At 42.8% G+C, this 115,343-nt stretch carries 114 protein-coding genes (2 of these 114 cut by a window edge); 51 read left to right on the top strand and 63 right to left on the bottom strand.

The features are described from left to right. Positions 1 to 1,382, bottom strand: the 5' portion of a protein-coding gene (locus DRB05_RS07595) for a VolA/Pla-1 family phospholipase (RefSeq protein ID WP_128726398.1). The gene continues 1,057 nt to the left of window position 1, outside the view; only the first 1,382 of its 2,439 coding nucleotides appear in the window; the start codon lies at positions 1,380 to 1,382; the stop codon falls past the left edge of the window. A 196-nt stretch (positions 1,383 to 1,578) separates the two neighbouring features. Between DRB05_RS07595 and DRB05_RS07590 the strand changes: the two genes are divergently transcribed. Further along, positions 1,579 to 2,322 (top strand): YciK family oxidoreductase, encoded by a 744-nt coding sequence (locus DRB05_RS07590; RefSeq protein WP_010604961.1) that lies wholly within the window; start codon positions 1,579 to 1,581, stop codon positions 2,320 to 2,322. Between the two features lie 44 nt (positions 2,323 to 2,366). Here the strand turns inward: DRB05_RS07590 and DRB05_RS07585 are convergent, their stop codons facing one another. The 6 genes from DRB05_RS07585 to DRB05_RS07560 form a co-directional block, all read right to left on the bottom strand. Further along, on the bottom strand, positions 2,367 to 2,780 hold the full coding sequence (locus DRB05_RS07585) for a GFA family protein (protein ID WP_128726397.1): 414 nt from the start codon (positions 2,778 to 2,780) through the stop codon (positions 2,367 to 2,369). Positions 2,781 to 2,845: 65 nt separating this feature from the next. Next, positions 2,846 to 3,706, bottom strand: a complete 861-nt coding sequence (gene rluB, locus DRB05_RS07580) for a 23S rRNA pseudouridine(2605) synthase RluB (protein ID WP_128726396.1) — start codon at positions 3,704 to 3,706, stop codon at positions 2,846 to 2,848. Beyond that, on the bottom strand, positions 3,703 to 4,290 hold the full coding sequence (gene scpB, locus DRB05_RS07575) for an SMC-Scp complex subunit ScpB (RefSeq protein WP_128726395.1): 588 nt from the start codon (positions 4,288 to 4,290) through the stop codon (positions 3,703 to 3,705). Before scpB ends, rluB begins: the two co-directional genes overlap by 4 nt. A 53-nt stretch (positions 4,291 to 4,343) precedes the next feature. Further along, the gene (locus tag DRB05_RS07570) at positions 4,344 to 5,138 is read right to left on the bottom strand and encodes a segregation/condensation protein A (RefSeq protein ID WP_128726394.1); all 795 of its coding nucleotides are present in this window, start codon (positions 5,136 to 5,138) and stop codon (positions 4,344 to 4,346) included. Between the two features lie 11 nt (positions 5,139 to 5,149). Continuing rightward, positions 5,150 to 5,770, bottom strand: coding sequence for an L-threonylcarbamoyladenylate synthase (locus DRB05_RS07565; protein WP_010378577.1), 621 nt, complete (start codon positions 5,768 to 5,770; stop codon positions 5,150 to 5,152). A 4-nt stretch (positions 5,771 to 5,774) separates the two neighbouring features. Next, positions 5,775 to 6,620 (bottom strand): PHP domain-containing protein, encoded by an 846-nt coding sequence (locus DRB05_RS07560; RefSeq protein WP_128726393.1) that lies wholly within the window; start codon positions 6,618 to 6,620, stop codon positions 5,775 to 5,777. A 436-nt stretch (positions 6,621 to 7,056) separates the two neighbouring features. Here DRB05_RS07560 and DRB05_RS07555 point away from each other — a divergent pair, with 436 nt between their 5' ends. From DRB05_RS07555 to trpA, 6 genes are read left to right on the top strand one after another with little or no spacing between them, the layout of a single operon-like run. Further along, complete coding sequence (locus DRB05_RS07555; protein ID WP_128726392.1) at positions 7,057 to 8,634, top strand: anthranilate synthase component 1; 1,578 nt, start codon at positions 7,057 to 7,059, stop codon at positions 8,632 to 8,634. Beyond that, complete coding sequence (locus tag DRB05_RS07550) at positions 8,627 to 9,208, top strand: aminodeoxychorismate/anthranilate synthase component II (RefSeq protein WP_010378569.1); 582 nt, start codon at positions 8,627 to 8,629, stop codon at positions 9,206 to 9,208. The genes DRB05_RS07555 and DRB05_RS07550 overlap by 8 nt, the downstream gene beginning before the upstream one ends. A gap of 9 nt (positions 9,209 to 9,217) precedes the next feature. Then, on the top strand, positions 9,218 to 10,222 hold the full coding sequence (gene trpD, locus DRB05_RS07545) for an anthranilate phosphoribosyltransferase (protein WP_128726391.1): 1,005 nt from the start codon (positions 9,218 to 9,220) through the stop codon (positions 10,220 to 10,222). Then, complete coding sequence (gene trpCF / locus DRB05_RS07540; protein WP_128726390.1) at positions 10,215 to 11,579, top strand: bifunctional indole-3-glycerol-phosphate synthase TrpC/phosphoribosylanthranilate isomerase TrpF; 1,365 nt, start codon at positions 10,215 to 10,217, stop codon at positions 11,577 to 11,579. The genes trpD and trpCF overlap by 8 nt, the downstream gene beginning before the upstream one ends. A 7-nt stretch (positions 11,580 to 11,586) precedes the next feature. Next, complete coding sequence (trpB, locus tag DRB05_RS07535) at positions 11,587 to 12,771, top strand: tryptophan synthase subunit beta (protein WP_128726389.1); 1,185 nt, start codon at positions 11,587 to 11,589, stop codon at positions 12,769 to 12,771. Further along, positions 12,768 to 13,574, top strand: coding sequence for a tryptophan synthase subunit alpha (gene trpA / locus DRB05_RS07530; protein WP_128726388.1), 807 nt, complete (start codon positions 12,768 to 12,770; stop codon positions 13,572 to 13,574). The genes trpB and trpA overlap by 4 nt, the downstream gene beginning before the upstream one ends. 79 nt (positions 13,575 to 13,653) lie before the next feature. Here the strand turns inward: trpA and DRB05_RS07525 are convergent, their stop codons facing one another. From DRB05_RS07525 to DRB05_RS07505, 5 genes are all read right to left on the bottom strand, one after another. Beyond that, positions 13,654 to 13,995, bottom strand: a complete 342-nt coding sequence (locus DRB05_RS07525) for a chorismate mutase (protein ID WP_128726387.1) — start codon at positions 13,993 to 13,995, stop codon at positions 13,654 to 13,656. Position 13,996: 1 nt separating this feature from the next. Further along, on the bottom strand, positions 13,997 to 16,081 hold the full coding sequence (locus DRB05_RS07520; RefSeq protein ID WP_205125727.1) for a GMC oxidoreductase: 2,085 nt from the start codon (positions 16,079 to 16,081) through the stop codon (positions 13,997 to 13,999). A 19-nt stretch (positions 16,082 to 16,100) separates the two neighbouring features. Further along, entirely contained in the window at positions 16,101 to 17,321 is a 1,221-nt protein-coding gene (locus DRB05_RS07515) for an aminotransferase class I/II-fold pyridoxal phosphate-dependent enzyme (RefSeq protein WP_128726386.1), read from the bottom strand. Positions 17,322 to 17,332: 11 nt separating this feature from the next. Next, a complete protein-coding gene (locus DRB05_RS07510; RefSeq protein WP_161568677.1) occupies positions 17,333 to 18,508 on the bottom strand; it encodes a DegT/DnrJ/EryC1/StrS family aminotransferase in 1,176 nt (391 codons plus the stop codon). Between the two features lie 257 nt (positions 18,509 to 18,765). Continuing rightward, positions 18,766 to 19,038, bottom strand: coding sequence for an HU family DNA-binding protein (locus DRB05_RS07505; RefSeq protein WP_128726384.1), 273 nt, complete (start codon positions 19,036 to 19,038; stop codon positions 18,766 to 18,768). A gap of 122 nt (positions 19,039 to 19,160) precedes the next feature. On the opposite strand from DRB05_RS07505, the gene DRB05_RS07500 reads away from it, so the two are divergent. Further along, entirely contained in the window at positions 19,161 to 19,730 is a 570-nt protein-coding gene (locus DRB05_RS07500; RefSeq protein ID WP_128726383.1) for an inner membrane-spanning protein YciB, read from the top strand. A 90-nt stretch (positions 19,731 to 19,820) separates the two neighbouring features. Next, positions 19,821 to 20,462: a CPBP family intramembrane glutamic endopeptidase gene (locus DRB05_RS07495; RefSeq protein WP_128726382.1), complete on the top strand. Its 642-nt coding sequence runs from the start codon at positions 19,821 to 19,823 to the stop codon at positions 20,460 to 20,462. Between the two features lie 70 nt (positions 20,463 to 20,532). On the opposite strand, the gene DRB05_RS07490 is transcribed toward DRB05_RS07495, so the two are convergent. Then, positions 20,533 to 21,957, bottom strand: a complete 1,425-nt coding sequence (locus tag DRB05_RS07490; protein ID WP_128726381.1) for a sodium-dependent transporter — start codon at positions 21,955 to 21,957, stop codon at positions 20,533 to 20,535. A 221-nt stretch (positions 21,958 to 22,178) separates the two neighbouring features. Between DRB05_RS07490 and DRB05_RS07485 the strand changes: the two genes are divergently transcribed. From DRB05_RS07485 to DRB05_RS07465, 5 genes are all read left to right on the top strand, one after another. Next, complete coding sequence (locus tag DRB05_RS07485) at positions 22,179 to 22,478, top strand: YciI family protein (protein ID WP_128726380.1); 300 nt, start codon at positions 22,179 to 22,181, stop codon at positions 22,476 to 22,478. A gap of 108 nt (positions 22,479 to 22,586) precedes the next feature. Continuing rightward, a complete protein-coding gene (locus DRB05_RS07480) occupies positions 22,587 to 22,844 on the top strand; it encodes a PepSY domain-containing protein (RefSeq protein ID WP_128726379.1) in 258 nt (85 codons plus the stop codon). A gap of 2 nt (positions 22,845 to 22,846) precedes the next feature. Then, positions 22,847 to 23,521 (top strand): response regulator transcription factor, encoded by a 675-nt coding sequence (locus DRB05_RS07475; protein ID WP_128726378.1) that lies wholly within the window; start codon positions 22,847 to 22,849, stop codon positions 23,519 to 23,521. After that, on the top strand, positions 23,515 to 24,858 hold the full coding sequence (locus DRB05_RS07470) for an ATP-binding protein (RefSeq protein WP_128726377.1): 1,344 nt from the start codon (positions 23,515 to 23,517) through the stop codon (positions 24,856 to 24,858). Before DRB05_RS07475 ends, DRB05_RS07470 begins: the two co-directional genes overlap by 7 nt. Beyond that, positions 24,842 to 25,276, top strand: coding sequence for a hypothetical protein (locus DRB05_RS07465; RefSeq protein WP_128726376.1), 435 nt, complete (start codon positions 24,842 to 24,844; stop codon positions 25,274 to 25,276). The genes DRB05_RS07470 and DRB05_RS07465 overlap by 17 nt, the downstream gene beginning before the upstream one ends. A 148-nt stretch (positions 25,277 to 25,424) precedes the next feature. Here the strand turns inward: DRB05_RS07465 and DRB05_RS07460 are convergent, their stop codons facing one another. Continuing rightward, complete coding sequence (locus DRB05_RS07460; protein WP_128726375.1) at positions 25,425 to 26,462, bottom strand: AI-2E family transporter; 1,038 nt, start codon at positions 26,460 to 26,462, stop codon at positions 25,425 to 25,427. A gap of 115 nt (positions 26,463 to 26,577) precedes the next feature. Here DRB05_RS07460 and DRB05_RS07455 point away from each other — a divergent pair, with 115 nt between their 5' ends. Beyond that, positions 26,578 to 27,474, top strand: coding sequence for a TIGR01777 family oxidoreductase (locus DRB05_RS07455; protein ID WP_128726374.1), 897 nt, complete (start codon positions 26,578 to 26,580; stop codon positions 27,472 to 27,474). Here the strand turns inward: DRB05_RS07455 and DRB05_RS07450 are convergent. Both DRB05_RS07450 and DRB05_RS07445 read right to left on the bottom strand, forming a co-directional pair. Beyond that, complete coding sequence (locus DRB05_RS07450) at positions 27,469 to 28,815, bottom strand: murein transglycosylase domain-containing protein (protein ID WP_128726373.1); 1,347 nt, start codon at positions 28,813 to 28,815, stop codon at positions 27,469 to 27,471. The genes DRB05_RS07455 and DRB05_RS07450 overlap by 6 nt on opposite strands. A gap of 39 nt (positions 28,816 to 28,854) precedes the next feature. After that, positions 28,855 to 29,433: an LPP20 family lipoprotein gene (locus DRB05_RS07445; RefSeq protein ID WP_128726372.1), complete on the bottom strand. Its 579-nt coding sequence runs from the start codon at positions 29,431 to 29,433 to the stop codon at positions 28,855 to 28,857. 216 nt (positions 29,434 to 29,649) lie between these two features. Here DRB05_RS07445 and DRB05_RS07440 point away from each other — a divergent pair, with 216 nt between their 5' ends. From DRB05_RS07440 to DRB05_RS07430, 3 genes are read left to right on the top strand one after another with little or no spacing between them, the layout of a single operon-like run. Further along, on the top strand, positions 29,650 to 31,272 hold the full coding sequence (locus DRB05_RS07440; protein ID WP_239965683.1) for a hypothetical protein: 1,623 nt from the start codon (positions 29,650 to 29,652) through the stop codon (positions 31,270 to 31,272). 4 nt (positions 31,273 to 31,276) lie between these two features. Then, complete coding sequence (locus DRB05_RS07435; RefSeq protein WP_017219134.1) at positions 31,277 to 31,894, top strand: penicillin-binding protein activator LpoB; 618 nt, start codon at positions 31,277 to 31,279, stop codon at positions 31,892 to 31,894. Continuing rightward, positions 31,842 to 32,882: an LPP20 family lipoprotein gene (locus DRB05_RS07430; protein WP_240036221.1), complete on the top strand. Its 1,041-nt coding sequence runs from the start codon at positions 31,842 to 31,844 to the stop codon at positions 32,880 to 32,882. Before DRB05_RS07435 ends, DRB05_RS07430 begins: the two co-directional genes overlap by 53 nt. A gap of 34 nt (positions 32,883 to 32,916) precedes the next feature. On the opposite strand, the gene DRB05_RS07425 is transcribed toward DRB05_RS07430, so the two are convergent. The 3 genes from DRB05_RS07425 to yejK form a co-directional block, all read right to left on the bottom strand. Continuing rightward, positions 32,917 to 33,321 (bottom strand): phosphate ABC transporter substrate-binding protein, encoded by a 405-nt coding sequence (locus DRB05_RS07425; RefSeq protein ID WP_128726370.1) that lies wholly within the window; start codon positions 33,319 to 33,321, stop codon positions 32,917 to 32,919. Positions 33,322 to 33,331: 10 nt separating this feature from the next. Further along, positions 33,332 to 34,408: a porin gene (locus DRB05_RS07420; protein ID WP_128726369.1), complete on the bottom strand. Its 1,077-nt coding sequence runs from the start codon at positions 34,406 to 34,408 to the stop codon at positions 33,332 to 33,334. A 154-nt stretch (positions 34,409 to 34,562) separates the two neighbouring features. Next, positions 34,563 to 35,579, bottom strand: coding sequence for a nucleoid-associated protein YejK (yejK, locus tag DRB05_RS07415; protein ID WP_128726368.1), 1,017 nt, complete (start codon positions 35,577 to 35,579; stop codon positions 34,563 to 34,565). A 65-nt stretch (positions 35,580 to 35,644) separates the two neighbouring features. Between yejK and DRB05_RS07410 the strand changes: the two genes are divergently transcribed. The 7 genes from DRB05_RS07410 to DRB05_RS07380 all read left to right on the top strand — a co-directional run bounded on the left by DRB05_RS07410 (position 35,645) and on the right by DRB05_RS07380 (position 42,162). After that, positions 35,645 to 35,857, top strand: a complete 213-nt coding sequence (locus DRB05_RS07410) for a DUF1414 domain-containing protein (protein WP_010374035.1) — start codon at positions 35,645 to 35,647, stop codon at positions 35,855 to 35,857. A 4-nt stretch (positions 35,858 to 35,861) separates the two neighbouring features. Beyond that, on the top strand, positions 35,862 to 37,382 hold the full coding sequence (locus DRB05_RS07405) for a DUF3413 domain-containing protein (RefSeq protein ID WP_128726367.1): 1,521 nt from the start codon (positions 35,862 to 35,864) through the stop codon (positions 37,380 to 37,382). A 65-nt stretch (positions 37,383 to 37,447) separates the two neighbouring features. Continuing rightward, positions 37,448 to 37,924, top strand: coding sequence for a DUF4094 domain-containing protein (locus DRB05_RS07400; RefSeq protein WP_128726366.1), 477 nt, complete (start codon positions 37,448 to 37,450; stop codon positions 37,922 to 37,924). A 165-nt stretch (positions 37,925 to 38,089) separates the two neighbouring features. Then, positions 38,090 to 39,814: a bifunctional isocitrate dehydrogenase kinase/phosphatase gene (gene aceK, locus DRB05_RS07395; RefSeq protein ID WP_128726365.1), complete on the top strand. Its 1,725-nt coding sequence runs from the start codon at positions 38,090 to 38,092 to the stop codon at positions 39,812 to 39,814. Between the two features lie 16 nt (positions 39,815 to 39,830). Further along, a complete protein-coding gene (locus tag DRB05_RS07390) occupies positions 39,831 to 40,769 on the top strand; it encodes a LysR family transcriptional regulator (RefSeq protein WP_128726364.1) in 939 nt (312 codons plus the stop codon). 125 nt (positions 40,770 to 40,894) lie between these two features. After that, positions 40,895 to 41,278 (top strand): hypothetical protein, encoded by a 384-nt coding sequence (locus tag DRB05_RS07385; protein ID WP_128726363.1) that lies wholly within the window; start codon positions 40,895 to 40,897, stop codon positions 41,276 to 41,278. A gap of 275 nt (positions 41,279 to 41,553) precedes the next feature. Further along, complete coding sequence (locus DRB05_RS07380; protein ID WP_128726362.1) at positions 41,554 to 42,162, top strand: MarC family protein; 609 nt, start codon at positions 41,554 to 41,556, stop codon at positions 42,160 to 42,162. Positions 42,163 to 42,215: 53 nt separating this feature from the next. On the opposite strand, the gene mltG is transcribed toward DRB05_RS07380, so the two are convergent. The 9 genes from mltG to yceD all read right to left on the bottom strand — a co-directional run bounded on the left by mltG (position 42,216) and on the right by yceD (position 49,346). Next, entirely contained in the window at positions 42,216 to 43,187 is a 972-nt protein-coding gene (gene mltG / locus DRB05_RS07375) for an endolytic transglycosylase MltG (protein ID WP_128726361.1), read from the bottom strand. Between the two features lie 5 nt (positions 43,188 to 43,192). Further along, the gene (pabC, locus tag DRB05_RS07370; RefSeq protein WP_162847784.1) at positions 43,193 to 43,966 is read right to left on the bottom strand and encodes an aminodeoxychorismate lyase; all 774 of its coding nucleotides are present in this window, start codon (positions 43,964 to 43,966) and stop codon (positions 43,193 to 43,195) included. Between the two features lie 98 nt (positions 43,967 to 44,064). Then, entirely contained in the window at positions 44,065 to 45,303 is a 1,239-nt protein-coding gene (gene fabF / locus DRB05_RS07365) for a beta-ketoacyl-ACP synthase II (RefSeq protein ID WP_128726360.1), read from the bottom strand. An 86-nt stretch (positions 45,304 to 45,389) separates the two neighbouring features. Next, positions 45,390 to 45,626 carry an acyl carrier protein gene (gene acpP / locus DRB05_RS07360; RefSeq protein WP_010374019.1) on the bottom strand — a complete coding sequence of 79 codons (237 nt, stop codon included), beginning with the start codon at positions 45,624 to 45,626 and terminating at the stop codon, positions 45,390 to 45,392. Between the two features lie 216 nt (positions 45,627 to 45,842). Beyond that, a complete protein-coding gene (fabG, locus tag DRB05_RS07355) occupies positions 45,843 to 46,589 on the bottom strand; it encodes a 3-oxoacyl-ACP reductase FabG (protein ID WP_128726359.1) in 747 nt (248 codons plus the stop codon). A 13-nt stretch (positions 46,590 to 46,602) separates the two neighbouring features. Then, on the bottom strand, positions 46,603 to 47,529 hold the full coding sequence (gene fabD / locus DRB05_RS07350; protein ID WP_128726358.1) for an ACP S-malonyltransferase: 927 nt from the start codon (positions 47,527 to 47,529) through the stop codon (positions 46,603 to 46,605). 53 nt (positions 47,530 to 47,582) lie between these two features. After that, positions 47,583 to 48,629, bottom strand: a complete 1,047-nt coding sequence (gene plsX, locus DRB05_RS07345; RefSeq protein WP_128726357.1) for a phosphate acyltransferase PlsX — start codon at positions 48,627 to 48,629, stop codon at positions 47,583 to 47,585. Between the two features lie 11 nt (positions 48,630 to 48,640). After that, positions 48,641 to 48,811 carry a 50S ribosomal protein L32 gene (gene rpmF / locus DRB05_RS07340; protein ID WP_010374010.1) on the bottom strand — a complete coding sequence of 57 codons (171 nt, stop codon included), beginning with the start codon at positions 48,809 to 48,811 and terminating at the stop codon, positions 48,641 to 48,643. Positions 48,812 to 48,821: 10 nt separating this feature from the next. Beyond that, complete coding sequence (gene yceD, locus DRB05_RS07335; protein WP_128726356.1) at positions 48,822 to 49,346, bottom strand: 23S rRNA accumulation protein YceD; 525 nt, start codon at positions 49,344 to 49,346, stop codon at positions 48,822 to 48,824. Positions 49,347 to 49,465: 119 nt separating this feature from the next. On the opposite strand from yceD, the gene DRB05_RS07330 reads away from it, so the two are divergent. Further along, entirely contained in the window at positions 49,466 to 50,062 is a 597-nt protein-coding gene (locus DRB05_RS07330) for a nucleoside triphosphate pyrophosphatase (protein WP_128726355.1), read from the top strand. Here the strand turns inward: DRB05_RS07330 and DRB05_RS07325 are convergent. Further along, the gene (locus tag DRB05_RS07325) at positions 50,054 to 50,698 is read right to left on the bottom strand and encodes an HAD-IIIA family hydrolase (RefSeq protein ID WP_128726354.1); all 645 of its coding nucleotides are present in this window, start codon (positions 50,696 to 50,698) and stop codon (positions 50,054 to 50,056) included. The two genes, DRB05_RS07330 and DRB05_RS07325, sit on opposite strands and share 9 nt — an antisense overlap. A 1-nt stretch (position 50,699) precedes the next feature. Continuing rightward, a complete protein-coding gene (gene rluC / locus DRB05_RS07320) occupies positions 50,700 to 51,650 on the bottom strand; it encodes a 23S rRNA pseudouridine(955/2504/2580) synthase RluC (protein WP_128726353.1) in 951 nt (316 codons plus the stop codon). A gap of 612 nt (positions 51,651 to 52,262) precedes the next feature. On the opposite strand from rluC, the gene rne reads away from it, so the two are divergent. Further along, on the top strand, positions 52,263 to 55,628 hold the full coding sequence (gene rne / locus DRB05_RS07315) for a ribonuclease E (RefSeq protein WP_128726352.1): 3,366 nt from the start codon (positions 52,263 to 52,265) through the stop codon (positions 55,626 to 55,628). 148 nt (positions 55,629 to 55,776) lie between these two features. After that, the gene (locus tag DRB05_RS07310; RefSeq protein WP_128726351.1) at positions 55,777 to 57,435 is read left to right on the top strand and encodes a SulP family inorganic anion transporter; all 1,659 of its coding nucleotides are present in this window, start codon (positions 55,777 to 55,779) and stop codon (positions 57,433 to 57,435) included. Here the strand turns inward: DRB05_RS07310 and DRB05_RS07305 are convergent. Beyond that, positions 57,422 to 58,297 (bottom strand): LysR substrate-binding domain-containing protein, encoded by an 876-nt coding sequence (locus DRB05_RS07305; protein WP_128726350.1) that lies wholly within the window; start codon positions 58,295 to 58,297, stop codon positions 57,422 to 57,424. The genes DRB05_RS07310 and DRB05_RS07305 overlap by 14 nt on opposite strands. A gap of 95 nt (positions 58,298 to 58,392) precedes the next feature. Here DRB05_RS07305 and DRB05_RS07300 point away from each other — a divergent pair, with 95 nt between their 5' ends. The 3 genes from DRB05_RS07300 (at position 58,393) to DRB05_RS07290 (ending at position 61,983) form a co-directional block, all read left to right on the top strand. Then, on the top strand, positions 58,393 to 59,514 hold the full coding sequence (locus DRB05_RS07300) for an S-(hydroxymethyl)glutathione dehydrogenase/class III alcohol dehydrogenase (protein WP_128726349.1): 1,122 nt from the start codon (positions 58,393 to 58,395) through the stop codon (positions 59,512 to 59,514). A gap of 56 nt (positions 59,515 to 59,570) precedes the next feature. Further along, complete coding sequence (fghA, locus tag DRB05_RS07295) at positions 59,571 to 60,413, top strand: S-formylglutathione hydrolase (protein WP_128726348.1); 843 nt, start codon at positions 59,571 to 59,573, stop codon at positions 60,411 to 60,413. A gap of 67 nt (positions 60,414 to 60,480) precedes the next feature. Next, complete coding sequence (locus DRB05_RS07290) at positions 60,481 to 61,983, top strand: hypothetical protein (protein WP_128726347.1); 1,503 nt, start codon at positions 60,481 to 60,483, stop codon at positions 61,981 to 61,983. 58 nt (positions 61,984 to 62,041) lie between these two features. On the opposite strand, the gene DRB05_RS07285 is transcribed toward DRB05_RS07290, so the two are convergent. Together DRB05_RS07285 and DRB05_RS07280 are read right to left on the bottom strand one after the other, a co-directional pair. Continuing rightward, complete coding sequence (locus tag DRB05_RS07285) at positions 62,042 to 62,251, bottom strand: hypothetical protein (protein ID WP_128726346.1); 210 nt, start codon at positions 62,249 to 62,251, stop codon at positions 62,042 to 62,044. Positions 62,252 to 62,491: 240 nt separating this feature from the next. Beyond that, positions 62,492 to 64,390, bottom strand: coding sequence for a beta-ketoacyl synthase (locus tag DRB05_RS07280; RefSeq protein WP_128726345.1), 1,899 nt, complete (start codon positions 64,388 to 64,390; stop codon positions 62,492 to 62,494). A gap of 117 nt (positions 64,391 to 64,507) precedes the next feature. On the opposite strand from DRB05_RS07280, the gene DRB05_RS07275 reads away from it, so the two are divergent. Next, positions 64,508 to 65,500 carry a helix-turn-helix domain-containing protein gene (locus tag DRB05_RS07275; RefSeq protein ID WP_128726344.1) on the top strand — a complete coding sequence of 331 codons (993 nt, stop codon included), beginning with the start codon at positions 64,508 to 64,510 and terminating at the stop codon, positions 65,498 to 65,500. A 22-nt stretch (positions 65,501 to 65,522) separates the two neighbouring features. Here DRB05_RS07275 and DRB05_RS07270 read toward each other — a convergent pair whose 3' ends face one another. Beyond that, complete coding sequence (locus DRB05_RS07270; protein ID WP_128726343.1) at positions 65,523 to 65,999, bottom strand: transcription elongation factor GreAB; 477 nt, start codon at positions 65,997 to 65,999, stop codon at positions 65,523 to 65,525. Further along, the gene (locus DRB05_RS07265) at positions 65,996 to 66,430 is read right to left on the bottom strand and encodes a hypothetical protein (RefSeq protein ID WP_128726342.1); all 435 of its coding nucleotides are present in this window, start codon (positions 66,428 to 66,430) and stop codon (positions 65,996 to 65,998) included. The genes DRB05_RS07270 and DRB05_RS07265 overlap by 4 nt, the downstream gene beginning before the upstream one ends. A 306-nt stretch (positions 66,431 to 66,736) precedes the next feature. On the opposite strand from DRB05_RS07265, the gene ccoN reads away from it, so the two are divergent. The 10 genes from ccoN (at position 66,737) to uspE (ending at position 75,834) form a co-directional block, all read left to right on the top strand. Further along, positions 66,737 to 68,170 (top strand): cytochrome-c oxidase, cbb3-type subunit I, encoded by a 1,434-nt coding sequence (ccoN, locus tag DRB05_RS07260; protein WP_128726341.1) that lies wholly within the window; start codon positions 66,737 to 66,739, stop codon positions 68,168 to 68,170. A gap of 12 nt (positions 68,171 to 68,182) precedes the next feature. Next, complete coding sequence (gene ccoO / locus DRB05_RS07255) at positions 68,183 to 68,857, top strand: cytochrome-c oxidase, cbb3-type subunit II (protein WP_128726340.1); 675 nt, start codon at positions 68,183 to 68,185, stop codon at positions 68,855 to 68,857. A 5-nt stretch (positions 68,858 to 68,862) separates the two neighbouring features. Continuing rightward, positions 68,863 to 69,048, top strand: coding sequence for a cbb3-type cytochrome c oxidase subunit 3 (locus DRB05_RS07250; RefSeq protein WP_099028747.1), 186 nt, complete (start codon positions 68,863 to 68,865; stop codon positions 69,046 to 69,048). Beyond that, positions 69,045 to 70,010, top strand: a complete 966-nt coding sequence (ccoP, locus tag DRB05_RS07245) for a cytochrome-c oxidase, cbb3-type subunit III (protein ID WP_128726339.1) — start codon at positions 69,045 to 69,047, stop codon at positions 70,008 to 70,010. The genes DRB05_RS07250 and ccoP overlap by 4 nt, the downstream gene beginning before the upstream one ends. Before the next feature lie 118 nt (positions 70,011 to 70,128). Further along, complete coding sequence (locus DRB05_RS07240; RefSeq protein ID WP_128726338.1) at positions 70,129 to 70,620, top strand: FixH family protein; 492 nt, start codon at positions 70,129 to 70,131, stop codon at positions 70,618 to 70,620. Positions 70,621 to 70,626: 6 nt separating this feature from the next. Continuing rightward, the gene (locus tag DRB05_RS07235) at positions 70,627 to 73,002 is read left to right on the top strand and encodes a heavy metal translocating P-type ATPase (protein WP_128726337.1); all 2,376 of its coding nucleotides are present in this window, start codon (positions 70,627 to 70,629) and stop codon (positions 73,000 to 73,002) included. Next, on the top strand, positions 72,999 to 73,208 hold the full coding sequence (ccoS, locus tag DRB05_RS07230; protein ID WP_128726336.1) for a cbb3-type cytochrome oxidase assembly protein CcoS: 210 nt from the start codon (positions 72,999 to 73,001) through the stop codon (positions 73,206 to 73,208). Before DRB05_RS07235 ends, ccoS begins: the two co-directional genes overlap by 4 nt. Next, entirely contained in the window at positions 73,201 to 73,872 is a 672-nt protein-coding gene (locus DRB05_RS07225) for a sulfite exporter TauE/SafE family protein (RefSeq protein WP_128726335.1), read from the top strand. Before ccoS ends, DRB05_RS07225 begins: the two co-directional genes overlap by 8 nt. A gap of 185 nt (positions 73,873 to 74,057) precedes the next feature. Next, positions 74,058 to 74,792, top strand: a complete 735-nt coding sequence (locus DRB05_RS07220; RefSeq protein WP_128726334.1) for an FNR family transcription factor — start codon at positions 74,058 to 74,060, stop codon at positions 74,790 to 74,792. A 118-nt stretch (positions 74,793 to 74,910) separates the two neighbouring features. Continuing rightward, a complete protein-coding gene (gene uspE, locus DRB05_RS07215; protein WP_128726333.1) occupies positions 74,911 to 75,834 on the top strand; it encodes a universal stress protein UspE in 924 nt (307 codons plus the stop codon). 55 nt (positions 75,835 to 75,889) lie between these two features. Here uspE and DRB05_RS07210 read toward each other — a convergent pair whose 3' ends face one another. The 6 genes from DRB05_RS07210 to DRB05_RS07185 form a co-directional block, all read right to left on the bottom strand. Beyond that, the gene (locus tag DRB05_RS07210; RefSeq protein WP_128726332.1) at positions 75,890 to 77,086 is read right to left on the bottom strand and encodes a PepSY-associated TM helix domain-containing protein; all 1,197 of its coding nucleotides are present in this window, start codon (positions 77,084 to 77,086) and stop codon (positions 75,890 to 75,892) included. 74 nt (positions 77,087 to 77,160) lie between these two features. After that, positions 77,161 to 79,314 carry a TonB-dependent siderophore receptor gene (locus DRB05_RS07205; RefSeq protein WP_128726331.1) on the bottom strand — a complete coding sequence of 718 codons (2,154 nt, stop codon included), beginning with the start codon at positions 79,312 to 79,314 and terminating at the stop codon, positions 77,161 to 77,163. A 296-nt stretch (positions 79,315 to 79,610) separates the two neighbouring features. Continuing rightward, entirely contained in the window at positions 79,611 to 80,504 is an 894-nt protein-coding gene (ttcA, locus tag DRB05_RS07200) for a tRNA 2-thiocytidine(32) synthetase TtcA (protein WP_010373971.1), read from the bottom strand. A gap of 163 nt (positions 80,505 to 80,667) precedes the next feature. Beyond that, positions 80,668 to 81,804, bottom strand: coding sequence for an ABC transporter permease (locus DRB05_RS07195; RefSeq protein WP_128726330.1), 1,137 nt, complete (start codon positions 81,802 to 81,804; stop codon positions 80,668 to 80,670). After that, positions 81,801 to 82,535 (bottom strand): ATP-binding cassette domain-containing protein, encoded by a 735-nt coding sequence (locus DRB05_RS07190; RefSeq protein ID WP_128726329.1) that lies wholly within the window; start codon positions 82,533 to 82,535, stop codon positions 81,801 to 81,803. Before DRB05_RS07190 ends, DRB05_RS07195 begins: the two co-directional genes overlap by 4 nt. A 3-nt stretch (positions 82,536 to 82,538) precedes the next feature. Further along, the gene (locus DRB05_RS07185) at positions 82,539 to 84,023 is read right to left on the bottom strand and encodes an alpha/beta fold hydrolase (protein WP_128726328.1); all 1,485 of its coding nucleotides are present in this window, start codon (positions 84,021 to 84,023) and stop codon (positions 82,539 to 82,541) included. Positions 84,024 to 84,112: 89 nt separating this feature from the next. Here DRB05_RS07185 and DRB05_RS07180 point away from each other — a divergent pair, with 89 nt between their 5' ends. The 3 genes from DRB05_RS07180 to DRB05_RS07170 are packed head-to-tail and all read left to right on the top strand — an operon-like array spanning position 84,113 to position 86,567. After that, the gene (locus DRB05_RS07180) at positions 84,113 to 84,484 is read left to right on the top strand and encodes a GntR family transcriptional regulator (RefSeq protein WP_128726327.1); all 372 of its coding nucleotides are present in this window, start codon (positions 84,113 to 84,115) and stop codon (positions 84,482 to 84,484) included. Next, positions 84,484 to 85,317 (top strand): ABC transporter ATP-binding protein, encoded by an 834-nt coding sequence (locus DRB05_RS07175; RefSeq protein ID WP_128726326.1) that lies wholly within the window; start codon positions 84,484 to 84,486, stop codon positions 85,315 to 85,317. The genes DRB05_RS07180 and DRB05_RS07175 overlap by 1 nt, the downstream gene beginning before the upstream one ends. After that, complete coding sequence (locus DRB05_RS07170) at positions 85,314 to 86,567, top strand: hypothetical protein (RefSeq protein WP_128726325.1); 1,254 nt, start codon at positions 85,314 to 85,316, stop codon at positions 86,565 to 86,567. Before DRB05_RS07175 ends, DRB05_RS07170 begins: the two co-directional genes overlap by 4 nt. A gap of 126 nt (positions 86,568 to 86,693) precedes the next feature. Here DRB05_RS07170 and DRB05_RS07165 read toward each other — a convergent pair whose 3' ends face one another. Then, positions 86,694 to 87,254, bottom strand: coding sequence for a TIGR00645 family protein (locus DRB05_RS07165; protein WP_010605024.1), 561 nt, complete (start codon positions 87,252 to 87,254; stop codon positions 86,694 to 86,696). Between the two features lie 173 nt (positions 87,255 to 87,427). Here DRB05_RS07165 and DRB05_RS07160 point away from each other — a divergent pair, with 173 nt between their 5' ends. Next, the gene (locus tag DRB05_RS07160) at positions 87,428 to 87,670 is read left to right on the top strand and encodes a hypothetical protein (RefSeq protein ID WP_128726324.1); all 243 of its coding nucleotides are present in this window, start codon (positions 87,428 to 87,430) and stop codon (positions 87,668 to 87,670) included. 137 nt (positions 87,671 to 87,807) lie between these two features. On the opposite strand, the gene topA is transcribed toward DRB05_RS07160, so the two are convergent. Beyond that, positions 87,808 to 90,453: a type I DNA topoisomerase gene (gene topA, locus DRB05_RS07155; RefSeq protein WP_128726323.1), complete on the bottom strand. Its 2,646-nt coding sequence runs from the start codon at positions 90,451 to 90,453 to the stop codon at positions 87,808 to 87,810. 251 nt (positions 90,454 to 90,704) lie between these two features. Then, positions 90,705 to 94,613: a hypothetical protein gene (locus tag DRB05_RS07150; RefSeq protein ID WP_205125726.1), complete on the bottom strand. Its 3,909-nt coding sequence runs from the start codon at positions 94,611 to 94,613 to the stop codon at positions 90,705 to 90,707. Positions 94,614 to 94,814: 201 nt separating this feature from the next. On the opposite strand from DRB05_RS07150, the gene DRB05_RS07145 reads away from it, so the two are divergent. Beyond that, on the top strand, positions 94,815 to 96,155 hold the full coding sequence (locus DRB05_RS07145) for a dicarboxylate/amino acid:cation symporter (RefSeq protein WP_128726321.1): 1,341 nt from the start codon (positions 94,815 to 94,817) through the stop codon (positions 96,153 to 96,155). Between the two features lie 173 nt (positions 96,156 to 96,328). On the opposite strand, the gene DRB05_RS07140 is transcribed toward DRB05_RS07145, so the two are convergent. The 9 genes from DRB05_RS07140 to DRB05_RS07095 all read right to left on the bottom strand — a co-directional run bounded on the left by DRB05_RS07140 (position 96,329) and on the right by DRB05_RS07095 (position 101,857). Beyond that, on the bottom strand, positions 96,329 to 96,853 hold the full coding sequence (locus DRB05_RS07140; RefSeq protein WP_128726320.1) for a GrpB family protein: 525 nt from the start codon (positions 96,851 to 96,853) through the stop codon (positions 96,329 to 96,331). Between the two features lie 115 nt (positions 96,854 to 96,968). Then, a complete protein-coding gene (locus DRB05_RS07135) occupies positions 96,969 to 97,364 on the bottom strand; it encodes an ACT domain-containing protein (protein WP_128726319.1) in 396 nt (131 codons plus the stop codon). Next, positions 97,361 to 97,798 carry a GFA family protein gene (locus DRB05_RS07130; protein WP_128726318.1) on the bottom strand — a complete coding sequence of 146 codons (438 nt, stop codon included), beginning with the start codon at positions 97,796 to 97,798 and terminating at the stop codon, positions 97,361 to 97,363. The genes DRB05_RS07135 and DRB05_RS07130 overlap by 4 nt, the downstream gene beginning before the upstream one ends. Before the next feature lie 2 nt (positions 97,799 to 97,800). Then, positions 97,801 to 98,259, bottom strand: coding sequence for a YaiI/YqxD family protein (locus tag DRB05_RS07125; RefSeq protein WP_128726317.1), 459 nt, complete (start codon positions 98,257 to 98,259; stop codon positions 97,801 to 97,803). Between the two features lie 41 nt (positions 98,260 to 98,300). Beyond that, on the bottom strand, positions 98,301 to 98,738 hold the full coding sequence (locus DRB05_RS07120) for a GNAT family N-acetyltransferase (protein WP_235956549.1): 438 nt from the start codon (positions 98,736 to 98,738) through the stop codon (positions 98,301 to 98,303). Then, positions 98,728 to 99,525, bottom strand: coding sequence for a PhzF family phenazine biosynthesis protein (locus DRB05_RS07115; protein ID WP_128726315.1), 798 nt, complete (start codon positions 99,523 to 99,525; stop codon positions 98,728 to 98,730). Before DRB05_RS07115 ends, DRB05_RS07120 begins: the two co-directional genes overlap by 11 nt. Before the next feature lie 383 nt (positions 99,526 to 99,908). Further along, a complete protein-coding gene (locus DRB05_RS07105) occupies positions 99,909 to 100,127 on the bottom strand; it encodes a DUF6500 family protein (protein WP_128726314.1) in 219 nt (72 codons plus the stop codon). Between the two features lie 136 nt (positions 100,128 to 100,263). Next, positions 100,264 to 100,734, bottom strand: a complete 471-nt coding sequence (locus tag DRB05_RS07100; protein ID WP_128726313.1) for a DUF3291 domain-containing protein — start codon at positions 100,732 to 100,734, stop codon at positions 100,264 to 100,266. A 115-nt stretch (positions 100,735 to 100,849) separates the two neighbouring features. Then, complete coding sequence (locus DRB05_RS07095; RefSeq protein ID WP_128726312.1) at positions 100,850 to 101,857, bottom strand: phytanoyl-CoA dioxygenase family protein; 1,008 nt, start codon at positions 101,855 to 101,857, stop codon at positions 100,850 to 100,852. Between the two features lie 133 nt (positions 101,858 to 101,990). On the opposite strand from DRB05_RS07095, the gene DRB05_RS07090 reads away from it, so the two are divergent. Further along, positions 101,991 to 102,452, top strand: coding sequence for a carboxymuconolactone decarboxylase family protein (locus DRB05_RS07090; protein WP_128726311.1), 462 nt, complete (start codon positions 101,991 to 101,993; stop codon positions 102,450 to 102,452). Beyond that, a complete protein-coding gene (locus DRB05_RS07085; protein ID WP_128726310.1) occupies positions 102,430 to 103,194 on the top strand; it encodes a helix-turn-helix domain-containing protein in 765 nt (254 codons plus the stop codon). Before DRB05_RS07090 ends, DRB05_RS07085 begins: the two co-directional genes overlap by 23 nt. A 43-nt stretch (positions 103,195 to 103,237) precedes the next feature. Here the strand turns inward: DRB05_RS07085 and DRB05_RS07080 are convergent, their stop codons facing one another. The 9 genes from DRB05_RS07080 to DRB05_RS07040 all read right to left on the bottom strand — a co-directional run bounded on the left by DRB05_RS07080 (position 103,238) and on the right by DRB05_RS07040 (position 111,989). Further along, the gene (locus DRB05_RS07080) at positions 103,238 to 104,092 is read right to left on the bottom strand and encodes an acyl-CoA thioester hydrolase/BAAT C-terminal domain-containing protein (RefSeq protein ID WP_128726309.1); all 855 of its coding nucleotides are present in this window, start codon (positions 104,090 to 104,092) and stop codon (positions 103,238 to 103,240) included. Positions 104,093 to 104,109: 17 nt separating this feature from the next. Further along, on the bottom strand, positions 104,110 to 104,820 hold the full coding sequence (locus DRB05_RS07075; RefSeq protein WP_128726308.1) for a LytTR family DNA-binding domain-containing protein: 711 nt from the start codon (positions 104,818 to 104,820) through the stop codon (positions 104,110 to 104,112). After that, on the bottom strand, positions 104,814 to 105,836 hold the full coding sequence (locus DRB05_RS07070) for a histidine kinase (RefSeq protein WP_128726307.1): 1,023 nt from the start codon (positions 105,834 to 105,836) through the stop codon (positions 104,814 to 104,816). The genes DRB05_RS07075 and DRB05_RS07070 overlap by 7 nt, the downstream gene beginning before the upstream one ends. A gap of 151 nt (positions 105,837 to 105,987) precedes the next feature. Then, positions 105,988 to 106,920, bottom strand: a complete 933-nt coding sequence (locus DRB05_RS07065; RefSeq protein WP_128726306.1) for a class I SAM-dependent methyltransferase — start codon at positions 106,918 to 106,920, stop codon at positions 105,988 to 105,990. A gap of 116 nt (positions 106,921 to 107,036) precedes the next feature. Then, a complete protein-coding gene (locus tag DRB05_RS07060; RefSeq protein ID WP_128726305.1) occupies positions 107,037 to 107,621 on the bottom strand; it encodes a GNAT family N-acetyltransferase in 585 nt (194 codons plus the stop codon). 88 nt (positions 107,622 to 107,709) lie between these two features. After that, positions 107,710 to 108,966, bottom strand: coding sequence for a DUF418 domain-containing protein (locus tag DRB05_RS07055; RefSeq protein WP_235956551.1), 1,257 nt, complete (start codon positions 108,964 to 108,966; stop codon positions 107,710 to 107,712). Next, positions 108,926 to 110,275, bottom strand: coding sequence for a peptidoglycan DD-metalloendopeptidase family protein (locus DRB05_RS07050; protein ID WP_128726304.1), 1,350 nt, complete (start codon positions 110,273 to 110,275; stop codon positions 108,926 to 108,928). The genes DRB05_RS07055 and DRB05_RS07050 overlap by 41 nt, the downstream gene beginning before the upstream one ends. Before the next feature lies 1 nt (position 110,276). Beyond that, positions 110,277 to 111,605, bottom strand: coding sequence for a M23/M56 family metallopeptidase (locus DRB05_RS07045; RefSeq protein WP_128726303.1), 1,329 nt, complete (start codon positions 111,603 to 111,605; stop codon positions 110,277 to 110,279). A gap of 3 nt (positions 111,606 to 111,608) precedes the next feature. After that, positions 111,609 to 111,989: a BlaI/MecI/CopY family transcriptional regulator gene (locus DRB05_RS07040; RefSeq protein ID WP_128726302.1), complete on the bottom strand. Its 381-nt coding sequence runs from the start codon at positions 111,987 to 111,989 to the stop codon at positions 111,609 to 111,611. A gap of 158 nt (positions 111,990 to 112,147) precedes the next feature. Here DRB05_RS07040 and DRB05_RS07035 point away from each other — a divergent pair, with 158 nt between their 5' ends. Continuing rightward, a complete protein-coding gene (locus tag DRB05_RS07035) occupies positions 112,148 to 113,707 on the top strand; it encodes an ATP-binding protein (protein WP_128726301.1) in 1,560 nt (519 codons plus the stop codon). 24 nt (positions 113,708 to 113,731) lie between these two features. Here DRB05_RS07035 and DRB05_RS07030 read toward each other — a convergent pair whose 3' ends face one another. After that, positions 113,732 to 114,487: an SDR family oxidoreductase gene (locus DRB05_RS07030; protein WP_128726300.1), complete on the bottom strand. Its 756-nt coding sequence runs from the start codon at positions 114,485 to 114,487 to the stop codon at positions 113,732 to 113,734. A gap of 109 nt (positions 114,488 to 114,596) precedes the next feature. On the opposite strand from DRB05_RS07030, the gene DRB05_RS07025 reads away from it, so the two are divergent. Next, positions 114,597 to 115,343, top strand: partial view of a LysR family transcriptional regulator gene (locus DRB05_RS07025; RefSeq protein WP_128726299.1) — the 5' portion only. Its footprint extends 150 nt past the window's final position; the window shows 747 of its 897 coding nt (coding positions 1–747); the start codon lies at positions 114,597 to 114,599; the stop codon falls past the right edge of the window.

The following is a 115,343-nucleotide window of genomic DNA, read 5'->3' as shown; positions in this document are numbered from 1 at the left end:
AAGCCTGCTTGCGTAAGAGACAAGGTTAAGCCAAGCATATCTTCTTTCTTGCTGGTGATCCCATGTTGGAGAATAACCACTGGCCATCCGCTTTCTGGACGCGCCGCATCGTTAGCAGGAAATGTAATTTGCACAGGCACATTAGCAAGCCATTGCTGCTTAGGAATTGGGTTATATTGGGTAATAAAACGCTGTTTATCCACGCCAATACTTCTAAATTTCGGCACACCTTCAGGCACAGGGAAGCTCTCACAAAGCTTATCATCTCCTTCTGTTACTTGGGGTAATTGGCCACCTTGTGCAACATACCCACCCAGTGTAACTGGGCTGTCGCATAACGCTTGCCAGTAGGTATCTGCTAATGCTTCAATGCCACCTGTTTTTGGCTTCGCTAAATACTGAGGAAGTTGAATAACACCACGCATTAATTTAATTTGTTGGAAAGCAGGCAATAAAGCCGCTGGCACTTTACCTTCCAGTGCGTCAGCAACCGTCATCGGTGCCTGACCAGGAACTGCGATTACTGGTGGAGCGTTCTTTGCGAGTGATTGTGCAAGTAAAGCTTTAGTCGCAGCTAAACCAGCACCAGCTGATTGTGTAGTCATAGCTGCAGTGTAAATAATTTCGGTACCATCTACCCCAGCTTTGGTAACCGCTTCCTCATAACTTTGTATTACTGCTTGCAAGGATTTTTGCGCATCGGTCACCAGTGGTGCGTTTTGACGCAATAAGCTATACGTCGATGATGGGTCAACACTTTGTCCGCTGGAGTCCTTCAAAGTGCGGGTTAAAACAGTAATATAAGTCGTACTTGGTTTAAGCGGCTTGACAGGAACCACTACAATGCCATTTCCAGCTCCATTCGTCATCGCTACGAAATCGCCTTGGGGACCAAACTCCAATTCAGCAACAAATTTACATGCTATCCCTGACGGTAGCTGCGCACACTGTTCGTCAGTTTGTAATGGTCCACCCATTTCAACTTCAAAAATTCGTACGGCGCCGGGAGTCATGACGCTTTGCGCATCTAATGTCAACCCATTCGGTGTCGTCATGTCGATAACATAGGGCATTTGTGTTGACCAACCATCTAAGGCACCAACCACAATACTTGGGTTTGCATAGCTTGCACGTGTCACCAGAGGATTACCTTCACCATCCTTCATTCCTAACATTTCGTCAGGTAAGTTTAGAGTTCCGTCTTGAGTGCCGGATAAAAGGATATCGTTTGGAACTGAGATCACACCGCCTGATGGATCAAATTTAACAGAAATCGTTGGAGAAACGGGTGTAGTATCATTTTTTACATCTTCTAACGTTTCACCGCCTCCACAGCCAGCAAGAGCTGCTGATACTGCGAGTGAGAGTAGCATTTTTTTCATTTTATAGGCTCCGACATAATCTTATTATTATTGTGATAATTCTCGTTAAATCTATGTAATTGCATTTTTAATAAGACATTAGACCAGTTAAACTTAACTCAAACTTTGTTATTTCGCCAGCCATATTTACAATAAATTCGCTAACTTGCTACTGCATTGTGATAAAATGACCCAAACATCTTAATTGGAGTCCAGAATGCAGACTTATCAAGCTCCTGAAAACGCACTTGCGAATAAAACGATATTAGTAACAGGTGCTGGCGACGGCATCGGCCGTGTTGCGGCGATTAATTACGCCAAATATGGTGCAACGGTTATTTTATTGGGCAAAACCACCAGTAAACTAGAAGCCGTTTATGATGAAATTGTTAACGCCGGTTACCCACAGCCTGCAATTGTACCTTTAGATTTACGTGGTGCAACCAAACAACACTTCCGAGACTTGGCTGCCACTATCGAGCAGCAATTTGGTAAGCTTGACGGCTTGCTAAATAATGCGTCTATTTTAGGCTCTTTAGGTCCAATGGAACACTTTTGCGTTTCAACCTTCGAAAACATAATGAAGGTAAACGTAACAGCCCAAGCGGTGATCACTAAATCATTATTCCCAGTAATGAGAAAAGCACCTAACGCTTCTATCGTCTTTACTTCATCGGGTGTAGGACGTAAAGGTCGTGAGTTTTGGGGAGCGTATGCAATTTCTAAATTCGCAACCGAAGGTATGATGCAAACTTGGGCCGAAGAAGTGGGTAAAACCAATATTCGCATCAACTGCATTAATCCAGGTGCGACAAGAACAAGTATGCGTGCATCAGCATTCCCAGGTGAAGATAAAGATAAACTAAAAACACCTGAAGAATTAATGCCAACATACCTGTACTTGATGTCTGATGACTCAATCGGGGTTAATGGCCAATCTTTAGATGCCCAAACCTACTAACTAGTATTTTAAAGGCTGCAAATCCACAATTGCAGCCTTCTATATTACCTAAGTTTATCTCTCGGCAAGGTTTCAAACGCCAGCACTTGCTCTAATTTTTCATCCCACTTCGCTTTACTCGCGATAAATAGATGTGCAGTTGGCGTAAGACTCGGCGCATCATCTAAGCTACCAGCTGGTACCACTAAACCAACAGGCTGCTGGTTTGGTAATGCAGAGCCACAACGAGCACAAAAGGCTTTAACGTGCTTAGTATTCGGTAAAGTAAAGCGGGTTATTAACTTTTCGCCCGCAAGCCAAGTTAGCACTGCATTTTGAAAAAATAGATTCGCAGCATGTGCGGAACCAGTGTCTTTTTGACAATACTCACAATGACATAGATAAAAGCCCTGCGCGTTGCCCTCTACAAGATATTTAACCTGACCACACAGACAACTACCAGCAAACGTCTCTTTCATTTGAATTTCCTTATCAAATACAAAAACACCAGCTAGGCTGGTGTGGTGTTTTAGAAAAGCTTAAATTACTTTCTTCTCGGGGTTTTGACCCTTTGATTATGCTTTTTCACTGCTTTGCGGATCTTATTAATTTTCGCGCGCTTGTCTTTACGCTTTTCTGGCATGACCGACAACTTAGTTTGCTGCTCGGCTCTCATACTCACCGATTTGCGTAAGTAGTTAACATCTTCTAATTTTAATTCTTCCCATCCACCTTGTGGCAAACGCTTGTTAAGCTCTAATTTACCATAACGGATACGGATCAAGCGCGACACTTCAACACCTTGTGACTGCCAAAGACGCCTGACTTCACGATTACGCCCTTCCGTCAGTGTTACGTTGAACCACTTATTCAGACCTTCACCACCAAGTGGCTTAATCTTAAGGAATTTTGCGGGACCGTCTTCTAGCTCAACGCCTTTGGTTAATGTACGCAACGTTTGGTTTGTTACTTCACCAAATACCCGAGCAGAATATTCACGTTCGACTTCGTATTTTGGATGCATCAAGCGATTAGCTAGCTCACCATCATTGGTAAAAAGCAATAGGCCTGATGTATTGATATCTAATCGCCCAATTGCTATCCAACGGTCACCATCTAACTTAGGTAGCCTATCGAATACAGTGCGACGACCTTGAGGGTCGCGACGAGTACATAGCTCACCTTCAGGCTTATGGTACATAAGTACGCGACAGATGCGCTCTTCTTGCTGTTCTATTTTAACAATATGTCCATCTACACGGATCACCGAAGTCTCTTCCACTCGGTCTCCTAGCTTGGCAACTTTTCCATCTACACTTACGCGGTTAGACTCAATATACTTTTCCATTTCGCGTCTTGAGCCAACGCCAGCTCTTGCCAATACTTTTTGTAGTTTTTCACTCATTCAGATGGTTCTCTCACAGAAGGATCGTTTAATAACTGTTCTATTTTCTCATTATGTTGATCAGGTAACCGAGGTAATTCCCCAAGACCAGATAATGAGAAGTAATCTAAAAATTGTTTTGTCGTTGCATACAATGCTGGTTTGCCCGGTACCTCTTTATAACCCACCACTTTTATCCACTCGCGATCTATCAAGCTTTTGATAATATTAGAACTCACGGTGACCCCGCGCACTTGCTCTATTTCGCCTCGAGTGATTGGTTGTCGGTAAGCAATCAATGCCAAAGTCTCAAGTGTAGCACGTGAGTATTTTGGTGCTTTTTCCTGCCACAGTTTACTTAGCCAAGGGCTCAAGCTCGGGCAAGCTTGAAACCGGTATCCGGTACCAACTTCAACCAGCCTTACGCCGCGAGTTTGATAATGATTTACCAGTGTTTCCAGTGCCTGATCAATACGCGGTGATGACACACTGATATCTTCCAGCACGGTTTCTTTTAAGCGCTTTTTAGATAACGGCTTATCAGAAACGAAAATTGCTGCTTCAACCAATTCAACCAGTTGTTCATCGCTAACGCGTCTTTTCATATTTTATGCTTGAAGATAAAAATGCGGAGTATAGCAGAGGCTGCAGCCATCCCCTAGCCTTTTAAATGCAGGTAAATCGACGCTGCCGTTGCTGACTGAATATAGTCAACCAATTGCTCCTTAATGAGTTCGAGCATGGCAATAAAAGTAACCACCACACCACTGCGCCCTTCGTCCAAGGTAAAAAATCGCGCAAATTCTACCGGCTTATTCTGTTCTCGTAGCAATTGCAATATAAAGCTCATACGCTCTCGGGTTGAAAGTACTTCAGCGGATATATGATGGTGCTCAAAGGTCTTGGCTCGGGCCATCACTTCCGACAGCGCCAAAAGTAATTCCCTCAGTTCAATGTCTGGGAATTCTGGCTCAGAGTCGGTACTACTGTCTACCAATGCATGAGCGACAAAGATATCACGCTCAACACGAGGGATCTCATCTAAGTTTTCAGCGGCTTGCTTAAATTGCTCGTATTCCTGCAAGCGTCTCACCAGCTCAGCTCTGGGATCTTCCTCTTCCTCTAACTCTTCGTGTTTTGGTAGTAGCATTCTTGATTTTATTTGTGCCAGCAAAGCTGCCATCACCAAGTATTCACCCGCAAGTTCGAGCTGCATGTCCTTCATCATTTCAACGTACTGAACATACTGCTGAGTAATACTAAAAATCGGTAATTCTAGAATATCTAATTTATGTCTTTTAATAAGATAAAGCAGTAAGTCCAACGGGCCTTCAAAGGTCTCTAAGATAACTTCTAGGGCTTCGGGGGGAATATAAAGATCTTCCGGCTTTTCAATTACCGCTTCACCGTGTAAAAAAGCTAGCGGTAATTTCTGTTGGAGTGCTTCTGTCATCTCAACATGCGTTATTCAAAAGGCGACGTATCACCACAGCCACGACGCAAAATTTCAATGGTATCTTCAGACATATCAATAACGGTGGTTGCTTGCTCGATTAAATAGCCACCATGAATGATCAAGTCTACGTGCTTCTCAAGACGCATGCGGATATCATCGGGGTCAGACTCAGTAAACTGCTCTCCTGGCAAAATCAAAGAGCATGACATCAAAGGTTCACCTAGTGCTTCCAACAATGCGCAGGTAATTGGGTTATCAGTAACACGGATCCCGATGGTTTTTTTCTTCTCATTGAGCAAACGGCGAGGAACTTCTTTCGTCCCTTTAAAGATAAACGTGTACGGGCCGGGCGTATTATTTTTAATCATCCTAAACATTTGATTATCGACACGAGCATAGGTCGAAAGCTCCGACAGATCGCGGCATAAAAGAGTGAAGTTATGGTGTTTTTCGATGCCGCGGATCCGCTCTATCCGCTCCTTAGCTTGCTTATTACCGAGGTTGCAACCAATGGCATAGCCGGAGTCGGTTGGAAACACCACCACCCCACCTTGCTCAATAATATCAGCCGCTTGGCGAATTAAACGCGTTTGCGGATTATCTGGGTGAATATGAAAAAATTGACTCATAAGCTTATTCCTCTTTGCCTCCCCAATGACGCCAAACTCCTTGACAATCTTTAGGTAAATACAAGTTACGACCAAGGTCGACCCAAGGCATTGGGAAGTGGAAATCTGACCCTTGGCTTGCTAACAATTCAAACTCTTGACTTAGTCGCCCCAAAAATTGGCGCTCAGTAGGCGCTTGCTGCGGCTGTGCAACTTCCATTGCAGCTCCCCCAACCGCTTTAAATTCAGCAATTAACTTTCTTAGCCACTTATTCGACATCTTATACCGAGCAGGATGCGCCAACACACTTACTCCACCCGCGGCATGAATAGCAGCAACCGCTGTGTGTATATCGCACCATTGACTTGGCACATACCCAGTCTTGCCACGTGCTAAAAATTTATTGAAAACGCTTTGTACATTTTTAGCCACACCTCGCTCAACCAGCACTTGAGCAAAATGCGCTCTGGTGATCTGCGCAGTTTGGGCAAGTGCAAGGGCATCTTCGTAGACATGCTCATAGCCCTTTTTGGCTAATCGCTCGCCGATCTCTTTTGCTCTGGCTTCTCGCTTTTGCTGCTGTTCGTGCAGCAACCTTGTTAATGCTTCATGCTCGGGATCAAAATTTAATCCAACGATATGGATCTCAAAGCTTTCCCACTTTGTGGAAATTTCAACGCCATTAATAAGTTCTAACGTGAGATTATTTTGGCTAATGTAGTCACGGGCAGGCTGGATCGCATCTATCGTGTCATGATCGGTAATTGCAAGAATATCAACGCCTTTTTCCGTTGCTCGCTCAAGCAATTCATCAACAGCTAAGCGGCCATCGGAAAAAGTAGTATGGCTGTGGAGGTCATATTTAATCAAAATGTATTAACTATCTCTATGAATTATCAACGTTTTGATTATATCACAAGTTAACTGATACGACCTTAGGTTATTTTCTGATATTTGCCCTTGACACTTGTAGCAAGAATAGGGTTTACTGTAGCTAATTTAGATTAAACAACGAAATATTCACAAATGAACAAACAAATTCAAAAAAACATTTGGTGGTGGCACTCGAACTAAGCGGGTGTGTTTCGTTATATCTACGATTTATCAACCCGCGCAATGTCGCGGGTTTTTTTATACTTTTTAGAGGCTTTTATGAACAACAATATCACAGTAAACACAATTTGGTGGTGGTGGACGCCCTAGCGGGACGGTATTGTTGTGTCTGAACAATAACCCCCGCAGAGCTCAGCTTTCGGGGGTTTTTTATTTTCTAAACAGAATATCTAGAAATTAAGAGGAATGAGGTTTGATTTTTAGTCATATAACGACCACACCAGGTGAGGTCACCAGTATAAGACAAAGGCGCGATTATATTGCCAGCCCACTGTCTTTATACGCAGGTTTAAACAAAACAAACTCGTTACTGCTCGAATCAGCAGAAATAGAGTCTAAAGACAATGTGAAAAGTATCGTGCTTGTGGATAGTGCGATTCGATTCGAATGTAATGGCGCCCAAGTCATTGCCAAAGCCTTGTCTAACAATGGTGCTCAGTTGCTACCGTACCTTGCGCAAAAGGTCACAAATTGTGACGTGATCCTCAATGATAATACTTTGACGCTCACGTACAACGCATTGGAAAGTAACATTGATGAGCATACAAAACTAAAAGCGGATAACGCCTTTAGTGCGCTCAGAACCTGTATCAATGAAATTAAACGTAACTCAGATACGCCGTTTTCCGTCTTTTTAGGTGGAGTATTCGCCTATGATATGGTGGCAAACTTTGAGCAACTTCCTGAAGTACCAGATGGAGACAACGACTGTCCTGACTATGTTTTCTATCTGGCTGAAACCTTAGTTGTGATCGATCATCAAGCACGAGCTACTGAGCTCATTGGTAATGTTTTCAATGGCCCTGAGGTTCACGCCAATTGTTTTGAAGTAGGCAAACAACTAGAAGAGCTAAACAGTCAATGTGACCAAATCACTGAATTTCAGTTTGAGCCACAAAGTGGCGGCGCAGACGTCAAAGTCAATGTGAGTGACGACGAATATTGTCAACACGTTGAAAAGTTGAAAACCAACATTATCAACGGTGACATTTTCCAAGTCGTTCCCTCTCGCACTTTTTCACTTCCTTGCCACAACTCACTCGCCGCCTATAAACAGCTTAAACTACAAAACCCCAGTCCTTACATGTTTTATATGAAGGATGAGCGCTTTGTGTTATTTGGCGCATCTCCAGAGTCGGCACTCAAATATTGTGAACAGAGTAACCAAGTTGAGGTCTATCCCATCGCGGGGACGAGACCACGAGGTAAGTTTGCTGATGGCAGTATCAATCCAGATTTAGATAGCCGCATTGAACTTGAGCTGCGCAACGATCAAAAAGAGCGTGCTGAGCACCTTATGTTGGTTGACCTTGCCCGTAACGATGTCGCACGGATCAGTATTGCAGGTACTCGACACGCAAAAGAATTATTGAAAGTGGACCGCTACTCACAAGTCATGCATTTAGTATCGCGCGTCGTAGGCCAATTAAAGCCGGATTTAGATGCCCTCCACGCTTATCAGGCTTGTATGAATATGGGCACTCTCGTCGGCGCACCAAAAGTTAAAGCCGCAGAACTTGTTCGCCATACAGAAAAGCAGCGTCGTGGTAGTTACGGCGGCGCGGTGGGTTATTTAATGGGTAATGGCGCGATGGACAGCTGCATCGTCATTCGCTCCGCGTTTGTAAAAGATAACGTTGCTTACGTGCAAGCGGGTGCAGGTGTCGTGTTTGATTCAAATCCACAAAGTGAAGCAAATGAAACCAAAGCTAAAGCCATGGCAGTGATTAAAGCAGTACAGTCCACGTATGAAGGAGCAAACCATGACTAAGGTATACTTTTTAGATAATTTTGATTCTTTCAGTTATAACCTTGTGGATGAGCTTAGCCTGCTAGGACTCGACTTGGTCGTTTATCGTAACAATATCTCTGCCGAAACCATTTTCAATAAAATGTGTGCAGAGGTTGATCCTGTGATCTTAGTTTTATCACCCGGACCTGGCGCGCCATCGGAAGCAGGCTGTTTGCTCGCGTTAATTGAGCTATGTAAAGGTAAATTCCCCATGCTTGGAATTTGCCTCGGTCAACAAGCCCTAACCCAAAGTTATGGTGGTGAAGTTGGCAAAGCGGGTGAGACGGTACATGGCAAATCTTCTATCATTGAAGCGGATGAGCATCCGGTATTTGCCGGACTTGGGACGCAATTCCCTGTTGCGCGTTATCACTCTCTAATGGCAACAAGCGTACCACCAGCACTGCAAGTGATCGCGAGATATCAGGCCATTCCGATGGCTATCTATCACAGTGAACACAAAGTGATTGGCTATCAATTTCACCCAGAATCAATATTGACCCCCAATGGCGCTCAGCTATTACAACAAAGTATCGCGTACCTTAGCGCTTAGGAGATCACGATGGAAAAGTTACAACCTCTATTACAGCAACAAGATTTATCGTTCGACGCCGCCAAATCCTTGTTTAGCGATATTATGGCTGGACAACTGAGTGACATCGAACTTACCGCAGCGCTGCTTGCGCTAAAGTTTAAAGGTGAAACAGCGGCGGAAATAGCCGGAGCAGCTCAGGCTATGCGTGATCATGCCACCGCATTTGACAAGCAAGATCTACTCGCAGCAGACAGCTGTGGTACGGGTGGCGATGGCACAAATACCATCAACGTGAGTACCACCGCCGCCATTGTTGCCGCAGCATGTGGCATTAATATGGTCAAACACGGTAATCGCAGCGTAAGCAGTAAATCAGGTTCCGCGGATTTACTAAAAGCACTTGGGATCAACATTGATATGACTCCCGCACTTGCAGAAAAGTGCTTAGCAGAGACCGGCTTTACCTTTTTGTTTGCACCGCATTACCACGCAGGTGTAAAACATGCTATGCCAGTTCGCACACAACTAAAAACGCGCACGATATTTAATATTCTGGGGCCATTGGCAAACCCAGCCAAGCCAGAAGTACAATTACTCGGCGTTTACGACCCTGCCCTTGTTTTACCCATGGCAGAAACGCTAAACCGCTTAGGTACGAAACGAGCGATGGTAGTTCACGGTAGTGGCACAGATGAAATTGCTCTACACGGCGAAACGCTAGTCGCAGAAGTAAAGCATGGTGAAGTGACGCAATACACCGTTACCCCAAACGATTTTGGACTAGAAAACTATTCACTTGAATCTATTGCTGGTGATACGCCAGAATATAACGCGAAAGCGAGCCTTGCGATTTTAAATGGTGAAGGCGAAGCTGCACACAATGCAGCTATCATTGCAAACGTTGCAGCTTTGCTAGTATTAACCGATAAGGCGTCAAATTTTAAAACCGCAAGCCAACAAGTACGCGAAGTGCTTGCAAGCAAGAAAGCCATGACAACCTTGGCTAACATTGTAGAGGTGAGTAATGGCTAATGTATTAGAAAAAATTGTTGCCGATAAAGTCGAAGAATTAAAAGCGCGTAAGGCGCAGCGTCCGTTAAGTGACTTTATCGACGAAGTAACCCCCACCACGCTTAACTTCACCGCTGCGTTGGCGCAAGCTGGGACACAATTTATTTTAGAGTGCAAAAAGGCGTCACCTTCAAAAGGCCTTATTCGCTCACATTTTGATTTGACTGAAATTACCAGTGTTTATCGTAAGTACGCGACATGTATTAGCGTGCTAACCGACGAAAAATACTTTCAAGGCAGTTATGAATACCTTGCCACGGTGAGAAAGCTGGTTGTTCAGCCTCTGATCTGTAAAGACTTCTTTATTGATGAATACCAAGTTTACCTCGCCCGCTTACACGGTGGCGATGCCATTCTTTTGATGTTGTCTGTATTAAATGACGAAGAATATGTGGCACTAGCGAACGTGGCCAAATCTCTTAATATGTCGATTTTAACGGAAGTAAGCAACGAAGAAGAAGTGACACGAGCGCTTGCGTTAGATGCTGAGCTTATCGGTATTAACAATCGTGATCTCAGAGATTTATCAACGGATTTAGCAACTACAGAGAAACTAAGAAAGTTAATCCCCGAAGACAAAGTAGTGATTTCAGAGTCTGGTATTTACACACACCGTGATGTGAAACGCTTGTCACCAATTTGTGATGGCTTTTTGGTTGGTAGCTCATTGATGGCAGAGCAAGATTTAGAACTTGCTTGCAGACGCTTGATTTTGGGCGAAAACAAAGTGTGTGGTCTTACTCGAAGCCAAGATGCGCAAGCCGCTTATGAAGCGGGCGCGGTGTACGGTGGCCTTATCTTTTATCCAAAGTCTCCTCGCTATGTCGACATTGATTGTGCGAAGGCCGTCGCTGATAGTGCGCCGCTCAAGTACGTTGGTGTGTTCGTTAACGCACCGCTTGAGCAAGTTACAGAGTATGCGCAAATTTTAAAGCTTAGTGCAGTGCAATTACATGGCAACGAAGATGAGCTGTACATCGATACGCTACGTAAACAACTACCTGTTACGTGTCAAATTTGGAAAGCACAGGGTGTGGACACAGCACTGCCAAGCCCCTTCGCTGGCGTAGACAAGCAATTGTACGATACCAAAACCGACACCGCATTTGGTGGCACGGGGCAAGTGTTTGATTGGCAGCTATTAAATCGTAGTTCAAGCAATTATATGTTGGCTGGCGGCCTAAACCCCGACAACATTCACGGTGCCGTCAATATAGGTGCCGATGGTTTTGACCTAAATTCAGGCGTTGAGCAATCGCCTGGTAAAAAATGCGCTCAAAAAATCGCTAACGCGTTTACACAAATTCGAAAATATTGAGGTGGACATGAGTAATTCAGCTTATTTTGGTGACTTCGGAGGCATGTTTGTGCCCGAGTTACTCGTACCTGCATTAAAGCAGTTAGAACAGGAATTTTATAAGTCACAAAAAGACCCAGAATTTCAACAGGAGTTTTATCAACTTTTGAATGAATTTGCAGGTCGCCCGACCCCGCTGACTAAGACACGCAACTTAGTTAAAAACCCTAAGGTCAAACTATACTTAAAGCGTGAAGATTTACTTCACGGTGGTGCACATAAGACCAACCAAGTGTTAGGTCAAGCGCTCTTAACTAAACGTATGGGTAAAAAAGAAGTCATTGCTGAAACCGGTGCTGGACAACATGGTGTTGCAACCGCCCTAGCCTGCTCCTTACTCGGCTTGAAGTGCCGGGTATACATGGGAGCTAAAGATGTTGAGCGTCAGCAACCAAACGTATTTAGAATGCGTTTGATGGGTGCCGAAGTTATCCCAGTTACTGCGGGCTCGGGCACATTAAAAGACGCGGTAAATGAAGCATTAAGAGACTGGTCTGCAAACTACAAAACGGCACATTATTTACTCGGAACGGCTGCAGGTCCTCACCCCTTCCCGACGATTGTCCGTGAGTTCCAAAAAATGATTGGCGAAGAGGCGAAACAGCAAGTACTAAAAGCGGAAGGTCGTTTGCCTGATGCGGTTATCGCTTGTGTGGGCGGCGGCTCAAATGCTATTGGTATGTTCGCAGACTTTATTGACGAAAAAGACGTGAAATTAATTGGTGTGGAACCGGCAGGTAAAGGCTTGGATACTGATGAGCACGGCGCGGCACTATGTAAAGGTACTAAGGGTATTTTACACGGCGCCTATACCTACATCATGCAGAACCAAGATGGCCAAATTGAAGAATCTTATTCTGTGTCAGCGGGCCTCGACTACCCAGCAGTTGGTCCTCAACACGCATTTTTACATGAAACAGGCAGAGCACAATACGTCGGTATTAGTGATACAGAAGCCTTAGCTGCTTTCCAAGCGCTAGCTAAACACGAAGGTATTATTCCAGCCTTAGAATCGAGCCATGCTCTGGCATACGCACTAAAATATGCAGAAGCGCAAACCGAAGAAACGGTGATTGTTGTTAACTTAAGTGGTCGCGGAGACAAAGACTTAGCTCACGTCCACCAGGTACTATCTGAGCGAGGTGAACTATGAGACGTTATGACGCGATGTTCGCGCACTTAAATGAAAAAAACCAAGGTGCATTTGTTCCTTTCGTGACGATTGGCGATCCCGATAAAACACTCAGTATTGAGATCATCAAAAGCCTGATTGACGGTGGTGCTGATGCATTGGAGCTAGGTATTCCATTTTCCGATCCCATCGCCGATGGCCCTGTTATCCAAGCAGCCAATATCCGTGCTCTAGAGCAAAATGTTAATACGCAAGACTGTCTTGAGATCATCGCTGAAATTCGTCGTTACAATAGTGATATTCCAATTGGTTTGTTGCTTTACTCAAACTTGATTTTTGCTCGTGGTATTGAGCGGTTTTATCAAGATGCCAAAACTGCGGGTGTGGATTCTATCTTAGTTGCTGATGTGCCACTGCACGAAGCCAAACCGTTTAGGCTCACTGCAATGGCAAATGACATCGCGCCTATTTTCATTGCCACACCGAATGCCTGCGATGATACGTTACGAGAATGCGCCACCCGTGGCCGTGGCTATACTTATTTACTTTCACGTGCAGGCGTGACTGGTACAGAAACGACAGCACAAATGCCGGCAACAGAGATGATCACCAAACTTATCGAATATCATGCTGCGCCGCCACTGTTAGGATTTGGTATTTCTGAGCCGGAGCATGTAAAGCATGCAATTAAATCAGGTGCAGCAGGTGCAATTAGTGGCTCTGCGGTGGTGAAAATCATCGAAAAACACTTGGATGACCCTAGCACCATGTGCTTTGAGCTAAAAACCTTTGTTGAGCGAATGAAAGCTGCAACACAAAAGTAAACGCTAGCAAAAAAGGGAGTATAGTGTCGATATACTCCCTTTGGTTACATGAGATCCTTTAAAGCACCAGTTAAACCAACTACAACCCTCTCACTCTTTTAGCTTGAGCAGCCTTGGAATACGTCATTAGGACGCTCATTAAGTCTCGAGTTAGATACTCAGATAAGCCATTTTTCTTTGCGGTTTCAAGAGCCCGCTCCAATACAAGGTGCTCACGCTGAAGGTCCTCAACTGGCAGGTGAAAAATGGCCTTCAAGTCACCGACTTCTGACACTTTACTAAATCGCTCTGCAATCAGGCGAATTAATTGCTCATCGATTTGATTAATGCCACTGCGAAGCTCTGCAAGTGCACTGGAATAATCACCATCATAACTATGCTTCATAGGGAGCTTAGTTCCACTTTCATATGAAATTGCCATGTTAATTTCCTTCTGAAGTCATATCGCTTACTTTGCCAACTAACTCTGGCGCGATTTCAGCCATGCAATACTCAGCTACTGCAGCAATGGTCCATGCAGGCGTGCAAGCGCCTGTACTGCCTGGGATCAATGAACCATCAATGACATATAGTCCTTCAACCACATCACCGTTCGCGCTTTTAACTCTTCCATAATTATCACACGCTTTACCAATTACACAGCCCCCTAGCGGGTGTGGTGTCATACCATAGGCAACATCAAAATGTTCGTTTTCGGCTGAAGCGTTACTTGTTAATGTACGTTTAGTGTTAGTGCTGCAGCGCAGCGGTCCCTGGTACCCTTTGAACTGAGCAAGCTTGCGATCGAGTTGTGCTTTGTCACTACCCTCACTATTTACTTCTTTCCAAGCGGTAAGTGCATTAATAGCGGTATTGATCGAATCTCCCATTCCGCCTTCATATTTACCATTCATTTCTATAGTTTGAGGATAAGAGAGCTGATAAGAGCCGTCACTTTGCTTAACAAACTGACCAGGGGCAGTGTCTTGGCAAACTCCCATCATCAAAGTATTTTGAATAGAGACGCTTTCTTCATACCAAACGGGATACACAACCATCTTACTAAATGGAGACCCACTGTTATCATCTAGATATTGCTTTGGATCCTTACCAAAACGGAAATCACATTCAGCAGAGCCAGGACCACCATTGGCAGGGCGTACTGGCTCATTACAAAGCTGTGTCGCAAATAAGTCGCCATTTTGACCCCAGAATTTACCTACATAAGGGCTTAAACTAGGCAAGCCGGTAACGTTTAGATCGGTACAATTCGGTGAATTTGATGATTCGAGTAATAGCCTAGCGGTATGCATGGAACCCGCAGCCATAATTACATTGTCAGCCTCATATATTATTTGCTGACCGGCATTGACGTTAGTCTCATCAATTTTATTTACGATAACTCGATACACCGCCTTCTTATCTTTTGTCGGTGGTATTAAATTAATACTGATCACTTCGCTGAGACATTGAATATCAAGCTGTTCTGTTGCCTTTGCTTCTGCTAGGTAATTTCTATCTAAACTATTTTTTATGCCAAAGAGTGTTCTCTCTTCACCCTCTTCCACTTCTGAATAACTGTTCATGCCATACCACATTTCACCGATTGTCGCAGAAGGTAGCATGTTGCAAGATATCTCATTTCCTACCACTGACCAGTCAAGCGCTAAGGTACTAAACTTTTGCTCAATTGCCGTGATACCGTATTGTTCTGAAAATTTACATGGATCCGTTTTTAATGCTGACTGTAGTTTTTGCGCTTGGGATAAGAATACTCGTGTAGAAAGATAATCAGGTGATGCCGCTACTGATATCTGCGCTCGATTATGGTGTTCGGCAAGTTCAACAATCTCTTTTTTAGTAATAGAGTCACTGATCTCACAGCTTTTAACATTAAGGAACTGTAAAGTAGTATCCGTATTTTTACAATTATCCACCATAGTGGTCGGTTGCATGATCTTTTCGACTGTATTGTAGTGATCTACCAGCTGACAATAGTCTAACAGCCTAGTGTCGTGATGTTCAGGATCTCTAAAAGCCAAGTTAAAAGCATCTGCCGATGGCTTTTGGAAAATGGTGTTATATACCTGTGATGTCCCCCCAAGACCTGCGCCCACCCAAACCGTCATGTTTTCCGCTTCTATAGTCTCGACTAACCCCGGATATTTAGTGATCGGTCGCTTAGCAAATACACCATCATTAAAGTTTAACGGTTTGTCATTTAGACTCGGATCTCCAACAGGCGTTCCAAAAGGCTCCTCCATTGCCATCCAAGCAGAGCGCTCATCAGGCTGACGATAATTACAAAATGGTGGGGTTGGTGTTTGCACCGTCTTAGGTTGATCCTCGCGAGTTAAATTCCCCCACCAGTCTTTACCGCGCTCTAACAGCAGTACCGGTTTATCTTTCGTCGAGGTTTGTTTAAACTGCTCGCATAACCTCAATGCAGCAACACTTCCGCCAAAACCTGAACCGACAATGATGGTATTAAACTTGGTTTGTTTTTTTGCTAATTCTGAATTATTCATCATATTTTCCTTTTCATATCTAGGCGACATGGCCGCCAACTGAGTTTGAATGACAACAAAACTGCATGGTTTGTTTAATTGCTTGCCCTATAAATGGAATATCCTCTTGTTCACATACCACGGCGATGCGAACATATTGTTGAAGCGCCTCAACAGTCAAATCACTCACCGCCAAGTAATGTCCCGGCAAAACTTTTATAGCGAACTCTTGATACAAACGCTGACAGAATTTCTCGGCTGGACAACCAACATCAAGCCAAATATAAAACCCGCCCGCTGGCATCTGATAACAAGATAAATCACTAAACTGTTTTGAAAATTCGTCAAACTTACGACCGTAAACTTGTCGATTACTGAGGACATGTTGCTCGTCAGACCAAGCAGCTTGTGAACCTTTTAACTGAATAGACGAGAGTGAAACGCCATGATAATTTCGATACGATTGTAAGGACTTAATCAAGTGCGTATCGCCAGCAATAAAACCAGAACGTAACCCGGGTAATCCTGAGCGTTTAGACAGACTATGAATAGCAAGGCAATTTTCAAATTTGGAGTTGCCCATTTTTGCGCACGCTTCCAGTAACCCTGTCGGTGCAAATGGTTCACTATATATTTCGCTATAGCATTCATCTGCAACAAGTATGAATTGATACTCTTTTGCCAATTCAATTAATCGAGTCCACTGCAAAAGTGAAAGCACTTCTCCCGTCGGGTTGCTTGGCGAACAGACAAACATGAGATCTATTTCAGCCCAGCAGGCATAAACGTCTAACTCACTAGTAGTTAACTCGCTTAACTGTGTTTGCGAAATAGTCTGTACTTTTGCGCCAACATTCTCAGCACTCGCAAGATATATCGGATAGCCTGGATCTGGCATAGCCACTGTAATGGGTTGACCATGTTGTAGTTGATGGTTGAACAAAGCAATAGGAAGCATAAAGATCCCTTCTCTACTACCTGCCAATATCGTAATTTGGTCTTTGGCTGAAAAGCATTGGAGATCAAGTTTATATCGTCTACTCAGCCATCTAGCTATCGTCTCTTGTAGCTCGAATTGCAAAGCAGGTTTAGGGTACTGGGTCAGTGCTTCAAAACCATCGGGGATCTGTGATAAAACATCTTGCGCAAGGGGAACATTTGGCTCCCCAATGCTCAAATCAATGACATTCCCCTCTGTTTCAATGCCATTGAGTAGCATCCCAAGCCTTGCTTGCGGATATAAACGTTCGGAAAAATGCATCTGCGGTCTCCCTACATCACAATCGTTTTATGTGCACTAACAAGCTCAGCAATCTCGTGTTTCGCGTCCAAAATCAGAGGTTGTTGACTCAGTACGATGTCACACATTCTCTGTGCTACTCTTTCACACTCATGCTCAGTGAAGCCCAGTCTTGTGATTTCAGCAGTCCCCACCCGCATAAATCCGTCACAAAATATGCCATGCTCTTTGAGTTTGTCTCTGTGTTTTACGCCAGATGCTTTATCCAATAGAGGCAAGACTTGATGACAGTAGGTCGAATGGTTAAAGTTGGGGTTACATTCACCCCTCAATGTAAACCCTCTCTTTTTAAATATATCTGCGAAGGTGCGTGCATTCGCCACAACTTGAGCCGCATATTGTTGCCATGGCACCTCATCCAAAGTGAGTCCTAAGGCCGCAATCCTTGCTAGGTGAGGATTGCAGATCATAGTCGGTCCATTCAAGGGCGTGAAGTTAGAGACAATTTCTATCCGTCTATGTAACGGTTCAGAATTGGTGACAATCATTCCCCCTTGTGGACCTGGGAAAGTCTTATGTGTTGAGCCAAATAAAATATCAGCTCCTTCTTTAAGCGGATCTTGATATTGGCCACCTGCTATCAATCCTAAGCTGTGTGAGCCATCGTAAGCCACAATGCCACCATAGCTATGGACTATCTCACTAAGCTCTCGTACTGGCATCGGCACCATAAAAATGGATGCGCCCAACACAACGAGTTTAGGCTGTTCTTTTAGAAGTAATTCAATACATGCTGATTTATCAAGTTGCCACTGCGCATCATCAAATACCAAAGGTAATGAATGTCTGTGAAACACTTCATATTGGAAAGGGTATCCACCACCGGGAAAAAACGGTGGTACACGTGCCACCTTATCCCCAGGCTCCGTAAGTGCAAATATCACAGCCATGAGACTATTACTTCCTGAAGTTGGAGAAATATTTGCGTATTGTGCAGAAAAAACAGATTTGGTTTTTTCTATTGCGAGTTGCGTTATCTCTTGTGAGATATCCGTCCCAGCATAAAAAGGAGCCGCGTAACGTGATGCTAAATCATTTGACAATAATTTTGCGACCGGTTCAGACAAACGATTTTCACTTACAATCAAGTTGATAGCTTGGCGGCGGCATTGCTGATGAGCCTCAGCTAGTTCAATAATGGTATTCATCCTCATTCCCATTTTAGCCTATAGAATGAGTTACATGATAGTTACCATGTGCACCAAAAGTTAATTACAGGTAATTACAAGGTATTACACAAAGAGGCTTTTGTTGATAAAAATACAATTATTTAGTTTTGATACATTCGTCCCGAAGGTAAAAATTGACGATTACACAAAATGATGAGAACAAGAGGTGGTTGTATATTTTTGCAGAAACTACACTGTTGCAGCGGTTCAACTCGCTGCAACAAGCTGGGATCGATTTACAATAATTTGTCTTTAAGTGCTTTAGCAGGCTTAAACAATACCTTGTTTTGTCCCTCAATGGTGATGGTCTCACCTGTTTGAGGATTACGCCCTTGCTTTGGAGGATGATAACTTAACACGAATGTCCCAAGTCCATTGATTTGCATCTGATCACCTTCTGACAAGCGCTTTTTAGTGGCCTGCAAAATGACATTTAACACCGCCTGTGAATCTTTCTTCGTTAATCCACTAATTTCCGCCATTTTTGTAACTAAATCGCTCTTATTCATGCAAATACCTCTGAACCATTGAATGAGCGCTGCAGGCTATGGGTTTCATCAAAGAAAGTCAATGTTGATGTTCTCTCCGTATCTTGGTAAAACCCTTACAACCAACTTTGTTAGGATAAAAAATGTCATTTTTAATTGAGTACTTACCGCTCATCTTATTTTTTGCGGTTTATAAGTTTGTCGATATTTTTTGGGCAACGGGAGTGCTAATCATCGCCTCTCTTATACAGGTCGCACACCAATACATCACTAAGCGCGAAGTCGCAAAACGTCATTGGATTTTTCTCGCCATTGCATTGATCCTTGGTGGGATGACGATTTTCTTCCATGATGAGCAGTTTATAAAATGGAAAGCCACTATTATTTATGCCATTTTAGGTGCGGCACTACTCATATCTAGGTACCTGTTTAATAAAAACTTAGTAAAAGGTGCACTCGAAGGCGTGTTAAAGTCAGTTGCTGAGAAGGAAAAAAGCGAGATTGATATTGATTTACCAGCCAAAGACTGTGACCAATTAAATCTATTTTGGGCGGTATTACTTTTCTTCATCGCTGGCCTAAACCTTTACATTGCGTACCACTTCTCTCTTGATTTTTGGGTGAACTTTAAAGTCTTTGGTCTAATTGGGATCACCTTCGTTGCACTGCTCTTTACCATGTTTAAAATTCAAAAATATTTACCTGAAGAGTAACCATTCAAGGTTCATCTGCAGCTGCTATAGTTAACGAGTGAGAGCTAACTATAGCGGCTAGTAGCCGTCAAATATTTTGGGGAACCAACCTTGAACGCAAGCCAATACCGGTGGTGTGAACTCGTATTTGTATTCTTTATCCTGCCCATTATCGCTTATCAATTCCGTGATCACCTCAACAATTGGCTTTTTCCAGCACTGATCATTTTAATGACAGTCTGTACCCATTTATTACTAACCGATCCCCATTTCAAACGCTTCAGGTTAACCAGCTTGGGAGAGTTTTCGTCAGTCAAAAAACGGTTATTTACTACCTTTTTCGCGGGCGCGATGTTTTCAGCTATGCTCTATGGCTTGGTTAGTCAAGGAAATTGGTTTTCCCTGCCGCTCAATTCGCCCAGCGACTGGTTATTATTATTAATTGCTTACCCTATTCTTTCCGTATTACCACAAGAGTTAATTTTTAGGAGCTACTTCTTTCATCGCTATAAAAGGATTTTACCGAATAAAAATAACCGAGTTTTGCTAAGTGCATTGGTGTTTGCACTCGCTCACTGCGTGTATGACAACTGGATAGCCGTAGCGTTATCTTTTGTTGGAGGACTACTATTTTCTTATACCTACGCGCACAGCCGCTCACTTGCGGTATGTGTGTTAGAGCATAGCCTATGGGGACTTTGGATGTTTACAATAGGAATTGGGCAGTACTTAGACTCCGGCGTAAAATTTTAGTGGCTTAGTAAAGAATAACATCGGCGTACAATACGCCGATGCCTTCATTTTCAGGATGAGCACCCCTTAGCTAGAAGCCAAAGATACTAAATGCAAAATATTTGGTTGCAACCGTGTTGATGAAAATAGCTAACAAGATCACTGGGATGAACGTAGATAGAGAGAAGTTGATATATTTCTCGGTAAAGCTACCTATATATCCCTCTGAGCCTTGCGCAAGCTCCTCATTCAAACCAGATTTTTTCCAGCGATAAGTAACGAATAGGCACAGCAACAGGCCGTTCAGCGGTAAAATCGTATCGTAAAACACGTCGTAGATTAGGTCAAAGAAGCTCTTCTGTGCATCGCCATAGTTTATGAAGCTTGTAAGCCAGTCCACCATTCCAAAAGACATAGTAGATAGCACAGTTAGAATACCTGTAGTTAGTGCCAAAATGATCAATGCTTTCTTACGTGAAATACGCTTTTCTTCCATCAAAGTCGCGGTAGGCACTTCGACAATAGAAACGAGCGACGTTATCGCAGCAAAGAAAACTAGTAAAAAGAATATTCCTGCAACGATTGAAGCACCAACATAGCCAATATCATCTTGTAACGCCAATAACAATTTAGGTAAGTAGTCAAAAATCATAGATACTGAAGAGTCAGATAACTTACTTGGATCTGTATTTGGGTTAAAACTAAAAATAGCTGGCAGTACCATCAGACCTGCGATGAATGCTACTAATGAGTCCGTGATTGCGACCATTTTAGAGCTGCCAACAATATCGTCTTTTTTAGAAATATAGGAAGCATAAGTAATCAATATACCCATACCCAAAGATAGCGAAAAGAAAGCCTGTGACAATGCGCCATTCAACACACTCGCACTCATCTTTTCGAAATCAGGAACGATATAATAACGAACACCTGCCATCGCGTTATCAAGGGTAAGTACATATACGACAAGACCAATCAACATGACGAATAACGCAGGCATGAGCAACTTAGCCGCTTTTTCAATGCCTTCTTTCACCCCCCCAACCAATATAAGATTAACGATGACACCCACTATCAACATATAGATAAATACATTGGTATCGTTGATAAAAGTACCAAAGTACTTCGGGGAGGCGAGTACATCTAAGTTACCTAAAGCTGTTTGCGCTAAAAAGCCAAAAATCCAAACGGTAATAACCATATAGAAGACAGCAATCATAAACGGCGTGAGTACCGCCAAGAACCCTGCTATCGACCACTTTTTGTCATGATTAGATAACAGTTTATATGCGCCAAACGGGTCTTTTTGGGCTTTCCTACCCATCGCCATCTCGGCCATCATGACAGGTAGGCAGATAAACACTACAAATAGTGCATAGATTAGTAAAAATGCCCCACCACCATTTTTTGCGGCAGAAACAGGAAAGCCGACGAGGTTACCGATACCAACAGCAGAGCCTGCTGCGGCAAGGATAAAACCTAATCGGGAGCTAAAATGCTCACGGTTTGCACTCATTGCAATCAACCTTATTATTATTTTCTACAAATATCGAAGGACTCTACCAGTCAAGTTGAGTGTTTTTCAAGTTTAAATGACTAATCACTGAAAAACACTGCGTACATTTACTTTTGCATTAAGGCCGTTTTATCATAGTATTGTTAAACGGCCCTGAAAAGCTGACAAAATACGTAAAGATAAATAATAATAACCTAGAAACTAATCCGGAACTAATACTTATGCTTTATATGATCTATTCAACCGACGCTGAAAATTCACTACAAAAACGCTTAGCTGCGCGCCCAGCGCACTTAGCCCGTTTGGAAGAGTTGAAACAACAGGGTCGGTTGTTTGCAGCAGGACCATTACCGGCGATTGACTCGGAAAATCCTGGTGAAGCGGGTTTTACCGGTTCTTTGGTTATTGCTGAATTTGAGAGCTTAGAAAGCGCTCAGCAATGGGCTAGCATAGATCCATACATCGACGCAGGCGTCTATACTGCAAGTATTGTCAAACCATACAAACGAGTTCTGCCATAAAAGTTTGCTAAACGTTAAGTTCAGCAAAGGTTAATTACAAAAGCACTAAATTTGTTTGAGATTTATGAAGTTTAGACACTTAGTATCTATGAAACTGTGGAGCTTAAAATGCGATTGCAACTCACTCTCTTAGCGTTAATTTTGGCGTTCGCTTCGAGTGTAGCAGACGCCAATAGCCGCAATGATAAGAATATAAAAACAATTACAAAAAAAGAAGCTGTTTCTCTAGCACTTGATAAGTACGCGGGGAAAACGCTTAAGATTTCTGAAGAAAATCAGTTTTTTGTGGTAAGAATTCTCCAACCAGATGGTCGAATTGTTGACTTAAAAGTGAACAAAAAGACAGGTGAAGTAAATAAGGACTAAGAATGCGTATTTTAGTTATCGAAGACGATATTCAGCTAGCAGAAAACCTGCGAAATGCATTAGAGAAAGAAAAATATAGCGTTGATTTGTGTCATGATGGTGAGTCTGGATTATTTCACCTAGAAGAATACCCGTTAGATATGGCGGTTGTCGATCTTGGCTTGCCAAAGCTTGATGGTATCGAAATCATTCGTCGCGCTCGTGCAAACGGTATAAAGATCCCTATTTTGATTTTAACCGCTCGTGACCGCTGGCAAGACAAGGTAGAAGGTCTTGATGCAGGAGCTGATGATTACCTTACTAAGCCGTTTCATGTTGAAGAGTTGATTGCGCGCTGTAATGCACTTATTAGACGTAGTGCGGGACAAGCAAACCCTGAGATTTGTATTGGTCCTATTAAAATCCATACTCGTTCGCAACAAGTTTGGGTTAACGACACAGAGCTATCACTAACAGCCTACGAATATAAAGTTTTAGAATACTTAATGGTTAATCCTCAAAAAGTCATTTCTAAATCTGAGCTCACCGAGCATATTTATGATCAGGACTTTGACTTAGACTCTAATGTCATTGAAGTGTTTGTTTTAAGGCTTCGTAAGAAGCTTGACCCTGATGGCACTCTGAACCCTGTTGAAACCCTTAGAGGACGTGGATATAGGTTCAAAAATCAGTGGTAAACAGCTCTCAAATTTCGCTTAAAATAAGACAAGGATTTATCCTTGTCTTTGTGCTTATAATTGCGCTTCCTGCGCTCTTTTTCTCTGTGGGCAGGGCTTACTATTCTTCGTTGGTCGATGCGACCGAAAAAACATTAGAAGCTCACCTCTACTCACTTATCTCAGAAGTCGAATTTGTTTCAAACGGCCTTGAAATGCCCCGTAGCATTTTAGCCCCTGAATTAAATAGACTTAACTCTGATACTTATGCGCTGGTTTACCAAGACAGTTCTTTAGTTTGGTACTCTGAATCTGCAGTGAACTTGTCAATTTCACCTGATTTTTCAGGAAACCAAGCAGGCGCATCCGAGTTTGAACGAGTTGAATATAATGGCGTACTATTCTGGCAACTCAGTCTTACCGTCATTCTCGGTAATGCGGAGCAATCTCAACAAGCTCGCTTTGTTCTTTTAAAGAAAAATGATGCGCTGATGGAGTTGATGTCTGGGTTTAGAAATACCCTAGTCAATTGGATGCTGGTCATGGGTGTAGTGATAGCCGGCTTGATGGCATTTGGCTTTGTCTGGAATGCCCGACCACTGCAGCGATTGGATAAAGAAATCAAAGAGATAGAAGCAGGTGAACGCGATAAGATCACAGGCCTTTACCCAGTCGAGCTACTGACGATTAAATCCGACTTAAACTTACTTTTGGAATCTCAAAAGCGCCAGAAAGAGAGGTACAGAGCCTCACTTAGCGACCTCGCACATGCGTTGAAAACCCCTCTCGCGGTGATTAAATCAAGTCCGCTTGCAAAAGATGCTGATGCACAGGAACAGTTAGACAGAATTAATGTGATGATCGAACATCAATTGAAACGTGCGGCTACTGGAGCGTCCGATACTTGGAAGAAACAAACATCTGTAAAACCGGTACTAGACTCTATATTAAATGCCATGACTAAGGTATATCACGATAAACACATTCAATTTTCGTCAGAATGTGCAGAGGAAGTTGCATTTTTAGGTGATAAAACAGATTTAATGGAAATTCTTGGCAATATTATAGATAACGCTTGTAAAGCCTGTAATTCCTTGGTCGATATAAATGTAAGTGCACCTAAAAAACGCCTACTTATAATCGAAGTAGAGGATGATGGTCCTGGCATTCCTGAACATCGCCGATCAGAGCTATTAACTCGAGGTACTAGATTAGACACTTATGAGGCTGGTCACGGTGTGGGAATGGCAATCGTTTCTGATTTAGTGAAGTCTTATCATGGCTTAATGCAGATTGGGACTTCCAAGCACGGCGGTGCGAAATTTACGATAGAGTTTAACCATGAAAAAAATAATTAGCATCTTGTTGGTATTAGGACTACCTTTTTCTTCTTTTGCAGAGGAAGACTTCGAGCTAAAGGACTGTAAAAAACATGAATCAAGTCATCCAGAAAAAGCAAAGAAATTCTTGATGTGTCTTGATAGCAATATCAACCTACTTGAACGCCATCGTCAAACTTGGATCACTAAGCTCTTGCTCGACACCAAGAAGTATCAATCTGACACTGGCAATACCCAGATATTGCCAATTATGGAGCGTGCTCTTCGCAATCAGGAAGAATATATGGAGGACAGTTGTCGGTGGCGATATCTACTGGATATGCCAAACGCAACGCGTTCTGCTACTGCTTATAAAAATTGTAAAATTGCATTTCTAAAAGCGCACATCATCGAACTTAAAAGCAGTAAAGTATTGAAAGAAGATTTAAATATCTAACGACATTGTTGATCAGATCAGTACTAGGCTACCTTAGCATCCTGAACTTCGGTTAATTGCAGCCAAAATCCTGTTAGTCAAAAATAGCAACATTCTCGGAAAAGGAGCTGTTTGTAGCTCCTTTTTTCTTTTCTAAGCCTCAGTGTTATTAAGATGTTTTATTAACTGGCTGTTCTGAACCGAGAAGGATTGCCAACCACTTGCCCTCTTCGCTCGTTTCAAGAGCGATTTTCACAACCATGGTAAGCGGCACGGAAAGCAGCATTCCTGCGGTTCCGAGTAACCATCCCCAAAAGATTAATGAGAGAAACACGACTAAAGTGGATAAACCTAATCCACGGCCCATAAACCTCGGCTCAATAATATTACCCATTAAGGTATTAATACAAATATATCCAACAGCGACAATACCACTCACCAACGGTCCATGTGTCACTAAAGCCAGTAAAACAGGTGGTACCGCTGCGATGATTGAACCTATATTTGGGATATAGTTGAGTAAAAACGCAACAACCCCCCAAAGCACGAAGTAATCAACATCTAATGCCCATAAAAAAACTGCCGCTACAACACCAGTAGCTAATGAAACAAGTGTTTTAATCGCCAAATAACTATTAATAGAATCTAAAAACCTATCTATTTGCTGCATTTTCATTTCTGGGTCGTCTAGTGCGAGGTGTACTTTGTGACTCAAAGAAGGTGCCTCAAAAAGCATAAACACGACGATAAGCAAAATTAAAAAGCTGTTAGCCATCACACCGCCAAAGCCAGTCAACATATTGGTGGCTAAATCGATTAGCTTATTTGGGTCTAGCATGCTAATGAGTTGTTGTTTATCCAATAAGATATTATAGTCTGCCGCCGTGCTGACTAACCAAACGAACTTTTCTTGTAAATCTTCTTTATACGTAGGTAGTTGTTTGGAGAAATCATTGACAGACTGCCCGACAAGCCCACCGATACTCGCACCAATTAAGAGCACTAGTGCGATTACAATCAAAATAGCCAAACCTTTTGGTATCTTAAAACGGGCCAAAAACTTGAGCATGGGATTACAGATAATCGCAATGAATGCAGCTAATATAAATGGAACGACAATCTCAGTTGCAAGCTTGATACCTCCTAACACTAAAAATAGCGAGGCCAAAACTACCAGCGTTTTATTAATTCCAGTCAGTGAAGACACAGTTCACTCCTTTTGCTTTTTTACCATTTTAAAACAAACCACCTATAATGAAAACGAGTGATCTAACTCCTTGCTAAAACGTAAGTTTATTTGATTACAATAAAGAGTATACAGAATGAATATATTCATAACAGGTGCAACGGGTTTAATTGGTAAAAAGCTGTGTCAGTTTTTAATACACAAACACAATCTCACGGCTCTAACTCGTTCCCCCTCCAAGTCCGCAACACTATTGCCCAACGGAGTTAACTGTGTCACAAATACCGATGATATTGACTTTAATAAGCTTGATGCGGTCATCAATCTTGCGGGTGAACCAATAGCCGATGGTCGATGGAGTAATAAAAAAAAGCAAGAAATTTACAATAGCCGGATAAAAATCACAGAGCAAATTGTCGCTGCGATAAACACAGCGACATCACCGCCAAAAGTGTTTATTTCAGGTAGTGCCATTGGTTTTTATGGACGTCAGCCAGATGATTTAGCTATCACTGAAGATTTTAAGGATTGTCACGATGAATTTTCGCATAGACTGTGTCGAGATTGGGAAAATACGGCTTTTAGAGCCGAATCTTCCCAAACTCGAGTCTGTATATTAAGAACTGGTATCGTACTTTCAAAGTCAGGAGGGGCTCTGGCAAAGATGTTACCACCCTTCCGACTTGGATTTGGCGGACCTATTGGTTCAGGAGATCAAGTGATGTCTTGGATCCATATCGATGATATGATTCAGTCCATACTCTATATTCTTAAACATGATGAAATCTATGGTGCTATTAACGCAACAGCACCTAACCCAGTCTCAAATAAGCAGCTTTCTCAAGCCTTGGCACGTTCTATCTCGCGCCCTTGTCTATTTACAGTGCCACCATTTGCCCTCAAATTGGCTTATGGTGAAATGTCTGAATTGCTGTTGTATGGACAACGCGTAGTACCAAAAAAGCTACTCGATACCGGTTATCGATTCCGCCACGACGATATTGAAGATGCCTTGAACGCACTTAACTTATAATGTAAGTGCAACCCCCTCTTCTGTCGTGATATAGAGCTTTTCTCGTGTTAAGACTTTATCCAGATAATGCTTGGTTTCATCGTAAGGTAAACCCTTTTCTAGCGCTGCTAGAACGTTATCTGGCGATAGTGAATTAATCACCTTTGCTGCTTTCGTGATTGACCTCGAGTCATCAGCGTTAAACACGCGAGCAACGTTGCCAGCTCCCGTATTATAAGCCGCAATCATGCAATATTTACGACTTAGTGGGTTCTGTATTTTACTCAAATAGCGTTTATCGAGGATATTAAGGTAAGCCGTACCCGCTTCAATATTATTATCCGTCACATATAAATAAGGGGCTGACATTGGTTCATCACGATTATAAAGCATGCGGTTTACATCAACACCGGCACTCGTTGGTACTATTTGCATCAAACCAAACGCAGGAATGTGTGATTTTGCCATAGGGTTAAAGTGGCTTTCGGTATGCATAACCGCAAAAATTAGGCTTGGCTCAATGTCAAAGCGCTTCGCTTGTGAGTTCACTTGGCTCGCATAACGTTCCGCTCGATGTTTAGAAAATTCAGCCTGTTTGGGTAATTTAATAGCGATTTCAGATACTACAGTAGGTTCTTTTTTTTCGGTATTACTTGCAGTTTCTAATAACTTTTTCAGGCGCTTTTGTTTTAGTAATTCAAGCTTCTTTTGTTGTTCTTGCTGTTTAGCCTCTGCTAATTTTGTGTCTTCGCCGTCAATGATGGCCTCATCCGTCTGGCGTTCTATGTAACGTTGCTGTTGCTCAAATTGACTATCTATTTGTTTTTTCGCAGCAATCAATGCTTTTGCACGAGCAGCGTTATCAATTTCGCGTTTCTTTGTTTCACTTTGGTCTATTGCAAGCGTATCAGGGTTAAATACATCAATTACTGCTCGGTCTTTCGCAATAAATTCCTTATAGAGAGCTAGAAGTTGAGCCTGAGATACTGGTTCATCTGCTGCATGCCGAACGCTGACCACCAGTTCGTTGGCTTCAAAGTCGACAACCATTCTGGATGATAAATCATCACTGTAGGTGACAAATGCAGCTTGATCAGAAACCGTTATATCTCCCCACTGTTGGATGACGTTATCACGAAAGGCATCGTACTCATCAAAATGCTCTTCGACATAATCAGCAAACTCACTTAATTGCTGGCGTTTATATTGCTCAAACTCGCTCAGTTCTTCGTCACTAGGCTCTGACGCTTGCCAACGTGACATTTTCGCAGACAGCTCTTCAAAAAGCTGGGCTTGACTTGCCATTGCTCCTGGGAGCGCACTTAACGCCATGACTATAAATGAGTATACTGATTTACGCATAAAGCATTCCTTTTAAAATTAAAGCGTGAAATTCACACTTTAATTAGTTAGCCTTGCTATTTCCTTCTCAAGATCCTTTTCCGCTTTGTAAGCTTTAAACTCTTGATATAAGAACTTTTCATCCTGAGGATTTATACTGCGCTTACTTTCTTTGATCAAATCTTTGAAAAGCTCTTTGGTCTGTTCAGGTGATAGCGTCGTCAACGCACAAAAATAATCTTCGCCAGAAATATCAATAACATCTGCTTTAACAATACGAGAACCATTTAATGTTTGTTTGGTCAATTGTTTGGACACAGAACTAAAAGTTGCACCTACGGTGGTATCCCCATTTACATCGCTACGATTCGAAAACGTCTTGTCGAGGCCTTCAACGCGAGTTTCAATTTGCTGGGCTAGCGCAAGACGTGCATTTGCAACCGCCATTTTTTGATCGATTGAAATGTTGCCCGAGTATTTCACACAATCAGCTGCCGCTATTCCGTCTTCGATTGTTGGATTGAGAACCCATTCTGGAATATTAACTCTTGGGCTCGAAGCCGCATCGTCTTTACTTGAACTACAAGCCGATAGCATCCCTATAACGGCCACTGATATGAGTAGTTGTTTTGCTTTCATGTTGGGTTCCTTAATTGCCCTATTTACGGAATAAAATCTATCAAAAAAGTAATTGATTAACAGTAATAAATTGTAAAAACGATTTTTAACAATTTAGTACTTTCAATTCAATTTTTTACTATTTAGCTTATTAGTATATGATTGAACATAAACAACACTGCCACTATAAGAACAAGTATGCAAGGAATGCGATTCCAACTTTATTCACATAAACCAATGTTAAAGCTCTTAATTTTTACAGGTTGCTTGATTCTAAGCGGCTGCAATCTTACGCCAAAAGCCAACAAGCAGGCCATAGAATATGCAGCACAAGGAGATTTTATTGCGGCTCAACAACGCATTGATTATGCCTATAAAAACTCATCTCGTGACGAGCTATTATATTACCTTGAATCGGGCATGTTAGCTCATTTACAACACCATTATGAATTAAGTAATCAACACCTCTCCCACGCAAAAGAAATCATAGAAGCTGCTTACACTGTAAGCATCAGCGACCAACTTTTTTCTGCTTTTACTGGCGCGAGTTACAAAAAATACACTGGCCGCACTTTTCATAAGCCCATGATCCACACGTTAATGGCACTTAATTATGTGTCGCTGGCAAACGCATCTGCTGTAAATCGTGTTGCTTTATATGACTCTGCACTTATAGAGATGCGACAGCTTGACCTATACCTTGCTCAATTACAGCAACGAACAGGTGGTTACATCGACCAACAAAAAACTGGAAATGAAATTGAACAAGTTTTTAAAGCCATTTTTAAGCAACCATTTATAAGCGGTGAACTCGAGTATAAAGACGATGCATTTGCACAGTATTTAAGCGGGATTTTATATGAGCAACAAGGCGAGTTAGATAGTGCTCGGATCCAATATGAGCGAGCAGCAAGCGCGTACCAAAATGGCTTCAGCAAACAGTATAAATTAGGTCAATATGCCAGCCAACAAGCTCAAAAAGATCTGCATAGAATGGTTGCTGATGAAGAAGAAAACTACTTTACATTAGTGCAAAGTCTCGGTGTATCGCCTCAACGTAAAGAATTTAATCTTTACCTAAGTACGGATGAAAAAGCAAAAGCTATTGTCATCACTCCGATCTACTGGGGTACACGAGAGGAACGTCAAGCGCAATTTGCTTGGTTTAATTTAATGTTTGCTGATACCAGTTTATTTGATCTCATCCAAAACTACGCAACTGGAGACTTTAGTGATGTGATATTAGGCTCGGTCACTAAACGCCTACCTCTCGGTGATAAATTATGGCAAAAAGCCGTTGAGGAAGGAGTCATTGATGCACTCAAGTATGGCAGTAGAATATCGGTTACCTATTTACAACCTCATAAGAACAATATCCAACATGTTGCGCTTTTCGCTAACGGACAAAAACTTACAGAATTACACCCCTTTTATTCGGTAAACTTACTCACACTGTATGACGCGCTAGGTAATGCCAATATGGAAATTTACACCGCTATTTCTCGAGAAGTGTTAAAAGCAGTCACAGCAAGTCAGGCTATAAAGCAAGTTGGCATCCAGCAGAACACGCTTTTGGCAGGGCTTGCTCAATTGACAACTTCTGTCACCAATGCCATTACAGCAGCGGCAGATACTAGACAATGGCAATCACTGCCGCGAGAGATTCGAATTGCGCGGGTGAAATTACCTAAAGATACCAGTCATCTTCAATTACAAACCCAATTGAGAACTGGTAGAGTCATCATGCAAGATATTCCGCTGGGTCGAAGTGCGCCTTTGATCAGCCACATTCGTACTTTCACCAGTGTAGCTGAACCGGAAAAACAACATTATTTATCATCTTTAACTAACATGGACTGAATACATGAAGCCTAAATTTGCAGTTAAATTAGTTGTCCCGATGCTCATCGCGTCTAGCGCAGCGATGACAGGTTGCTCCTCAACAACCAAAGTGAGCCGTGTGGACACCAATGAAGAAATAGCGCTTTCAGATAAATGGAATGCCAAAGACTCTCAGTTAGTTGCTGAAGCAATGATAAGCGATATGCTCGGTTTCCCTTGGGTACGTGAACACCGTGCCAAAGAAGGCACTCGACCCGCTATCATTATTCAATCTGTTCGTAACAAGTCGCATCAGCATATTGCAGTTGACACCTTTTTGAATGACCTCAAGCGCGCCATATTGCGAAGCGGGCAAGCTGACTTCGTCGCAAACCGCTATGTACGGGATGAAATTCGTGAGGAAAGACGAGACCAAGAGCTCAATTCAAGCCTAGAAACTCGTAATGAGATCGGTCAAGAACAAGGTGCTGATTATGCACTATCCGGCACAATTAACTCATTTGTTGATGAACAAGGTGGCAGTCGAGTCACTTTCTATCAAGTAGACCTTCGACTAATAGACATGACGACTAACCGAGAGGTGTGGAATGGACAGAAGAAAATTCAAAAACTTCAAGAGCGCAGCGGGTATGGTTTCTAAGCGCCTAGCGTTATCTTTGTGTATTCTACTTGGCTTATCTGCTTGTCAGTCTACAAAGCAGGCTATTGCAAAGGAAGATAGCTTACCCAATTGGACCATACAGCAGCCGAGTTCCGATTACCTTGTTTATGGCGTTGGTTCAGCGAGTCATATTGTAGATAGGACAGAAGCCAAGCTTGCTGCCCAAGAGGCAGCAAGATTGGCGATTGCCAAACAGTTAAATGTAGAAATAGAAGGAACGACACAAGTTGCTCAAAGCCAGACTAATGGCGATTTTTCGTATCGAGTGGATGAGATTTTATATTCTCGAGTCCCAAGCATACAATTACAGGGGATCAATATTGAGCAGGAGTTTTACTCCTCAGAGCAAAAAACGGCCTATGCCCTTGCCTCATTTAACAAGGTTGAGTCAAGAATGCACGCTGAGCTTGATATTAGACAGCTTGATGAAGAGATCAGTAACGCGACGATTTCGGCACTGACCAATTCAGAAAAATTAAAAGAAGCGATGGCAATTAAACGACTAATTGCCAAAAGGCGTAAAGCAAACGAATATCACAGGCAATTAGGCGGCGGCAGTATTGTCATACCAACTTCTGTGAGTGACAAAAACAAAATGCTGAATGATTTTATTCAGTCATTAACTTTTAGTATTTCATCAAAGCTTTGGGGGCAGGAGTCTATCCGCAACCAGTTAGCCGAAAGCTTGACTAAGCAAGGTCTTACTGTTGTGGGTGAAAAACAAAGTGCAGACTTTCAAATTGACTTTAGCGTAGATTTCGAAGACGTAAAGAAAAACAGCACTTATTATGTTTTTGCCAACTCGAACTTAACACTCATGGAAAACGATAAAGAAAAGGCGCATGTATCTGCACAAATAAAAGCAGCGTCTAGTTTTGAAAACATGGCTAAGTCCAATGCTGAAGCAAAGTCAGCGAAAATGCTAAGCAAAAAGCTGGCAATGTTAATTATTGATAGCAAAATCTAAAGAAAGGCCCTTTTAAAGGGCCTTTCTTCTCTTTCTAAAATGATTTCACCACTTTAACGCTGCCATCTGCGGCTCCTGAAGATACAAAGCCAATTAAATTAGGGTTACTCGCAACGAGTTTAAGTACCTCAGCATCATCCGCAGCTTCTTTTGGCGGTGTCCCTTTTCCAGTAAATACTAATTTTGACCAATAAGCTTTAAGCTGACTCGATGACTTGTTAAGCACCTTTTCATTAAACTCATCTGTTACCGCCGAGCCATCAGCCTGCGTTATCGGAAGTGCTTTAGAGCCATCGGAGAATGACTTTGATTTACCGATAAAAATTTGCTTAATTTCGTTTTCATCAAGTGTAGAAGTATTGGCTGGATTGACAATGACATCCACGGCGAGGCAACTAAACGAGCTGCAAAGTAGAGTAAGTAAAAATAATTTTTTCATGCTTCTCTCCTTAAAATACCATGTCGATGCCAATTGTAATGGCTTTACTATCACCCGCGACCGCTAGACCAACGGAGTTATCCTCCACCTCATCGTACTGAATCTTAAAAGCGGCGGAGGAATGGAAATCCCAACGTACTCCAAACGAAGTGGTTTCATGGCTTTCAGCATCCTCGCCCTCCCCTTCAAAATCTGCGTAGGATACGAATGGCGTGATATTGTCAAAGCGGTAACCCAATGTCAGCATCTTAGTGTCTAGATCGCCATCCAAATCCAACCGATTTAGCTCTGATAAAATAAAGAAATTTCCCCAGTCTGCATTTACTGCCAAACCGTAAAACTTACCATCTCGTTCATCACTCCCCTCCCATAAGACGGGCTCTCCTGAACGATATCTCTGGTTGGTATAACGCATGTGAGTTAAACGCACTTCAAGCCAATCATTACTGGTTTGAATTACACCACCTAAGATGTCTTTCCAGATTTCTCTAGTTGGCTCTTGAAAGAAAAACTCACTCAACAGCTTATTGTCATCATCGTCTTCTTTACCAGCGTATATATTCCCGCTTAATGACCAGTCGCCTACACTGCCGCTGTAGAGCATATTGATGCCATTGTAATTAAAGATTTGCCAGGTGTAATTGTCCGCGGGTGCACGCATCCAGATATAGGCGTAACCCACATCATAAAAGTCGGAATAGTAAAATAGCGGTAAGCGCTTTTTACCTGCTTGAAAAGTCCAATTCTCATTAATCTCATAGGACAAATAAGCCCATTCAAACTTTGCATCAAAATCATCTGCGCCGCGCGCAACAATCTGGCCAGTAACGCTTAAGCCTTCGGTTAGATCAGCACTAAATTGAAGACCCATCAGTGTTTCAGGTTCAAATGAGATATCCTCGTCGTAAACACTGACGATAGGATAATCGGCAAGAAATATTGGATCGTTTATTCCGAATTGTGGAACACCGCTTCCACTCAGCACCTTACCTGCATTGATACTTGCGAATCCGGAAAAGTTAACCTCTGCATGCCCTGAAAAACAGGCAAGGCAAAGGGTACAACCTAAAGCTAGTTTCATCTTCATTATGATTCATCCCAATTGCTTGTTCTACAAGTACTACATTGCAAGTATAGTTAAATTTAAAAAAATGCTAGCAAAAGCAGCAAATTGATAAAAATATTTGCAGAAAAAGGGATGAAATGGGAACAAAAAAGCAGCTTTCGCTGCTTTTTATAAACTAAGATTCGTCATTATTATAATAACGTTCAATTTGGTCCTTCAAGTTAGGCGGCACACCTTTAATCGTGAGCGTATCGCTCGTAGCGTCATAAATAACCCGCTCCCCCAAATGCTTACGCTCAAAGCCAACGCTTACTCCACCGCCAAGCCCGGAGAATTTCACCATACTCGTTACCGTCTTTTTATCGACAGGAAAACTTTCTTCTAGCTCGTAGCCCTGCTCTTTATAAAAATCTTCAAACTTTACGTCTGAAGACTTAGAAAGCGTCTCAGACAGTGTATTGACATCCGCGTCCTCGCCGCTTGAAACACAGTCGTTACAGTAATCAAAAATCTCCTTGCGAATGTCGTCCTTTTCAGACTTTTCATATTGCTGTGTAGACAAATAATCCTCAACCGCGTGTAACATAGTTTGCGATTGCTGTTTAGGGTCTATCCCCTCTTCACAACCAAGAAAATCTAAAAAGAAATCAGCAACTTTTCGACCCGCGCGCCCTTTAATGAAGGAAATATAACGGTTTTCTTCTGCGGCCGTATCCCATGCATCTAAATCGATTCTCGCAGCCAATTGCATACGTGAAATATCTAAGTGTTTTGCTGCGGATAAGTCTAAGTCTGAGGTAATTGTATAATGTTCTTTAATATTAATCAGTGCAATCATAATAAAATTGCTGGCAACATACTGATAATGACAAAACACTAAATACCCAGTTTCATGAAATGCATATTTATTAAGCTCTTCTTTAAGCACATTGGTTGCTTCTTGGGTTAAATTCCAAAAGTTAAGCTCATTATTTCTATAACTCTGCATCGCAGACGCGACCACACTGCTTTTTTCGCCGCTAAAAGCACAGAACCCTTTACCCGGTTTGCCATTGTAGGCATGATGCAATTGTTCAATGAAAACATTAACTTTGTCATTGATTTGCATTTCATCATCACGTAGATGTATTTCGGTATCTTCGTCTTGTTTGTCTACATAGTGAACAACTAGTTTTTTTACCTCAACGCTCATCTTTGTTTTTCACGCCTCTAATGTTAAAATGTAAAAATTATTGCTTTTATAAATTGAACCAACTGATGCCTATCCAATCAAAGTATTCCAATAAACAAGTAGAAGAAATTGTTGACCAATTAGTTAATGTATTAAGCTCGCAAAACGCACCAGTTGATCTCAGCTTAATGTGTTTGGGTAATTCTATCACGCACATTCTAAAAGAACATGTTCCAGAGAGTAAGAGACAATCTGTTGCCGAAAATTTTGCCAAAGCACTTACACAATCAGTAAAGTAACGGAATGAATCTTACACCGCACAGCCCTTTTTCATCAAAAGCAAGTCAATTACTCAGCTGGGGACACTGGTTTACCTTTGCCAACATTGGCTTGGTTTTATTGATTAGCTCAGTTTATTTGTTCGCCGACAAAGCGCCAAGTACCTTTGTCGGTTGGTTTTATATGCTGATCACGTGGATAAGCCATACCAGCTTTATCACTTTTTGTGCGTTTGTATTAACTATCTTTCCGCTTAGTTTAATATTCCCTTACCCGCGACATATTCGCGGGATGGCTGCAATTATTGCCTCGGTTGGTATTGTTGTACTAACAGTAGATGCCTTTGTTTACCTACAACTTGGCTACCATATAAACCCAGCTTCGCTTTCCGATATTTTTGTTTTATTGTGGGAAACCTTAGTCGGATCATCCCTAGTTAATCTCATCATTACCATTGCAATACTTGGACTGGTGCTCACTTTTGAACTACTCGCAGGCAATTATGCTTGGCGTCATTTGGCTGAGCTTAAGTCCTATAAATTTCCTCGTTATGCAACGGGCACCATTGTAACCTGCTTTGCGCTAAGCCACAGCCTGCACATTTGGGCTGATGCGAATGCCTTTTTCGATATCACTAAGCAAGATAATGTATTACCCCTCTCTTATCCTACAACCGCAAAGAGCTTACTCGCCAGACACGATTTACTTGATATCGAGCAGTATGAGGAAGCGCACTCACTAAGCATTGGTGATACGCATTCAAAATACAAAGCCCCTGTAATTTCGGCGGTATGCAAAGAAAAGAAAGATACTGGTGAGCAACCTATCTATATTTATGCGTATACAGATCAGGCACTGTTCCAAAAAACAGCAACAGCACTTCAGAGCAACGGTAAAAATAACGTGTTCCGAATGGATTCTGTTTTACGTGCAGGAAATAGCAGCGATGCGCTATTCAGCCTGATATACGGTCTACCGAGTTATTATAAAGAGTCTGTCATGCTGCAGCAGCAAGTTCCGATATGGTCAATTAATAATGACTTAATGAGTGTTAATGCTAGCGGCGAGTTCTCTTTTGTTCCTTCTCATCAAGCAAGTAAATTAACAATCGTTGAAGTAAGCGACGAAATTGACATTGATAGTTCAAAGCCGTTCGTAGTAATTGATATTAGTGCACAGCAAGCGACGGTATTAACCAGTTCTGCGGTAACGAATATTGAACTGTTTGCTCAGGCTTCTGGTCTTGTGCAGCCCAATGACATCACCTACACCCTGTTAAGCTCTTATCTAGGCTGCGACTCCCTTGCTCAACAAAGTATGCTGGCATCGAACATTAAAACTCGCTCTCATGCAGAAGGCGTTAACTTTACGCAGGGTGTCTTAGTTGCCTTCAAAAAAGACAAAATCACCTTAGTCAATCAAGATGGTAGCTTCAAGCAGATGTCAGCGAAGGAGGGCTTTGTTTTGAACGGTAATTTAGATATTCCATTTTTAATCCAAAGTATTAAGACATTAAAAAAATTCACGGCTCCTGAAGCACAGTAACCTTGAACAAAGCTAGATCTCATCTATGTTTAACTAGATATTGACTGTTACTGCAAGGATGCCAGATGCAATTGTATCTTAAATTACTTACACTGATTTTTATCTGCTCACCTAGTTTCGCAACAACAACGGTGCACTACTACAAATGTACCACCGACAGAGGCATCGTTTTTAGCCAATTCCCCTGCTCGGCTAATGCGGCCCAGCATACGATAACCACATCCGATCCTAAAGCCTCGGCTCCCTCAGAACAGCATTATAAAACGCTAAATAATTTGGAACGTAACCAAATTGCAAAAAGAACAAAGCGTGCACTTAGAGCCAAGCACCATGAAAAAGCCATGCTCAACCGTAAAAGAGATACCGCGGTTAGAGAGCAACAAGATAAGTTAACTAAGCTGATGAACGAAGACAGGCGCAAAAAGGTCGTCAGGCAAGTTAAAAAAGAAATAAAAGCCATTAATAAGGCACATGCTAAAGCGATAAAGAGCCTAGAAAAAGAGATTTCAAAATTAGAAAAGCAGCTAAAAGCATACGAGTAATATCACCACATTGATTGCTTTGGAGGATCACGCTTTATCAATAAGTACGCCAAGTTTGATAATAAGAATTAAGCGAATTGGTAGAACTGGTATTACCAGATGACTTTTTCTACATTACCTTGTAAAGTGAAACCACTCAGCGTGGATAATTTATGAGGGATGTAGATGCAAGCACAGCAATTGGCGGAGCGAATTTTATCAGGTTTCCAAAACCACTATCACGCATTTGTGGAAATTACCAAATTGGCACCTATCGCTTTTGCTTCGCAAAATTGGGGAGAGATAGAAAGAATAAGTAAAGCGAGGATCAGCCAATACGACAGTAAAGTTGATGAGACCGCACAGAAGTTGATACAACTCTATGGCTCGACGCAACTGAATGAATCGCTATGGTATCAAGTAAAACAGGCTTACCTTGAACGCCTCACCTTTCACCCTCAACCAGAGCTTGCTGAAACTTTCTATAATTCAGTTTTTTGTCGTCTTTTTCATCGCCGATATTACAACAGTGACTTCATTTTTGTTGAAACCCAACTTGCTAACGCCACATCGCTCCCTGTAGAAGCTGAATATCGCAGTTATTTCCCAGTCGTCAATGGTCTGAAGCCAACCATCAAAAAAATCATCGAACACATTGACTTTCATTGTGAATTTGAAGATTTAGATAGAGATATTCGACTACTCGTTAAGGCGTTTCTTAAACAAGCACCTAACACGCATCATCAGGCGCACTTAATGCGCTTCGATATCCTCAGCGCACCTTTCTATCGTAATAAAGGTGCCTATATTGTCGGCCGAGTGGTATCTAAATCTGGTGTACAGCCGTTTATCATCTCGGTATTACACGCACAAACAGGGGGCTTACTGATCGATGCGCTACTTACCAACAGCTCACAAATGCGGGTGATTTTTGGTTTTGCGCGTGCTTACTTTTTAGTAGAGACCCATGCCCCATCTGCGTTAGTTAAGTTTTTAAATCAACTCATGCCAAATAAAACAAAGGCTGAGCTTTATAATGCCATCGGCTTTCATAAACAGGGAAAAACCGAATTTTATCGTGAGTTTTTACACCACTTAGCGAATTCTGAAGAACAGTTTGAAGTCGCACCAGGTACACCCGGTATGGTGATGATGGTATTCACTCTGCCAAGTTTTCCCTATGTTTTTAAAGTGATCCGTGACCAATTTCCAGAAAGTAAGCCATTTACAAAAGCAACCGTTTTAGAGCGCTACCAACTCGTAAAACGCCACGATCGTGTAGGTAGAATGGCAGATACGATTGAATATTCCGATGTGGTGATCCCACTTGCACGTATTTCTCCAGCTCTTTATCAGCTATTACTAGACTCTATCTCTCAAAGTATACGTATTGAGGGGGACAATATGGTGATAAAACACTTGTATATTGAGCGCCGTATGACACCGCTCAACCTCTTTGTACAGCAAGCCGATGAAGAAACGTGCGAGCAAGTTATTAGAGATTACGGCTATGCGCTTAAAGAAATGCTCGCTGTAAACATTTTTCCAGGTGACATGCTGTTAAAAAATTTTGGCGTGAGCAAACATCATAGAGTTATTTTCTATGACTATGATGAAGTACAATATCTCACGGAAATGAACTTTAGAGCACTGCCAAAACAAGGGCTTGATAATATGTATGACTCTGCGGATATTTCCAGCGCGCCACAAGACGTCTTTCCTGAACAGTTGTGTACATTTGTTCTGACAAATCCTACACTAAAGGAAATGTTTCTGCGCCATCATGCTGATTTGGCTGAGGTGTTGTTTTGGCAGCAAGCACAACGAGATATTCGTGAGAGAGTCGTAAGACATATTTACCCTTATCCACGTGAAAATCGTTTTCTCCAAGATGCCAAAAAAGAAGAATAATATAAAGGAAAACTGAGTGAACATTAGTAAAATTGACCTTAACCTGCTGGTTTACCTCGATACCTTGCTTCGAGAATGCAACGTAACACGTGCCGCAAATCAATTAAGTATTACCCAGCCAGCAATGAGTAATGGTCTTAAGCGCCTCAGAAACCTCTTTAATGACCCTATTTTAGTACGTACCAGCGAAGGCATGGTGCCGACAGAGCGCGCACTTGAGCTGCAGCCTGTGATCCGTGGCATACTTATGACTTTAGAGGAAACCTTAGCCCCTAACAGAGAGTTTGAGGCAGCGAGTAGTAATCGAGTATTTCGAATTATGGCCAGTGACTATGCCGCGAGTACACTTGCACCGAAACTCCTGAATAAACTCCATGAAGAAGCCCCAGATACGACCCTTGATATTCTCACGCCGAGTGATGTTACATTCCATGATGTGGAAAATGGCAAGGTAGACATGGCAATTAACCGCTTCGAAAACTTACCGCAATCGTTCCACCACAAACGAATTTGGAAGGATAGTTTTTGCTGCCTCGTAAAATCCGACAACCCAGTTATTACCAACTTTACGCTTGATGCCTATTTAAAGTCTCGCCATATTTGGGTAAGCAAAACAGGATTTGGTGTTGGGGTCGGAATGGATCCCGCAGATGTACAGAAGCTTGGCTGGGTTGACGAGGCGCTTGCACACTTTGGAAAACACCGAAACATCGCGACTTTTACGCGTAATTATCACGTTGCAATTCACTTAGCAAAAGAGCAGAACTTAATTGCAACATTGCCATCGAAAGCCGCGAATATCTATCGTGATGATCCGACTTTAGCCGTGCTAGAGCCACCTTTCCCAATTCCACCGTTTGAGTTAGATATGATTTGGAGCCCGTTATTACACCGTGATGCAAGTCATATTTGGTTGAGACAAAAAATTGCAGAGGTAGCTGAAGAGCTTACATAACGACATAACAGGCCTCGGATTCGGACAAATAATGAGCCGCTTTAGCTCAGTGCGCTTTTTGAAATTGGTATCGCCAGCTAATTGAACTATCCTTTTATTTATAAGCATAAAGGGTGCAATAGAGCATGGCGAAATTCTCTTATAGAGCAACAGTTGATAGTAAAGAGAAACTTATCCACGCAGCCGCATACGGGGAATGCGTGGAAGCCAATATCATCGAGATGTATAAAAACTTAGGACTTGCACTTAAGTCGAATCAGCTAAAGGGTCTGGTTATCGACGTATCTCAATTACATATCACTTACGACTACCCAAGCGTACTAAGCGTTTTACAAAAGCTCAATCAATTTGTTGATGGGATCACCCTAGCCCGAGTTATTTCTCCCTCAGACACCAAAAGTGGATTAATTGAAGCATTTGCTGACAAGCACGGCTTAGCGATTAAGAACTTCGAGAACTACAACGATGCGGTGGCTTGGGTACTTACCATGAATGCAAAAAATAGTTGAGCAAGCATTCAGAGTCAGGTCATGAAAGCAGTGATATTATCTGATGTTGGCCTATAACAAATGGCCTACCATAAGTAATACCAATTGAATTAATTCTCTAATCAATTTGAAGGGTGAAATAGCATATTAGCTTCGTTAAAAATTTCTCATTTAGAACAACTAAATAGCAAAATTTTTGCCTTGCTACTAAAGCTATTTCCCCGCTTCAAGATAGATCATTTACTTAATACAACTGGTATAATTTGTGAACAACCTTTATTTCATAATAGGAAACTATGGAACAATATATCTCAACGTTCATTTTTTTCTTTGCGGTCATCGACCCCATTGGCACCATTCCGGTATTTATCGCAACCACTACTGGCTTTGATATTGCTACAAAACGAAAAATAGCGGTTAAGGCAACACTGGTTGCTGCCATTGTGTTACTGTTTTTTATTATTGCTGGCGAAATTATTTTAAATGCCATTGGTATTCCTTTACCTGCATTTGCGATTGCTGGCGGCATCGTACTTTTCATCTTTGCCATGACAATGATTTTTGGCGAGGGTAAGCCAAGTGAAGAGATTAAGTTAGACAGTAAAGCATCAGACACCGCTATTTTCCCTTTAGCAATGCCTTCGATCGCAAGCCCAGGGGCAATGTTGGCTGCCGTTTTGCTTACTAAAAACAGCGAAAACAATGTATTTGAACAACTCCAAACATCGCTTATTATGCTCAGCGTATTGGCTATCGTGTTGCTATTTTTACTGGTTGCGACAAAAATTCACCAATGGATTGGTGATAGTGGCGCAAGTATCGTCAGCCGAGTAATGGGACTTATTTTAGCTTCCGTTGCGGTATCTAGCGTATTGGCGGGTATTAAAGAATATTTTATGTTGTAATAGAGAGTAACGAGAGAGCTAGCCCTCTCTTCAACGCCAGCTATCTTTCAAAGTCACTGTTTCAAAATAAATTTCTTCACCGCTTTATTGTGCTCAGACAATGTTTTCGAAAAGTGGTGCCCACCATCTCCTGACGCAACAAAATAAAAATAATCGGTTGTTGCGGGATTAAGTGCCGCATGGATAGCAGCACGAGACGGCATTGCAATGGGGGTCGGTGGTAAGCCATCAATCCGATAGGTATTATATGGCGTCTTTTTACGGATATCTTCACGTTTAATGTCACCATCAAAGTGCTCACCAATACCATAAATAATGGTTGGATCTGTCTGTAAACGCATGCCCTTACGTAAGCGATTGATAAAAACGGAGGCTACTTTATCTCTTTCTGCGACTACGCCCGTTTCTTTCTCAATAATCGAAGCCAAGATCAAGGCTTCATAAGGCGTGTTTAAAGGAAGATCTGGCATCCTGTTTTGCCACTCCTGCTCAAGCACACTCTGCATTTTGGTATGGGCGCGTTTAAGTAAGCGCAGCGCTGAGTCATTTCCATGGTAATGGTAGGTGTCGGGGTACAACCACCCTTCAGCTGAACTTTGCGCTATATTCAGTTGTGCTGCCAGCTTATCAATGTCTTGCGTTAAGTAAGGGGCACTAAGGAGCTTGTTTTTGACTTCCCAAATGGGCATCCCTTCAATGATTGTAAAGCTAAAGTTGTGTTGCTCTCCACGACTAATTTTGCTGATGGCATCCAGCACAGTTAGCCCTTTAAGATCGTAAAAGCCCGCTTGTAACGCGAATAACTTAGGCTCTAACTTACTATAAAGTTGATAAGGAAAGCAGTTAGATAATGCCCCGCTACGCTGCCATAGCTGACAGAGCTGATTAAATGTTTGCCCAGCCTTTATCTCAACTAATGACTCAGAGATATTAAGTGGTTCAAATTTAACCTTATTTATTTGCTGAGATAACCACCAGGACGCTGCTGCTATCAAAAATGCGACTATGATAAACAGTTTTTTCATTTATATTACTTCCCTAAAAATCGCCTTTTCAATTCATGTAAGTAGGCGATATCGAAATGTTTATTCTCAATTCTTACTACAGGTACCAACTGCATTAAACTATTACAAATAAATACGCCATCAGCTGCTTTTAACTCGTCAAAAGCAATTTTTTTGACCCTAATATCATGCCTACTTTCAAGTGCGGTTAAGAATACGCCTTTAATGCCTGAGCCACTAAGATCTGGTGTATACAGCTTGTTTTCTTTAATCATGATGATATTTGCCGCTGACGCTTCAATCACCATATCATTGATATCCATCACAATAACATCGTCGCAAACCAATGTCTGTGCATCTTGTTTAATAAGTACTTGTTCTAACCGATTCAGTGTCTTTAATCCAGCTAGTAATGGCTGAATACCCAGTTTAACTCGGCTTAATGCGACCTCAATCCCATTTTGCTGCCATGTTTTATAGTGTGAAGGAAAAGGTAAGACCTGAATACTCACACTTGGCTGAGGCGTCTCAGGAGCTTGGTAACCGCGGCCCCCGCACCCTCGAGTGATAAGGATCTTTAGCACCGCTTCCGCTTTATCTTTAACTTGCTCTTGAGCTAAAGACTCAATTTTATCTAATCGTAACTCGGGAAAGTCCAAGCGCTGCTGACACAATGTCAATCGCGCCTTGTGAAGTGGCCACAAGTCAATATTTCCATCACGGACTAACGCAGTGGTAAAAAAACCGTCTCCATAGGCCAATCCTCTGTCAGTGTTAGAAAAAAGCTGCTGATTATCCACATCGCTTTCCTTTTAAGGGTATTCACAACATAAAAAAGCTCGGCATTGCCGAGCTTTTTTATCATAACCTACTTTGCTATTAGATTACTAAGGCTGATCTACACCTTTTTAAATAGCAATGAACCGTTTGTTCCACCGAAGCCAAAAGAATTACACAAAGTGTACTCTAGCTTGGCATCACGGGCAGTATGAGGCACGTAGTCTAAATCACAACCTTCATCTGGGTTATCTAAGTTAATGGTCGGCGTTACTTTTTGGTCTTGCAGTGCAAGAATCGAAATAATTGATTCAACTGAGCCCGCAGCACCAAGTAAGTGGCCCATCATTGATTTAGACGAGCTCACCATTACATCTTTTGCCGCAGAACCAAATACCGACTTTACAGCATGCGTCTCTGCAACGTCACCCGCCGGAGTGGAAGTACCGTGTGCATTGATATAGCCAACCTGCTCTGCATTGATCCCTGCGTCATTCAATGCATTAACCATGGCTTGTGCAGCGCCAGCACCATCTTCTGGTGGCGACGTCATATGATATGCATCGCCACTCATACCAAAGCCAACCAGTTCAGCGTAAATCTTCGCACCACGAGCTTTCGCATGCTCATACTCTTCCAGTACGATCACACCGGCTCCATCAGCTAGCACAAAACCATCACGGTCTTTATCCCAAGGGCGAGAAGCCGCTTGCGGATCATCGTTACGCGTAGAAAGCGCACGAGCTGCACTAAAACCGCCCATACCAATTGGGGTTGACGCTTTTTCAGCACCGCCAGCTACCATCGCATCCGCATCGCCATATGCAATCATACGGGCCGCATGGCCGATATTATGAAGGCCAGTTGTACATGCAGTAACAATCGAAATATTTGGACCTCTTAAGCCATGCATGATAGACAAGTGGCCAGAAATCATATTGATAATGGTAGAAGGTACGTAAAACGGAGAAAGCTTGCGTGGGCCACTATTTAATAGTTTAACGTGGTTTTCTTCAATTAGCGTCAAACCACCTATACCAGAGCCAATGGCTACACCAACTCTTGCGGCATTCTCTTCGTTAACTTCAAGACCTGAGTCTTTTATAGCCTGTACACCTGCAGCGATACCATACTGGATGAAAACATCCATTTTTTTAGCATCTTTAGGGGAAATATACTCAGTGACATCAAAGTCGTTAACTAAACCAGCAAACTTAGTTCCGAAACCTTCTGTGTCAAAATGCGTGATATTGCGAATGCCACTACGGCCTTCTAATAAGCCCTGCCAGGTAGATGCAACATCATTACCCAGCGGCGTCAACATACCTAAGCCAGTTACTACGACTCGACGTTTAGCCACGGTGTCCTCCAAAAAGGGATTATTATAATAATTGGGGGGTCTAGAAAGAGTTAGGGCAGCGAGTGCTGCCCTAATAGAAAAGCTAGTTACTCAGCGTGAGCAGTAACGTAGTCGATAGCTGCCTGAACAGTAGTGATTTTCTCAGCTTCTTCATCAGGGATCTCTGTATCGAACTCTTCTTCTAGCGCCATTACAAGCTCAACAGTGTCTAGAGAATCAGCACCTAAATCATCAACGAAAGACGCTTCTGATTTAACTTCTTCTTCTTTAACACCTAGTTGTTCAACAATAATTTTCTTTACGCGTTCTTGGATGTCGCTCATTCTTCTTTCCTTTATTTAAACGCTACTGCGTTAATTTTCAGATTGCGGCGCAGTTTACGACGCATCATTCTGGGATTCAAGGATTGACCCGTACTTTTTTTTCTGGTCAAACCTGTTACAAAGCTTTGAATCTTTTTATCGCCTATTTTCGCGACGATTTCAAGTACGTTGTCGACAAGATCACAAAAATTTCAATTGATTTGTGATCTTAGCGGGTTAAACCATGTACATCGCACCATTTACGTGCAAAGTTTCGCCAGAAACATAAGCTGCCGCATCTGACGCTAAATAAACCACAGCTGCAGCGATTTCTTCTGGTTGGCCTAAACGACCTGCTGGTACATTCGCCAAAGTCGCTGCTTTTTGCTCATCAGTTAGCTCATCCGTCATATCTGTCTGAATGAAGCCCGGTGCTACAGTATTTACCGTAATACCACGAGATGCAACCTCACGCGCCAATGATTTTGTAAAACCAATTACACCCGCTTTTGCAGCAGCATAGTTAGCTTGACCCGCATTACCCATAGTGCCCACTACCGAGCCAATGTTAATGATACGGCCATTTTTCTTCTTCATCATTGGACGAAGTACGGCTTTTGATAAGCGGAAAATAGATGATAAATTAGTATCGATGATGTCATCCCATTCTTGATCTTTCATGCGCATCAGCAAGTTATCGCGAGTGATACCAGCGTTGTTTACCAACACATCGATATCACCTAATTCTGCTTTGATTGCATCTAAAGTTGCTGCGATTGAGTCGACATCTGTCACGTTTAGCGCATAACCTTTACCATTTTCGCCTAGATACTCAGAGATACGCTCTGCACCAGACTCACTCGTTGCAGTGCCTGCAACTTTTGCGCCTTGCGCAACCAAAGCGTTAGCAATTGATTTACCAATGCCACGGCTAGCACCTGTTACTAGTACTACCTTACCTTCTAAAGAAAATAAATTACTCATATAACTCTCATTATTATTCTGCTGCTGCAATGGCAGCTAAATCATTTACTGACACGCACGACACTGAGCGGTCGATACGTTTGACAAGACCCGAAATCACTTTACCAGGGCCGAACTCAAAAGTTGTTGTAACACCTTCTTTCGCAACCGCTTGTACGGTTTCAGTCCATCTCACAGGACTGTAAAGCTGACGAATAAGCGCATCTTTTATTGCTGCTGCATCTTTAGCAACAGTAACATCAACATTGTTGATCACATCAAACTTTGGCTCTGAAAATACAAGTGCTTCAAGGTCTTTGGCTAATTTATCAGCGGCAGGTTTCATTAATGCGCAATGAGATGGAACGCTGACAGCAAGCGGTAATGCACGCTTAGCTCCTGCTTCTTTACACGCTTGAGAAGCTCTATTTACTGCTTCAACGTGACCCGCAATGACTACTTGACCAGGTGAATTATAGTTTACCGGGGAAACAACGTCACCCTGTGCAGATTCGGCACAAACTTTAGCAATTACCTCATCATCTAAACCTATAATTGCTGCCATAGAACCCGTACCAGCGGGAACGGCTTCTTGCATGTATAAACCACGTTTTTCAACTAACTTAACCGCATCTGCAAGTGTTAATACTTCTGCACATACTAATGCAGAGTATTCACCTAAACTATGGCCTGCTAGTGTCAATTCAGCTTCAACACCTTTCTCTTGCCATGCTCTAAAGATAGCAACACTTGCGGTTAATAATGCCGGCTGAGTACGGTGCGTTTGGTTTAATTCTTCTTCAGGACCGTTTAGCACAAGTTCGGCTAGATCGTAGCCTAATGCTTCTGACGCTTCAGCGAAAGTCGCTTTAACGATATCAGAAGATGCTAATAATTCAGATAACATGCCCACGCTTTGTGAGCCCTGTCCTGGGAAAAATAATGCGATTTTTTGTGACATATTGTGCTCTTATTTTCTCTGTTGTCGCCACGTCCTCATGTCACTTAGCAGTGTTAGGGATGCGGACCTGACGGTTGTTTTTCTGTGTCGACCTGAGCAAACACCGCTTGGATCTTTTCAGGGATCTTACGTTGTACTTCTTGCGCAGCTTCTTCAATCGCGGCTAAAAATGCCTTCGTTGTGGCATTTCCGTGACTTTTCACAACAATACCGCGCAATCCTACCAGACTTGCGCCGTTATACTGGTCGGGGTTCACCCTTCTATACAATTTTTTTATAACGGGTCGAAGTAAAAAGGCCAACGCTTTATAAAAAAAGTGCTTTTTTAACGCTTTGCTAAACTTATGCATGATGAGTTTGGCAATCCCTTCACAGGTTTTCAAGGCGACGTTGCCGACAAACCCCTCACACACTATCACATCGGCTTTGCCAGAGAACATATCGCTCCCCTCACAATAGCCTTGATAATTAATAACAGATGAGGATTTCATTAATTTTGCAGCTTGCTTGATACCATCATGGCCTTTGATTTCTTCAGAGCCAATATTTAGCAAACACACTTTAGGTGAAGGAATATTTAATGCTTCTCCCGCAACGATTGAGCCCATAATACCAAACTGATAGAGGGTTTCAGGATCACAATGCACATTCGCACCAAGATCAAGCAAATAAACGGGTTGTTTTTTCTCTGTTGGAACGGCTGAAATTAATGCGGGGCGCTTAATACCAGGCAACATTTTTAACACATAGTGGGCCATAAAAAAGAGCGCACCTGTATTTCCTGAGCTAACACAAGCCTGCGCTTCACCAGATTTCACCAAATCAAGCGCAACACGCATTGAAGACTGTTTTTTATTTCTCAGTGCTGAGGCAGGTTCACAGCTGTTAGTGACGACCTCTTTACAGTGTTTAATTTTGAGTCTTGGATGGTCTAGCATACTCGCTTTAGTTAAAGCGCTTTCGATAACTTGCTGATTACCACACAGAATTAGATTTAGATTTGGGTGCTTAAGCACGGCAGCGATAGCTGCGGGGATAGATGAACGGGGGCCGTAATCGCCCCCCATCATATCTAACGCGATGGTTAGATCGGTTAGCATAAAGTAATCTCTTACTTAGAAATTACTTTAACGCCTTTGTAGTAACCGTCAGCAGTCACGTGGTGACGACGATGAGTCTCGCCAGAAACCTGATCTACAGTTAGAGCTGGTCCACTGATCGCATCGTGTGAACGACGCATACCACGACGTGCGCGTGACTTCTTGCTTTTTTGTACCGCCATTAGCCTTCTCCTAAGAATCTTTCTTAAGTTGTTTCAAAATTTCAAATGGATTTGGTTTGCTATCTTCTGCTTCAATTTCACCAAAGCTCTTTGGCTTATCAGAATAAGAACACAGTGCTTCATCATGCGTCGGGACTATCGGAATCGCGAGTAATAGCTCATCTTCGACGATTTGTCTTAGATTAACTTCACCCTCATCATCCAGTTCCAACACATCATAACGCTCGGGAAGATCATCCGACTCTGCACCTAATCCGACTGGCGAATACGCAAAGTCTTGTTCCAAATCCAACCCTAATTCATCATTACAACGCTGACATACAACAGTTAGATGGGCTCGGACTTTGCCTTGCACAACAACCAAACCTTGTTCGTCGATGTTGAAATGAATATCTACCGCTATTTCACTATTTTGATCACGCACAACTTGCTGCAATCGAGAAAGTTCTTCAAGCATTACAACACCGTCATAGGATGCTCGACGTTGCGCTGCTCTGCATGGATCAATAGTGATGGGAATTTTCACCTTTTGCATAGGGGCTGCATCATATAGATAGTTACTGTGTTAGTCAAAGTAAAAATACACTTTCCCTTTGTTTTTCGCGTTATTGCGCATTATCCTATTGGCAATGTTGTCACAAAGATAAAAATCTCATGAAAACGCCTCTTATTCTAGCCTCAAGTTCACCATTTAGGCAGTCAATTTTGAAAAAATTAATGCTTCCTTTTGCATCTTTTTCACCGGACGTAGACGAGCAAGCACTCGAAGGTGAATCAGCACAGCAACTTGTAGCGAGATTGAGCGAATTAAAAGCCAAAGCAGCAATAGCAAAATATCAAAAAGGTGTGGTAATTGGCTCAGACCAAGTTGCACTATTCAACGGTGAGGTCCTAGGAAAGCCGCATAATAAAGAAAACGCGATTAAACAACTAAGTCTATTTAGCAATAATCGCGTGACTTTTTTGACTGGTTTAACCGTTTTCGACATTGAAAGCGGCAAAACGGTCACTGAAGTGGTGCCGTTCCACGTTTATTTTCGCCGACTTACCCAAACACAGATCAGTAACTATTGTGATGCGGAAACACCTTATAACTGTGCTGGAAGCTTTAAAAGCGAGGGATTAGGGATCTGTCTGTTTGATAAGCTTGAAGGAGAAGACCCCAATACTTTAATTGGTCTTCCCCTTATTCAACTCACTAAAACATTACTCGAGTTTGGTATTGATGTACTCGCTGAGCAATCAGACTAACAAAAGGTCAGATAAGTCTTGATAGTTATCGCAAATATGCGCAGCCGATGTTTGCGATAACTCGTCTCTAGAAGCCACTCCTAAAGTGACGCCGATCGCATCAACGCCCGCATTGCTTGCCAGGTCCATATCAATAATAGAGTCGCCTACCATCACAGTATCTTCTGCATCGACGCCAAGTTCTGTCAATATTTGTAATAACATATCTGGATGTGGTTTAGACTCGGCTTCGCAAGCCGTGCGTGTCGTAACAAAATAATCGGTAAGTCCATTTTGAGCCATTAATCGGTTCAAACCCGTGCGACTTTTTCCTGTAGCGACTGCAATTTTTATCCCTCTGTCACGAAGCTTGCCAAGTAATGGTTCCACGCCCTCAAATATAGGTGATGGCGTATCATCTTCATTTGAGTAAATATATTTATATGCACTGGCCAATGATTCTGCTTTATCCTCATGGTGAGGAAATAACACCCGCATCGCTACAGGCAACGATAAACCAATAATACTTTTCGCTTCACTATCACTTACTGGCGTCATATTGCATGACTTTGCAGCCAAGTGAATGGTATTTACTATTTTGGGCACAGAGTCCATGACGGTGCCATCCCAGTCGAAAATTACACACTTATACCGCATGTTACTTCCTTAATTTAGTTAAACACGCTTCCAAAGCCCCATCCAATGGTGCCTCTACATGGTGTGTAGTTTCTGTTTTTGGATGCATAAATCTGAGTTCTTTGGCATGTAAAAACAGCCTGTTTAATCCTACTCCACGCATTTTGGCATCAAACACCTGATCGCCATATTTATCATCGCATGCAATTGGATGCCCTTTACATTGAGTATGCACTCGGATCTGATGTGTTCTGCCCGTAACCGGTGATGCCTGCACTAAAGTTGCTGACTCAAAACGCTCGACAACTCTAAAACGAGTATGAGAAGGCTTACCTTGCTCATGATCCACTCGTACCACTCGCTCACCAGACTTCAAGGTATTTTTACGCAGCGGCTCTGTGACATTTTTATGTTTAGCATCCCATTGCCCAGAAACCAGCGCAAGGTAATTCTTCTCCATGGTCTTTTCTCTTAGCTGCTCATGAAGTCCTTTAAGTACTGCGCGGCGCTTTGAAATCAACAAACAACCCGATGTATCGCGGTCCAAACGGTGAACTAGCTCCAAACTTTGCTCTTGAGGGCGTAATGCTCTTAATGCTTCAATTAAGCCATAGCTTAAGCCGCTGCCACCATGTACCGCCATACCGGCTGGCTTATTTATAACTATCAGATACTTATCTTCATAAAGAATTGCATCTTCTAGATTTGCGACTTTGTCTAGGTTTTTAGGCACAAACTCGGTTTTCTCCGCAACACGCACAGGTGGGATACGGATTTCATCATTGATTTGTAGCTTATATACAGGCTTCACCCGCTTTTTGTTTACACGCACTTCCCCTTTACGAAGAATTTTATATACGGCGCTTTTTGGCACCCCTTTCAAATGCGTAACTAAAAAGTTATCGATCCTTTGACCTTCTTGGTCTTCCGTCACGGTAACAAAGCTAACTTGTAATGCGGGTTTTTCTGACATTGCCTAATCACTGATTTGAGTAATAATTTAGTTGCTATCTCGACATTATTAGTGGGATAATCAGGCCGCAAATTTTTGCGAGGTGCTTTTTATCGCAAAAACAATATCGTGATGCACATCTTGGATGGCAGATCATACAGATTAGAGCTAATATTTCCAAAGCTTTTATCATGCATCTAAGATAAACACGTGCGAACAGTCAGTGCGAAGCGCGTAATATTTCGTTTAATGACTGGACACGATGAATAAACTAAAAAGCAATAAATTAAAATTTGTCTGATACGTTTACCACAGTTGCAGTAATACCCGTGCATAGCAGGCCGCAACTCGTGAATAACCACAGAGTAATCAAGTCGAAAGATGGTGATAGCCAAGCTTGGCAAACCAAGCTCAAACCTACCCCGTGCATGGCTGCTTTGTGAAACGAATAAACGTGCAAAAAGCGAACGATGGATCAGTGATTTTACCCTGATTTTAAGCGGAAACTGTGAATATGTTCCCTTTCCCCCAGTCGTGAGACTGCATCATTTAATAGGAACATCCAAGGTGTAGCACGCTGTCGCTGGCAAGACGTATCAGGCGCTGTAAATAAATTAAGTAGAGAATTACAATATGAAACGTATGCTGATCAATGCAACGCAGCAAGAAGAAATGCGCGTGGCACTGGTTGACGGCCAGCGTCTATACGATCTAGACATAGAAAGCCCAGGTCACGAACAGAAAAAAGCCAATATCTATAAGGGTAAAATTACCCGTATCGAACCATCCCTAGAAGCCGCATTTGTTGATTATGGCGCTGAGCGTCACGGATTCCTTCCTTTAAAAGAAATCGCTAAAACGTATTTCCCTGATGGCTATACATTCAATGGTCGCCCTAATATAAAAGACGTGATCAAAGAAGGTCAAGAAGTCATCGTTCAGGTTGATAAAGAAGAACGTGGTCAAAAAGGCGCGGCACTCACAACCTTTATTAGTGTTGCTGGTAGCTACTTGGTATTAATGCCTAATAACCCAAGAGCTGGCGGTATTTCACGCCGTATCGAAGGTGATGAGCGCATAGAGCTAAAAGAAGCATTGAGTCGCTTAAACGTACCTAAAGGTATGGGTCTTATCGTACGTACGGCAGGCGTAGGCAAGTCTTTCGAAGAACTGGAGTATGACCTTAAGGCGCTGCTCGTTCACTGGGACGCAATCCAAAACGCGGCAAATAGCGGGAAAGCACCTTTCTTAATTCACCAAGAAAGTAACGTGATCTTCCGTGCAATTCGCGATTATTTACGTCGTGATATCGGTGAAATCCTAATTGATAAGCCTCGGGTTTTTGAAGAAGCGAAGGCACATATTGAGCGTTTCCGTCCAGACTTCATCAATCGTGTGAAGCTTTATCAAAATGACGTGCCATTATTTACCCATTATCAGATTGAGAGCCAGATTGAGTCAGCTTTCCAGCGTGAAGTACGTTTGCCTTCAGGTGGCTCTATCGTGATTGATCCAACAGAAGCACTTACGTCTATCGATATCAACTCGTCAAAAGCGACGAAAGGTGGTGATATCGAAGAGACGGCGCTGAACACTAACCTAGAAGCCGCTGACGAGATTGCACGCCAGTTACGTTTGCGTGATTTAGGTGGCCTAATCGTTATCGACTTTATCGATATGACTCCACCACGCCACCAACGTGAAGTAGAAAACCGCTTGAAAGAAGCTGTTCGTACCGACCGTGCTCGCGTGCAAATAGGTAAAATTTCTCGTTTCGGCCTATTAGAAATGTCGCGTCAACGTTTGCGTCCGTCTTTAGGTGAAGCAAGCCAGCATACGTGTCCACGCTGTGACGGCCAAGGCACTATTCGCTCAAACGAATCCATTGCTTTGTCTATCTTGCGTCTAATCGAAGAAGAAGCGATCAAAGATAATACCGCTCAGGTCAACGCCCAAGTGCCTGTCGCTGTTGGTGCTTATCTATTAAATGAAAAGCGTCGTTCTGTGCAACGCATCGAAAAGCGCCACGAGTGCCATGTTGTTATCATTCCTAACCAACATCTAGAAACACCGCACTATGAAGTGGTTAGATTGCGTAAAGATGAGACAACTGAAGCTGCAAGCTATGAGCAGATCACTACACCAGAGCCTGAAATAGTTGAAATTGCTCGAGCTCAAGCGATTGTGAAAGAGGAACCTGTGCTAAAAGGTGTCGTCATGCCTGAAGCACCGGCACCAGCGCCGGCAGCGACTCCAGCTCAAACGGCAAAATCACAGGCGCATAAACCACAAGCACAACCGGCGCAAAACAGCACCAGCCTGTTTGCCAAGATTGGGCAATGGTTCAAGAGCTTGTTTGCGGGTGATAGCGACGTTCAGGAAGAAAACAAATCTGCTGCGGAGAAGCCAGCACGCGATAACAACCGTGATAATCGCCGCCGCAACAATAACAATCGCCGTCGTAATAATAACCGCCGTCGTAACGATCAACAAAAAGAAACAGCAGTTGAAACGAAAGACGAAAACAATAATAGCGAGCAACGCAGTGATAACCGCAAACGCCGTCGTCCAAATAACAGAAAACGCCAAGATCAGGACAAAACAAACCGTCCAGCTAAGGGATCTGTAAACGATAATGTTGAAGCGGTCGAGGCTAACGACACGCCTGTTAAAGAAGCAAAAGTAAAACCGCGTAGACAAAGACGTAATCTTCGTAAGAAGGTACGTGTGGAAGAAACCAACGTACAGGACGCTAACACTTCAGAGCAAACTAGTGTTGAAGAGGTGAAAGTAGAAGCAAAGCCACTTGAGCAACCAGCGAAAACGGCTTCTGAATCTAAAGCTGAACATAAGCCAAGACAGAGAAAAGCAAAGCCTGTCGCTGATAAATCAGAAAAAGAGTCAGTAACGAATGAAGAAGTAGCTTCACATTCTGATCAGGCTGAAGCACACGCACAAGTTAAGCCGCAAGAAACAACTCACGTTGAGCGCCAAGAGCGAAATGATGTTGCCGAGAGTGTTTCTGCAGAGCTTTCAGAGTCACAAATTGATGACGAAAATAAAGAAGGCCGTACACGCTCTAGACGTTCTCCGCGTCATCTGAGAGCAGCTGGTCAACGTCGCCGTCGTCAGGATGCGCCTGAAAAAGGCCAAGCTGCTGCATTTGTACCCGTAGCAGATCAAGCCGCTGCAGAATACGAAGCTGAGCTCAAAGCGAAATCTTCTGACAGTGAAACTCAAGCGGAAGTGCAGCAAGAAGCAAGTACAGTTGAGACTCAATTGTCACCTGAAACGGTAGCTGAAGATACTGCACCAGCGGCAGAAGCGACAGTTTCTGAGACGCACACTGATGCAGAGCAAGATGTTGAAGCTAAGCCAGCTGAAGTGCATGCTGACGAAAATGCAGCGCAACAAGTGGAGCCTGCAAACGAAGTTGAGGCAACTACTGCTGAAGCACCATTGCAACAAGCTGCACAGCCCGAAACATCCGCAAGTGCTGACGAAGTAGTCGCAGAAGAAGTAGAAGCTACACAGCCTGAAGCAGCAAAAGAGGTTAACGCTGAGCCAATCGCTGACACAGTAGATACTGAGCAAGTTGAAACGGCAGAGGCTAAGGCTGAGACTACAGTTGCAGAAGAAGCCCAGGCTTCTGAAACTGATGCAACGCCAGAAGCTCAGGAGTCAGTAGTCGAAGCACCAGCAGTTGAAGTAGTTGCTGAACCTTCGTCTGAAGAAACGCCAGCCGCTGGCAATATTGAAGCAGCTGCTCAACCGGTAGTAAATGGCAATTCGGCACAAAGCCGTGTACGCTTCAACCAAACAGCTGCAGCGCCAATGACCAAAGCGAAAAGTGTGATTGAAGATGTCGTGTTAGAAACACCATCTGCAATGCCACATGATTCACGCCAGACCGTAACTAATAGCGGGTTAGGTGTTGGTTCTAAGTCACCAACAGGCAGAGCCAGTGCCGACATGGCCTCTCCTGCTCAGGTTGACTAAGCAGTAATTGAAAAGCCAGTCTTTTTAGACTGGCTTTTTTGTGTCCGAATTTTACTGAGCAGACAAATGGTAATACCAGTCCTTCGTAGCACTCCGTGTTATTTATCAGTAGAATGCCGTCAATTCTTTGATCGTTAAAGTCAAAAGTATGCTCACACTTAAGAGATTTAAAAACGCCTCTTTAAAAGGTGACCTATTCGGTGGTGTAACCACTGCAATTATTTCTTTACCACTCGCACTCGCTTTTGGTGTTGCCTCTGGTGCCGGCGCAGAAGCTGGGATGTGGGGCGCAATTTTGGTTGGCTTATTTGCCGCGCTGTTCGGTGGTTCAACCTCCCTCATTTCTGAACCAACCGGCCCTATGACTGTTATCATGACAGCAGTACTCACCGCCATGATGAGCAAGTACCCCGAAAATGGTCTTGCGATGGGCTTTACTGTTGTCATGATGGCAGGTGCATTTCAGGTTTTACTTGGTACGCTTAAGTTAGGTAAATACGTTACCTTGATGCCCTACAGTGTTATCTCCGGATTCATGTCTGGTATCGGTGTTATCCTCATTATTTTACAGCTTGCTCCTTTACTTGGACATCAAGCACCCGCAGGCGGCGTTGTTGGCACCTTATCTCACATACCCGACTTACTGATGGACTTACATTTTTCTGAGTTGTTCCTTGGGGCGATCACACTGGCAATATTATTTAAAATGCCAAGTAAGTGGCGCCAATACGTCCCCGCTCAGTTGGTCGCACTCGTCGCCGTTACACTGCTTTCAATCATTATTTTTGACACAGATAGTATCCGTCGTATCGGTGAAATTCCAAGTAGTTTACCGAGTATTGTGTTTCCAGTATTGTCACCAGAGCTATTCGTTGAAATGCTTATCGACGCACTGGTACTGGGCACTTTGGGTTGTATAGATACGTTGCTAACAGCAGTAATAGCCGACAGTTTAACGCGAACCGAGCATGATTCTGATAAAGAACTCAGAGGCCAAGGTATTGCCAATATAATAGCTGGCCTTTTTGGTGCATTGCCAGGTGCTGGTGCAACGATGGGAACTGTGGTCAATATTCAAGTAGGTGCTCGCTCGCCAATTGCAGGCATATTCAGGGCACTAATTTTAATGGCCGTAGTCTTTATCGCGGGCAGTTTGACCGAGCCAATTCCAATGGCAGTGCTTGCTGGTATTGCAGTGTATGTTGGTTTTAATATTCTGGATTGGAGCTTTATCCAACGTGCCCATAAGCTTAGTGTCAGTCAAATGGCGATTATGTATGGCGTAATGCTCCTTACCGTTTTTGTTGACCTGATTGTTGCCGTAGGCCTTGGCGTATTTATCTCTAATGTAATGATCATAGAGAGATTAAGCCGAGTACAAGCTAATCACGTTAAAGCAATTAGCGACAGTGATAGCGATGAAGATGTGCCTCTTACGAAAAAAGAAAGCGAGCTGTTAGATAAAGCCAACGGTAAACTATTATTCTTTTATCTTTCCGGGCCAATGATCTTTAGCGTCTCTAAAGCCATTGCAAGACAACACCGAAAAATTGGTGAATACAAAGCCATGGTATTAGATCTAAGCGACGTAGCTATGATTGATGTCACCGTGGGCTTAGCCATTGAAAATGCGATTACAGATGCACTCGATGCTGACTGTAGTGTGTTTATCTATTCACCGAATTTAGAGACCACAGATAAATTAAAGCGCTTAAATATACACGAGCGTTTGGGTGATAGCGCGTTTTGCATTAGTCGCGAGATAGCGCTCAGTCAAGCAATTGATACTATGGCTAAACCTGATTAAAGTGCGCACTCAAGTGATCCAGTAATAATCGTAAGCTGGTGGCGACAAATTGTCTGGGTGGATACAGCGCCCAGACACCCTCTTCTTCAGGCCTAAAGTTGATTAGTACCTCTGTTAACTCGCCTCTCTCTAACGCCTCTTGCACGTAATAATGCGGTAACTGCACCAAGCCTAAGCCTTGCTTTGCTGCTTCCAAAAGCCCCCAACCACTGTTGCAACGCAGTGGCCCCGCCACTTTAATTTGTCGCGCTTTACCGTGCTCAACAAAACGCCATTCGCTACTGTTGCCAATCAAACATTTATGATTGCCAAGCTCAGCGAGCGTATGCGGTTGGCCAAATTGATTTAAATAGATATTTGCACCACATACCATGGTTTTACGTGTAGTTAGCCGTTTAGCGCGCAGTGATGAATCCTGTAACTTACCGAGTCGAATTGCCAAGTCAAAGCCCTTATCGAGCAAGTCGACTTGGTTGTTCGTCAAATGCATTTCTACCTCAACTTTGGGATACAAACGCATAAAGTCGACCACGGCAGGCATGACATAAGATTCACCGTACATTACCGGTGCGGTAAGTTTAAGTTTGCCTGTTGGCTGTCTATCACGTTGACGGATTGCAGCAGTGGCGTCATCTAATCCATGCTGCAAATGCTTTGCGTGAGATAAGAATACTTCACCTTCTTGAGTCAGCGCTAATTTTCGGGTAGTGCGCGTCAAAAGTTGAATGTTAAGGCGCTCCTCTAACATTTTCACTCGGCGACTAATTTGCGCAACCGAAGTATTTAACTGAGTTGCAGCCCCGCTAAATGAGCCATTACTCGCGACCGCAACAAACTCATCAATGCCAATCCATCTATCCATTATTACATATACGTAAAAGTCTTTATAATTTTTATAGATTATCAAAAATCATAATATAGTTATACTGCTATCAACTTTTAAGAAAGGAACAAACCATGTCTGAATTTATTAAATCTAAAGCAGCAATCGCTTGGGGCCCAGGTCAACCGCTTAGTATTGAAGAAGTTGATGTTATGCCACCGCAAAAAGGCGAAGTCTTAGTTAAAATCACCGCAACGGGCGTATGTCATACCGATGCGTTCACCTTGTCTGGCGACGATCCTGAGGGCGTATTCCCAGCAATCTTAGGTCATGAAGGTGCAGGTATTGTTGAAGCAATTGGTGAAGGCGTTACCAGCGTTGCCGTTGGCGACCACGTGATCCCATTGTACACACCAGAGTGTGGCGAATGTAAGTTTTGTAAGTCTGGTAAAACGAACCTTTGTCAGCAGATCCGTGAAACCCAAGGTAAAGGCTTGATGCCAGATGGCACAACCCGCTTTTATAAAGATGGCCAACCAATTTATCACTACATGGGCACGTCAACGTTCTCTGAGTACACTGTGCTGCCAGAAATTTCCTTGGCTAAGGTAAACAAAGAAGCACCTCTTGAGGAGATATGCTTGCTTGGCTGTGGCGTTACAACAGGAATGGGCGCAGTAATGAATACCGCTAAAGTGCAAAAAGGCGATACCGTCGCTATTTTTGGCCTCGGTGGGATCGGCTTGTCCGCTATCATTGGCGCGGCAATGGCTGGCGCGAGTCGGATCATCGGTATCGACATCAATGAAGATAAGTTTGAGCTTGCGACAAAGCTTGGGGCAACCGATCTTATCAACCCGAAAAACTTCGACAAACCTATTCAAGAAGTGATCGTTGAAATGACCGATGGCGGTGTGGATTTCTCGTTCGAATGTATCGGTAACGTAGATGTCATGAGAAGTGCCCTTGAGTGCTGTCACAAAGGCTGGGGTGAGTCGGTGATCATCGGTGTTGCGGGCGCTGGACAAGAAATTTCAACACGTCCATTCCAATTGGTTACTGGTCGCGTATGGCGCGGTAGTGCTTTTGGTGGCGTAAAAGGTCGCTCTGAGCTTCCTGAGATTGTTGAACGCTATATGGCTGGTGAATTCAAGCTCAATGACTTTATCACTCATACCATGAAGCTCGAAGATATTAATGAAGCCTTTGATTTAATGCATGAAGGCAAGAGTATCCGCTCTGTGATCCATTACTAGTACCCGCTCAAGGACGCACAGGTTGCGTCCTATTTCACTTAATTAAGGAGCACTTGATGGAACTGATTTCCAGCAACAAAGTATCCGGCGGTTGGCATAAGCGCTACAAACATACCAGCCAGTCGACGCAGTGTGAAATGACCTTCGCCATTTTTTTACCTAAAATCGTCAATGAGGGACAACAAGTCCCGGTTTTATATTGGCTCTCAGGCTTAACTTGCAGCGATGAAAACTTCATGCAAAAAGCAGGCGCGTTTAAAAAAGCCAACGAGCTTGGCATCGCTATCGTCGCGCCAGATACAAGCCCGCGTGGAGAAGGCGTTGCAGATGACGAAAATGGCGCTTATGACTTTGGTCTAGGTGCGGGGTTTTACGTCAATGCAACACAGGCGCCATATAGTCAACATTATCAAATGTATGACTACGTGACAGAAGAGCTGCCTCAGTTAATCGAAGCGCACTTCCCGGTTAGCCCGCAAAAAGCCATTAGTGGTCACTCCATGGGTGGACATGGTGCGTTAATAATTGGGCTTAGAAACCCGGATGCCTATACGAGTATCTCAGCGTTTAGCCCAATCGTTAACCCAAGTAACTGCCCTTGGGGTCAAAAAGCGCTAACAGGATATTTAGGGGACGACAAACAGCGTTGGCAACAATATGACGCGACCGAACTATTGTCGCACTATGTTAGCCCAACAAAACGTCCGATACTCATTGAGCAAGGTTCAAGTGACCAGTTCTTAGACGAGCAGCTAAAGCCTTGGTTATTCGAACAAGCTGCGGAAAAAGTAGGCTACCCTATCACGCTAAACATGCATGAAGGTTACGATCATAGCTATTTCTTTATCTCGAGCTTTATTGAAAATCATCTTGAGTTTCATGCTAACTATATGAGATAACCCCATAGGCGGTTATCCGCCTTTTTTCAACGACATTGCTTACAAGTTCACAGGAGTTTTTATACATATGCTTGACGATAAAAAGGAATTATCGGCACTATCTCGCACCAATCCCTATTTAAATCCATACATAGATGGCCCAAATAAAGATCTGAATCATGCAATTAAAAACCAAAGCAAGAAAACAGTCACAATAATCAATGGACTTACCCAGTCTTCGCAACAATCAACAGAAACCGAACGCCAAGCAATCATAATACAGCTTTTCTCTTTCGCTACCTCACTTACGCCGAAGGTGAAAAATCGTGACCGATTGCTCACTGCGATCGCTGATTTATTCTTCAAATTCAATAAGGCACAAAGCGGCGCCACGTTTATTATGTCTGAGTGGCTCAATCGTATGTTAAGTCTCGACTTTGAGCATCGCGATGATATACAAATTGCTTCTCAGTGGCTGTGCTTACTCACAAAGCGTACAAATTATGCCACATTGCCGACTTCTCTCATTAACGCGTTTGAACAAATGCTGCCTCAGCTTGATGCGCTAAAGCAGAAGTTTGATACACTGCTAGATGAAGATAACGTTTTCGAAGATTCTCGAGGTTGTCATCATGGTACGGCACTAATGACTCAATTTATAGAGCTATACTACCGCAATCTCAATTATTGTCCTGCAAATGTAGAAACCTCAATCATCGAATATGTTGATAGATATCCCCTGTTTGGAAATATATTTTTACTTTCTCTACTTAAGCGCTCGGCTAATCATGCCAAAGTGGCGGCCGATTTAATCAATGGGTACATCCTTACTTTGGATGAGCCACACTACCAAGGGATAGCTCATTATTTATTTAATGATCTATTTGATGTCGATGATTATTCGCCTCACTTACAGCAAAATATTATTACCTATCTGACTCCGATGATTTCAAATTGGACAAGCGCACAAAAATCTCTCGCTATTCATTACTTTTTTGACCTAGATGACACAACCAAAACGGCAAAATTACTTAAACGGTCTAAAGGAGCGCACCAAATAGGGTCTCTATTAGTAATAAATAACCCCACCACGAATTCTGAGGTCCTAAATACACTGTTACACAACAACAATACTGCAACCTATCAATTGCCTACAGGTGGTGAATCTCAATTTGACGATTTCAATCTCAAATTACTCGTCATTAATGAATTGATGTATGTCCAAGAAACATTAACACCTAAGTTTATATTAAGAGATTTTGTCCAAGAATATGACCATCGAGAAATATCTCTTTCCCGAGTTTATGACATTATCCCTGAAGCAGCTAACTATATGAAAGGGATATATATTCCGCCAACACTTTTAGAAACAATTACGGAATTAACCTATGACGGCGCAAACGAGATATACGAGCACCTTATCCCATATTGGGATTGGGATGGTGAAGACGATGTCTTTGAGGTTAATTCATTGACCGATCTCGATAAACTAATTCACCTTAATAAATTACGGGGAATTGACTGGGCACTTACAGATGACGTTTGTGACTACCTCACAAAGCGGTGTATTGAAGTGGAAGATATATGGTGACAACTCGATTAGATAAAAGGCGTTGACCGCCTTCTATCATTCGCTTTTTAATTCATGATCAATGTGGAGGCATACAAATTTCATTACGACCCGAATAACAATTATCTCCTGTCATACAGCCTAAATAAATTGCAGTATCACAACCAAAAGAACAGTTACCCCATGTATCAACCTGCCCACCTGCAACCAAAGGTGTTGCCTGTTGCCCTTTAAACTCTGCCTGTTGAGACAAATTTTTTATTTTTTTCTTATTAAGTGTTATTTTCATTTTTCTATCCTTAAATAAAGTTGAGAACAATTTCTCACCTTCAAACTACCACCTGAAGTACATATTTAAAACAAAAAACACACTTAGTCACAAACAAAATTAACAATAACACCTAAATAGCTGCTTTTTAGCTACAATCATAGCCACCATACGCACAAACGGCTTTTTATTAAACGGCACAAAAAAAGGCGTACTCCCTGTACGCCTTGCTTGCTTAACATTATTCTTGGTATCAAATCATCAGATTAAATCGCCGTATGGATTCGTTGGACAAAGCTGTATGCTTTGCTCGAACCCAGGAATGGCTAACTCTTGCTGGCTTAAATTCAATTCAGACTCGTCAATCATGCCATTGCCAAAACGATAAATGAGCTCGTATTGGCCATAATCGGCCGCTTGCTGATATGCAACTTGTCTTTGTGTTGTAATGGCAAGTTGTTGCTCGTAACTTGCAAACTCAGCTTGGCTATAACGCTTGCTTAGTAGCTGCTTCGTAAACTTCGGAGAAAATACCGTTGCCGTTGCATTGTTACCACCAAAGCCCTTGGAGTTTATAAAGGCGATATCCATTGGCTCGCACTCATAGTGCTCGGTACGAATATCTAAATGCTCGGCGTGAACATCTTCTGCTACTGCATTGATTGTAGTGATCCCTGGCATAATATTGTATTCGAACACCCCAAGTGCCATCGCAAGCTGATCGCCAGACGCCGGCGCGATGGTATGACCAACATAGGCTTTTGGCGCCGCCACTTTCCAACCATTAATCGCAAAGGTTTCTGCAATTCTGTGGTAGATAAACGACTCTGTAACCCGGTTTTGTGGTGTACTTGAACCATGTGCCAAAATAAAGCTGCGTTTTGTTAATGCCTCAGTACCTGCGATTTGCTGAGCTAGCGCGACCGATTTTGCCATGGTAATGTAGTTGCCAGGTCCAGGTGCCGTAATCGACTTTTTCACGCCGTCTGCATTGACATATACGTCGGCCACAGAGCCCATGATCTGCGCGCCAAGCTCGAGTGCCAAGGCGTCATCCATCAAAATCGCCACTTGTGCGCCTTCGCCAATGGTAAAACCACAGTTTTCACCAAACGGACGGCTGGTTTTGCGATAATCTACATGCTCAGTGTTATCTAGTTTGCGCAAGCCTTCTTCGTTTGCAAGTGCGCCCATATTGCCAAAGCCTTCGATGATCTCTGGTGTAATAGCACATTCAACACTGGCTACAATCGCCACTCGAGTACAGCCAGCCTGAATATCATTCACTGCAGCGCGAAGGTTATATAGAAACGTAGCGCAGGCACCTGATGTCGTAAACGTAGTGCCAACGCTTCCGGTCACATAGGCGTTGATAAAGTCGGTGGACATAGTGTTTAAGCCTAGTGCTAACTGTTTGGTGCTTACTCTGTCGCCACGTAAACGACTACGCACTAAACCACCTAAGCCTTCATCATTCATTTGCCCTACAACCGAGGCTGAGTAAGTTCCGATCTGATCTGGGCGCACACTATTCATCACTTTATCCCACTCAAGACCCGTTGAGCGGATAGCGTCGGTGGCAGCAAAAATGGTCGCCTGTAATCCACGAGGCTGGTAGCGACTGTTATACATCAAAGATGGCTCAAAACCGGTTGGTAATTGGCCCGCAGCCTTGATGGGGTTATCTCTGTGACTATCATGCTTAACTTCAATCTGGTCCGCAATCGTTACTTCAACCGTTTTTGGATCAAGCTCAATCACTTGCCAAGCTGCAGGAACAGGCTCTGGTAAGTCACGTTTACGACAATTAAATACTATCTTGCTGTCATCATTTGCTTTCATTGTGAGCTTTTGCTGCCAAGGAGTCGCATCTACATCAAAATGGTTTTTTTCGATTTTACGGATCAACGTTCCCGCTAAGATCTGCTCACCAAAACGCAACTCAACCTCCCCCTCTTGAACGACTTGGTCGTTTTGGTCAATCAGGTGGCCATCTTCATAACGCACTAAGTTCATTAAACTCGCAAGGCCCAAATAAGTCTCTTGTCGGTCTTTAGCATTAAGTTTATCAAGTACAATACGTTTGTAGCCTTGATGGAAAGAGGTGCGCCCCGCGGCGTTAATCCCCCCCATTCCTACAATAATTGGCAATGCTGTCATGTCGTTCCTACTTCTGAACTAAGATAATGACTTGATTTTAATTGCATTCTAATTTAAGTTTTTACAAAATACGCCACATATAAATCATTTTTCGCCAAATCAAAGAGGTCGGAGCAGATGAAATCTTGTACAAAGGTCGCCATTGTGCTTTACAAGCATATGCTCGTTACCAGTGTCACCCTACCGCTAGAAATGCTCAAAGCCGGACAAGCCTTTGCTAAAGTGCATCTAAAAGAGGCTTATGTTCCTTTAGAAGTTATACTTTGCAGCAGCCAAGGCGAAGCAGTCAACGCCGATAATTACATGACACTTGAAGCACAAAGTGACTTTAGCTCATTGCCTTTGTATGACTACATTATTGTGCCAAGCATATGGCGAAATCCACGACCAATTGTAAGACAAAACCAAGCGCTGAGTGAGTCACTTGCGGATGCATGGGGGGCAGGAAGCACATTGATAGGTGTTGGCACGGGTGTTTGCTTTTTAGCAAGTTCAGGCCTGATTGACGGGCATTCAGCAACGACCCATTGGCATTTTGCTAAACAGTTTTCCCATCTATATCCCAATGTTGAATTAAAACCGGATTACTTTATCACTCAATCAGAGCGGATCTACACTGTAGCCAGCTTAAATGCACTGGCCGATGTGATTGTTCATATAATTGAATTACTTTACGGAATAGATGCAGCTCACCATGTTCAACAAAACTTTTCCCATGAAATTCGTAAACCTTACGAAGAACAGCGCTACTTAGAAGGTGCTGTAGACCGTCATGCCGACGAGCAAATTGCTGCAATTCAATTTTGGCTTAAAAATAATGCCGCATCAGAAATCTCCTTACCCGCGGTCGCGGCGCAATTTGATTTGAGTTATCGCACCTTTAACCGCCGCTTTAAACAAGCGACAGGACAAACTGCCGTTGCCTACTTACAACAGGTGCGTATTGAAATGTCCAAAGAGCTGCTCGCGAGCAGTAACCTCTCCATTCAAGATATTGCCCTCGCTTCTGGATTTAATTCACAAGGGCAATTAAGCAGAGTGTTTAGGCAATTAATGGGAAAATCACCAAGCACATATCGGGCAATAGTAAGAAAGAAATTGTTCTCGTAAACAGGCCCTAGGTTAAACCACTCTACAGTATTTGCATCACGGTTAACGTTTGCTGTTGGCCGTTGAAGAAAAATGAAATATCTTCGTCTACCGCTAACCCTTTTAGGCGCTTGCCAAGGGGCGCATCAAACGTTAATACCAACACTGGTGTTTCTTTATATTGGATTTTTAGCCCGCCTTCGCAAGGCGCAAAATAGAACCAATGACAATCGCCCTGCTCGTCTTCAATTTCAACTAGTGCATTATGTGTAATTGTATTGCCCACAGCTAGAGTCAATTGATTTAATATCGTTTGTTTTGCCAAATGCATGGCATCAACGCGTTCACTTTGTCCTTCGGCTAAATAGCCATACTCGATACTCAACGAGTCGTATTGCGTTTCGGCTGCACTTTGTTCATGGGTAGCGTCAGCACGTGCACTGTTTGCCGCTTCAGTGGCTTCAATCAGCTTTTGTTCAAGTGCAAATTTGAGATATTCGATAAAAACAGATTTATTCATTGGTAGTTTACAGCTATTGGGTGACTGGTAGTAACAGACTGGCCGTTAACGGTTAGCGCTAAACGTAAAATCCAACGCATAGATTTATCCGTGCATACACCGACCATGGTTTTTGCTATCAGTGTATTTTTGTCAAAGAAAACCGGGATTCTCCCCATATTCATATTTTCTCCCTCAAGCCAAGCGGAAACGACCTCTACTTTAGTCGCACTTTTTAGCCCAATGGTAAACTCTGTTTCAGGTTGAACCAGCTCTGAGCCCAGATAAATCTGCACTTGTGGAGTCAAATCACAGGGCGCTGAAAAATTACAGACATTTCTTGTTACTGAACTTTCACTTTTTTCTGAACTTTCATGTATAATGATAGTCGGGTCTGAACAGGCCACGAGGAAAACACCTAGCAACCCGATTGTTAATTGCTTTGCAATCATGAGGGATTTACCGTCACTTCTGAATCCTGCGCAGTGTACGCAAGTTTCAGGGCAAATGCTAGGTTGCTTAAGAAGCGAGCAAAAAGCGCGTGAAAACTTGATTGATGTCATAATTTTAGGCGTTTTAGGTATCTTTTCATAAGCAAAAAAATTATTATTTCCTCGCAAAAATAAAGGTTTCTCGGGCTGGTTAGGTTTTCACTCTTCTTTTGAGTTAAAACATGACGGGCTTGAAGAAATATAACTAGGGCCTGTAATTCAGGTAATTCATTTCTAATCGCAATAAATTGCAGCGGAATCCAGAAAATGAGCCAAACAGTAGCATCACAAACTGAGTACAATTATAAAGTTGTACGCCAATTCGCTATCATGACAGTGATTTGGGGCATTGTTGGCATGGGTGTAGGTGTATTTATCGCAGCGCAACTTGCGTGGCCTGCGTTAAACTTCGACATTCCATGGTTAACTTACTCTAGACTTCGTCCGTTACACACGAACGCAGTAATCTTTGCATTTGGTACAAGTGCACTATTTGCAACCTCTTACTATGTTGTTCAGCGCACGTGTCAAACGCGCCTGTTCTCTGACAAACTTGCCACATTCACCTTCTGGGGTTGGCAAGCCATTATCGTAGCAGCGGCTATCACGCTTCCTCTAGGCATGACTTCTTCAAAAGAGTACGCTGAACTAGAGTGGCCGATTGATATCGCAATTGCGGTAGTATGGGTTACTTATGCTGTTGTATTCTTTGGTACTCTTATCAAGCGTAAAGTGTCACACATCTATGTAGCAAACTGGTTCTACGCTGGTTTCATTATCACTGTTGCAGTGCTTCACATTGTAAACAGTATGGCTATCCCTGTATCACTTACTAAATCTTATTCAATCTACGCAGGTGCAGTAGATGCGATGGTTCAGTGGTGGTATGGTCACAACGCAGTAGGTTTCCTACTTACAGCAGGTTTCCTTGGTATGATGTACTACTTCGTACCTAAGCAAGCTGGTCGTCCGGTTTACTCTTACCGTCTATCGGTTGTTCACTTCTGGGCACTTGTTTCTCTATATATTTGGGCAGGTCCTCACCACCTTCACTACACAGCATTACCTGACTGGACACAGTCTCTAGGTATGGTGATGTCAGTTATCCTATTCGTTCCTTCTTGGGGCGGTATGATCAACGGTATCATGACGCTGTCTGGCGCTTGGCATAAATTACGTACTGACCCAGTACTTCGTTTCCTAGTTGTGTCACTATCGTTTTACGGTATGTCTACGTTTGAAGGCCCGATGATGGCTATCAAATCTGTAAATGCCCTTTCACACTATACAGACTGGACTGTAGGTCACGTACACTCTGGTGCACTAGGCTGGGTTGCGATGATTTCTATCGGTGCAATTTATCACCTAATCCCTGCCCTATTTGGTCACGGTAATATGTACAGCATCAAGCTAGTTAACACACATTTCTGGCTACACACAGTAGGTGTTGTACTTTATATCGTTGCAATGTGGATCTCTGGTGTAATGCAAGGTCTGATGTGGCGTGCAGTAAACGCTGACGGTACATTAATGTACAGCTTTGTTCAGTCACTAGAAGCTTCTAAGCCTTTCTATATCATGCGATTCCTAGGCGGTGTATTCATCGTAGTCGGTATGCTGGTAATGGCTTACAACGTGTTCCGTACGGTTACTGCAAAAAGTGGTCAACTTACCACTGATGCAAACCCGCAAGTGGCTTAAGGGGTATTGAGTATGAGCAACAACAACTCAACAAACAAACACGAAATCGTTGAAAAGAACGTTGGCCTGATGGCTATCTTAACGGTATTCGCGATTAGCTTCGGTGCACTAGTTGAAATTACTCCACTAATGTTCCAAAAAGATACCACTCAACCAGTAGAAGGCTTGCGCCCACTAACTGCACTTGAAATGGAAGGCCGCGACATTTATGTCCGTGAGGGTTGTTACAACTGTCACTCACAAATGGTTCGTCCATTCCGTGATGAAGTTGAACGCTATGGCCACTACTCTGTAGCGGGTGAATCAGTATGGGATCACCCATTCCAGTGGGGTTCTAAGCGTACGGGTCCTGATTTGGCACGTGTTGGTCAGCGTTATTCTGACGACTGGCACTACGCACACTTAATGGATCCTCGCTCTGTGGTACCTGAGTCAAACATGCCAGGCTATCCTTGGCTTGATAGCACGAAAGTAGATACCACTTATACTCTGAAAAAATTACAAGTGTTCCGTGATGCATTTGGTATTGATAAGTCGTCAGACCGCTACAATGGCAAAGGCTACGGTGATGATGCTGAGCTACAAGCGCAAGTTGATGAAATCCATGCAATGAACGATGGCGAAGGTGCAACAGAAATGCAAGCACTTATCGCTTACTTACAGCAACTTGGCACACATTTGAAGTAATTGTTATGGATTACGGCACATACAGAGGCATTTTAACTCTGGTAATTTTGGTACTGTTTTTAGTGATTGTTGTGTGGGCATATAGCAAGCGGTCTAAGCGCCGTTTCGACGACGCTGCTAATGCCATTTTTGAAGACGAGAAAAAACACAACAACACTATCTCTAACGAGGAAAAGGAGTCTGAAAAATGACTAGCTTTTGGAGTATTTGGGTTATTGTACTAACCCTAGCATGTCTAGCTCTGATTTTCGGCCTGCTGATTTGGAACCTGAAAAACTATGTGGGTGTCAAAGAAGGCGAAAGCTGTGGTCACGAGTTCGACGGAATTGAGGAACTAAACAATCCACTGCCTAAGTGGTGGACTTACATGTTCTTCGCAACGTTTGTTTGGTCAGTATACTATCTGGCTGCTTATCCAGGTCTTGGTAACTTCGCTGGTTTCTTAAACTGGACGAGCTCTAACCAAGGTGTTACTACCTTAGCTGAGTCTAAAAATGCGATAGCTGAAGCACATGAAAGTGGTCAGTGGGTACAGCTTGATAAAGAAGTTGAAGCAGCTGAAGCTCGTTTTGGTCCTATCTTCCAAGAGTTTGCAAAGCAGGATGTACTAACGCTTGCAAAAAATGAAGAAGCACTTGAAATCGGTCAGCGTTTATTCTCGCAAAACTGTGCACAATGCCACGGCTCAGATGCTCGTGGTGGTGCTGGCTTCCCTAACCTAACTGACAAAGACTGGTTATATGGTGGCACACCTGACAAAATCAAAGAAACACTACTTAAAGGTCGTGTTGCTGCGATGCCACCTTGGCAAGATGCGCTTGGTGATCAAGGTATTAAAGAGATGACCGCCTATGTGCTAAGCCTTTCCGGCCGTACGGTTAACCAGAAAGACGCTGATGCAGGTAAAGCTAAATTTGCAATGTGTGCCGCATGTCACGGTATGGATGGCAAAGGCTCTGTTGCACATAATCTGCCATTTGGTGCACCAAACTTAACCGACAATATCTGGCTATATGGTGGTTCTCAACGTGCAGTTGAAGACACACTTCGCCACGGCCGTGCAGGTGTAATGCCAGCGTGGAAAGATATCTTAGGTGAAGATAAAGTACATCTTCTAACAGCTTATGTTTATAGCCTATCACAAGACCAATAAGCTTAGCTTTTAGTATATTATTTGAGATCAAAAAAGCCTCCATTTGGAGGCTTTTTTTTAGGTATTTACTGTAACTTACTGTAGAATATGGGCAAGTTTTATAGCCATGTGAGCAACTATGAACCCTACCCCTTGGTATAAGAATTTTTGGCCTTGGTTTTTAATTTTCTTCCCACTCGTTACTGTTGTTGCCTGTATTTTCCTCATCACATTTGCAGTCGGTAATGGTCCTGATATGGTCGTTGATGACTACTACAAAAAAGGTAAAGCAATCAATCTCGAGCTGAGTAAATTTGATAAAGCAAAGGCACTCTATTTACATGGTGATCTGAAAGTAGCTGAGCAGAAAGTCACCTTTAAATTTACAAAAGGTGATGCTTCTAAAGTACATGCTTTAAAACTCTCCTTTTACCACCGCACCATAGAGAAATACGACTTTTCTGTCACTCTAACCAAAAACGCCAGTGGCGAATTTACGGGTTTATTTGATGAGCCACATAGCGGGGCATTTACCGTATTTATTGAACCTATGGATAGTAGTTGGAAAATGAAAGAGAAAATTCAACTGCCACATGATGGTATTATCGCGGTCACTCCACAGTATAAGTAAGCTGCCATGGCAAATTCGTGTTTTCATTGTTTGGAGCCTATTCCTAAGGGGTTTGTAGGCTCGGTTACCTTTGAGGGTAACGCACAACCGGTTTGCTGTATTGGCTGCCAGGCCGTTGCTGAAACCATAATTTCTCAAGGTATGAGTGACTACTACACTTACCGCACAGAAAGTGCAGGTAAAGTTGAAGAGCTCGTACCTGAGCAACTAAAAATGCTACTCAGCTATGATAATGACGAGATCCAAGAGGACTTCGTCGAAATTAGCGGTGAGCATAAAGAAGTACTTCTCAGTGTTGAAGGGATAAGCTGCGCCGCTTGTGCTTGGCTTATCGAAAAGCAACTGCTAGCGCTTGGCGGTATCATCCGTGTTGATGTTAATACCTCTACCCATCGCGCCATGATTGTATGGCAAGATAAGCACGTTAAGCTAAGCGATATCATCAAATCCTTAATGGAAATAGGCTATAAGGCATACCCGTTTCAAGCCGATGAAGAAGCCGCACAGAAACAAGCCGTAGCAAAAGCATATATTCGTCGTTTAGGTGTTGCTGGCCTTATGACTATGCAAGTGATGATGTTTGCATTTGCCATGTACTTTGGCATGTTTTCAGGTATGGAAGAGGACTTTGAACAGTACTTTCGTTGGATAAGCCTCGTGCTTGCCTCCCCTGTTATTCTATATTCAGCAATGCCATTTTTAACCAATGCAGTTAAAGGTCTGAAAGCTAAACAACTGAATATGGATCTTCCTGTTTCACTTGCTATATTCGGGGCCTACGGCGCCAGCACTTACGCTACTTTTATGGAAGTCGGCGAAGTCTATTTTGAATCCATCTGTATGTTTACCTTCTTGCTGTTGTTAGGTAAATATCTTGAGTTCAGAGCCAGACTCAAAGCCAGTGAGTTTACAGCGAATCTACAAAAGCTGCTGCCATTAACCGCCAGAAAGGTTGATGAGAATAACAACGAACAACATATTGCCGCCAAGAAGCTAAAACTGAACGAGCTGATATTAGTTAAGGCTGGAGAAACTATTCCTGCGGATGGCTTAGTGATTAAAGGCCATACCACCGTTGATGAGTCGATGATGACAGGCGAACATTTGCCAGTTAAAAAATATCAAGGCCATCAAGTGTATGCAGGAACCGTGAATCATGACGGTGTAATTACGTTAGAGATCAATAAAATTGGGCAAAATACCCTGCTCAACCAAATTATTCGACTACAGCACAATGCACTCACCAAACGCCCTAAGTTGGTGGAAATCACCGATAAAGTTGCGCAATGGTTTGTTGCCTGTCTATTAGTTTTTGCCTCAATTACCGCCATCGGCTGGTACCCTATTTCACCAGATAAGGCGTTTTGGGTCACGATTTCGGTGTTAGTGGCAACTTGCCCTTGCGCATTGAGCCTAGCTATACCAACCGCACTTACCTGCGCCGTTGCATCACTTACGAAAAAAGGAATTTTGATTAAAGAGGCTCATGTCTTAGAAACGGCCACCAAACTGACTCGTGTTGCTTTTGACAAAACAGGTACCCTTACCGAAGGGCGTTTCTCAATTAAACACATTGAGTTACTGCAAACGGAATATAACGAGCAACAAGTCTTAGATTTCGCAGCAGCGTTAGAGCGCTTTTCTGAACACCCAATCGCTCGTGCATTTGCGCATATCACCCCAACCGAAAATCTAGTTCAAGACGTCGAAGTCGTGGCAGGCTCAGGTATTCGTGGTCACTGGCAAGGTGTCAATATTGCCCTTGGGAAGAGCCATTGGTTTGATAACCACGCGTCATTTGCTCAAGCTACCTTGTTCATTAACAACAACGCAGTTGCAGATTTTTACTTCAATGACAAAGTAAAAAACAATGCAGAAACAGTGGTTGAACAGTTACAACAAGCGGGTCTTACATGCCACATGCTAACTGGGGATAGCTCTAATGCGGGCAAAGAGTTATCGCAGCAGTTAGCCTTAAATAGCTACCAAAGTGCTTGCACACCAGAGATTAAGCAACAAGCAGTCGAAGCTTGGTCCAAACAAGGCGAGATTGTCGCTATGGTTGGTGATGGTATTAACGACAGCCCAGTATTCAATAGCGCTCACTTGTCAGTTGCGATGGATACCGGTGCTGATATCTCAAAAAATACCGCAGATGTGGTGCTGTTAAATAGCGATTTAAATGCCATTTTGGCCCTCCAACAGGTTGCTAAACAAACGCGCAGAATAGTAAAGCAAAACCTCACTATATCACTTTTATATAACGGCTCAATTTTGCCTCTCGCTGCACTCGGCCTCATTCCACCTTGGATTGCAGTCATAGGTATGTCAGCCAGCTCGATCATCGTGATCGGTAATTCATTAAGGTTATTAAAGCTATGAGTATCATCTACGTATTAATACCTATCGCCATTTTATTCGTCATTATTGCTATTGGTATTTTCTTTTGGGCAGTAAAAAGTGAACAATTTTCAGATTTGAATAAACAGGGCCACAGTATCTTATTCGATGACGATAAAACACAAACAAGTGATCAACCGTCAAAACCATCAGCAGACAAGAGCAACAACGACAACTACCATGAATGAAATAAGCTTGCTAAGCGCATTTATAATGGGACTTGCAGGAAGTGGCCACTGCTTGGTGATGTGTGGCGGTATTGCCAGCTCGCTACAACTGGCGAGCAAGCAGCTTTCTGCGGTTGTTGTTACTCTGTTTTACAATATCGGACGCGTCTCAAGCTATGCACTTGCAGGCAGCCTTGTCGCCCTACTCGGGGCAAGTCTCGCCAAGCAAAACACATCACTCGCCATTATATTACAATTGATGAGTGGTATTTTTATGGTGCTTGTCGCTATCTATGTAATGCGCTTAGCCAGCACCTTGAAATGGCTAGAGTCGTTTGCTAAAAGCTTAATTTGGCGCCATATTGTTAAGCTCAATCGCTACTTAGTTCCTGTCAATACAAAAACTAAAGCGTTTTGCTACGGAGCCTTATGGGGGTGGCTACCTTGCGGTCTAGTATATTCAGCTTTAACATGGACATTACAAGCCCAATCACCTTTCGAAGGAGCACTTATTATGCTCGCTTTTGGAGCGGGTACAATGCCTGCGCTTATCGCAATTGGACAATCAGCTCAACTGCTACAAAATTTTATAAATCATGTAGCTACTCGTATCATTATGGGTAATTTATTGATTTGGTATGGTGTTTACCTAATTATCATTGCAACTGATAAGTTAGTACATTAACCTATCCCTATCTGAGCAAACTCATCATTTAAGATTATTGGTTAACATTTTGAGATTAGGAGCTCCAATTGATAATCACATTTTCTTTCGCGTGTCATATGAGTTTGTAGCGCTCTGGAACACCAAAGTCAGTATGCTTTGATGTTCAGGTGCCTTAACGTGCGTCATAGACTTATGGAAATTTTATGGACTTAAGTAATCAAAACCGCTCAAAGAGCCAATGCACAATCAGCTGCAATAATTGCAGTATCAGTCAACTTTGTCTCCCGTTTTCGCTTAATGGCAGCGAAATGGACAAATTAGATGAAATCATTGAACGTAAGAAACCACTGCATAAAGGGGATTTCCTTTTTGAGTCAGGCACGCCATTAAATGCCATCTTTGCTGTTCGTTCTGGTTCATTTAAAAGCTACACATTGTCCGAACAAGGTGATGAGCAAATCACAGGATTTCACCTTGCAGGCGATCTCGTAGGCTTTGACGCCATCAATAAAATGCAGCATCAGAGCTTTGCGCAAGCTTTAGAAACTTCCATGGTATGCGAAATCCCTTTTGACACCCTTGATGAATTAGCGGGTAAGCTGCCTAAGTTACGTCAACAGATCATGCGGTTAATGAGTAGTGAAATCAATTACGACCAAGAGATGTTATTATTATTGAATAAAAAAACTGCTGAAGAGCGCTTAGCAACTTTTATCTATAACCTTTCCAATCGCTTTGGCGAACGTGGTTTTTCCCGTAAAGAGTTCCGCTTTACGATGACGCGCGGTGAAATTGGTAACTACTTGGGTCTTACAGTAGAAACGATTAGTCGTTTACTCAGCCGCTTCCAAAAAGCAGGAATAATAAAGGTAGAAGGCAAGTTTATTACCATTATTGATGCTGCAGCCCTAGCTGAAACAGCCGCGATTACATCTTGATTTAGAACAAACTATTTACCGTTAAGACTTTATCCTTAGATAGGATCGGTTACACTCAATAAGGTCAGAGGTGAAAAAGCTTCTGATCTTATTTGTATACCGTTTTAAGGAGATAGTCGTGGATAAAATCAAAAGTATACTCACAGTAATAGATCCAACCAAAGAGCGCCAAAATAGCTTAGAACGCGCTATCAATCTTGCCAAACGTACCGGCGCAACCATCACTGCATTCATGTCTATTTATGACTTCTCCTATGAAATGACCACAATGTTGTCTAAAGACGAGCGTGAAGCAATGCGTGAAGCGGTAATTAAAGACAGAGAAGCATGGCTCGCCGACATGATTAAGGGATTTTCCGATGTGAGTATCCAAACTAAGGTACTGTGGCATAACCGCCCCTACGAAGCAATTATCAAAACCGTGCTCACGCATGATTATGATTTGGTCATTAAATCGACGCATCAACACGATACGCTAAAGTCAGTTATCTTCACCCCGACCGACTGGCATTTAATTCGTAAATGCCCTGCACCACTATTGCTGGTTAAGGATCATGCTTGGCCAGATCAAGGAAACATTATTGCAGCTGTAAACTCTGTCAGCGATAACGAGCAACATCAACAACTCAATAAACGTATCATTACAGACGCCCAGTTTTTGTGTGAGTTGGCCAACGCCAAATTGAGCCTTGTAAATACCTACCCGGCAACACCAGTCAATATAGCGATTGAAATCCCCGAGTTTAACCCATCGCAATACAATGAAGCCGTTAAAAAGCACCATGAAGACGAAACGTTTGCACTCGCAGAAACTTATTCAATAGATAGAAGCGACTGTATCATCAAAGAAGGTCTACCAGAGGACGTTATTCCCTACGTTGCCAAAGATAAAGATGCTGAGCTGGTTGTCATTGGCACTGTCGGTCGCACTGGGCTGAGTGCAGCGCTTGTTGGCAATACTGCTGAGCATGTTATTGATAGCTTAGACTGTGATGTCTTAGCACTAAAGCCAGACGGCTATAAATCCCCATTAGAAGACTGAGCCAGCGCGCAAGTTAATTGAATGTGCGGCTATAATACATAGTCGCACATTCACTTTATGTATACCTGGCAAGCCAGAAATAAAAGTAAAATGCTGATAAGCAAAATATCGGCAATGTCGCCAGCTGTGCACTCGTTATACTTTTAGACTTAGTGCGCTTGTATGTCATCATCACACCGGTAAACGACAGTCCGGTTAATGCGAAGCCAAACACAAACCATATAAGCTTAGAAGTGATCCCCGCAAAATAACCAAAGTGTAATGGATCTGCATACTCGTTAAGATAGTTTCCCCACGCCATATTTTTAGGTTGCTGTATTGCTAAAACCTCTAACGTTGTTGCGTTTATATAAACCTTGTGCGCTCTATCTCGAAGTAAAGGGTTTGTACTCATTCCTTGAAAGCGCAGTACCACATTATCTGCTCTTGGCAATTGTATCGTTGTTATCGTCCAATTAGGAATGGCATGCTCCGCCTTCTCAAAAGCGCTTTCAAATCTCTTTGCAGAGAGCATGTTAATGTTTTCTAGCGCTGTAATATGCTCAACTTTTGGAGCCGGAGGCTCCAAACTCGCACCCGCTACCCGTGCAGAAAACTCATATAGATACCAAATACCCGTGATTATTATAAGCGCAGTAAACCACAATCCCCATAAGCCAAAAACCTTATGCAGGTCACTCAAAAATACTCTTGTACCTTGTACCACTCTCAAACGCCAAAGCGCAACTTTCCAATTTCGTGTGGTTTTCAGTCCAGTGTAGACAGAGATCAGTAAAATGAATGCAAAAGCGGTAACAATTGGTAGTCCGGGCATTGCCGGCATAAATAGGTAGCGATGCAAGTCTCTAAAAAAGCGCTGTATTGTGAGTAATGGAATATCACCTGTTACTTCATGGGTCCATTGGTCGACGTGAACATACCTATCACTTTTAGCCTCGAAAGTTACCCTTGCACGATAGGTAAAGTAGTCACTTCCCATTGTGCCCAATGTAATAATTCGGCCTTCAGGATAGCGCTCAGCTATCGACGCATACATGTTTCTCCACGATGCCGCCGTTTGCTCTTTTATCTCTTCGGGCTTTTGACTCGCACGCATTTCGTCAAAAATAAGCCAATCTAATTCATTTGAAATGGTTGCAATTGTGCCCGTTGCGAGGATCACAAACATGACCGCCGCTAATTGAAAGCCTACCCAGGCATGTAAATCATATAGCTTGCGTAGCCGCTTTCTTTGTCTAGCTTTGTCTGCCATCTTGATCCTCTTAAAGGTCGACTTTCATTCCCATAAGCTCGGATAACTTACCGAGCCTCAGGTCAACTTAAGCATTACCAGTTGTAGGTAAACTCCAAGAAAGCATTTCGTGGCTCACCAGGAAAGTGTCCTGTGCGCTCTAAAAAACCCGACTCTGCATATTCTTTATCGAATACGTTTTCAACTCGGAATAGCACACTGTAGTTATCTAGTTCCCAAATAATGGAGGTGTCAGCGACGAAATAGGAATTTAGAGTTTGACCAGATAAACTAAGTTGCTCATCCACGTAGTTACCGCCAACTGCGAAAGCCAAATTCCACTCAGGGATCTGATATCGAGTCCACACCCCAAACTGATTTTCAGGGGCGTTGGCAAATTTATCGCCAACACTATTGCGGATCCCACCAGCGCCATTGTCAGCGGTGATAGTCGCATCATTATAAGCATAGGCTAGGCTTACTACCCAGTCAGGAGTCACGTCGGTGATCAACTCGATTTCTAGACCTTTACTCGTGATTTCCCCAATTGGCGCTAAATTATCAACCCCATCTTGCTCAGGATCTGTACCTGTATTTTGTAGCAAGTTTTGCCTTGTTATCTGATAACCAGCCACTTTTAGCAATGTACTTCCGTTAAATAACTCTGCGTTAAGCCCAACTTCAATGATATCACCTGTCGTTGGCTCAAATGGACCACCCGCTTTTTCATCCTGGCTGGACACGCCTTGAGGTTCGTAAGAATCAGCCCACTGTGAATACAACGAGATATCATCAGATAGCTTGTAGATACCACCAATTCTGAAGCTGACATTGGTATCATCAAACTTACTGCCATTGGCATCGTCTTCAAACTGGTCATAACGAACGCCTGCTACAAACGTTACTTTCTCCCAGGCGAGCTCGTTGAGTACATACGTGCCATTACGCTTTTGTTTTGTTGTACTTTCTGGCGCAAACTTCACATTGTATTGATTTGCCTGCGTTTCTCCATAATTAGGATTGTAGAGAGATAAAGGCAAAATATCCGAGTCTAACGAGGTACCATTTAGATAACGTGTGACAAAGTCATTAGAGGCTGACGCTCGACCCAACAACGCATCCTCTTCCCCTGAATATATATCTAATCCAAATACGGTACGCTGCTCAGCGCCAAATACTTGAGTTTCGTAAACAAAATTAGCAGCAAAAGATAGCTGAGACTGGGCTCTTAGTTGATCTCGGAACTCACGTGCGACCAAATCGATTTGACCATCTTTATTGCTATCGATGAGTGCTCTTGGTTCATGATAATTTTGTTCTTGTTCATTATCTATATAGCGGAACGCAACGTTGTAGCTTAGTGATGGACTTAAATCCCCAACAACACTCGCTTGCAATACATCTGAAGTTAGATTTAAAAAGTCTGTAGGCTCATTGTGGTTCCACGATGGTGTAGTTAAAAACTCACCGTCATCGCCAGCGGGGACACCGCGTAAGCGATTCGCGTCCAAGTCCTGCTTGTAATGCGTGTATTGCAAAATCAAACGAGCATCATCAAAATCATAAGCGTAACCTGCGTCTACAATTGCCACTTCGCTGGCACTATTATCACGGTAGGTATCTTGTTGTTCGTAAAAGGCTCCGAGACGAATGCTTTGTGCTTGTGCTACTTCACCTGTCACTTCACCAGAAGCTCCGTAACGGCTATCTGTGCCCGCAATGATACGGGTATTTGCACTAAACTCAGATTGCGGCTTTTTAGTTATATAGTTGAATAATCCACCAGGTGCCCCGGGTCCATACAGCATACCGGCGGGACCTTTTAAAAAGTCGACACGCTCGACATTAAATAACTGCGGGACATTAAACCCCACATATGGGTCGCCTCTTAGACCATCAAAATAGATTTCTTCTTGACGAAAGCCGCGTGCAGTTACCCCTGCGTAACTAAATTGGCTTACCCCCGCGATATTACGATAGAGATCTTTGGCATCTCTTGCTGCTAGGTCACGGATCAGATTTGCATTGAGAGAGGTCACCATTTGGGTCGAGTTAAGTGGGTCAACCGCAAGCTTTCCTGTTGAAGATTCACCATTACGATATAAATTTAATGTACGGCTAACGACGGTTATTTTTTCGATATCCTGGTCTTTAAGCTTATCTTCTGACACTAGCTGCTGAGCTGATGCATGCAAAGACGGATACATAATCGCCAAAGCGATAAGGGATAGTTTTGATATTGTTTTCATTTAGAGCCACAACTTGGTTATTATTAAAGCGCAAGCAAATGATCACAATTATTAATTACACTTAAAATAACTTAGATGCATTTAATTGCGTTTTTTGCAAAATTAAGAGCAAGATATCTCATACTGAGATCGTTTCTCCGGCCGTATCTATAAATTAGGTGCGTAGAGTTAACAGGTAATTTAAAGTGAAAAGTTTTTAATCTGTTGGAGAGCAAAAGTAGTTAAGTTGTAGAGTACCAATTATTGACTTTTAGACTAGGCCTATCAGACCTAGTCTGGGAAATCATTGTTGAAAATTAAATATTGGTTACATCAATAAACAATGATTCGTCAATGTTTGTCGAGGAAACCACAGCTTCATTAAAGTCATAAGCCTCACGCTCACCGTCTCTATCTAGAGGCAAACTTTCGAAGTCAAAGAGTTCCGTGTCAGCCAGTTGGCTTGGGCTAACATTCTGAATTGATTTGAAAATATTCTCTACTCGACCCGGTGTTTTCTTATCCCACTCCACCAACATAGATTTAATGTTTTGACGTTGCAGGTTTTCTTGTGAACCACATAGGTTGCACGGAATAATAGGAAAATCCTTATGTTCAGCGTATTGAATAAGATCTTTTTCACGCGCATAAGTGAGCGGGCGGATAACCACATTACGACCGTCATCAGAGCGTAGCTTTGGCGGCATCGCTTTCATTCTTGCGCCGTAGAACATGTTTAAAAACAGCGTTTCAACAATATCGTCTAAATGATGACCCAGTGCGATTTTAGTTGCGCCAATCTTTTCCGCAAATGAGTACAAAGTACCACGACGCAAGCGTGAACAAAGGCCACAAGTCGTTTTGCCCTCTGGTACTTTTTCTTTTACGACTGAGTAGGTATCTTTATCAATGATGTAATAAGGAATGTCTAACGTTTCGAAGTACTCTGGTAAGATATGCTCAGGAAACCCCGGCTGCTTTTGATCCAGATTAACCGCTACCACATCAAAGTGAATTGGTGCCGCCTTTTTTAGGCTAAGTAAAATATCTAGCATGGCGAATGAATCCTTACCACCGCTGATACAAGCCATCACCACATCGCCTTCTTCGATCATATTATAATCTTTGATGGCGTTGCCGACATTACGGCGCAGACGCTTTTGCAGCTTATTAAACTCTAAAACTTCTTTGCGATTATCTTGCTCTGTCATGGTGTTAGGTGCCGTATTCATACTTACTCAACTGTGTACTGTGGGCGTTATCGCGCTAGTACATTACTACATCAATTATGGGGCGCCGATTATACGTGAAATTGAGATGAGGTAAAATACAAAAATGGCGCCGTCCTGAGCGCCATTGTTGGGAGCTAATAAATTAGAGGCCGAATACCACTTTTTCACTTTTTAGCATGCGACTGCTCAGGTAAGTGAAAATTGCAAACAGCCCCAGCGTGACCGCGCTCGACAATAATAGTTGCGGTACTGGTATTGCATTGCCTTTAATGATTTCAATCATGGCGTTTTGCTGCGCTGCGATCGGCATCCATTGCATAATGTCGGTAGCAATATCATAGGTCGTAGCCATGCTCATCATTACCGGAATGAACAACGCCATCGCCACATAAGATTGCGCTTCTTTAAATGATTTAGCTAAGAAAGAGATAAATATCAATAAACTGGCAGACATTAACGCAATAGGCAGGCCAATTATAATTGCTGAAATAATAAATTTAGGACCTATGACCACCGTAAAGCCCATCACCTCCCAAGGCACCATATTATATGCAAACTTAGATATTATGGTGGTTAACACTAGGGCAATAATAGAGAAACCTGCGATTGCCCCCACTTTAGCTAACACAATATGCATGGTACTGATCGGGTGGCTAAGTAAAAGCTGTAAAGAGTTGCGCTCTCGCTCCCCTGCACTACTGTCAATTGCCATACCCATCGCCGCATAAAATAGTGAAATAATAATAGATAATGTTGCGATACCTAATACGAAGCCCCCTTTAGAAGTTGGTGTCGCTTGGTCATGAGTTTGGACATCAATCGCACGGGCAATTGTCGGATCGATACCACGCGCGACTAACCGCAATGAAGCAACTTCACTGTTGTATAACATGAGGTTACGCTCAAGTCGGTTAATTGATGAACGTAACTTTTGCTCAGATTTATCAGCGATGATAAATACCGTCGCGCTCTTACCTTGCGTCATATTCTCTTGGTAATCTTCGCTGATCTCCAAGGTAATGGCTTTAACCTCTTCGCCTTCACCATGTTCAATTTCTTTACTCGCTAAAAATTGTACTAAGTTAGGCGCATTCTCTGCGTTATTAATGGTGATTTTGAGTGCATCAGGCGAAGCCATTTGCTTAAACATGACGGTAAATAATACACACATTAGAATAGGTGCACCGATGCAATAGTAGAGGCCAGCCATCACCGAACGTTTGTCACGGCTTGCGTCTAACACTTCTTTTTTAAATAAAACTGAGATTAATTTCATCATGCTGCAATTCCTTCATCTGTACCTATCAGGGTAATGAAAGCTTCCTCAAGCGACGCTTTACCTGTTTGTTCACATAGGGCCTCTGGAGAACCTTCCGCGACGACTTTGCCTTTCGCCATGACCACCACATGATCACAAAGTGCTGCAACTTCTTGCATCACATGGCTAGAAAATAAGACACAGTGACCTTGCGCCTTAAGCATCAACAACAAATCTCGTAATACTCTCGTACTCATTACATCTAAACCGCGTGTTGGCTCATCAAGTACAATGTTTGTTGGTTTATGCACGATTGCCTGCGCCAACGCCGTTTTCATTCTTTGACCTTGTGAAAAGCCTTTACAGCGTCTGTCCGCGATATCCAACATTTGTAGCTTCTCTAACACTTCTTGCGTCGCGGCAGCGGCCGATTTTGCGTCCATGCCACTTAGTTCAGCATAAAACTGGGTATATTCACGCGGTGTCATGCGCTCGTAGAGTCCACACGGGTCTGGGAACAATCCTAATTGTTGTTTTGCTCTGGTTGGCTCTTTAGCAACATCAATACTATCGATAGACGCAATACCTTGATCAGCTTGGAGCAGACCAAATACGGTCCGTAAACAAGTTGTTTTACCTGCTCCATTTGGTCCCAATAGTCCCGTAATTTGACCATCACGAGCGGTAAATGATAGCCCGTCTAGCGCGTTCACTTCACCAATCTTTTTATATAAGTTATCTACTTGGATCATGAGTTACTCCTTATCAGCGGTTGCTGGGCCGTTTATGTTCATAAAGAATTGTTTGCGTGTGTCTTCTTCAAGACAGTTAGTATCAAAGTCTCCCACTGTCTTTTCATCGTAAAACTTAGCAATGAGTTTATTAGCACAGCTTTGCCCTGCGACAATATGCGTAGCCGTTGGCGCAACTAAGTGCGTGGCATTGCTTAATTTTTCCATCGCAACTTCTGCCCACTTAGCAGGCGTTGCTGGATCTAACCCGCCAGAAAGCAGTAAGGTTGGAATATCGGACGCAACGGGTTCATAGTAACTACTTGGCACCGGACTCACATTCCAAATTGGGCACGTCGCATCCAGTCCTGTGATCATCATCTTACCCATATAGTTTTCACTATATTTGGCTTTGTCCGCAGCCGTTAATCGTGGCCAATCTTCCCCACATACAATCGCCTGATGCATCCCCATAGCCAACCCAAGACCGTCCTCACTTGGTGCCATCATGCCGACGAGTGGAGCTAGGTTACCTTTAGCCGCTTCACTAATAGCAAGCGGCACCAATGCACGGAAGGAATGAGAGTAAAGCGCCATCCTAATCGCACTATATAACTTCATTTTAGTCATCGTCATCGCAAGCGGTTTGCTGGTTCTTGGGTGAAGTACAGACGCCTCTATTGGCGTTTGCTCTACTTGATTAAGCAAGCTCTGCCATTGCTGCTTTAGATTCGGATAACTATTTGCACACTTTTTATCAGCTTCACATTGTGTAAAGAGAGCGTTCAATGAGTCTTCTATCGCGCCGCCAATCGCCATTAAACTTTGGTTATTGGGTGCAAGACCATCTAACACGGCCGATGCAACACTATCGGGGAACTGTCTCATATACTCAAGTGCGATGCGTGTTCCATATGAGCCACCATATAAGTGTAATTTGCTATAGCCAAGCGCGTCTCGTACCGCATCAAAGTCTTTTGCTGCTGCAACCGTCGTATAATCGGAAAGATCTGTGTTTAGCTTTTCTTTACACTTAAGGGCATCTTCTTTGTAAAAATCGAGACCCAACAAAGTATCATTTAGCGCAAATTGTTGCTCAAGATCATCCATATCGCATTGCAAAAGATTAGATTTTCCGGTTCCCCGTTGGTCAACAAGTATAATGTCTCTGCTTTCTCTCGCGTATTTCAGAATTCTTTCAAAGTTTGCTGCGATTTCGGTGGCTGACTGCCCAGGCCCCCCTGCAAACGCAATAATCGCTTCTTGTGGGTAAAGCGGCTTGATTGCTGGAATAACCATAAAGTGAATATCAATTTTTTGTTCCGTTTTGCTTTCACTTAATGGTTGCGAGATTTTTCCGCATTGCGCTCTATCGCTGAGGCCTTTTGCATAACAAGCGGATAATTCTGCAGTTGATGTAGCCGCTTGTGCTGACAATGCAGCTCCTAAAATGAGAGGAAGCAGCGCTAGCTTTACTAAGCTTTTCTTAAACTTAAATGGCTTTTTCATAGTTATTTCCTTGTTGACTCACGGTCAGTATGCTAACTTTAAGTGAGTGTATCAGTGTATTATTGTATTAATACAGTAGAATTAGAGTAATGCTAGATCTTATTCATGTCAACCCCAACAGCGCAGAGCCAATTTATAAGCAGCTATTTGATCAGATAGTGCGTTTGATTGTGTCTGGTAAAGCGCAAGCCGGAGAAGAGCTACCTTCTGTAAGAAAGCTAGCTGAGCACTTCTCGGTAAATCCGATGACCGTCTCCCGGGCTATCGGGCAACTTGTTGATCAAGGTTGGCTTGAACGAAGACGCGGCCAGCCGACACGCGTTGCACCGCAGCAAACCACACAACAGACCGATAATCTACTCCATAAAAACCTAGATATTTTAATTAGTGATGCGAAACAGCTTGGGATCAGTAAGACTGAATTAATATCATTAATTGATAAAAATTGGGGACAAGAATAATGACAAGCCCACTACTACAATTCACTAAAATCCATAAAAAATTTGCCGACAAGCCGGTTCTAGAAGACATAAACCTTATTATTGAGCCGGGCATGGTTATGGGTTTACTAGGACGAAACGGAGCCGGTAAAACGACACTTCTGCGGATTGCACTTGGGTTAATCGCACAAAATAGTGGTGAGGTTAGCTGCCTCAACAGCAGCAACCTAGAGCTGAGCCCTACATGCAAGAGCCAAATTGGCTATGTGCCACAACAGCCCTGTGGCTATCAAGGCTTTAAAGTCAAAGACGCCCTCGCACTGCATCGCAGCTTTTATCCAGATTGGGATATTACGCTTGAGCAGGAATGGTTTTCTCGCTTCGAGTTAGACGAAAACAAGCTAGTAAGTAACCTTTCAGTTGGCCAACAACAAAGCTTAGCGCTGATAATGGCGATGTCATATCGGCCTAAGTTACTGATCCTTGACGAGCCAGTTTCAAGCCTCGACCCCATTGCACGCCGGGAGTTTATGTCGGACTTATTCGAGTTAGCGCTTGAGTCCGGCTCTGGTGTACTTTTCTCCTCGCATATTACATCTGACGTTGAGCGCGTCGCGAGTCATATTGCTATTATTAAAAATGGAAAGGTCTTGGTTACTGGTGAATTAGATACACTGAAGGAACAAATTAGGCTTGTTCCGCATCACCTTACAAGCAAACTGCCATCCGGAAACGTACTTCACCAATCTGAACGGTTTAGCATTTATCAAGCTCAAGACAGTGCAAACTGGTCAGCGGACTTACAGCAAAGCCATAGCAACCTTGAGCAGCTCTTTGTGGAGCTACACGCATGAGTACATTAACTCAGCGCAATTGGTGGACAGGGTTTTCCGGATTTTGGTTGCGAGAGTGCGGCTCAGCAAACTTTTTCATTCCTGGGATCTTAGCGTCTATCGCTTCACCTTTTTTAACCTTGATAGAAGATCAAAATATACAAGCATTTAGTTTGGTTTTCTCGATCAGTGCTTTATGGATGGCCTTTTGTTGGCAGTTAGTGAAATTACAAGCACAGGAAAGCGCCTTACTATTCTCTGCAATTAAACAGCACGTATACTTGCAAGGTACGATAATTCTAGTCATTGGTTACCTACTTAATGCGCTTGCTCTTATCAACCGCCCCGCGTCAGAAGTTGCTTATGCCATGCTGTTTGCAACGAGTTTTGGTGGTAGTTTCTTTTTACTATGTATTCGAAATAGCGTGTATTTCAAACATAATAGTTACGTTTTTATGCTCGCACTCGTGCTTGCTATGTTTTTTGGTAATAGCCCCCAAATTTTAGCACTGCTTGCCGTCCCCCTTATATTAATGGGAACATACCTGTTAGTGAGGCGGACTCATCACTGCCAATGGCATCATTTGGCATATCAAACCTACTTAAATAATATTCAAACTGGGTGGCTCCCGAGCAATACCTTCGTACCAGACTTCCTCACTCGGGGGATTAGACAATTTTTTATGCCAATGAGCTATTTCGCAGGTAATCTGTTGATACAGACCTGTCAGATATTGCTTGTCTCTGGGCTATTAGCCATTGTGGCAAGTGGCTTATTTGGTGTCACACTCGATTTTGTTATTGGCTTTACCGATATGCTTGTTCTGATGTTCGCTATTTTTGTCAGTTGGTCCAAGCTACAAACTAAAATGACATGGGATCAACTATACCTACTCCCTATCTATTCAAGCCTTAAAACGATACAGCAGGCTTACCACATCTCTGCGGTTAAACTTGGTTTTTGCCTATCCTTGTTTCAACTTCTAGTATTACTAGCTTGTAGCGCCCTTTCCACATTCGAGGCTGTGGCTTTCTACTTAGTGATATTTACGGGCTCTGTAGTCGGGTTTGTTCTTTGCATTGCGCTAGGGAGTATAATTAAAAGCGCCCTTACGTTGTCGCTTTCATGCATGTTCGTAGTCATTTTACACAGTGCATTTAAATCTTACCTGTTAAATCACGAACAATCAGCAACCACCCTATATCTATTATTAGGTTACGTTGTGATAGCCATGTCACTGCTTTTTTACAGTAATAAGAAGCTTGATTAAGAAAGGTGTAATTCGCATCGCAAAGACGTGGCGCAAAAGCGCTTAAACAACTAAAGACAGCGTTATTAAGAATAACAGAGTGATAGTGAGCATAAGTCGATTATCACTCATTTCTAACAGCTATATTTAATGGGAGTGGGTTCGACTATTAATAAAGTCGGTGACCGAAAACAACACTCCAGAGATCACGAACGTAATGTGTATGCCCACTTTCCAAGCTAGCTGCTCACTGGTTAAATCTTGAGAATGGATAAAAACCTTGAGCAGCTCTACGGCAGATATCGCTACTATGGCGCTGATCAGCTTAATTTTGAGCCCTGAGAAGCCAACTTTCCCCATCCAAGTCGGTTTATCTTCTTGTGGTTCGACATTAAGCTTAGAAACAAAATTCTCGTAGCCACTAAAAATAATGATGATCAATAACCCGGCCAGTAAAGCCGTATCAACCAATGTTAAGATGCCAATGAGTAACTCTTGATTTGTCGCTGTAAGCGCACTGATGGTCATCACATAAAGCTGTTTAAAAAACTTAAGTAATAGCAACACAATCGCGAGTAGTAGGCCAACAAAAAAAGGCGCTAGCAGCCATCGTCCTTTAAATAAGGTTCTTTCTAGTAGATATTCATAACGATTAAATTGCTCATTCGCAGACTTAGTTTCTTGCTCCATGTTTTTGATTTTCACCATGTTTAATAAGTTTGATTGAACCCATAAATGTAGCATCAACGCTTACATTTCTCACTATTTATTGACGTAAATTTGAATCAATTTTCTGCTCTTTAAGAGAAAATTAATTCGTTTTCCTTATTTTAAATTTTGCTTTAAAACATGCTTGTTCTTTCAACTAACAGGTAACACGAATGAAAACCTTAGTTTCATCATTAATCGCTCTATCTCTTTTTGCTTGTGTACAAGTACAAGCCGATGAAGAGTTACCAGTCGCGCCTGCAGATTTGGTTCAAGAGTTAACTCAAATGTGCCTTGATTGGGCAAAAGATGATGATGTGCAAGCATCTGAGATGAAAAAATATGTTTTGAATTGCGTTAACGACGAGCTAGAAGCTACTGGCTATCAACAAGTCAAAGACGTGGACATTAAGTAATACCAGTTCGCTTAATTAAGTGATGGTATTCATGATGAAAAGGCCGCTCAACACGTTGAGCGGCCTTTTATTTTCAATAACATTTTAGGCAAAACATCCAATACACCTAAAGACACTTATCGATATTTAGCTAGCCGTTACGCTTTCTTTTTCCTGGTAGTTTTCTCTTCTTCTACCCATTTACCATTGCTATACGTCGCTTTCCAACCCGTCGCTTTACCATCCACTTCTGTCATCACATATTGTGTCTTGGTTTTTCTAGAGTAACGAACAATCGCTGGATTTCCATCCGAGTCTTGCTCAGGCGCATCAGCCAGATAATAGAATTTAGGCGAAATTCTATCTCTAAAGCGTTTTAGCTCTGATACTTTCGGAGCTCTTGTCTCACGTGATTTCGGGAATGTGTGCGCCGCTAAAAAAATACCTGAAGCACCGTCTCTAAGCACGAAGTGCGCGTCAGATTTTTCGCATTCTAGTTCCGGAAGCGGAACTGGGTCTTCTTTCGGTGGTGCAGCTTCACCATTTTTCAATAACTTACGTGTATTTTTACAGTCTTCATTTGTACAACCAAAATACTTACCAAAACGGCCTGATTTAAGCTGCATATCCGAGCCACACTTGTCACACTCAATCAGTGGACCATCGTAGCCTTTTATTTTAAATGAACCTGTTTCAATGACATAGCCCTTACATGCGGGGTTATTACCGCATACATGAAGCTTTTTCGTCTCATCAATAAGGTATGAGTCCATTGCCGTTTCACAAATTGGACAACGTTTCATATGGCGGAGTGATTCAGCTTCCGCCTCTTCATCCGCATCTGCGGCAACCGCCTCATCACCTGACACTAAATTAATTGTGGTGGTACAACGCTCTTTTGGCGGCAAGTTATAGCCTGTACAGCCAAGGAATACACCAGTAGAAGCAGTACGAATACCCATCTTACGTGAACATGTGGGGCAATCTATGTCTGTTTCGACCATCACATTTTGTCGCATACCGCCTTCACTTTCATCGCCAGCTGCAATTTCTAGCTGGTTGGAAAAGTCAGCGTAAAACTTATCAAGTACCTGCGTCCATAAACGCTCGCCTTCTGCGATATCATCAAGGCGGCCCTCCATTTTTGCAGTAAAGTCAAAGTCCATTAAATCATTGAAATTCTCAACGAGTCTATCAGTAACAATTTCACCCATTTTTTCAGCGTAAAAACGGCGGTTTTCAACTCTGACATAACCACGATCCTGAATCGTTGAAATAATTGCTGCATAGGTAGACGGGCGACCAATACCACGTTTTTCTAATTCCTTAACTAAGCTTGCTTCACTGAAACGTGCTGGTGGTTTAGTAAAGTGTTGTTTAGGATCAAGCGCGATAAGATCGAGCTTATCGCCAACTGAAACACTTGGAAGCGCCTGCTCTTCTTCATTCTTTTTACGAACGGCTGGTTGTACACGTGTCCAACCATCGAAGCGTAGCACGCGGCCTTTCGCTTTTAACGTGTAATCTTCTGCTGCAACAGTCAGTGTTGTAAGGTCATATTCTGCCGGCGTCATCTGACACGCCACAAACTGGCGCCAAATAAGCTCATAGAGCTTTTTAGCATCTGCCTCTACGCCCTCTAAATGACCTGATAAGATCGCAACATCAGAAGGACGAATTGCTTCGTGCGCTTCTTGGGCGTTGCCTTTTGCGGAATAACGCAGTGGTGCTTCTGGTAGATACTTACTACCAAATTCACTATCAATATAGCCACGACACATTTCTAACGCGTCGTTTGATAAATTCGTCGAGTCCGTACGCATATAGGTGATGTAACCCGCTTCGTATAGACGCTGCGCTAACATCATGGTTTTCTTTACGCCATAGCCTAAACGAGTACTTGCCGCTTGCTGCATTGTCGAGGTAATAAATGGCGCACTTGGCTTACTCTTACTTGGCTTTTCTTCGACCTTAACGACTTCATAAGCACTGCTTTCAAGCACTTGTACGGCAGTATCAGCCTGTGCTTTATTTACTGGCTTAAATGCTTCGCCTTTGTACTTAGTAACCGCTAGACGAATGTCATCTTTTGTTGCTTTAACATCAGCGTGAATGTCCCAAAACTCTTCAGGAATAAATGCTTTGATCTCACGTTCTCGCTCAACAAGCAACCTCACCGCAACGGATTGTACGCGACCTGCCGATAACCCTCTTGCTACTTTTTGCCAAAGCAACGGGGACACCATAAAGCCAACAACACGGTCAAGGAATCGTCTTGCCTGCTGTGCGTACACCATGTCAGTATTAAGATGGCCAGGTGTTTCAAACGCTTGGGTTATCGCATTTTTGGTGATCTCGTTAAAGACCACACGCTTATATTTGCTCTCATCGCCACCAATAATCTGCTCAAGGTGCCAAGCAATGGCTTCCCCTTCTCTATCCAAATCGGTTGCGAGATAGATATGGTCAGCATCTTCAGCGAGTTTTTGCAGTTCTTGAACTACTTTTTCTTTACCTGGCAAAATCTCGTAATGTGGTTCCCAACCCTTCTCAGGATCAATCCCCATCCTCGCAACTAAATTTGCATAATCTTTTTGCTTTTTATATTGCGCTTTTTCTTCAGGTGACATTTTACGCACTTCAGCTGGCGACTTAGTTGCCAAACCTTTCGTTTTACCTGCGCCTGAGGTAGGAAGATCTCGAACATGACCAACACTGGATTTAACAATGTAATCCTTGCCGAGGTATTTATTGATTGTTTTTGCCTTCGCGGGAGACTCTACAATTACTAGCGATTTGCCCATAGCTGCCTATTTTTGACCGATTCTGTCTGATGTTTGCCCTTACTTGGGCGCTAAATTACTTATAGGTATATCTACAAACACCTATTGTTACAAGCTAAAAATACTAACTTTTCCCTGATCACCGAATTATTATCCAATTTATGTACAATATTCAGCCAATTTAGGGACACGTTCATATATATAAGGTTAAGGCACGGGAATATAAAGGAATAGAAACAAAAATGCCAACCCGAAAGTTGGCATTTTTCATTTTATCCAGCGTCCAGTACGGTAATTTTAGGCCCCAAGGTTATCACCTTTGAATCGCTATCACCTAACTCCGGAAAGGTAAGTCGCACACTTACTTGTCCTGATCTAGATTCATTTGGACTAGTTTCCGGTTTTATTGTAAAGCTAAAAGCGTACGGCTTATCACTATTAGAATTTAGTACTGTCGCAGATACACTCCCGCCATCAATTTCACCATTAGTGGTAGAAACCGCAACCTCTGTTCCTGCAGGAGGATGATTACCGAACTCATCAGAAAGATATACATACACAGTTACAGGTGTTCTATTCTCAGCCAAATTAAAATCTACAGTAGAAATGTCGCAAAGCCCTGATTGGCCTGAAGTCTCTAGCACCAATGCTGACGTACTTGTACAATCATTTGAGGCAACCGCAAAGCGAACAAATGTGTCATCGCCAGACATAACTAGCTCCATTTGCCTAAATACGTTTACAAGTTCTCTAGAGCATTCTCCTTTTTCTAATGCAGCTTCAGAACAAAGCAATCCATTATATAAACCGTCACCTTCGTAGCTGCCATCACCGTCGGTATCAAAGTCGAATAGACCATTATTATTGCTATCAATCCAGACGTCATCATGTCCACCTGTCGCACTCCCCAGAGGCGAACATGGATCCGGTTCCGCGTTGCTGTCGCAGTCTTTCTTATCAAAGCGACCATTTTCGTTTGTATCAATGAAAGCTTCTGTTAAGTCAAATTCAGGACGGTATTCACCAACATCAAATTGGCCATTTCTACGAGCAGTAACGACGTTACCATCTCCATCTAAAATTGACTCTTCATCTCTAAAGCTTTCCTGCCCTTTCACATAAGCTAAAATACTCACTCGACCACCCATTACCACTCGCCTTAGCGCTTCTGCAGAGCTATCAGCAGCTGAGGCATTTTTTTGTCTAAACATGCCACCAATGCAAGGGGCAGGGTTGCCAAAGTAGGGATCACAGTTCCAATTGGTATTGGATCGTCTTGCAGCTTCAGTCGTCAAGGACTCTCTTAAACGCGGAGCGACTCCTTCATGAGTCGCAGGATTTCCATCTATATCACCAATCCGGTTTCCCCATTCATAACCATAAAATGGCCTATCTCCTTGACTCCTCCATACAACTGTACAACTCGCATTATCTGTTCGGCATTCATATGTATCAGTTGAATCTATACTTCCAATTGTACCTGCCTCAGATAGAATCGTCGCAGCAACACCATCGGCGCTGAATTGATTAAATTGGTCGCCAAACCTCAATGTTAAATTAGAAGTTACACCATCGTAATTTAACGCGTTGGGGTTTAAGACATCTGCCGATAAACTAAAGCTGTCTTGATCAGTAACACCTGAACTCAAGATCAATTGAGAAGAAACACTGTAAACCTGCTCACTAAGAGGAATCACAAAAAATTCTTCATTATCTTTTGGACAACGATCATCAGAATTTGGATTAGTTTGACATTGAGAAGCTAGTTCAGGCCAACAAGTTACATATTCTCCATGCTCATCGATAGTTGCCTGAGGTATCAAGCAGGCAGTTACAACCAACGGCCCAGGCACAACACCGGATTTGACTGTTGTTCTTACGATACCATTTGAGTTCGTGTTACCTGAAACTTGTGTTAACCCTGCAACGCCTTGATCATCCGAAAGCTTAAAGTCGACCCTAGCGCCGGCTATAGAACGGTTATCTTCATCAAGAAGTTTGAAACTTAGCACTGACTGAGTAGCGATACCTCCTTCTCCTGGAGGAAGCGCAATAAATCTCTCAAATCCATTTTCTTCAGGTAAAAATTGGATCGCTTGAGCCTCTGCACTTTCAACTACAATATCTTTTGTCTGTGTAATAGTTTGACTACCGTTAACAATCACGACAGATATGGTGTCTTTCCCCGCACAGCCTTTTGCAGTGTAAGTAGACTTTGCAATACCGTTTGACGTAGAAACTAATTCATCCAGTTCTGCCAATGCTGGAGTTTGACTACTACAAGATGAGCTAAACTCAACATCAATAGAACTAGTAACAGGGTTCCCTTCTTGATCAGTTAGTGTAACGACAATGACGGTACTTCCTCCTGCTTTTAATGGGAAGGAACCGGTTTGAGGGTTGCCTGGTTCTATCTCTAAGCCATTTTTAATATCTACAGATAACTCCGCTACACCAATCGCAAAATTGAAGGAGTCTTGGACATCATTATGATCCAGTGAAGTTACCGTTACTTTACCAGCTCCACCTTGGGTTCCTGGCTGAAGCTTCAATAAGGCGATACCAAAGCTATCAGTGATTGCCGTACCAGTGGCTGGTAATACCTGTCCAAGAGTTGATTCAGCTTTCACTAGGGACGCCTTGATTCCATCAGTTGACTGATCGGACGTTACCTTAACAAAAATGTCCGCACTTTCATTCGAACTAACCTGATTAACAACACGACATCCCCCTGCAACAGGATCCAACTGGGCTTGCTCTCGAGAAGATTCCCAGCCCTCATCGCAATCGACAATTAGACTCGATTCAACTTTTATTTTATTGTTTGCATTATCGCCGGAAGATGAAAAGTTAAGCACTTGAGCAACACTCTCGTCACCTTCAGAAAAGCGCGCGATTAATTGGCCTGCACCCGCTGAAGAAGTGACTTGCATGGTTATTTCTGCTACCCCTTGGGCATTAGTAAGAACCCGACCAGATGAAGGAATAAGTGTCGCAAAATCATCAGATTCAAAAGTGATAATTTTATTTGCTAACGCAACATTATCTTTGGTCAGCTTAGCGCTTACAACTAATGGAGAACCAGCGGATAACTCTCGACTTTCTTGACCTTGCTCAGTCTTAGCACTCAATATAATAGCTAATTCAGAGGTTGCTCCCTCAGATATAAAGTTAAAGTACTGATTTGCTGCATCTTGGCCCTCTTCATAAGTTACTGTAATGCGGCCAGCACCAACCAATTCACTTGCTGTAAGTGTTACTCGAGCTTTGCCTTGTTGGTCAGTCAATAAAAAACCTGATTTTGGTTCAATAACTCCAAAATCATCAACTTGAAATTGCAATCGTTCATTAACCAATGGTGCTCCCTCAAAGGTCAACTCGGCTGTCACCAATAACGGAGAGTTTTTACCTAAGACATTGCTTACATCACCATCTAAATTAACTGCCGATATGGTAACTTGGTACGGATTAGAAGAATCTCCGCCCCCATCGCCGACAGAGGTAAAGTTGAACTCCGTAGTTTTAACGATACCGTTAGACTCATATGTTGCACTAAGTTGACCTGCTCCAGCAATACTCGTTGCAATCAAGGTAACACTAGCAATACCTTCGTCGTTAGTAAGTACAGCTCCTGACTCTGGCAGCATAGTTGCAACCTGATCGACCTGAAAGACAACTCTTGCACCTTCTACAGTATTACCGTTTTCTTTAACTATAATATCGACTTTTAATGGCACGGCTCTCGATAGCCTATTGTTTTCAGACTGTGTCGAATTAATTTCCAGTTCTATCAAACCCTCAGAAACAAAAGCCAACTCTTTTGACAGGGTAGCATCTCCCTGATTATAACTTGCAGTTAAAACTCCTTGACCTTCGGCTGCTGTTGCTTGAAGAGTCACTTGAGCGTTCCCATCTGCATCCGTTGTCATCTTTACCGATGAGGAAGAGTCGATCAGCGAAAAAGCATCCGTTTCAAAAGTGACTACTGCCCCAGAAATAGGCTCTCCATTATTGGTTAACGTTGCAATGGCTATTAGCTCATTTGAAGGTGATAAACTGTTCGTCTCACCTTTAAAGTCTAGGGTTAAAGAAAAGCCACCTCCAGTATTGTCATCACCGTTATTTGTGTCTTTTTGGATACTGCCACCGCCACCGCATGCGGTCAGTAAGATTGCTAGCATTATCATGCTAAAATAGCGCATTAAGGGCATTCACCTATCTCCCTAGCTAAGTTAATTTTATTATTGCTCAATAGTAACTCAATTTTAGCGATAAAATCACAATTTTTTATTAGATTAGATAGATTTTCTATCGCGAAATGCTGTTCATCTGCGTCAAGCCTGTTAAGCTTTAGCAGTTTTGAGATATATAGTGTTAGGACAATGTCAGAAAATCAAAAAATGGGCCTAACGGCGCGCATTATGATTGGTATGGTGCTAGGCGTCGCTTTAGGCCTTGCACTCCAAGCCATCTTAGGTAAAAACAAAGAAATACTTATTCCTTTAGGTCTGTTTGACCTGCCCATTAAAGGCTTTTTTGTTGACGGCCTGTTCCATATCGGCGGACAAATCTTCATTGCAAGTTTAAAAATGCTTGTCGTCCCTTTGGTCTTTATTTCTCTTGTATGCGGTACATGCAGTTTGAGTGACCCAAAAAAATTGGGCCGCTTAGGTGGAAAATCTATCGGGTTGTATCTTATCACTACGGCCGTTGCAATTACGGTAGCGATTACACTCGCACTGCTTATTGCACCAGGCGGTGGCGTTGAAATTCCAAGTAGCGCATCATTCGATGCAAAGCAAGCACCAACACTTGTGCAAGTCATAATCAACATGTTCCCGACCAACCCGATTGATGCTATGGCCAACGGCAATATGCTTCAAATAATTGTTTTTGCGTTACTCTTTGGTATTGCTATGGCGCTAAGCGGTGACGCAGGTGCTCGTCTTGCCGCTGTCTTTGAAGACCTAAATACTGTAGTACTTAAGCTTGTGACATTATTGATGAACGTCGCCCCATATGGCGTATTTTGTTTGATGGCTAAGTTGTTTACAACTATCGACATGGGGCTGATTGCCGAGCTCGGCAAATATTTTATGGTGGTGCTAGCCGCCCTGCTGATCCATGCATTTATTAACTACTCGATTTTATTTAAGCTGTTAACAGGTTTGAGCCCAGTTGTTTTCCTGAAGAAGATGAAAGACGCATGTATGTTTGCCTTCAGCACTTCAAGTTCAAGCGCAACAATGCCTGTTACACTTGAGACTGCAACTAAAAAGTTGGGTGCACATAACTCTGTTGCGTCTTTCACAATCCCTCTAGGTGCAACTATTAATATGGATGGTACCGCAATCATGCAAGGTGTTGCGACGGTTTTCATCGCTCAAGTATTCGCCGTAGACTTGACCATCAATGACTATCTTATGGTTATCTTGACCGCTACTCTTGCCTCTGTTGGGACGGCAGGCGTACCTGGTGTTGGTTTGATCATGCTTGCAATGGTGCTTAATCAAGTAGGGTTACCTGTTGAGGGTATCGCACTTATCATCGGTGTCGATAGACTGCTAGACATGACAAGGACAGCGGTTAACATCACCGGTGATTGTATGGTGACTTGTGTAGTTGCTAAGTCTGAAAATGAATTTGATGTTGACGTATTCAACGACCCAGATGCGGCAAAAGAGCTAGAAGAAACCACTTCGAAAGTAGCATATAAAAGCTAGTGCTCTTTGGTTAAAGAGCAGCCACGATGTAGTGGTTGCTCTTTAACGTGTGAGTCCACTTAATTAATTGAACCAATTTCACTAAAGTTGGAGTCATGCCAGGCTAAGCTCTAAACTCAATTCAAGCAACCTAACCATACTCTCTTTAGCTCTCCAACCTTAATAACTTTCTTTTACAGTGTACTCAAAGTACGTTTTACAAAAGGTGCTTTGGCCTTACCATATTCATCTTGAGAAGCTAACCCTTGGGCTATTACTTGTCGTTTTTGAGCTTCGTATTCTAACCGTGCTTCAGGGTTTTCCAGCATATAAACTTTAAACTTTTTCTGCTTAACATGCTCGTCGCTACCTTGTTCAATCACATGTGCGTGAACTTGAAACATTTCACCTTGGTACATTACTGCAATATCTTTTCTCGGGCGGGTGTCAGGAAAAGGATTATCACTGTGCTGGTTGACAAACCCAAACTGTGTTAGATGCGTCACAGCTTGAGCTAGTTTTCCGGGTTTATACAACACAGAGATATCGATTATCCCTTTACCCGCAACCATAAACGAGCTAGAACCGAAATGTAAAAGCTCAAGTTCAGGGTGCGCTAGTACTCCCATTATTTCGTCAGCAACTTCGAGGAATACCTTGCGCCATGGGTTAAAGCTTGCTGGAACTAATTGATAAGAGACGAATTCGATTTTTGACATACCTGTCCTTATTAACTTTCTGATAAGAATTATATTTGGAGCCAGTGTTTTGCGTGACTAATTATTGTACTACACAATATATCAGTGTCTCCTGAGTGCATCTAAATAATCTGCTTCATTGAGCTAATGACTGAATAGCAGACATTGCACGCTTAGCATCATTTAATGGCACAAAAATATGATCATGATAGAAGCCAGCAATTACATTCGCGCTAATATCAACATTTTTCAGTGCATTAGAAAATGCAGCAGTTAACCCCACAGCTTCCAAGCTCGAATGCACTTGCAAAGTAATTTTATTCATCACACAGCTGTAATCCAATCCGTGCTCGTCTGCCATTTGCTTGGTGACTACCAACGTTAACCCCTCGCGCTCCATAAAGGTCGCAATTGGTTCAAAAATCATGCACTCAGCAAGGCTTTTTTGCACTGTACAAAATATATAAGGTGTTTCATCAAGTGTCGGCGAAATGTCTTTTAATAATTGAGATAAATCACTAATGCCCGTCATAAGTTTCCTTTCAATGTTTTCAATAAATCGCGGCTAGGTTCAAATGCATCGTAACGAGGAAGCGGCGCATCTAAGTCATCCCAATTGGCTTTTGAGGAGACAAAATTATGTGATATTGGCCGCTCTTTGATATCCGAGTCCAAAATGCCAAGCCTCAATCTCACCCGCTTTGGATCGTTTTCGTTCGAACTAAAAATTGGACTTGCACAATGTTTGCAAAAATGGCGCTTTCTTCCAGGTTTAAACTCGAAGATATTTAGTGCCTCCTCGCCACTTAGGATCACAAAATCACTCCACAGCACAAAACCATTGGTCGCATAAGCCGTGCCTGTAGACTTACGACACAAAGAGCAATGACAATGAATGATATCGCTGATAGGCCCACGGATCTCAACCTGAACCGCTTTACACAAACAACTTGCCTTGTAAGCCATACCTACCCCTTTGTGTTTCTGGTGATCCAAGTATCCAATTGATTGGCGAAATTTTGCTTATCAGCTTGAGACAAAGGCGGTGGTCCTTGAGTTTGTACGCCGCTGGCACGCATCGTGTCCATAAAGTCACGAATATTTAAGCGAGATTTTATGTTTTCTTTCGTCAGCAGTTCACCACGCGTGTTGAGTGCGGTGCACTTTTTCTCAATGACTTCGTCTGCAAGTGGAATATCGCCGGTAATAACCAAATCACCTTCAGTAACGCGCTTCACGATTTCGTTATCCGCAATATCAAACCCCTTTGGGACTTGAAGCTTTTGAATAAAAGGTGACGGGGGCGTTTTTAGATATTGATTTGCAACCAACGTAACCGTGGTAGAAGTGCGCACAGCTGCGCGAAAGAGCATTTCTTTTATCACCACGGGACAGGCATCAGCATCAACCCATATTTGTTTTGCCATAACAACTCTTTTAAATTTAAATTGCCTAGAGAATACTAAATTTAGGGATTAGGTTCACGCCTAAAATGAAACTCATGCTCATCGTCATCAAACTGCACAAATCCCAACTTTTCGTATAAACGCTTCGCGGGATTCGCTTTAAGCACGGTCAATATCCAAGGCAATGTTGAGTGGGTTTCTATCAAGCTTTTAATGACTTGAGCACCGAGACCCTTTCCTTGTTGCTGGGGCTCTATTTGCAGCTGAAAGAGGTAATAGTCTTGTTCGCGTTGCTTAAACTTAGCCAAGCCAACACGCTTTTCATTCACGTATATCAAATGTGAACTCGAGTATTCGTATAATACTCGAGCTTTATGTTCAGCCTCAGTCAAAAATAGTCCTGCATTTTCTAAATGCGGCACCATGGTCGCTTTACGCAGCGCCACTAAATAATCAAAGTCACTTTCTTTTGCCTGTATGAAGTAAATTTTATTCGTCATCAATTTCGAATATCCCTTTTGCGTAAAGTACACCAAACCCAGACACGATGACATTCGTATCAGTCACTTCACAAAATAGCTCACCGCCACGCTTTGAAGCCTGATGTGCAAGAAGCTTCTGCTTGTTTAGCATTTTAGCCCAGTACGGCGCTAACCCAGCATGGATTGAACCGGTAACCGGATCTTCATCGCCCCCATTGGCGGGCCAAAAGTAGCGCGACACAAAATCAACGTCATCGCCTTTTGCTGTCACCACAACATCAAAAGGCGCAAGAATTTTCAGTTTGTCGCTGTCGTACTCACAACTACGAACTTGCTGCTCAGTCTCAACAATCACAAAGTATGCTTGACGATTTTTAAGTACCTGCGCCGGTGTTACGTTAAGCCCTTCTAATAGAACGTCGGGAGCTTCAGCTAACTCAGGGGCTAAGCTCGGAAATTCCATCACGATGCGACCATCAGCCTCCTGCTTAACAGTGAGTGTCCCGACTTCTTGGGTTTGAAATTTTATCTCACCTGATTTTCCCTTGTGATTGAAAAGTACATACGCAGCGGCGAGCGTTGCATGACCACAAAAGTCAATTTCAGTTATTGGAGAAAACCACCGGATCTCATAATGATTGTTACCAATTGGCTTCAAAAAGGCGGTTTCGGAAAGGTTATTTTCGATGGCTATCTGCTGCATTAGAGCGTCGCTAAGCCAATTTTCAACTTCAACGATTGCAGCGTTATTGCCACCAAAACGTTTACGCGTGAATGCGTCAACCACAAAATACTCAACTTGCATCTTTTACTCCTTTCAGAAACACCTAAAAACACAGTATAATTTACTGTAATTAGAAGCGAATACAACTTAAATAAACGTGTATTGAGGTTGATCTGTGTGACCATGATGCACGTAGTTAAAATGAGTGGAACCAAGTCGAGGCTTATATGTTTACAGATGCTACCTTATCAATCTTATGTTTATATTCACTAGCAATGTTTGTCACCAGCCTGCTAATGATAGCAACTGCCCCAAAAACTGATGATGAGAAACGCAAACAAACCATCACTGAGTACACAATGTTTGCACTTGCATCTGTTGCCGTATTTTTTGTATCGTTTTACACCTTATAAATACCAGCAGGGTCATCTTGATTGATGACCCATGACAATATCCTTGAAGACCTATTTCCCACTTTCAATCATCGTTTTTATCTTTAGCGCCTTTTCGAAGTGGTCTAGTTCGTGAGTTTGTATCCACCAAGTCGCCGCTTCCATAAGTAGTGTAGGGTCCGTGTTTTTATTGGCAAAAAAAGCGTAAAATGATACGCCAACGTTATCTCCTTTTTGTGCGATTTTTTTATCACATACTTCTATTATCTTACTTCTTAGTGCCGCGCGCATTTTTGGTCAAATCCATACATAATGTTCTGCGGTTAGTGTACCACCAACATCACTGCTATTCACCACATCACACAGCTCAACAAATGGTTTATGCTAAGCCCTGTAGGGTTGATTAGCAATTCATCGATGCACTAGATTAACCTTCTTCACAAGCTTCTCTCTCCCTTACATCTAGTTCGGTGAAACTATTTCTAAACGTAAAGGCATAAGCCGAATCTCCAAAACGACGCAGGTAATCGAGTCTTTCTTTTGCCTCATCTAACGTCGGAATATGGCCCTCTTCAACCCACCACAACACGTAGGTTTCCTGTTCAGCGCGGTGAAACCATTCTTTTTTGCGAGCCAAAAATTCTTTATGCGCGGTTTTAAACATAAAATCTTTGAGCGCTTGCTCCGACTGCCACACAGACATATTCACGATTATATTTGGATCATCAAACGCCTTAATCTCTGTTGCATTACCTGTTTCATCTTTTAAGCGCCAAATAAAGCCTGGGCTTTGCTCTGCGAGTAAATTAATGCGGTCTAAACTTTCTACAAAGTATTGAATTTCTGGCGCATCCATTTGGTATTTAGCGGTGGCTATATTAAGTTGTGCTAATTGCATCGACGGCTTTTCCTTGTGGTGAGTTGCTACATTCTCCCAAACTTCACAATCATACTACTGTTTGCTCGCCGCCAAGTTAAGACAAAATTTAGCCAAATAGAGATTTTTTCACTTTCTACGTTTCTGGGAATGGATGCATATTGATGTATTGCACTATACGAGGTGCGTTTGCTGTATTCGCACTGCCACCATGGGGTAAAAACTGGTGCCAAATCATCATATCTCCTGCATTGGCTGCAATTGCTTTGGAACCCAGTTGATGTAAGTACTCTGTATTTGGTATACATGGATCCCATGGGGCAGATGCAAGCCATGACTCTAGTTTTGTATGAAATCCGGGCACAACTGTTGTAGCCCCCTGCTTTTCTTCAGTGTCTGATAGATACAAAATCCCTTGCGTGCCAAACTTAAGCTGCCTAGAGAAATCTAAATCCCAGTGTAGATCAGGACCTTGAAAACTAGATTGCACAGTTTCAGGCGGGTTGAACCCACACTGATCGGCTGAAACTATCAGTTGTTCGCTCTGCCATAACTGGCTAAAGGCCTTATGAATTCTCATCGAATTCCGATTGTCTTCCAGTGCTTTATGTTGTACCAAATGCACCATACTGCGACTCATTTTTCCTTTGTTAACTTTATACCAAGTCTTTGGATCTGCTAGCTCTATCTCTAAATAGTCTTGGATCGCGTTTCTCGCATTAGCACAGCCTTCAGCACTCACTGCATTTTTAACGATGACATAACCGTTGTCCCGCCAGCATTCTAGGTCATCCTCAGTGAGTACATCCGGCATATTCTGAACTGCAGCTATTTTTTCTTGATAACTGTCGGGACAAGGCATCTGGCAGGTGACATGTTTTAGCAGTGCTATTTTTTCACTACTTGGCTGAGCAATTGTTACTATTGCATCAATAAAACTATCGTAATCGTGTGCATATCGAAACTGTAGCTGATGTGCTTGAGATAAACTTAGGCCCAGTATGTCAAAAGTCGTTTTATATAATTCGAAACTAACTGGCTCTAACTGCTGCTGTTTATTTGTGAGAGTGTTGTTGGCTTGAAGCCAGATCTTTTTGAGTATGGATAAATGATAAAGCGCTAGATCAAGGTTTACATCACACATTATTTAACAACCATCCTTTAAAGCAGAGTTGTGTGTTCCCTCCTTAAAATTTTATTACAAAGACGTTTTTTTTCAATTTTTACCGCTTACACCTCAATACACTATACGTATCACTAAACATGAGGATTCAGAAATGAAAAGAGCAGACTACTTCAATCAGGCACCTGAGCTTATTCAGCACTTATTGGGACAAGAGGAGTTATTAAAACAGCAGGCCCACGCTACTTTTGGAGTCACAATCTGGGAGCTTGTTAAACTTAGAGCATCACAAATCAATCAATGCGCTTTTTGTATTGCAATGCACACTAAACAAGCACTAGAGTATGGTGAGACCACTAATCGTATTATTGGATTAAGTGCATGGCAAGACATGCCGCTATACTCCAATAGAGAAAAACTAGCATTAGCGCTTTGTGAAAAGCTGACAAACGCACAAATGATTGACGACGCTTTTTATCAAACACTCAATATAGAATTTGATGATAAAGAGCTGGCCACGTTAACTATCGCTATTAATGCCATCAACAGCTGGAATCGGGTCGTGAAAATGTTTAAGCCAAATGTAGAGTTCAATGAGCACAGATCTAACACTTGAATTAATAAACCCAACAGGTGAAATCGCTAACTATGTGCAAGCTATCTGGCTTGCACAATCACATAAGCGCGGAGAAACTTGGCTTCCAAGCGACGGGGCAACTGGATTTATTTTCCCTCTTCGTGGGCTCGTTAGCTTCAATGACAATCCGCTCACAGCCCCCTTTTATCTGCAACCAATTGCCATTCAGTCTAGCAAAGTCAACTATTCTGAACAGGCATGTTTTTTCGGGATACGGTTTAAACCCGCGGGACTGGCATTTCTGAAAACGCTGCAACATCCTATAGCAAATCCCAATAATATATTACCCTTGTTGAACACGCTGCAAACTAGTGCCAACTTGACAGCATTACTTGGACTACTAGAGCCGATATTGAATACGCCAATTCCTCGCCACAATTCTATCCTACATACCCAAATACTCCTTGAGCATATTGTTTCAATGACCCCTTTAGAGCAAGCATATGCTCAAACTCCGATCGGAAAACGGCAATTAGAGAGACAAGTTAAAACACATTGTGGGATAACCCCTAAACATTTAGCTCGCATTTATAGAGTTCGATTGGCTAAACAAAAACTGAGAGAAACGCCTGACATTAACATCGCTCAACTCGCGCTAGATTGCGGCTACGCTGATCAATCTCATCTTATTCGCGAATTTAAAACTATCTTTCAGATCACACCAGCAAAATACACAAAGCGACTAAAAGCTGCAGACACAACGTTACCTGCAGCTCGGTAAATTTTTCAACAACCAAGAATATAAAAGCAAGGTTAATTCATTACTACTTATTCGCGCAATGTGCGACCAAGGTTTCGCTTAAAAATTGATTTACCTCAGTTTGCACTTTTTTGTTAAAGCTGTAGTGACCCGAGTTAAGTGCGATATGTTTAAATGGATGAGAAAAATTAGCTTCGCGTAAACCAGCTTCAATATATCCGGCCATTTTGTACGATGGCCAAATTTCATCGTGTTTGGCAGAGACCAGCAGCACTGGCCCATTGGTGTTTTCAACCGGGATGCGAGCGGCTGCAATTGCTTCAGGCGTTGCCTCTGCCAATGCAGCCTCAAAGGCAGGTGTAAACTCTCCCGTTACGTTCCCCTTTTGCATTTTCCATGACAACAGGGGTGCATCAATGTAGTCCAGAGCATTACCGCTAAGCGTCCAGCTCGAGCGAGAAGACAAGGTTTTAACAGCATTCCAGCTTACGTGACTAGGCATAACGGACACGACATGGTTTATCTCATCAAAGTGCGCACCGAGTAATAACGCAAGCTCCGCTCCTTTAGAAAAACCATACACCGCTACGCAATTTGGGTTTATCTTTGGGTCTGCACTCAATGCTTTTATCCGTTTGGCTATATCATCCAAAGATAATTCAGCTGCACTGCTCGATGTATTTTCGGTGCCATAATAACCAAGTGCAGCTACTGAGACACCAATATCATTAAATCCATCTAAAAATGGTTTCCACTGAGGATTAGCGAGTGTATTCCCCCCTTCGCTACCACCTAACACCACAACCAACGGATGAGCCTGACCATCATCGATAAACTGACGTTTAACATCTGGTATAGTCGTGTTTGAACAGGCCGCAAGAAGCCCTACCAAAGAAAATGGCATTATAGTTTTCATCATTTTATTACCTTTTTGAGTTAGCTGAGCCCTATGTTGCTCAGTTGTTGTTTGAGTAGTTTTGCACCGCCCCGGCTAGTCACAACTTGTAAATTGCTATCTCGCAACTTGACAAGGTAACCCCCTGTAACCCAGCGTTCAAACGCAGTTATCGCGCTTTGGTTTACAATGGCATTACGGTGAACTCTTAAGAAATGTGTTGGCAATTGCTGTTGGATCTCCTCAAGGGAGCCATCAATGGGATATTGCTGTCCATTACTAAACGCAATGGCTTGACCGTATTCTAGCTTGATAAGTTCGATACTGCTGACATCAATTAGTGAGGTTTTCCCCGCCACCTTACTCGTTAAAGTAGCGGCGAATCCTGTCGCGATAACACGATTGACTCTTGATAGCGCCAACGCTAATCGTTCGGTACTATAAGGTTTGAGCAAATAATCAACAGCGCCGAGCGTAAAGGCCTCAACCGCAAACTCACTGTACGCCGTGGTAAAAATTATCGCACCTGCAAACCCCGTCCCTTGAAGTTTCTCGACCAAAGTAACACCATTGCATTCTGGCAAGTTAATATCGACAAAGACAATATCTATCGCAAGCTCATGATGTGCGTCAAGAAATACTAATGGCGTGTTACAAGTCAGTACCAAGTTGTGCTTGGTGATCTGGCCAAGTTGTTCAGTTAATTTATCAATGGCTGGTTGCTCATCTTCCACAATGGCAATGTTCAACATTCCTTTGCTCCTCGTGTAAGTGAAAAGCTGACAACCGCACCACCTGTGTGCAGGTCGTTACCAAGCCTAAGTTCAGTATTTTCTTCTAACTTTAACCGTGAGCGCGTGATCGAAAGGCCGAGTCCCGCATCTGACGAACCCAATATGTCCTGCTCCTTAAAGCCCACCCCGTTGTCACTTATTTTAAACACTAACTGGTTCGCTAACTTTTTAATTACTACTTCAATGTGAAGCGGCCTGCTGTTGCCATGTTTTACTGCATTTTCTAAAAGCGGCTGTAATATCATTGGCGGTATTGCTTCGCTCAATAATGCATCGTCGATATCAAAGTCGATGATAAGCGCATCCCCAAACCGACTTTGCTCTATCTCGCACCATTGATTTAGTGCAATTAGCTCATCGGCAACAGACACTTTGCTCGGTATTTTTCCGCTTGTCACAGAATGCGTTAATGAATATCTTAATACCGCAGCGAGATTATGAACCAAAGACCGTGCTGCTTCTGGTTGATTTGGTACAAAGGCTGCAATTGTGTTGAGGCTATTGAACATAAAGTGCGGGTTTAACTGACTGTGTAATAACTTAATTTCAGCTAGTTGGCGAAGCTGTTTTTCTTGTTTTAACAACTTTTGGGAAAGGTAGAACTTAATCACCACAAAAATACCGCTAGACCAAGGCAGTGCGATGGTTAGCGCCTCAAACAGTGAAAATGCATAGGTATTTAACATTCCACTTCTGAGTACACCCCAACATAAACAGCCCATTACCATCAGTCCATAAAAGCCGATATATTGCAGCGGCCAATTGCCTATCTTGAAACGGATGATGAGTACGTAACTTATCACCATCGGTAACCAGTAGAGGAACACAACCGCCAAAATAGAAGAAAGCGCGATATTTGCCGACAACAACATGCCCCGCTGCACCCAATCGGTAAGACTGATAGCAAAACTTATTGCGGCAACGATGGCTAAAATTGCGAATTGTTCATTTCGCTGCAATGTGAGATTGACCATAATCAATACAAATAGTGACTGAATACGTTCATGGTACGCATTTAGCGTCGAAAAGCACTCTGAATATTGCTGAATGGTCGCTTTTCAATGCTAAATGGTTATCTGTATTAGTTCACACTTTTACATCCAAGTTAAAGTACTAAGAAATAGATTAACTTGCTTTAAATCTTAAACACTTGAGGCTGCTTTGCTCATCAATGTCTTTAAATTCAGGTGGGTTTTGTAAACGTTCAACAAACGTGAGCGTTGGCGCCTCTCTGGTCATTTCATCAATCAGAAATTGGCTTGAAACATCGGGAGAATTCACACACGCCAACACTTGGGCATTTGGCGTAAGTAACTCAGGAAGCTTTCTTAAAATACGTTGATAGTCTTTGGTCAGTGCAAAGCTGCCTTTTTGAAAGCTTGGCGGATCAATTACGATTAGGTCGTACGGCCCATATTTACGTATTTTTCCCCAAGATTTAAATAAATCATGGCCTAAAAAAGATACCTTGCTGAGGTCGTGTTCATTGAGTTGATGGTTGACTCGGCCTTGCTTGAGCGCCGCTTTTGCCATATCTAGATTCACAACATGGGCAGCACCGCCCGCAATCGCCGCGACGGAAAACCCACAAGTATAAGAAAACAGATTAAGTACCCGAGCCCCCGCAGACTGAGCTTTTACAAACTCACGACCCAAACGCATATCTAAAAACAGTCCCATGTTCTGCTTTACGCCAAGCTTTAAGCCATATTTAAGTCCATTTTCTTCAACGATAGGCATAGCGGTTAATTCACCATACAAGACCTCGAGATCTGAATCAGGCAAATAACGATGTTGCAGCAAAATAGCAGAGAGTTTTTCGCTAAATGCTTCAGTCTCCACAAGTGATAATAATGCCTGCTTTAACGACGCTATAAAGTCAACGTCGTGCTCCTTGAATAAAGAGATTAAGAGCTGACCTTGTAACCAATCTACGGTGATTTGTTCAAGCCCTTCATAGCAACGACCACGTCCATGAAATAGACGCCTCAGCTCGTTTGGTACTGCTTGGGTTTGCAAATGATTAAGGAGGGTCGATACAGGGTTTATTGCTGTCATGTCGATGTCTGGTTATGCGTAAAGTTCGGCATTTTACTTGTTACTTCATAGCAAAAGCAAATGTCTAAGGCCTGCTTATCTTTCACGTTTATTTTTTGCAGCAAAGGAAACCAGTCTTATGGGCGCCACAACATCGTTGTTGCCCCGCTAAAACCAATTAACCAATTGAGATAAGAAAAATCCTCATGATGGGAGGCAACAAAGCCCATTCTCATGTAAAGCTTTTTTGCTTGGGGGTTAGAATCAATTACATCAAGTCGTAATGCGTGAAACCCGCTTTGTTTGGTATAGCGCTGCAGTGCCACTAGAAGCGCAGTGCCAACACCTCGTCCTCTGACCGATTCAGCAACAGCGATACCATCCATCACTACTTCATTGGGCGCAGGCTTTCGCTCAAATAGGGTAAACACCGCTGCGGCTTTAACCCCGCCTAGCAAACCTAATTCGTCAATAAGTCCAGAAAAGCCCATATTCGATGTAAAACCGCTTTTGCCATATTGAAAGCCCGCAATCCCCACTAACTTGCCGTCTGCAAAGGCAGCGAAAGAGTATTCTGAGATGAAGCTCTTCGCGATAATAGTGATCAGCTTATTGCGATCCGGCACTGCGGCTTTGAATTTGCTACCAAACGCGTCAACATAAAGCTCAGCAGCCGCTTGCGCATACTCTATATCCCATCCTTGTGTTATTTCTATTTCCATACCTTACCTCAAGCTAACGTGCCAACTTCAATAGTAGGTCAAAACTAGCTTAGGAATGAAGTTCGAATTTGTAAAAAATTCAAGTCGATTATGCATATAACTTAATTGTTAGTTTGCGCCATACACGTTCAACGGGTCCCACCTTAAAGAATCGCCCATAGATCACATTTAATAGCAGCTGCACTGCCATAATAGCAAGCCATAAGAACAAGAGCTCACTGCGACTTAGCGTATTATGTAATCCAAAGCCATAAAATATGACCACCAATAACAGTGACTGTCCAATGTAATTACTCAGCGCAAATCTCCCCACTTGATTTATCGCCTCAAGGGGTTTGAACCGATGCAACCAACGGTTATATAGCAAAGATAACAAAACCAAGTAAACAATCGCTTGCAGCTCCCGGTTAAGTACGATGACCATTTGTTTAGCGTAAGACAACACTGGGATATGTGAACTGTGTAGCCAATGAAAATAGCGAGCTTGAGTGGCATAACACGACACCGCAATCAAGCAAAGTAGCGCTACAACCGTGAGTGGGCTAAGCTTAGTCTTTGAGAACAATCCCCATTGAAACAGCTGCGAGCCTATCAGCATCATCATTAGCGTGGACCAAAAAATACTTGAATAAAACAGCTTACCTTTGTGGACTTGTGAGCTGTCAAAGTTTTTCTGCCAATACTCAGTTAAGCTTGGCGTTTCTTCCAAAGTACGATGAGTGGGTGTCCGTGGTTCGGTTTTATTCTGCCACCGGTTAATCGCTTTTTGCTGGTCTCGTGTGCGAGACACTTCGTCCACATTGAGTGCAGCTTGGTAAGCATCGTATTGGGCGTTGGTGCGCTCTGCTCTGCCAAAACCTGCAACTAACATAAACGCCAAACAAATTACTATGCTGACTTTGATGGCCCGGGTGCCAAGTAATATGACGGTGGTGGCAATCATTCCTATCACGGCATAGTGATAGAGAATGTCGCCACTCCAAATACAATAGGCATGAACAAGGCCGAGTATAAATAAAGCCACTAGCCTTGCCGCACTTAATTTAATCGCAAATTCAAATGGCTGTTTTTGAAGAATGATGGTGAGACCTGCGCCAAATAACATCGCCAGCAGTCCGTAAAATTTGCCCTGAGCAAATACATAAACCCAGTACCTTACCTCACTGTCTATATCCGTCATAAAGCCATATTGGTAAATGCCCCATGGATTGGGATAGGCAAAACTTTCGATGTTGATAAGTAAAATACATAGGATTGCTACCCCGCGAATAAAGTCGAGGCTGTTAATGCGATTTCTTTCAGGGCTAGTCATCGGCATTACCCATGCTGCCCGACTGTCCATCATTGTGAGCTAGCTTTGTGTTTTCGCTATCGAGTAGTGTGGTAATTTGTGCAACCTGCGCGCTAAATTCATCAAATTGCGTGTCATTTAGCTTAGTATTTTTTGGTTGTTTTAGGGTGAGTGGATTGATGGCTTTTCCGTCTTTATGCACTTCATAATGTAAGTGACGCGCCTGCGACAGGCCGGTATTACCAAGATAACCTATCACATCGCCTTGCTTTACTCGCATCCCAGCCTTGAGGCCGCTCGCAAAGCCATTTAAGTGAGCATAAAGTGTTTGATAGCCTTTACCGTGATCTAACACTACGCGATTACCAAAGCTGCCGCCCCACCCAGCTTTGAGTACTTTTCCAGAACCCGCAGCCATAATAGGCGTACCAACAGGCGCACCAAAATCGATCCCTTTGTGCATTCGGGTGTAGCCCAATACTGGGTGATGACGTTTACCGAAGTTTGACGATAATCGAGCACCGTTAAGGGGCGTTTTCATTAAAAAACTTTGTGCGAGGGTACCGTCTAAGTGGTAAAAAGCGGTCGTTCCGCCATTATCAGTAAACCGGTATAAGCGGTATTTTTCTTTTCCTGAAAGTAGCGCAACATGTTGTAATTCTATAGGTTTGGAGATTTGCTTGAGTAACTCTTTGGCTGCCACAAGCTGCTGTTCTTGAAATACAAAATCAATTTGATCGCCGGCATATACTTCTCTTTGAAAATCGACAAGGTGAGATAAGGCCACAATACTTTGATTGATAATGTCATTGGGTACCCCGATTTTGCTGGCGTCTACAAAAAAGCTAGAATCTATGCTTGTCGATAAGCGCTTTGTTTGCGTGACGGTTTCAAGCTCACTTAGCGATGCATGCCAGTGTTCATCTACTCTTTTAATCTCAATAACCTGTGCAAATGCATATTCAAAGCAGATCTGCTGTACTTGTCCGTCTACAAGCTCTGCTTCTATTAACTGTCCAGCCTTGAGTTTAGTCAGTGATGTCCACGTACTCACGGCTTGTTCCACCAGCCAACTATCGCGGTCACTGAATGCAAACTCACTTAAAAGATTCGCTAAACTCTCACCCGATTTAAGTTCAAGTAAACGAATATCTTGAACAGGTTTTAACTCCTCTGTGATTTGGGTTTGGGCCGCGACTGAGTCTTCAGCGGATCCATTAAGTACAACAGCTTGGCCTTGTTCTGCTTGCGCCAAAACAAAGGTGTTCTCTTGCGCTTTATTGACCGAATGAGTCTGCTCTGGTTGTTTCGAGCAGCCAAAAGTTGCCATCATTGCAATGGCGATAGAAAGCTTTTTAATCATGTTAATTTTCCAATAAGGTCAGCGGATCAATGCGCGTGTTGTTATGCAGAGCTTCTAGATGTAGATGTGGACCAGTGACTCGACCGGTTTCACCTATGGTACCGATCACTTCTCCTTGCGATACTTGCTCACCCACTGCAACATCAATGCTATCAAGGTGTGCGTAGAGACTTTGATAACCATTGTCATGATGGATCAACACCACTTTACCGTAATTCTCAGGCAGGGTTTTATCATCAGCAATCGTGACCGTACCGCTGGCAACCGCCATCGCCGGTTCACCAACGCCGCCAGCTAAATCCAGTCCTTGATGTGCTTTATTGTGACGAAAGTTCGATACATGTCCAAACCTTGATGTTATTTCAGGGGTGACGACCGGGTATGTCCATGTTTTACTCACCATTGCCGTTCCCATTGTCCATTGAATATTGCCATAGGCTAAACCTGAACTAAGCAACACAAAAACCCCTATCAACACAAGATTACTTGGCTTCTTTTTAGATTTAAGAATAACGCTAAAACGCTTTTTATAGTCATCTAAGGTCAATGAGTTAGACGCAAAACTTGCTGTCATATTCATCGTTTCCGGCGGAGCAGCAGCTCGTTTTAAAGAGTTCATTAATGCTTTGCTATAAGCCAAGGGCTCTAGGCTGTGCTTCGCTATCGTCACCTCATCACAGCGATATTCCATCGCTCGAATAAAGCCCAGTTCCATTTTTGCAATAAATGGATTAAACCAAGCAAGCGTCGTGAGTATTCGCCAAATTACGACAGCAATATGATCGCCTTTATCTATATGAGTTAACTCATGCAGAATAAGCGCCTGCTGCTCGGCCTCTGGCAGCGTGTCAAATTCCACCGGCAAATACACTTTGGGTTGCCACAGTCCGAACACAAAAGGAGAGCAAGTAATTGGCAATTGATAGCAACTCCGTGTTCCGAGTTTTATTTTTGAAGCAGTACTACAAAGGCGTTTTACTCGCCAAAACTGTCGCCCAAGTACCAAAAGATGAGTGATGAGACCAACGCAATAGACCATAAATACAGCCATAAGCGTCAGGTTTAGCCAGTCAGACGCAACTTGAGTGCGCTTCGTCATTGCCAGCAGCGGCTCTGCAAATTGTTGTAAATTGGCATTAAACAATACGGCTGGAATGGCGTTGTGTTGCTCCATGTGTTCAAGTGGGATCCAAGGCACAAAAGTCACTGCCAGCACGCCCCACCAAAGTCCTTTATTCTGTATATACCGAGCGGAAAATTTCACTCCAAGTGCGTACGTTAAGCCACTAAGCGCCACCCACAGCAAGACCGAAAGTAATATCAGTTCCATACTTTACTCTTCATCACCTTGCGTCTTAGCTAACTCATCTAACATGGCTTCTAATTCATCTAATTCATCCGCTGCAATTAACTTACTATCTGAAAACATAGCGATTGGAAGAGGCTCATCCAACTCCATGATTTGCTTTGCAAACTCTTGGGCATAAAGTGCGAGAGTCGGTACCTTAGCAAGGACAGCTGAGTATATTTTTTTATTGCCTTGCATTTGCTCGGCGAGATAACCCTTTTCACACATTCTCTCAAGAGTTTTTCGAGTTGATGAGTAGCTCCAACTGAGCTTTGATCCTATTTCTGTGTGAATTTCTTTACCCGTTTTTGGCTGTTCACGCCAAAGGATTTTTAAAACGATTAGTTCGGTTGAGTTAGGTTTCATTGTTTTTCTCACAACTGCGACATATGTCACACATTAACAAACAAAAAAGTGCGACACAAGTCGCACATTATGCTTTTTTAATTTTCACCACGAAAAATGGCGACATTATCAACAGCACTTATACTTCAAGTTGATATGCAAAAAATGAGTTATCTGTAGTGCTAGAGCTAATTAATATTCGCCATAAATTATGGCTGCTAATTGTGTTTCCCGTCATTGCGCTTGCCTTACTGCTCGGATATGCTTTTAACCGTTACGCTCACCTTGAGTCAGAAGTAGAATCTCTATACGCCGATCGTGTTGTGCCGCTTATTCAAATAAAAAAAGTATCAGATCACGGTGCGATTCAGATTGTCGACATACTTCATAAGTATCGTGCAGGGTTGGTCTCCAAAGACGAGGTGCTGCTGCAAATAGCAGATGCAACTCGGGTCATGAACGACGCGTGGCAAAGCTATCTAAACACATATTTGGTGACTGCGGAGCAAGTCAAAGTTGAACTCATTGAGTTCCAAATGCAGGCCGTATTTACGCATATTGCCTCGCTCCAAAGCGCGATAAATCAAGGGACATTTTTAGCAATTCCACAACATCAGTTTGTTACTGCACTCTATGAAAAGTTCGATCCGTTAACTGCATCACTACAAGCACTCACCGAGGTACAAAATGACGTCGCACTCGGTATTGTGGAGCAAACTGAGCAACAATTTAGCCAACTGAAGTTGTTGCTCATTATTTTTTCTGTGATTGTATTGGTGAGCTTAATCGCCGTTGGCTTCGCTTTATATCGCTCTATTCAACATCCAATCAATCATATTCGCTCGCAAATCAATCACATTATTGAGAGCTCGAGTCTCGAAAAACGTATCGACATTGATAACCACAATGAATTGACTGATGTTAGCCTTGCCATCAACCAGCTCCTTAGCCACATCCATGTGATCCACCAGCAACTGGTAGAGGCGGAAAAATTATCAAGCCTAGGTAGTTTAGTTTCAGGATTGGCTCACGAGGTAAATACTCCACTTGGTGTCTCGATTACCGCAGTGTCATCCTGCCAAGAGCAAGTGGATGCGATGGAAACCGGCATGAAAGCGCAGCGTTTGTCGCACGCTGAGTTTTTAGAAATTATGGCAGCATTGGATTCTGGTTTGTCTATCGCAGAGCGAAATCTCGGCAAAACGGCAAAGCTAGTGCAAGAGTTCAAGAATATCTCCGCAGAGCAAGAAACTGACGTCGAGCAACTTGTCGACCTAGAAGCCGTTATTCGCAATTATTGCGAACAAACGGCCCGTTTTCAGTTAAAGATGCGCGTTGAATTTAGCGCAACAGGAAAACTGGAACAACTGGTCAAAATCAACGTTAAGGCGCTACAGCAAATTTTGTTGCAGCTGCTTGAGAATGCCCGAGTGCATGGTTTTAGTAATGATAGCGACACCCAGCCATTTGCTGCTGTTCGTTTAGAGATCACTGACAACAAAATATTTATTCGAGTCAAAGACGAAGGCGTCGGTATGAGTAATGAGGTCCTAAATCGGATCTTTGAGCCCTTTTACACCACAGCTCGCCAACATGGTCATGCTGGGCTTGGACTTTCCGTCACCTATAATCTCGTCAAAAAACATTTAGAAGGTGACTTAAAAGTTAATTCCAAAGCCGGAAATGGCACCACTTTTACCATCTTGTTGGCGAACAAAACGTTGGCACAAACCGCCTAACCAACTTGTGCCCTAATAGCATACTTAACGAGTGACAAAGCCTCCGTTAACAAACAAGGTTTGTCCAGTCGTCCAGCGTGATTGCTCCGACGCAAGATAAAGCACTGCAGGGGTAATATCGTCTACTTGCCCTAGTCGGTTCATTACACTTGCAGACTGCAAATAATTAACGGTTTGCTCGTTTTCTTCGCCATGGAAAAAGTCAGTGTCAATTGGACCTGGTGCAATCGTATTGACGGTCACACCTCGATGTCCGACTTCCTTTGCCAGCGCACGAGTGAAGTGCTCAAGTGGTGCTTTTGAGCCAGCGTAGAGCGCATAATTTCCAGTAAATGCTGCCAATAGCGAAGTGCCCATATTAATGATCCGACCGTTATCACGAATATGTTTAGCGGCTTCTTGCATCACAAAAAATGCCCCTTTACAGTTGATCCCAAATAGCCTGTCAAAATCTTCCTCGCTATATTCAGCAAACGGTTTCTTGCTGATAGTACCGGCATTATTGATAACGATATCCACGGCGCCAAACTCACTAATAATATGCTCAAATATATTCATTACCTGCGCTTTATTGCTGACATCTCCGTGTACTAGCGTCGTCCTAACACCCAGCGCTTCAACTTCCTTCTGGGTTTCAAGTGCTTGTGGTTTAGAATGGGCACTATGATAGTGAATGACAAGATCAGCGCCTTGCTTTGCCAACGCAATAGCAAAATCCTTCCCCATATTTTTGGCTGACCCAGTGATAAACGCAACCTTACCTGTTAACTGCTTAGACATACCTATTTCTCCTACTTGCAATATTCAATCGACTTTTAGTGTAGCTAGGTGAAAGGGATACAGGTATAGTGATTTTAGTCATTTACTAATTGCATTTTTTACATCCGCTATGAAATCGATTACTGAAGAAGATTTGTTTGTTCTTACCGTTGAATCTGGCAGCCTCAAATCTGCGGCTGAAGTGATAGGTACCGATCCCTCCTCGGTAAGCCGAAAACTCGCAAACTTAGAAAGTCGATTAGGAGTAAAACTTTTACAGCGCTCCACTAAGCAAACGGCCGCAACTGAAGTTGGGCTTGAGTACTATAAAGGCGTAAAACAATTACTAGATGAAAAAAGAGAATTGGAAGAGTCGATTTCAGGCACCTCCACACTGCCTTCTGGTACATTAAGAGTTGCAGCGCCACACGACTTCGCCGAGCGCTTCATTGCTCCTGTGATACAAACCATGATAACCACCTATCCAGACCTCAATATTGAGTTACTACTCGGCAGTCATTTTGAAGATCTCAAGGCTAAACAAATCGATATTGCAATTAGGATTGGCAAACTGGATGACTCCTCCTTGATCTGCCGACAACTTGGCCATGTACCACGGGTCTTGGTGGCCTCTAAAGCGTATATTGAGCGCATGGGACAACCACAACGCTTTAGCGATTTAAGCAAACTGGATTTTATCTTTTACAATAAACCTAAGCTTGGTGATCAGCTCATTCTCGGTAAAGGCCTGCATCGTGAAGCCGTTGCGGTAAGTGGTAAACTCGTCGCCAACAGTGTTGCTGTACTAAAAAATTGGGTAAACGCTGGCCTTGGTGTGCATTACGGGCCGCTATGGGCATTTAAAGATGAATTAACT

The organism is Pseudoalteromonas sp. A757, assembly GCF_004103285.1.
GTDB lineage: Bacteria > Pseudomonadota > Gammaproteobacteria > Enterobacterales > Alteromonadaceae > Pseudoalteromonas > Pseudoalteromonas galatheae.
This window is presented reverse-complemented; position numbering and strand designations above follow the sequence as displayed.

What these genes read in the sequence shown, in the direction of transcription:
- DRB05_RS07590 (WP_010604961.1), top strand. Translation starts at nt 1,579, where the DNA reads ATGCAGACTTATCAAGCTCCTGAAAACGCACTTGCGAATAAAACGATA.
- DRB05_RS07585 (WP_128726397.1), bottom strand. Translation starts at nt 2,780, where the DNA reads ATGAAAGAGACGTTTGCTGGTAGTTGTCTGTGTGGTCAGGTTAAATAT.
- rluB (WP_128726396.1), bottom strand. Translation starts at nt 3,706, where the DNA reads ATGAGTGAAAAACTACAAAAAGTATTGGCAAGAGCTGGCGTTGGCTCA.
- scpB (WP_128726395.1), bottom strand. Translation starts at nt 4,290, where the DNA reads ATGAAAAGACGCGTTAGCGATGAACAACTGGTTGAATTGGTTGAAGCA.
- DRB05_RS07570 (WP_128726394.1), bottom strand. Translation starts at nt 5,138, where the DNA reads ATGACAGAAGCACTCCAACAGAAATTACCGCTAGCTTTTTTACACGGT.
- DRB05_RS07565 (WP_010378577.1), bottom strand. Translation starts at nt 5,770, where the DNA reads ATGAGTCAATTTTTTCATATTCACCCAGATAATCCGCAAACGCGTTTA.
- DRB05_RS07550 (WP_010378569.1), top strand. Translation starts at nt 8,627, where the DNA reads ATGACTAAGGTATACTTTTTAGATAATTTTGATTCTTTCAGTTATAAC.
- trpD (WP_128726391.1), top strand. Translation starts at nt 9,218, where the DNA reads ATGGAAAAGTTACAACCTCTATTACAGCAACAAGATTTATCGTTCGAC.
- trpCF (WP_128726390.1), top strand. Translation starts at nt 10,215, where the DNA reads ATGGCTAATGTATTAGAAAAAATTGTTGCCGATAAAGTCGAAGAATTA.
- trpB (WP_128726389.1), top strand. Translation starts at nt 11,587, where the DNA reads ATGAGTAATTCAGCTTATTTTGGTGACTTCGGAGGCATGTTTGTGCCC.
- trpA (WP_128726388.1), top strand. Translation starts at nt 12,768, where the DNA reads ATGAGACGTTATGACGCGATGTTCGCGCACTTAAATGAAAAAAACCAA.
- DRB05_RS07525 (WP_128726387.1), bottom strand. Translation starts at nt 13,995, where the DNA reads ATGGCAATTTCATATGAAAGTGGAACTAAGCTCCCTATGAAGCATAGT.
- DRB05_RS07520 (WP_205125727.1), bottom strand. Translation starts at nt 16,081, where the DNA reads ATGAATAATTCAGAATTAGCAAAAAAACAAACCAAGTTTAATACCATC.
- DRB05_RS07515 (WP_128726386.1), bottom strand. Translation starts at nt 17,321, where the DNA reads ATGCATTTTTCCGAACGTTTATATCCGCAAGCAAGGCTTGGGATGCTA.
- DRB05_RS07510 (WP_161568677.1), bottom strand. Translation starts at nt 18,508, where the DNA reads ATGAATACCATTATTGAACTAGCTGAGGCTCATCAGCAATGCCGCCGC.
- DRB05_RS07505 (WP_128726384.1), bottom strand. Translation starts at nt 19,038, where the DNA reads ATGAATAAGAGCGATTTAGTTACAAAAATGGCGGAAATTAGTGGATTA.
- DRB05_RS07500 (WP_128726383.1), top strand. Translation starts at nt 19,161, where the DNA reads ATGTCATTTTTAATTGAGTACTTACCGCTCATCTTATTTTTTGCGGTT.
- DRB05_RS07490 (WP_128726381.1), bottom strand. Translation starts at nt 21,957, where the DNA reads ATGAGTGCAAACCGTGAGCATTTTAGCTCCCGATTAGGTTTTATCCTT.
- DRB05_RS07485 (WP_128726380.1), top strand. Translation starts at nt 22,179, where the DNA reads ATGCTTTATATGATCTATTCAACCGACGCTGAAAATTCACTACAAAAA.
- DRB05_RS07480 (WP_128726379.1), top strand. Translation starts at nt 22,587, where the DNA reads ATGCGATTGCAACTCACTCTCTTAGCGTTAATTTTGGCGTTCGCTTCG.
- DRB05_RS07475 (WP_128726378.1), top strand. Translation starts at nt 22,847, where the DNA reads ATGCGTATTTTAGTTATCGAAGACGATATTCAGCTAGCAGAAAACCTG.
- DRB05_RS07465 (WP_128726376.1), top strand. Translation starts at nt 24,842, where the DNA reads ATGAAAAAAATAATTAGCATCTTGTTGGTATTAGGACTACCTTTTTCT.
- DRB05_RS07455 (WP_128726374.1), top strand. Translation starts at nt 26,578, where the DNA reads ATGAATATATTCATAACAGGTGCAACGGGTTTAATTGGTAAAAAGCTG.
- DRB05_RS07450 (WP_128726373.1), bottom strand. Translation starts at nt 28,815, where the DNA reads ATGCGTAAATCAGTATACTCATTTATAGTCATGGCGTTAAGTGCGCTC.
- DRB05_RS07445 (WP_128726372.1), bottom strand. Translation starts at nt 29,433, where the DNA reads ATGAAAGCAAAACAACTACTCATATCAGTGGCCGTTATAGGGATGCTA.
- DRB05_RS07440 (WP_239965683.1), top strand. Translation starts at nt 29,650, where the DNA reads ATGTTAAAGCTCTTAATTTTTACAGGTTGCTTGATTCTAAGCGGCTGC.
- DRB05_RS07435 (WP_017219134.1), top strand. Translation starts at nt 31,277, where the DNA reads ATGAAGCCTAAATTTGCAGTTAAATTAGTTGTCCCGATGCTCATCGCG.
- DRB05_RS07430 (WP_240036221.1), top strand. Translation starts at nt 31,842, where the DNA reads ATGGACAGAAGAAAATTCAAAAACTTCAAGAGCGCAGCGGGTATGGTT.
- DRB05_RS07425 (WP_128726370.1), bottom strand. Translation starts at nt 33,321, where the DNA reads ATGAAAAAATTATTTTTACTTACTCTACTTTGCAGCTCGTTTAGTTGC.
- DRB05_RS07420 (WP_128726369.1), bottom strand. Translation starts at nt 34,408, where the DNA reads ATGAAGATGAAACTAGCTTTAGGTTGTACCCTTTGCCTTGCCTGTTTT.
- yejK (WP_128726368.1), bottom strand. Translation starts at nt 35,579, where the DNA reads ATGAGCGTTGAGGTAAAAAAACTAGTTGTTCACTATGTAGACAAACAA.
- DRB05_RS07410 (WP_010374035.1), top strand. Translation starts at nt 35,645, where the DNA reads ATGCCTATCCAATCAAAGTATTCCAATAAACAAGTAGAAGAAATTGTT.
- DRB05_RS07405 (WP_128726367.1), top strand. Translation starts at nt 35,862, where the DNA reads ATGAATCTTACACCGCACAGCCCTTTTTCATCAAAAGCAAGTCAATTA.
- DRB05_RS07400 (WP_128726366.1), top strand. Translation starts at nt 37,448, where the DNA reads ATGCAATTGTATCTTAAATTACTTACACTGATTTTTATCTGCTCACCT.
- aceK (WP_128726365.1), top strand. Translation starts at nt 38,090, where the DNA reads ATGCAAGCACAGCAATTGGCGGAGCGAATTTTATCAGGTTTCCAAAAC.
- DRB05_RS07385 (WP_128726363.1), top strand. Translation starts at nt 40,895, where the DNA reads ATGGCGAAATTCTCTTATAGAGCAACAGTTGATAGTAAAGAGAAACTT.
- DRB05_RS07380 (WP_128726362.1), top strand. Translation starts at nt 41,554, where the DNA reads ATGGAACAATATATCTCAACGTTCATTTTTTTCTTTGCGGTCATCGAC.
- mltG (WP_128726361.1), bottom strand. Translation starts at nt 43,187, where the DNA reads ATGAAAAAACTGTTTATCATAGTCGCATTTTTGATAGCAGCAGCGTCC.
- acpP (WP_010374019.1), bottom strand. Translation starts at nt 45,626, where the DNA reads ATGAGCGACATCCAAGAACGCGTAAAGAAAATTATTGTTGAACAACTA.
- fabG (WP_128726359.1), bottom strand. Translation starts at nt 46,589, where the DNA reads ATGAGTAATTTATTTTCTTTAGAAGGTAAGGTAGTACTAGTAACAGGT.
- fabD (WP_128726358.1), bottom strand. Translation starts at nt 47,529, where the DNA reads ATGTCACAAAAAATCGCATTATTTTTCCCAGGACAGGGCTCACAAAGC.
- plsX (WP_128726357.1), bottom strand. Translation starts at nt 48,629, where the DNA reads ATGCTAACCGATCTAACCATCGCGTTAGATATGATGGGGGGCGATTAC.
- rpmF (WP_010374010.1), bottom strand. Translation starts at nt 48,811, where the DNA reads ATGGCGGTACAAAAAAGCAAGAAGTCACGCGCACGTCGTGGTATGCGT.
- yceD (WP_128726356.1), bottom strand. Translation starts at nt 49,346, where the DNA reads ATGCAAAAGGTGAAAATTCCCATCACTATTGATCCATGCAGAGCAGCG.
- DRB05_RS07330 (WP_128726355.1), top strand. Translation starts at nt 49,466, where the DNA reads ATGAAAACGCCTCTTATTCTAGCCTCAAGTTCACCATTTAGGCAGTCA.
- DRB05_RS07325 (WP_128726354.1), bottom strand. Translation starts at nt 50,698, where the DNA reads ATGCGGTATAAGTGTGTAATTTTCGACTGGGATGGCACCGTCATGGAC.
- rluC (WP_128726353.1), bottom strand. Translation starts at nt 51,650, where the DNA reads ATGTCAGAAAAACCCGCATTACAAGTTAGCTTTGTTACCGTGACGGAA.
- rne (WP_128726352.1), top strand. Translation starts at nt 52,263, where the DNA reads ATGAAACGTATGCTGATCAATGCAACGCAGCAAGAAGAAATGCGCGTG.
- DRB05_RS07310 (WP_128726351.1), top strand. Translation starts at nt 55,777, where the DNA reads ATGCTCACACTTAAGAGATTTAAAAACGCCTCTTTAAAAGGTGACCTA.
- DRB05_RS07305 (WP_128726350.1), bottom strand. Translation starts at nt 58,297, where the DNA reads ATGGATAGATGGATTGGCATTGATGAGTTTGTTGCGGTCGCGAGTAAT.
- DRB05_RS07300 (WP_128726349.1), top strand. Translation starts at nt 58,393, where the DNA reads ATGTCTGAATTTATTAAATCTAAAGCAGCAATCGCTTGGGGCCCAGGT.
- fghA (WP_128726348.1), top strand. Translation starts at nt 59,571, where the DNA reads ATGGAACTGATTTCCAGCAACAAAGTATCCGGCGGTTGGCATAAGCGC.
- DRB05_RS07290 (WP_128726347.1), top strand. Translation starts at nt 60,481, where the DNA reads ATGCTTGACGATAAAAAGGAATTATCGGCACTATCTCGCACCAATCCC.
- DRB05_RS07285 (WP_128726346.1), bottom strand. Translation starts at nt 62,251, where the DNA reads ATGAAAATAACACTTAATAAGAAAAAAATAAAAAATTTGTCTCAACAG.
- DRB05_RS07280 (WP_128726345.1), bottom strand. Translation starts at nt 64,390, where the DNA reads ATGACAGCATTGCCAATTATTGTAGGAATGGGGGGGATTAACGCCGCG.
- DRB05_RS07275 (WP_128726344.1), top strand. Translation starts at nt 64,508, where the DNA reads ATGAAATCTTGTACAAAGGTCGCCATTGTGCTTTACAAGCATATGCTC.
- DRB05_RS07270 (WP_128726343.1), bottom strand. Translation starts at nt 65,999, where the DNA reads ATGAATAAATCTGTTTTTATCGAATATCTCAAATTTGCACTTGAACAA.
- DRB05_RS07265 (WP_128726342.1), bottom strand. Translation starts at nt 66,430, where the DNA reads ATGATTGCAAAGCAATTAACAATCGGGTTGCTAGGTGTTTTCCTCGTG.
- ccoN (WP_128726341.1), top strand. Translation starts at nt 66,737, where the DNA reads ATGAGCCAAACAGTAGCATCACAAACTGAGTACAATTATAAAGTTGTA.
- ccoO (WP_128726340.1), top strand. Translation starts at nt 68,183, where the DNA reads ATGAGCAACAACAACTCAACAAACAAACACGAAATCGTTGAAAAGAAC.
- DRB05_RS07250 (WP_099028747.1), top strand. Translation starts at nt 68,863, where the DNA reads ATGGATTACGGCACATACAGAGGCATTTTAACTCTGGTAATTTTGGTA.
- ccoP (WP_128726339.1), top strand. Translation starts at nt 69,045, where the DNA reads ATGACTAGCTTTTGGAGTATTTGGGTTATTGTACTAACCCTAGCATGT.
- DRB05_RS07240 (WP_128726338.1), top strand. Translation starts at nt 70,129, where the DNA reads ATGAACCCTACCCCTTGGTATAAGAATTTTTGGCCTTGGTTTTTAATT.
- DRB05_RS07235 (WP_128726337.1), top strand. Translation starts at nt 70,627, where the DNA reads ATGGCAAATTCGTGTTTTCATTGTTTGGAGCCTATTCCTAAGGGGTTT.
- ccoS (WP_128726336.1), top strand. Translation starts at nt 72,999, where the DNA reads ATGAGTATCATCTACGTATTAATACCTATCGCCATTTTATTCGTCATT.
- DRB05_RS07225 (WP_128726335.1), top strand. Translation starts at nt 73,201, where the DNA reads ATGAATGAAATAAGCTTGCTAAGCGCATTTATAATGGGACTTGCAGGA.
- DRB05_RS07220 (WP_128726334.1), top strand. Translation starts at nt 74,058, where the DNA reads ATGGACTTAAGTAATCAAAACCGCTCAAAGAGCCAATGCACAATCAGC.
- DRB05_RS07210 (WP_128726332.1), bottom strand. Translation starts at nt 77,086, where the DNA reads ATGGCAGACAAAGCTAGACAAAGAAAGCGGCTACGCAAGCTATATGAT.
- DRB05_RS07205 (WP_128726331.1), bottom strand. Translation starts at nt 79,314, where the DNA reads ATGAAAACAATATCAAAACTATCCCTTATCGCTTTGGCGATTATGTAT.
- ttcA (WP_010373971.1), bottom strand. Translation starts at nt 80,504, where the DNA reads ATGACAGAGCAAGATAATCGCAAAGAAGTTTTAGAGTTTAATAAGCTG.
- DRB05_RS07195 (WP_128726330.1), bottom strand. Translation starts at nt 81,804, where the DNA reads ATGATGAAATTAATCTCAGTTTTATTTAAAAAAGAAGTGTTAGACGCA.
- DRB05_RS07190 (WP_128726329.1), bottom strand. Translation starts at nt 82,535, where the DNA reads ATGATCCAAGTAGATAACTTATATAAAAAGATTGGTGAAGTGAACGCG.
- DRB05_RS07185 (WP_128726328.1), bottom strand. Translation starts at nt 84,023, where the DNA reads ATGAAAAAGCCATTTAAGTTTAAGAAAAGCTTAGTAAAGCTAGCGCTG.
- DRB05_RS07180 (WP_128726327.1), top strand. Translation starts at nt 84,113, where the DNA reads ATGCTAGATCTTATTCATGTCAACCCCAACAGCGCAGAGCCAATTTAT.
- DRB05_RS07175 (WP_128726326.1), top strand. Translation starts at nt 84,484, where the DNA reads ATGACAAGCCCACTACTACAATTCACTAAAATCCATAAAAAATTTGCC.
- DRB05_RS07170 (WP_128726325.1), top strand. Translation starts at nt 85,314, where the DNA reads ATGAGTACATTAACTCAGCGCAATTGGTGGACAGGGTTTTCCGGATTT.
- DRB05_RS07165 (WP_010605024.1), bottom strand. Translation starts at nt 87,254, where the DNA reads ATGGTGAAAATCAAAAACATGGAGCAAGAAACTAAGTCTGCGAATGAG.
- DRB05_RS07160 (WP_128726324.1), top strand. Translation starts at nt 87,428, where the DNA reads ATGAAAACCTTAGTTTCATCATTAATCGCTCTATCTCTTTTTGCTTGT.
- topA (WP_128726323.1), bottom strand. Translation starts at nt 90,453, where the DNA reads ATGGGCAAATCGCTAGTAATTGTAGAGTCTCCCGCGAAGGCAAAAACA.
- DRB05_RS07150 (WP_205125726.1), bottom strand. Translation starts at nt 94,613, where the DNA reads ATGCTAGCAATCTTACTGACCGCATGCGGTGGCGGTGGCAGTATCCAA.
- DRB05_RS07145 (WP_128726321.1), top strand. Translation starts at nt 94,815, where the DNA reads ATGTCAGAAAATCAAAAAATGGGCCTAACGGCGCGCATTATGATTGGT.
- DRB05_RS07140 (WP_128726320.1), bottom strand. Translation starts at nt 96,853, where the DNA reads ATGTCAAAAATCGAATTCGTCTCTTATCAATTAGTTCCAGCAAGCTTT.
- DRB05_RS07135 (WP_128726319.1), bottom strand. Translation starts at nt 97,364, where the DNA reads ATGACGGGCATTAGTGATTTATCTCAATTATTAAAAGACATTTCGCCG.
- DRB05_RS07130 (WP_128726318.1), bottom strand. Translation starts at nt 97,798, where the DNA reads ATGGCTTACAAGGCAAGTTGTTTGTGTAAAGCGGTTCAGGTTGAGATC.
- DRB05_RS07125 (WP_128726317.1), bottom strand. Translation starts at nt 98,259, where the DNA reads ATGGCAAAACAAATATGGGTTGATGCTGATGCCTGTCCCGTGGTGATA.
- DRB05_RS07120 (WP_235956549.1), bottom strand. Translation starts at nt 98,738, where the DNA reads ATGACGAATAAAATTTACTTCATACAGGCAAAAGAAAGTGACTTTGAT.
- DRB05_RS07115 (WP_128726315.1), bottom strand. Translation starts at nt 99,525, where the DNA reads ATGCAAGTTGAGTATTTTGTGGTTGACGCATTCACGCGTAAACGTTTT.
- DRB05_RS07105 (WP_128726314.1), bottom strand. Translation starts at nt 100,127, where the DNA reads ATGCGCGCGGCACTAAGAAGTAAGATAATAGAAGTATGTGATAAAAAA.
- DRB05_RS07100 (WP_128726313.1), bottom strand. Translation starts at nt 100,734, where the DNA reads ATGCAATTAGCACAACTTAATATAGCCACCGCTAAATACCAAATGGAT.
- DRB05_RS07095 (WP_128726312.1), bottom strand. Translation starts at nt 101,857, where the DNA reads ATGTGTGATGTAAACCTTGATCTAGCGCTTTATCATTTATCCATACTC.
- DRB05_RS07090 (WP_128726311.1), top strand. Translation starts at nt 101,991, where the DNA reads ATGAAAAGAGCAGACTACTTCAATCAGGCACCTGAGCTTATTCAGCAC.
- DRB05_RS07085 (WP_128726310.1), top strand. Translation starts at nt 102,430, where the DNA reads ATGAGCACAGATCTAACACTTGAATTAATAAACCCAACAGGTGAAATC.
- DRB05_RS07080 (WP_128726309.1), bottom strand. Translation starts at nt 104,092, where the DNA reads ATGATGAAAACTATAATGCCATTTTCTTTGGTAGGGCTTCTTGCGGCC.
- DRB05_RS07075 (WP_128726308.1), bottom strand. Translation starts at nt 104,820, where the DNA reads ATGTTGAACATTGCCATTGTGGAAGATGAGCAACCAGCCATTGATAAA.
- DRB05_RS07070 (WP_128726307.1), bottom strand. Translation starts at nt 105,836, where the DNA reads ATGGTCAATCTCACATTGCAGCGAAATGAACAATTCGCAATTTTAGCC.
- DRB05_RS07065 (WP_128726306.1), bottom strand. Translation starts at nt 106,920, where the DNA reads ATGACAGCAATAAACCCTGTATCGACCCTCCTTAATCATTTGCAAACC.
- DRB05_RS07060 (WP_128726305.1), bottom strand. Translation starts at nt 107,621, where the DNA reads ATGGAAATAGAAATAACACAAGGATGGGATATAGAGTATGCGCAAGCG.
- DRB05_RS07055 (WP_235956551.1), bottom strand. Translation starts at nt 108,966, where the DNA reads ATGATGGACAGTCGGGCAGCATGGGTAATGCCGATGACTAGCCCTGAA.
- DRB05_RS07050 (WP_128726304.1), bottom strand. Translation starts at nt 110,275, where the DNA reads ATGATTAAAAAGCTTTCTATCGCCATTGCAATGATGGCAACTTTTGGC.
- DRB05_RS07045 (WP_128726303.1), bottom strand. Translation starts at nt 111,605, where the DNA reads ATGGAACTGATATTACTTTCGGTCTTGCTGTGGGTGGCGCTTAGTGGC.
- DRB05_RS07040 (WP_128726302.1), bottom strand. Translation starts at nt 111,989, where the DNA reads ATGAAACCTAACTCAACCGAACTAATCGTTTTAAAAATCCTTTGGCGT.
- DRB05_RS07030 (WP_128726300.1), bottom strand. Translation starts at nt 114,487, where the DNA reads ATGTCTAAGCAGTTAACAGGTAAGGTTGCGTTTATCACTGGGTCAGCC.